The organism is Shinella yambaruensis (genome assembly GCF_022899355.1).
Lineage (GTDB): Bacteria > Pseudomonadota > Alphaproteobacteria > Rhizobiales > Rhizobiaceae > Shinella > Shinella yambaruensis.
The window spans coordinates 1-113,129 of the sequence record NZ_JALJCK010000013.1; the positions used below are offsets into that span (position 1 = coordinate 1).

Sequence of the window (113,129 nt, forward strand, 5' to 3'; positions counted from 1 at the left end):
CGCCGCCTCACCCCCGAAAATTGCAAGGCGCTGCTGTTCGACGACGTGCTCTGGGTCAAGCGCGCCCGGCAGGAGCATGACGTCTTCGTCGATGCCCTTCGCGAGCGCGGCGTCGCCGTTCACCTCTTCGGCGAGTTGCTGGCCGAGACCCTGGCCCTGCCGGAGGGGCGCGACTGGCTGCTCGACCGGCGCGTCGACGCCTCGATCGTCGGCTACGACATGGTGGGCGAGTTGCGCGGCTGGCTGGACGAGATGCCGGCCGAACAACTTGCATCGCTGCTGGTGGGCGGCATCGCCCGCGCGGAGCTGCCCTTCCGGCCGGCCGGGCTGACGGGCAGGACGCTGCTGCCGCAGGATTTCGTGCTGCCGCCGCTGCCGAACCAGCTCTTCACGCGCGACAGTTCCTGCTGGATCTATCGCGCGGTCTCCGTCAACGCCATGTACTGGGCCGCGCGCAAGCCGGAGGCGGCGAATGTGGAGGCGGTCTACCGGTTCCATCCGCGCTTTCGCGATGCGGACCTGCCCTTCGTCTCGCCGGACAATCCCGGTCCCGGCGTGAGTCTGGAGGGCGGCGACGTCATGCCGGTCGGCGGCGGCGTCGTGCTGGTCGGCATGGGCGAGCGCACCACGCCGCAGGCGGTCGGCGGCTTGGCACGCAGCCTGTTTGCGGCCGGCGAGGCGACCCGTGTCGTTGCCGCCCTGATGCCGCGCGACCGCTCCTTCATGCATCTCGATACCGTCTTCACCTTCTGCGACCGGGACTTGGCGACCATGTATCCGCCGGTGGTCGAGCGGCTGCGCACCTTCTCGCTGCGACCGGGGGAGGGCGAGGCCGCCGTCGATGTGGTCGAGGAGCAAAGACCCTTCGTGGAGGTGGTGAAGGAGGCGATGGGGCTGAAGTCCCTGCGCATCGTCTCCACCGGCGGCGACGCCTACGAGTCCGAGCGCGAGCAGTGGGACGACGGCAACAATGTCGTGGCCGTCGAGCCGGGCGTGGTCATCGGCTACGACCGCAATGTCTACACCAACACGCTGCTGCGCCGGTCCGGGATAGAGGTCATCACCGTGGAGGGCGCCGAGCTCAGCCGCGGCCGCGGCGGGGGCCACTGCATGACCTGCCCCATCGCGCGCGATCCGATCTGACAGAGGAGAAACCGACATGCCCGTCAATCTGCATGGCCGCAACGTGCTGACGCTGGACGATTTTTCCGGCGCGGAGATCCGCTACCTGCTGCGTCTCGCCGCCGAGCTCAAGGCGGCGAAGCAGGCCGGCACGGAGGTGCCGCGCCTTGCCCGCAAGAACATCGCCTTGATCTTCGAAAAGGATTCCACCCGCACCCGCTCCGGCTTCGAGGTCGCGGCCTACGATCAGGGCGCCCATGTCACCTATATCGGTCCGTCCGGCAGCCATATCGGCCACAAGGAGACGATGAAGGACACGGCGCGCGTGCTCGGGCGCATGTACGACGCCATCGAGTTCAGGGGCTTCAGCCAGCATCAGGCGGATGTGCTGGCCGCCTATGCCGGCGTGCCGGTCTATAACGGACTGACCGACGAGGCGCATCCGACCCAGGTTCTCGCCGACTTCATGACGATGCGCGAGTTCACCCACAAGCACCTGTCGGACACGACGCTCGTCTTCGTCGGCGAGGGGCGGGACAATGTGGCGACGTCGCTCGCGATCGGCGCGGCGAAGGTCGGCATGGACATGCGCCTCGCCTCGCCCCGTTCGCTCTGGCCGGATGATGCGTTCTGCGATCGCGTCCGGTCCATGGCGGAGGCGAACGGCGGCAGCTTCCGGCTGGATGAGGACGTGAATGCCGCCGTGCTCGGGGCCGATTTCGTCTATACCGACGTCTGGCTTTCCATGGGCGAGAACGAGAACGCCTGGCGGGAAAGGATAGAGCTCCTGACGCCCTATCGCGTGACCCGCGCGCTTATGGCCGCGACGAGAAGGCCGCATACCAAGTTCATGCATTGCCTGCCGGCCTTCCACAATGCGGAGACGGAGGTCGGGCAGGACATCGCCCGAAGCTACGGCATCGATTGCATGGAGGTCACCGACGAGGTCTTCGAATCCGCCGCGTCGATCGTGTTCGACCAGGCGGAGAACCGCATGCACACGATCAAGGCGATCCTCGTCGCCACCATCGGGGCCTGACATGAGGATCGTCGTCGCCCTCGGCGGCAATGCCCTCTTGAAGCGGGGCGAGCCGATGACGGCCGAGAACCAGCGTGCCAATATCCGGCGGGCGGCGGCCGTGCTGGCCGACCTTGTCGCCGCCGGCCATTCACTGGTGATCACCCACGGCAACGGGCCGCAGGTGGGCCTGCTCGCCCTCCAGGCGGCCGCTTCGCCCGGCCCGCCGTTCCCCCTCGACGTGCTCGATGCCGAAACCGCCGGCATGATCGGCTACGTCCTCCAGCAGGAGCTCGGCAATGCCGTGAAGGACAGGCTGTTCGCCGCGCTCCTGACCCAGGTGAAGGTCGATCCGAACGATCCCGCCTTCGCAACGCCCACCAAGCCCATCGGCCCCGTCTATGACGAGGCGACGGCCCGCCGGCTGGCGGCGGAGCGTGGTTGGCAGGTCGCGCCCGACAACGACAAATGGCGCCGTGTCGTCGCCTCGCCGAAACCCGTGGCGATCCTGGAGGCGGAGGTGCTCGGCTTCCTCGTCGAACGCGGCGTCATCGTCATCTGCGCGGGCGGCGGCGGCATCCCCGTCGTGGAACGGGAGGATGGCAGCCTCATCGGCATCGAGGCCGTCATCGACAAGGACTTCGCCTCCTCGCTCCTGGCGCGGCAGCTCGCTGCGGATTTCCTCCTGATGCTGACCGACGTCGATGCGGTCTATGTCGACTGGGGCCGGCCTTCGGCCCGCCCGCTCGGATTCGTGATGGCCTGCGACCTCGCGCCGGGCGACTTCCCGGCCGGCTCCATGCGGCCGAAGGTCGAGGCGGGGATCGAATTCGCCCGTGCTGCCGGCAAGCCGGCGGCGATCGGATGGCTCGAAGATGCCGTGGAGATCGTCGCGGGACTGCGTGGAACGTGGATAGAGCCGGTCGACCCTTAAGAAGCCGGGCGCGGCCTGCGCTTGATCCGCGTCAAGGTGGTGTTTTGCGGGTGCACTATCCTTTGCCCGGCAAGGCAAACAGGACGGAGGAACAGTCCGATGAGCTACAAGTCCATTCTCGTGAATCTGGATGCCGACAGATCGAACGTTGCGGTCGTGAAGGCGGCGAGTGCGCTGGCGCAGCGCTGGAACGCCAGACTGATCGGATTTTGCGCGGCCGACGCCTATCTGCCGGTCACCGGGCCGGAAGGCGCGACGCTCGCCGGGGAGGTCTGGCAGCAGATGCGCGATGACGACGAGCGCCGGTTCAAGGACCGGCGCAAGGAATTCGAGGCCCTGGTCGCCGGCGCCGCCGAGACCGAATGGCGCGATGCCATGGAAAGACCGACCTATGCCCTCGTCCAGGCATCGAGGGCGGCCGATCTCGTCGTCATGCAGGCTGCCGACGGCGCCGCGACGCGGGATACGGCGCGCCGGTCCGATCCGGGAAGCGCTGTCCTCCAGACGGGCCGCCCCCTGCTGATCGTCGGGACGGGTACGGAACACAGGATCGGCAGGAAGATCGTGGTCGCCTGGAAAGACACGAAGGAAGCGCGGCGGGCGGTCTTTGATGCCATACCGCTGCTCCAGGCGGCCGATGATGTCATCGTGGTCACGGTGGCATCCACCATCGACCAGTGGGCGCGCGCGAGCATTGCCGACATTACCGCCTTTCTCGCCCGCCATGGCGTGGCCGCGCGCAATGAAACGGTGGAGAGCTACCGCGAAAGCGACAGCCTGATCGCGCTGGTCGACCGCTACGATGCCGATCTCGTCGTTTCGGGGGCCTTCGGGCACAGCCGGCTCAGGGAGTGGGCCTTCGGCGGCATGACCCGCTCGCTGCTCGACGAAACCCGGCTCAACCGTTTCATGTCGAGCTGACGGGGTTCACGTGCCGGCGAGGCGATGGTGGGACGATTGTAAACGGATTGAAGGAGTGGCGGGATGATGATGGCAGGCGGTCGCCTCGGCTTGGGATTGGTCCTGCTGGCGGTGCTTGCCGCCGGCGGGGTCTATGCTTGGCGGCAGGCCGGAAACGGAGCCCTGCCGGAAGGGCTTGCAAGCGGGAACGGGCGCATCGAGGCGGTCGATATCGACGTTTCGGCGAAATCGCCGGGGCGCATCAGCGAGATCCTCGTCGACGAGGGCGATTTCGTGAAGGCGGGCGATATCCTTGCCCGCGTGGATACGGCCGAACTCCAGGCCCGCCGCCGGCAGGCCAAGGCGCAGTCGCAGCGGGCCGCCATCGGCGTGGACACCGCACGGACGCTGATCGTCCAGCGGGAGGCAGAAAGGACGGCGGCGCAGGCCGTCGTCACCCAGCGCGAGGCCGAGCACGATGTCGCCGTGCGCACGCTGGCGCGCTCCGAACAGCTCGCCGCCAGCAACACGATCTCCCAGCAGATCCTCGACAACGGCCGGGCCGCCGAGCGCAGCGCCGCCGCCGCCGTCGCGGCCGCCGGCGCGCAGCTTGCGGCGAGCGAGGCGGCGATCAACGCGGCGCGGGCGCTGGTCGTGGACGCCGAGGCGGCGGTCGCCGCCGCGCATGCCGCGATCGAGGCGATCGACACGGAGATCAACGACGGCACATTGCGCGCGCCCCGCGACGGGCGCGTCCAGTACCGCGTGGCCCAGCCGGGGGAAGTGCTCGGCAGCGGCGGCAGGGTGCTCAACCTCGTCGATCTCGGCGACGTCTACATGACGTTCTTCCTGCCGACGAGCGAGGCTGGCCGCGTGGCGATCGGCACCGAGGTCCGGCTCGTCCTCGACGCCGCGCCGCAATATGTCATTCCCGCGAAGGCGACATTCGTTTCGGACGTGGCGCAGTTCACGCCGAAGACGGTCGAGACCGAGGAGGAGCGCCAGAAGCTGATGTTCCGCATCAAGGCGCGGATCGCGCCGGAGCTGCTGCAGAAATACATCCAGCAGGTGAAGACCGGACTTCCGGGCGTCGCCTATATCCGCATCGATCCGAAAGCCGAATGGCCGGCTTTCCTGCAAGGAAACCTGCTGCAATGACCTCGGGCACGCCGGTGAAGCGCCGGGTGGTCCGGCTGGAGGAGGTCGGCCTTTCCTACGGCGGGACGCGCGCGCTCGACGCCGTGAGCCTGGACATGCCGGCCGGCTGCATGGTGGGCCTGATCGGCCCCGACGGCGTCGGCAAGTCCAGCCTGCTCTCGCTGATCGCGGGGGCGAGGACGATCCAGCAGGGCCGCGTCGAGGTGCTCGGCGGCGACATGGCGCGGTCCGCCCACCGGCGCGGCGTGTGTTCGCGCATCGCCTACATGCCCCAGGGTCTCGGGCGAAACCTCTACCCGACCCTCTCCGTGGTCGAGAACATCGATTTCTTCGGCCGGCTCTTCGGCCATGGCGGGCAGGAGCGGGAGCGCCGCATCGCTGAGCTGCTCGACGGCACCGGGCTTGCGCCCTTCGCCGACCGGCCCGTGGCCAAGCTTTCGGGCGGCATGAAGCAGAAGCTCGGCCTGTGCTGCGCCCTGATCCACGATCCGGACCTCCTGATCCTCGACGAGCCGACCACCGGGATCGATCCGCTGTCGCGCCGCCAGTTCTGGCGGTTGATCGAGCGCATCCGCAGCGGCCGGGACGGCATGAGCGTGATCGTCGCCACCGCCTATATGGAGGAGGCGGCGCGTTTCGACTGGCTGGTGGCGATGGACGAGGGGAAGGTCCTCGCCTCGGGCACGCCGGCCGATTTTCTTCGCCGCACGGATACCGCCGACCTCGACGCCGCCTTCATCGCCCTGCTGCCCGCTGGAAAGCGCGACGGCCACCGCGCCGTCGTCATGCCGCCGCGCCCGGCCGATGCGGCCGGCGAGACGGCGATCGAGGCCGACCATCTGAGCAAGCGCTTCGGTGATTTCACGGCCGTCGACGATGTGAGCTTCCGCATCGCGCGCGGCGAGATCTTCGGCTTCCTCGGCTCGAACGGCTGCGGCAAGACGACCACGATGAAGATGCTGACCGGCCTTCTGGCGGCAAGCGGCGGGCAGGCGCGGCTGTTCGGCCGGCAGATCGACCCGCGCGACCTGACGGTCCGGCGGCGTGTCGGCTATATGTCGCAGGGTTTTTCCCTCTATTCGGAACTCACGGTCCGCCAGAATCTGGAGCTGCACGCGCGCCTGTTCGGCATGCCGTCTTCGGATATCGCGGTGCGGGTCGGGGAGGCGGCGGGGCGATTCCAGCTTGCCGATCACATGGAGACACTGCCCGGCGCCCTGCCGCTTGGCATCCGCCAGCGGCTGTCGCTGGCGGTCGCGACCATCCACAAGCCCGATATCCTCATCCTCGACGAGCCGACGTCCGGCGTCGATCCCGTCGCGCGCGACGCCTTCTGGCGTATCCTCGCCGATCTGTCGCGGCGCGAGGGCGTGACGATCTTCGTGTCGACCCATTTCATGAACGAGGCCGAGCGCTGCGACCGCATCGCGCTGATGCATGCCGGCAAGGTCCTCGTCAGCGACACGCCCGCGGCCATAAAGGCCGCCCGCGACGCCGAAACGCTGGATGCCGCGTTCGTCGGCTATCTGGAGGAGGCGGCAACGGCGCAGGAAACGCCCGCCGCCGCCATGGAGCCGGCCGGCCACACGACACATCCGCGGCCGCAATCGAGGTTTTTCGCGCCTCGCCGCCTGTTCGCCTATACGCGGCGGGAAACGCTCGAACTGCTGCGCGACCCGATCCGCGCGGCGCTTGCGACCATCGGCAGCCTGATCCTGATGCTCGTCATCGGCTACGGCATCAACATGGATGTCGACAATCTTTCCTTCGCCGTGCTCGACCATGACGATACCGCCATCAGCCGGGACTATGTGCTCCAGCTTTCCGGCTCGCGCTTCTTCACCGAAAAGCCGCTGCTTGCCGGGTATCCGGAGATGGACCGGCGTATGGAAAGCGGCGAACTCAGCCTCGCGCTGGAAATCCCGCCGGGCTTCGGGCGCGACGTGGCGCGGGGCCGGACCGTCGCCATCGGCGCCTGGATCGACGGCGCGATGCCCACGCGGGCGGAGACCGTCCGCGGCTATATCGAAGGCATGCACATGACCTGGCTCGCGCAGAGGGCGCGCGAGGTCTATGGCAAGGCCGCGGCCTCCGGCGATTTCAAGCTGGAGGTGCGCTACCGCTACAATCCGGATGTGCGCAGCCTCGACGCCATCGTGCCGGCCGTCATCCCCATGCTGCTGTTGATGATCCCGTCCATGCTGGCGGTCCTGAGCGTCGTGCGCGAGAAGGAACTGGGATCGATCGTCAATTTCTACGTCACGCCGGTCACGCGGCTGGAATTCCTGATCGGCAAGCAGATCCCCTATGTGCTCGTGGCGATGATGAATTTCCTCCTGCTGACAGCCTTCGCCATCTACGTTTTCGACGTGCCCTTTACCGGCAGTTTCGTCACGTTCGTGGCGGCCGCCTTGCTCTACGTCGTTGTGGCGACCGCCATGGGACTGGTCCTCTCCACCTTCCTGAACAGCCAGATCGCGGCGATCTTCGCGACCGCGCTCGTCACCATGCTGCCGGCCTCGCAATATTCGGGCCTCATCGATCCGGTGACGTCGCTTCAGGGGTTCGGCGCCTTCATCGGCCGGATCTACCCGACGACCCACTTCATCACCATCGCGCGCGGCACCTTCTCCAAAGCGCTCGGTTTTGCCGACCTCGCCGGCGCCTTCGTGCCGCTGCTCGTCGCGGTTCCGGTCCTGATCGGCCTCGGCGCGGTCTTTCTCAGAAAGCAGGCGCGGTGATGCGGGCGGCGAATATCTTTCATCTCGGGGTGAAGGAACTGCGGGGCCTTGCGCGCGACCCCGTGCTTCTCATCCTGATCGTCCATGCTTTCACGCTCGCGATCTACACCGCCTCCGAGGCGATGCCGGAAACGCTCAACCGCGCGCCGATCGCGATCGTGGACGAAGACCGGTCGGCCGTCTCGGTGCGCATCGCCAGCGCCTTCTATCCGCCCTATTTCGTCCCGCCGCGGCTCATCTCGCATCACGAGATGGACAGCCGCATGGATGCCGGTCTCGACACTTTCGCGCTCGATATCCCGCCTGGCTTCCAGCGCGACCTGATCGCCGGCCGCACGCCGACACTCCAGCTGAACATAGACGCGACGCGCATGTCGCAGGCCTTCGTCGGCGGAGGATATGTCCAGTCGATCCTGTCGGGCGAGATCGGTGAATTCCTCGCCGGGCACCGGCCGGATACTACGCCGCCCGTCGCCCTCGACCTGCGCGCCCGTTTCAACCCGGAGCTCGACAAGGGATGGTTCGGCGCGATCAGCGACGTCATCACCTCGATCACCATGCTGTCGATCGTGCTGACCGGCGCGGCGCTCATCCGCGAGCGCGAGCACGGCACCATCGAGCACCTGCTCGTGATGCCGGTGAGCGCCTTCGAGATCATGCTGGCAAAGATCTGGTCGATGGGCCTTATCGTGCTGGCGGCGTCCGCCCTCTGCCTCGTCTTCGTCGTGGAGGGGCTGCTGGCGGTGCCGCTTCATGGCTCGCTGGGCCTGTTCCTCGCCGGCGCCGCGCTCGACATCTTCGCCATGACCTGCCTCGGCATCTTCCTTGCCACCGTGGCCGGCTCGATGCCGCAGTTCGGGCTACTCCTCATGATGGTGCTGATGCCGCTGCAACTGTTGTCGGGTGGGGTCACGCCGCGCGAAAGCATGCCGGAGATCATCCAGATCATCATGCTCGCGGCGCCCAACACGCATTTCGTGATGCTGGCGCAGGCCGTCCTGTTCCGTGGCGCGGGGCTCGATGTCGTCTGGCCGCAACTGGCAGCCATGTTCCTCATCGGTGCAGCGCTTTTTGCGTTCTCGCTTCGCCGGTTCCGGCACTTCCTGATATGATGTTAAGTAAGAAGGTCCTGATCGCCGATGCGCATCGGCCCGATTGGCGTCTGGTCGCCACCGGCCATCTGCAACCCGCAGCCGCCAGAATGCCGCGGCTAGAGAGCCGCCCGAAGCGTCAGCCCGGGCGGCCGCTGCATTCAGGCACTCATGCGCGGCGGGGTGGATGGCCCGGACCGCTGCCAGACCGGCGGCATGGCCTGGACAGGCAAGCCCGCTTCAAGGCAGGCCGCAACGAAGGCTTCCCGCGCAACGGCGACCGGCACCTGGCGAAGGAGTGCGGCGCGGCACTTCTCGCAGGCGCGCTTGTAGCGCTGGCCATGGCGAAGCGGCCATTCGTTTTCCAGAAAGTCGAGAGTGTCGTTGACGCTGTCGAAGGTACGGCCAAGCCCGTTGGACAGGTGCACATGCAGGGGCGTCGAGAAGAATACGTCAGCCAGCATCGAATTCCTCCTTTCAATTGGACATCTGGCCTGTTCGATATGGGCAATGCTTTCGCGACTTCAAGAACCCTCGGAGCGGTCGATTGCGAGGTTTTTCGCGCGGAGGATGAGCACGCTGCCGCGGAGGCCAAGCGGCGTTCCAAACGCGCTATCCCGCATTCGGGGTGAGCAGCAGCACAGGCTCGACGTTCAGCGCTTCTGCAATCCGCTCGACCACGGCGAGCGTCGGGTTCTTCTGGCCACGCTCGATGCCGCCCATGTAGGAGTAGGCAAGACCGACCTCGATTGCCAGAGACTCCAAAGTCATGCCGCGTTCCAGACGGACCTTTCGAACGTTCTCCCCTAAAATCTGTGCCATACGCATGGGCCGCATAGCGATGAGTAAACCTTCAGCTTTACCAGTCATTATAGTGACTGATAGGCTGGGGATTTCAGGGTTAGGCTTAGCCGTTCGTATACCCATGGCAGATGCCGTGATGCCCGAGCAGCGGGCGTAGCGCCTGAACGGACATCTGCGGCGAATGGTTCCTGTCCGGCGCCCAAGGCGGGCGGCGGCTGGGCAGGCTGAAGGGGAGGTTGATATTGCGAGTTGGTTCTGCCGGTGCGTCCGGCTCATTGCCCAACTTGGCACGGCAGTCATTCCGGTCCTTGCCGACCTTGATCCTCGCCCTGAGCGCGGCCCTTCTTCTCTCCTACGAGCTCTGGCGCAGCTATGCCGCGGCCCGCGAGGACGCTGAACGCAACGTCTCGAACCTCATCCACGTCATGTCCGAGCAGGTCGCCCGCACGATCCAGTCCGTCGACGTCAACCTGCAGGACATTGCCGGCGAACTCGCGGCCGCTCCGGCCATGCCCGACAACGATCCCGCCTTCCGCGCCCGCCTGCACAAGAGACTGGCGTCGATGCCGTTCGTGCGCGCGCTCTTCGTTATCGACCGCGGCGGCTACATTTCCCATGACACCGATTTCCCGAGCACGCCCAGGGTCAGCCTGGCCGACCGGGACTATTTCAGGATCCACCAGAACGATCCTTCCGTTGGAATGCATATCGGCCGGCCGCTGAAGAGCCGTTCGCGCGGCGTCTGGTTCATCAGCCTGAGCCGGGGGATCGAGACGGCGGACGGCAGCTTTGGCGGCATCGTCGTCGCGGCGGTGGAGCCGCTCTATTTCCAGAGCTTCTACCAGCAGCTCTGGGTGGGCGGCGGAACGGTCTCGCTGTTTCTTTCCCCGGGGACCCTGCTTGCCCGCTCGCCGGCCAGGGACGAGCTGATCGGCACGTCCTTTGCAGGTGTCGAGCCCTTCCGCAGCCTGCTCGCCATGCGCACTTCCGGCGTCGACTGGCGCAAGAGCCCCATCGACGGGGTGATGCGCATCGCCGGCTATCAACGGCTGGACATCGTGCCGGTGATCGTGGTGGTCACGCTCAGCGAGGCCGATGTCATGCGGTCGTGGCGTTCCCATGCGACGGTTCTTCTGGTCGGCGCGGCCATTCTGTTCACCCTGCTCGCCGGCCTCGAATGGCTGTCGCGCCGCAGCCGGCGGCGCGAGGAGGCGGCGCGGCAGCGGCTTGAGACGACCCAGCGGCTGGAGGCCATCGGCCGCTTTGCCGGCAGCATCGCGCACGATTGCGGAAACCTGATGCGGATCATCCGCTCGGCGACCGTCGTCCTGCGCCCCCTGGTCAGGGACCGGCAGGAGGCGGAAAAGCTGCTCGACGAAGTCGACACCTCGCTCGACGCCGGGCGGGCCTTGGTCAACCGGCTGCTCGCCTATGCGCGCAACACCGAAATCCGTCTCGAAGCCGCCGATCCGGGCGAGCTTGTCCGGGAAATCCTGCCGATAGCGCGGCAGGCGGCAGGGCCGGGCATCACGGTCGCCACCCCCTCGGCGGGCGAAGCTGCGGCCTGCCGCATCGACAGGGCACAGTTCCAGGCGGCGATCGTCAACCTGGTGCTGAACGCCCGCGACGCGATGCCCGCGGGCGGGACGATCACGATCGATGTCCGTCCGGTGGAGGATATGGACCTGTCGGGCGCCATGAGCTGGGTGGATGTCAGCGTCACGGACGACGGGATCGGCATGAGCGAGGCGGTCCGGCGCCAGGCATTCGATCCGTTCTTCACGATGAAGGGGACGGGGGAGGGGCATGGCATGGGGTTGAGCCAGACGCAGGAATTCGTCCGGCAATGCGGCGGGCGCGCCGATATCTTCAGCCAGCCGGGCGAGGGCACGACCATCCGGCTTCGCCTGCCGCAGGATCGGGGCGGTGAAGAGGAGATGAACGGGGCGGAGAAGGTGGAAGCCGATGTCTGAGGGCGTGAAGGCGGATGAAGCACTGGACGTGCTGGTTGCGGATGACCACCCTCTCATCCGTGCGGGTATCCGGGCGTTGCTGTCCGCCCGTCCGCACTGGCGCGTCTGCGCGGAGGCCGAGACGGGCGAGGCCGCGCTCCGGCTCGCGCGCGAACTGCGGCCTCATCTCGCAGTGCTCGATTATTCCCTGCCCGGGATCACCGGACTGGAGGTGACGCGCCAGCTCTGCAGAGAGATGCCGGGGATCGGCGTGCTGGTCTACACCATGCATGCCGACGAGCGGATGCTTCCGGCTCTGCTCGAGGCGGGGGCGCGGGGTTATGTGCTGAAGACGGAGGACGACGCCGCCTTGCTCGCCGCGATGGATGCCGTGGCGGCGGGCGATATCCACATCTCGCCGGAGGCGGCGAACCGGAAGACCATGCAGGGCGCCGCCTCCGTGCTGACGCCGCGGGAAATCGAGGTTGTCCGCCTGGTGGCGTTCGGCGAGACGAACAAGAGCATTGCCGCGCAGTTGAATGTCAGCGTGAAGACCGTCGATACGCACCGGACGGCGGCGATGCGCAAGCTCGGCCTCCATACGGCCGTTGACGTGACGCTCTTCGCGATCCGCAACAAGATCATAGAGCCATAGTTTCCTCACGAACCGGCGATTTCCTTGACGCTTGTCAGGTGGTGGACGGGAAATGCCGGCCGCCTCGGGTGTATACCCGATAGTGCCCGCTCCTGCCGGATGCTACGGCGGGCGTTTCGCGGTTGCGATATGGCGGGAATATCCCGGGGCAAGCAGGCCTCTTTGCCGATCACGCCGCCTAAACGGACCTGAGCATGCAGCAGAAACAACCGAGCTTCGTTTCTTCCCGCCACTATATGGATGTCGCGGAGCGCTTCCTGGACGTCGGCTTCTGGAACGCCGACATGACGACGGGGGAGGTGCGCGGAACGGACGGATTCTACCGGATCCTGGGGTTGCCGCGAGACGAGGCGTTCAGCCTCCATCGCTGGGTCAGCCTGCTCCACCCCGACGATCGCGAGGATTTCCGCTCCCTGTACGCCGTCGTCACCATGGGCGTCTCGGTTTCCCGGGAGGTGCGGCTGGTCGACGGGGATCGCCCGCCGCGGCGCATTCGCATCGCCGTGGAAGAGCCGACGACGATGAACCGCATCGTCGGCCTGGTGCAGGATGCCGCCGCGGAGCGGGAGGCGAAGGCCGCCCTCTATCGCGAGCGCGCGCGGCTCAACGCCTTCATCGAAATGGTCGGCGGGGCTTTCTGGGCCCGCGACCTGAACGGCGTGGTGGGGGACCTGCGCGGCTGGGACAGCATGACCGGCCAGCCTCCGGTGCAGTGCGGCAAGGAAGGCTGGCTGGAGGCGATCCATCCCGACGACCGCGAGCGGATCGAGGAGACAAGGGAAGCCTGCGAGCGCGACGGCCTTCCGCGCGACATATCCTATCGGCTGCTCTATGCCGATGGCCAATACCGGGAGGTGCTGGCGCGCACGACGCCCGTGCGCCAGGAAAACGGCACGCCGATGGAGTGGATCGGCCTCATCGAGGAAACATGGCGGCGCGATACGGTGGGGTCGCAGAACGACCCGACGCTTCGTCCGCAACAATTGCGTGCCGCGCGCGTGATGCTCGGCTGGTCCGCCGAGACACTCGCCCAGGAGGCAGGTGTCTCCATCGCAACGATCAGGCGATATGAGACCACCGGCGAGCACATGAAGGACGCGACGGTCTCCGCCATCGTCGCCGCGCTGGCGCGGCATGGCCTCGTGCTGACCTCCTCTTCCACGGAAATGGGCCTCAGGCTCCGGCATTCGCACATGCCCGACTGAACGGAGGTCGACGCGTGGAATTATACAATCTTATTCAATTGTTGCGGGCAGAATTCAGCTTTTGAGTAGAATAAGCGCAGTTTTCATGGACAGGGCGAGTGAAAGGGGCCGGTCTCGTTTCATGGTTGTCAAGGGAGCCTTGCTACTTTAGGGCATCCGAATAGATGCGATCGTATCGGTCCGACATGAAGACGGATTCGGGGCTTAGACATCATCATCGAGAAAGCCGCCGAGGTGCCCCATGCAGTCGAGTCCTTCTTCCACTCCAGCCGCGTCTGAAGCTCCGTCCGTCATCACGGGCGACGAGGAGGCCGAGCGCATCCGGCGTCTTGTTGCCCGCATGACCGAGGCGAAGAGGATGCTCGACGGCCTTCTCGCCAATCTGGCGCTGGTCGAGATGTCCATGACGGACTCCACGCCGGACGGCCCGGCCCACTGAGCCCGTCCGCACGTTCGTGGACCTGAGGCGCCGGGCAGTTCCCGCCGCGCTTCAGCTATTCAACCATTCGAATGGATCGCAGTGCCGGCAGGTCGACAAGACGTTTGCGTGGGGCGATCTGCTGCGAAATTTTCAACCAGACCCGCTGCCGAGGAGGAACCATGACAGCCTTTTCTTTCGGCCTTGCATCGGATGCAAGCGCCATTCTTGCCGCAATGCACAAATCCCAAGCCATCATCGAGTTCGATTTGACGGGTAAAATACTGACCGCGAACGAGAACTTCTGCCGCGCGCTTGGATATGCGCTGCCGGAGATCATCGGACAGCACCATCGCCTTTTCGTCGATCCGGCGGAGGCCGCCTCCGAGGAATATCGCGCCTTCTGGGCCAAGCTGGCGCGCGGTGAATTCGATCAGCGTCAATACAAGCGCATCGGCAAGGGCGGCAAGGAGATCTGGATCGAGGCGTCGTACAATCCGGTGTTCCGCCGCGGCAGGCCCTTCAAGGTCGTGAAGTTCGCGACCGATATCACCGCGCAGAAGCTGAAGGGCGCCGAGGATGCCGGCAAGCTGGAAGCCCTGTCGCGCGCGCAGGCCGTCATCGAGTTCACGCCGGCCGGCGACATCCTCGCCGCCAACCAGAATTTCCTCGCCACGCTCGGTTACCAGTTGTCCGAGATCGAGGGCCGGCATCACTCGATGTTCTGCGACCCGACCTATTGCCAGAGCCCGCAATACCGCCAGTTCTGGGACCGGCTGAGGGCCGGCGAGTTCGTGGCGGAGGAATTCATGCGCATCGGCAAGGGCGGCCGGCGCATCTATATCCAGGCCTCCTACAATCCGATCTTCGACATGAACGGCAAGGTCTTCAAGGTGGTCAAGTTCGCCACCGACGTAACCGGCCGTGTCGAGAACGTCGAGACACTGGCCGGTGCGCTGACGCGGCTCGCGCAGGGCGACCTGACGCTGCACCTCGCCAACCCTTTCATCCCGAGCCTCGAACAGTTGCGCACCGACTTCAACGGCGCGTCCGAGCGGCTGCGCGCGGCCATGAGCGCGGTCGGCGAGAACGCGCAGGCGATCGCCGCCGGCTCGGGCCAGATCCGCTCTGCCGCCGACGACCTGTCGAGGCGCACCGAACAGCAGGCCGCCTCGGTGGAGGAAACGGCGGCGGCGCTCGAAGAGATCACGACCACGGTCGCCGATTCCAGCCGCCGCGCCGACGAAGCCGGGAAGCTCGTCGCAAGCACCCGCGAGAATGCGGAGAAGTCCGGCGAGGTGGTGCGCAAGGCGATCACGGCCATGGGGCAGATCGAAAGCTCCTCGCGGGAGATCTCCAACATTATCGGCGTGATCGACGACATCGCCTTCCAGACCAACCTCCTGGCGCTCAATGCCGGGGTCGAGGCGGCGCGCGCCGGCGAAGCCGGCAAGGGGTTCGCGGTCGTGGCGCAGGAGGTGCGCGAGCTGGCGCAGCGTTCCGCCAATGCCGCCAAGGAGATCAAGGCGCTCATCAACACGTCCGGCGAGCAGGTGAAGAACGGTGTGTCGCTGGTCGGCCAGACCGGCGAGGCACTGGAGCAGATCGTCCGGCAGGTGCAGGCCATCAACACCAATGTCGCGGCCATCGTCGAGGCGGCGAAGGAGCAGGCGACCGGCCTCGGCGAGATCAACCAGGCCGTCAACACGCTGGACCAGGGCACGCAGCAGAACGCGGCCATGGTCGAGGAATCGACGGCCGCCAGCCACAGTCTCGCCCGGGAGGCCGAAGCCCTCTTCAACCTCCTGGGCCAGTTCCGCGTCGGTGACGATAGCGGCAGAAGCCGGTCGATGGACCTGCACGACCAGCGCCCGGCGTCGTTCCAGCCGCGCAGGCTGGCCGGATAAGACAGGCGCATCCGGAAGGCGCGCCCTGCAGGCGGCGGCGCCCTTCCGGACGACTTGTCCTTCCTCTGTCCGACATGTTGTCCGCCCGTGCCAGGGGAATTCTAGTCATCTCTTTGAAAGAATAAAGTTTTTCAGTTGGTATGCTCTTTGCTTCATCCCTGTCGCCAGCGAGAAACAAGGTGGAAGGGGAAGCCAATATGTACAACGAGGGTCTCTTGATTGCACGCCTGTTCCTGGGCGTACCGTTCATCGTGTGGGGAATATTGAAGCTGCGTGGCGGCGAAGCCAAGTTGGTGCCGGGCCTTCAGGCCTTGGGACTGCCCGATGCCGTGTTCTTCGCCTACCTTATCGGATTCTGCGAGCTTGTCGGCGGGATCGCGATCGTCCTCGGCTATCCGGCGCGTACCGCAGGCATCCTGCTCGGCCTCTGGTGCCTGGTTACGGGCTATGATGCCCATAGGGGCAACATGACCGAACTTCTGAAGAACGTGACCATGGCAGGCGGCTTCTTCGCTCTGGCCACCGTCGGGGCCGGCTCGCTCTCCCTGTTCGGCGGCGCTCCCGGCGGCCTGTTCGCATATCTTCCCTAGGGTGGCGTGCGGCCGGCATCCGACGCGGCCGCGACACTATCGTTGAAGGACGGCAATCAGCCGGCGTGGTCAATAGACGTCGCGCAGGTATCGTTTTTCCCGCTTGAGCCCTGCGACATAGTCGGCCGCTTTATCCGCCGTCAGGCCGCCATGGGTGGCGATGATCTCGACAAGCGCCTTGTCGACATCGTGCGCCATGCGGCTGGCGTCGCCGCAGACATAGAAGGCGGCGCCTTCCTCCAGCCAGGCGAAAAGCGCCTTGCCGTTTTCACGCATGCGGGTCTGCACGTAGATTTTCTCCTTCTGGTCGCGGGAGAAGGCAAGGTCGAGCCGGGTCAGGAGCCCGTCGCGGCTCATCTCCGACAACTCGTCCTCGTAGATGAAGTCGCTTTCGCGGTGCTGGTCGCCAAAGAACAGCCAGTTTCGGCCCCTGGCACCCCGGGCACGGCGTTCCTGGAGGAAGGCGCGGAAGGGGGCGATGCCGGTGCCGGGCCCGACCATGATGACGGGCGCGTCATTGTCGGCGGGCAGGCGGAAGGACTTGTTCTGCGAGACGAAAATCCCCGCATGCGCGCCCTCCGCCACCCGGTCGGCAAGGAAGGTCGAGCAGACGCCGCCGCGGTCGCGGCCATCCGCGTGATAGCGCACGCTGGCAATGGTGAGGTGCACGCCGCCGGCGGCCGCATGCGGGCTGGAGGAGATGGAATAGGCGCGGTGCTGGAGCGGTTTCAGCAGGGCGAGAAGGTCCGCAGCCGAAAAGGCCGATGGCGGCGCGAGGGCGAGGAGGTCGCAGATATCCTTGCCCCAGAGGAAGGCATCCAGCGCCTCCTTGTCGCCGTTGCGCAGTACATGGGTCAGCTCCTCGTTGCCGGCGCGGCGCTCCACCTCGGCGATCAGGTCGCGCGAAGGCGTGGAAATCTCGAATTTCCCGGTCAGCGCGGTTTCAAGGCTTGTCTCGCCGGCTGGCGCATGCGGATCGGCCCCGAGGCGCGAGAGGAGCAGCGAAACGAGGGCGGGATCGTTGACGGGCATGACGCCGAGCGCGTCGCCGGCCTCGTATTCCAGCCCGCTGTCGCCGAGGTCGAATTCATAGTGGCGGATTTCCTTGGCCGATGCGCTGCCGGAAAGGCGGCGGTTGACGGCGAGGCGGGACGGATAGGGGTTCTTGCGGCCCCAGCCCGCCGTCTTCGGCACGGCGACGGCAAGTGTCCCGCCGGAAACCGGGACGCCGCCGGCGTTTTCCGCGGCGAGCGGCAGGGCCTGCCCGACCCATGCCGCAGCCGGATCCTCATAGTCGATGTCGCAGTCGCGCCGGGCGAGGATGCGGGTCGCGCCGAGCTGTTCGAGGCGCATGTCGATGAGCTTTCCGGCCTGGCAGAAGCCGTCATAGCCGGTGTCGCCCAATGCCAGCACGCCGAAGCGCAGGCTCTCCAGCCGCGGCGCGGTGGACGCGGATATCGCCTCCCAGAAGAGCTGCGCGTTGTCGGGCATCTCGCCTTCGCCATAGGTGGAGGTGATGACGATCAGCCGCTCCATGGCGGCGAGTTGCTCCATGGTGATATCGTCGAGGCCGGCGACCTCGGGGGAAAGACCGAGCGCGCGGGCGTTCGCCGCCGCGTCCATCGCTACCCGTTCGGCGTTGCCCGTCTGGGTGCCGTAGAGGATGTGGAGGCTGGCGGCTTTTACAGGCGCAGCGGCGGCGGCAGTGACAGGCGTTTCGATGGCAAGGCGGGAATGGAGACCGGCGAGGAAACCGGAGAGCCAGGCCCGCTGGTCGGCGTTGAAGGGCGCGTCTTCGGGGATGTAGGGGATCTTCATCGTCTCTGTCTCACTGTCTCGCGGGCGCGAAGCCGGAAATCGCCTGGCGCGCGAACAGCTCCTCGAAGCTGGGGATGCGGCCGATGCGCTCGATGTTGCGGGCGGACTGGTGGAGGATCCAGCCATAGGTACCGGGGCTGTCGATGGCGCGCGTGTTGCGGCCCTTCAGCGCCTGGCGGTAGTCGTCGAGGCGTTTTGCGGCGACCATCACTGCCAAGGCTTCGTCGTCATAATCCGCGATGGCGTCGCGCGCGTAGCGGGCGAGCTTTTGCATCAGGGAGAAATCCTCCGTCAGCAAGAGGTTGCGCACGGCCTTCTCCACGGCGGGATCGGACGGGCCGCGCGCGCCCGGCACGCGGGCAAGGGCAATCGACTGCGCCATGCTGAGCACCGTGTAGTTGTTGAGAAGCGCGAACATGCCCTCCGTATCGGTCTCGCCATAGCCCGGCACGGCGCCATTGAGGATCGCCCTGCGGTCGCGATAGGCGAGCTTGAACTTGCGCACCTGATGGGCGGCGAGCGCCGTGGAGAGTTCCTCGACGAGGTCCTTGCGGCTCTTCGCCTTCAGGATGGCGTCGCTGTCCTGGTAGAGCAGCAAGGCGCGCGGCAGGCCGTAGACGAAATTGTGCTTCTCGCTCTCCCAGTTTTCGAGGAGCCAGCGCGCCTTGCGGGAGCCCGTTGCCGCCAGATGCCATTCCAGCAGCAGGCGCACGGTGTCCGCATGCACGGCCGCCATCGGTTCCGTCTCGTCGCCGATCGAGCCGAGCAGGATGGAATCGTGGCTCATCTTCTTCGGCAGGTCGCCATAGGGGTCGTACTGGTAGACGAAGCCGCCGCTCATGCCGTTGCCGAAACCCTTGCCGAAGGTGCCAAGGTTGAGCACCGCGCCGTTCGTCATGTATTCGCAGCAGAAATCGCCGACGCCTTCGACCACCGCCGTTGCGCCGGAATTGCGCACGGCGAAGCGGTCGCCGGCCTGGCCCTCGACGAAGAGCCGCCCGCCCGTCGCGCCGAACAGCGCGAAGTTGCCGACCAGTACGTTGCCGCCCGCCTCGTCCGAGCCGCCGCCCGGCGAGCGCACGGCGATGACGCCGCCGTTGGCGCTCTTGCCGACGCCGTCGTTGCAGGTGCCGGTATGGGTCAGCGCCATGCCGTCGTTGCAGAAGGCGCCGAAGGACTGGCCGGCCGAACCCGAGGTGGCGATGCGCACGCTGCCGGCATCGAGGAAGCGGCGGCCCCGGTCGTCCTGGCGGACGGCGGGAAGGTGCCGCGCCTGTTCTCCGGTCAGTTCGTGGTTGAGCAGGCGTTCGATGTCGATGGCGAGCTGGCCGCCGACCGTCTTGTTGCAATTGTTGAGATGGCGGTTGCCGCCAAGCTCCACGTCGGCGCGCCGGCCGTCGACGAGGGCGGAGCGCACCAGTTCGATGAAGCTGTCGTCGACGGCGAAATCCTTCTCCATGTAGACGGGATCGGCGATCTTCACCTCCTCGACGACGGCGAGCATGGCGCGCAGGTCAAGCTGCCCGACGCTTGCGGGGTGGTCGAGGAGATGAAGGAGATCGCTGCGGCCGCGCGCCTCGCGCAGCGACGACAGGCCGAGCGCGGCGAGGATTTCCCGCGTCTCGTGCGCGATGTTGAGGAGATATTGCGCCAGCGCCCGCGGATCGCCGTCGAAGACCTCCGGATTGGTGGTGAGGCCGGCGGGGCACTTGATGTTGCAGTTCTTCGCCATCACGCATTTCAGCATCATCAGCGCGGTGGTGCCGAACTCGAAGCTGTCGCCGCCGAGCAGCGCCGACTTGACGACGTCGCTCGCCGTCTGGTGCGCGCCGGAGCAGCGCAGCAGCACCTTCTGGCGCAGGCCGTTGGCGCAAAGCGCCTGATGCACCTCGGCGATGCCGATCTCCGCGGCGCGGCCGGTATATTTGAGGCTGGTGACGGCGGCGGCCCCCGTGCCGCCGGTATTGCCGGCGACATTGATGACGTCCGCGCCCGCCTTGGCGACGCCGACGGCGATGGTACCGATGCCCTCGGAGGAGACGAGCTTGACGATGACGCGCACCCTCGCGGCCTTGCAGTCGTGGATGAGCTGGGCGAGGTCCTCGATCGAATAGGTGTCGTGGTGCGGCGGCGGGGAGACAAGCTCGACGCCGGGCGTGCCGCCGCGGGCCGCGGCGATCTCCACCGTCACCTTCTGGGCGGGCAGCTGGCCGCCTTCGCCGGGCTTGGCGCCCTGGCCGATCTTGATCTCCAGCTCCTCCAGCATGGGATCGGCGAGATAGCCGGCCCAGATGCCGAAGCGACCGGAGGCGAACTGCTTGATGCGCGAGGCGCGGATGGTGCCGTAGCGGGAAATGTGCTCGCCGCCCTCGCCGGAATTCGACATGCCGCCGACCATGTTGGTGCCGTGCGCGACAGCCTCGTGGGCGTTCGCCACCAGCGCGCCGTGGCTCATCGCGCCGGAGGCAAGCAGCGGGGTGATCTCGCTCGCCGGCTGTACGCTTTCGAGCGGGATGCTGTCCGGTGCGGTGCGGATGAGCGCGAGATAGTCCAGCGCCTCGCCGGCCGCCTGCACCATCAGCGCGCCGCCCTCCAGCCAGTGCCCGAGGATATCGCCGCTGAAACGCATGACCAGCGACTGGCCGAGCGCTGCCAGCCGCGCCAGTTCGCCGCCGGTGAGGGTGAGGCGGAACGTATCGCCGGCAAGGGTTTCACAGGCAAGGCCGCGCACCAGGAAACTGTTGTTGCCCTTGCGCGAGAAGCGGCCCATCTCCTTGCGGAAATCCTCCGCCGACGAGAGGTAGGTGACGTCAGCCGGCAGCGCGAGCACGTCACGCAGGGCAGCGGGGCGACGGGCGCGCTCCTCGGTCATCTGGCGGATGAAGGTGCGGTAGCCGGGGGTGATGGCGAAGCGGTCTATCGCTTCCGACGTCAGCTTTTCGTAGCCGTTGTTGCGGTAGGCCGCGTCATCGAGGCCGAAGGCGTCGTCCAGCCGGTTGAGCGTCAGGAGGCGCAGGAACGGGTCGTCTTCCTCCGGCCGGCTTTCGAAGCCGATCTTCTCCTCCGTCATGTCGACGAAGCCGCGCACGGCCGCGGTGCCGAAGGAGTGGCCCGCGCCCTCCGCGCGCTCCTTGAAGAGGCCGAGCAGGGGAATGTCGTCCTCGCGCGTCACCGTCAAGGCCTTCGCGTGCCAGTCGGCGACGGCGGCGGCGATCACCTTGAAGTTCACGCCGCCGACGGGCGTCTTCACATTGGGGAAGTAGCGCTTCAGCACGCGGTCGCCGGTGTCGAGGAAGTTCGGCTCGAAGAACTCGCCGCCGATATAGCTTTCGGCGGTGCAGAGGCCGACCTTGCCCATGGTCTTCATCAGCGCCTTTTCCGCCGCCTTGGCGAAGCGCTTGAAGGCCTTGTCGGCCTCGCCCCCGAACTTCTCCTCGGCGCGGAACTGCACGCCGAGCGGATAGACCGCCGACGCGCCGAAGCCGAGCACGGCGGCGACATGGTGCGAGGAGGCGATCTGCCCGCTTTCGACGACAAGCGACAGCCGGAGGCGCAGGCCTTCCTCGATGAGCTTCTGGTTGACGGCGGATACGACGAGGATCATCGGCAGGGCGGCGCGGGCGCGCGCGACATGCCGGTCGGTGACGACAGCGATGCCGCCCTCTTCCCGGGCGAAGGCCGCGATAGCCTCGCACAGGTCATCGATCGCCTTTTCCAGCGCTGCTTCATTGGCGTCGGCATCCTCGAGATCAGGCCTATAGAGCATCTCGAAGCGCTTGACCGGCGTTTCCGCCTGCTCGCGGATGCGCAGCATGTCGAGATGCGTCAGGATCGGGGAGGGCACGACGATCTGGCGCGCGGCCTTCGCGCCGATGTTCGGCTTGGCCCCGAGCGCCACGCGCAGCGTCATGCCGTCCGCCTCGCGGATCGAATCGAGCGGCGGGTTCGTCACCTGCGCGAAGCGCTGCGAGAAGTATTTGGCGACACCGCCTTCCTGGTCGGAGAGCGCGTTGATGGCATTGCCGTAACCCATGGCGGAAATCTTCTCCGCACCGGTCTGCAGCATAGGGTCCATCAGGAACTTGAAGCTCTCCTGGTTGAAGGAATAGGCGACGTACCGCTGATGACGCTCGAGGTCGCCGTTGTAGCGAAGCGGCGAACCCTGGGCCTCGGCGGGGATTTCCGGCAGTTCGGCGAGCGTCACGCGCGCCTCGCGCAGGAGCGCGCGATAGGGGCGACGGGCGGCCAGCATCTCCAGCGCCTCGTTCGTGCCGAAGGCGCGCTTTTGCACATGGTCGTAGCAAAGCATGCCGCCGGCCTCGATGCGGCCGCGGCGCAGCACGCTTTCCGGCGGGAAGGCGATCTGGCCGGCCTCCGACATGACGCAGAGATAGTCGGCGGTCTCGACGGTGCGCAGCGGGCGCAGCCCCAGCCGGTCGAGCCGTGCGCCGATAATGTCTCCGTCGCCGAAGATGAGGGCGGCAGGCCCGTCGTTCTTCTCCTCGTAGAGCGAGAAATATTCAAGCATCGCCACGATGTCGGGCGACAGCGTGTCGTCGTTCTCCCAGGCCGGCGGCATCATCGAGACGACGGCGGTAACGAGATCGAGACCGTCCTCCAACACACGCGCCTGCAAGGTCTGGTCGAACCGGCAGCTGTCCGACTGGCCCTTCGGGCGGATGATCGAGGCGTTCCTGGCGAGCGCGATCGCGGCCTCCGAAAGGCGGTTCTTGCGGTCGGTGTTGAGTTCGCCGTTATGCGCCATCAGCCGGAAGGGCTGGGCCATGGAGGGATGCGGGTCGGTGTTGGTCGAGAACCGCGTGTGGAAATACATGGTGTTGACCGTGTGGTCGGGGTCCACGAGATCGCGGAAATAGGGCATCACCTCGTTGGAGTTCAGCCGGCCCTTCAGCACCTGCGTGCGCGCGCTCAGCGAGAGCGGATAGAGGCCGGCGAGCTGCGGCTCGGTATAGGCGCGCGCCTCGATCGCCAGCAGCGCCCTGTGGATGCGGACATCGAATTCCGCCTGGCTCGCCTTTTCGTCATGGCATCCGAAGACCCATTGGCGGATCGGCTGCTGGTGGCGGATCGCCGCCGGGCGGACGGCGCTTTCGTCGACCGGCACGTCGCGGGTCAGCAAGACGGGGAACCCCTGCGCGCAGAAGGCATCCTCGATGATACGTTCACCCTCCAGCCGGAAGACGGGGTCGTTCGGCAGGAAGAAGTTGCCGACGCCGAAGCGCCGCGGCTGAAGGTCGTCCCGCCCCGTCAGCTTGCGGAAGAAGCCGAGGGAGATATCGACGGAAACACCGGCGCCGTCGCCGACGCCTTCGGCCGACATGCCGCCGCGATGCGGCACGGCGCAAAGCGCCTCGTGGCCCTTCTTCAGGACGTCATGCGTCTGTTTGCCGTCTTTTCGCGTGATGAAACCAACGCCGCAACTGCTCTTCTCTTGCGAGGGATCGTAAAGGCCGAAGGTTTCTTCGCGCGGGTCCAACGTGCATCCTCCTGTCATGATGTGTCAGTGATGCTGACCTATATTAACAGGAGTGCTTGAGTCAAGTTTTTGTTCGAAAAATTCGCGATCGGATAGATTGGCGAAATTTTCTGAGCTTTGATGCGCTTGTGGATATGGAAAGGATCGTTCGCCCATTGATGCTTTTTCCGACCTGAGGGGCGCAGAAGGGCAAAACGCATGTGCGCGAGGAAGACGGGGCCTGCCAGTTATACTCCAGCCTCGCCGTGACGTTTCGGCTTCGCCGTGGAAGCAACCTTCCCAGAATGAGCCCGGAATAAACGAATAGCGCGCCCGCCTCGGACGTCGGTTTCCGGTATGGGGTCGCAGAGCGTGGATCCCACCTTTTGCGATCCGCTACTGGAAAGATAAAGATCATGCAAAGCGTTTTCCTCGCGGCCACCTTGTCCCTGTGCACGTCCTTTCTCGATGCGCCTCCGGGACTCTACGGTTATCTCGAGGCCTGCGGCACAATCGTCATTCCGGCGCAATCCGACTTTGCTACTCGCCTTGATGACGGAAAGGCGCGGGCTGGCCTTGACTGCGCCCGCCCGTCGGCTGATGCCGCGGGTGAGCGCAGCGGGCATACATGCAAGCGCCGGATCGATGCCCACTTCGACACGGCGGAGCTGCGGCTGGCCGACAGGGAAAAGGATGTAACCATGGGATTTTGGGACCGGATCAGGCAGCTTGCAGGCGCCGGCATCGGCGTATCGCCTGCTGCCGCACAGGACAAGGCGGCGACCGCGGCAGAGGAGGGCGGCGAGGCGGCGGATGCTGCCTTCGAGCAGTCCTGGCAGAAGCGGGATGCCTTCTGGGCGGGCGTCGGCAGCGTCGAGAAGGATGTGCTCGGCCATCTGATCAGCCCCGGCCTGATGGGCGATCCGCAATGGCCGACGACCCGCCAGGCCTACAAGGTCGTCCGGCGGGCACATTCCATCGTCATCGCGACGGACGGCCTTTCCGATCCGTTCGAAGATGGCCGTAAGGGCAATGGCTTCGGCATGGAGCTTTTCGTCGAGACGGCGGACATCCTGCCGGCCCATGCAGGCCGGCCCGGGGATATTTCAAGGCTTTCCGAAAGCTGGGCCTTCGAGCTCGTCAGCCATGTCGCCGGCACGGTGGCAGGGGTCGGCGGCATCTCCGCCCAGCTCGACCAGTATGGCGTCCTGTCCATGGAGCTCCCCGGCGTCAGCCAATCGCACGCGATCGGAAAGCAGGTACCGGCGCGCTATGTGACGGCCGATGACAGTCTCGGCGTCCTGATCGGGATGCCGGTCGAGGGGTTTTCCGCGGCCGTGGAGGGCATGCCGCTTTCCCCGGTGCGCGTGGTGCCGGTGACAATCATCACGGCGGCGGAACTCGAAGCCTTGCGGACGGGCGGTGCCGACGCGCGCCGGGCGTTGGCGGAAGAACTGGCCAGGCAGGGCCGCCATCACCGATCCTCGCTGCGCTGAGGCCCCGGCACAGACCGGGTGAAAGCCGTGTCGGTTTACCGCGCAGGCCTCGGCAGGCGCACCTGCGTCAGCGACTTGACCCGGCCGGGCCGGAGCCCCTTCAGCTGCGTCAGCAGATCCTTGGCGGCGGCGTTGCCATAGGCGCGGCGGCTGATGCCGAAGAGCATGACGCCGGGTTTGCCGCCGGCATCGCTGTAGCGGGCATAGCGGTAGGCGTTCCATTCGACGATGTACTGCCCGTCGGTGTCCTTGCTGCTGACGATGAAGTCGAGCAGCGCCTCGCCGGCCGCCTCGTTCTGGATGACGTCCATGTTGACGAGCGGGTCCGTCGCCCTGCGCTGGTTCAGCATCGTCACCTGGGCGCGCACGGCATCCATGACGGTGATGCCGCTTGTGACGGTTTCGACCAGGATCATCTGGTCGTATCGCTCGGCGCGCTGTCCGTCCGGAAGATATTCCTGCTTGATGTAGGTTGCGGAGGGCTGCGCGCTCCAGGCGAGCTTGTAGGCGTCGCCTTCGAAATCGATCGGGCCCGGTATGCCGAGCACATCGGTGGCCTGGGCAAGGGCGGATGTCGCCGTGAGCACGAGCGCGAGGAGCGCGGTGCCGAGATGGCGGGCGGGGCGGCTGATCGAACGGGTGGTTGCCATGATCTGTCTCCTTCCGTCAAAAGCGCAAGGCCGCCGGGTTCAACCGGCGGCCTCGTTTTCTTCAGGCGTTCAATCGGCGTCGCCGGTTCTTGCCTTGGTGCCTTCGGCGGGCACCCTTGCCGCCGCGTTGCCGACCGAGGCGGCGAGCAGGGCCTGCGTCGGGTCCGCACCCTTGAAGCCCGCCTGCGCGAGGATCTCGTCGAGGATGGGCTTCTGGGCGGTGAAGCTGAGAAGCTGGCTGCTGAGGTCGCCGACGGCATGTCCCGCGCCATCGCCGCCATTGCTGCCGTTGCCCGCCAGCGCACCGGCGAGGCCGCCGGCGCTGAAGATGCGGATGTCGGAGATTTTCTCGATCGGCTTCATGGCCTGTTCCAGCGCCTGCGGGATGATGGCGACGCGGGCGCGGGCGAGCTCGAACTCGATGATGCTGGCCGAAAGCGCGTTGCGGGCTTCGTTGAGCGCGCGTTCGGCCTGGGCTTCGGCCTGGCCGAGCTCGATGACACCCGTCGCCTTGATCTTGGCGGCTTCCGCATCGGCCTGGGCCTGGATCTTCGTCGCGGCGGCGAGGTTTTCCGCCGCCTGGCGCTCGGCCTCGGCCTTGACGGTGATGGCGGTCGCCTCCTGTTCGGCGGCCTTGCGCGCATCGAGCACCGCGATGCGCTTGGCGCGCTCGGCGATCTCGACCTCCCGGGCCGTCGCCACCTGTTCCTCGGCGGTGATGGCGGCGGCCTTCGCCTCGTCGGCCTTGGCGCGGGCGGCCTGTTCCTGCTCGCTCTTCTCGGCGACCGCGATGGCGGCGTCGATGCGGGCCGTCTCCGTCACGCGGCGGGCTTCCGCCTCGCGCTCGGCGATGCCGCGCTCGGCATCGATGCGGGCGGTCTCGCGGGCCTGGCGCGCCTGGGAGTCGCGTTCGGCAATGCCCTTTTCGGTGTCGAGCCGGGCGGTTTCCTCGCTGAGGCGGGCAAGCTGCTCGGCCTTGGCCGCTTCCGCGCGCGTCTCGGCGGTCTTGTTGGCGATGTCGCGTTCCTGCGTCAGCTCGGCGTCGCGCTGCTCGCGCTCGATGGTGAGGCGGCGCAGCGTGGCTTCCCGGTCCTTGGTGGCGATCTCCACCTCGTTGTCGCGGACGATCTGGTTGCGCTCGCGCTTGCGCTCCTCGGTGATCTTGGTGAGTGCGGTCAGGCCCTCGGCGTCGAAGCTGTTGTTCGGGTTGAAATGCTTGATATCCGTCTGGTCGAGGCGGGTCAGCGACACCGATTCCAGTTCGAGGCCGTTCGATTGCAGGTCGTGCGCAACGGCGGCCTGCACGGATTTGACGAATTCGGCGCGCTGCTCCTGCAGGTCGCGCAGCGACATGGTGGCGGCGACCGAACGCAGGCCGTCGACGAACTTCGCCTCGACGAGCGTCTTCAGCGCATCGGCGTCGTTCGTGCGGTCGCCGAGCGTCTGGGCGGCGAGGGCGATGTTCTCCGAATCCGGCTTCACGCGGACGTAGAACTCCGCGGTGATGTCGGCGCGCATGCGGTCCTTGGTGATCAGCGATTCGTTTTCGGCGCGCTTGACCTCGAGCCGCAGCGTGCTGAGCGACACCCAGGAATAGGAGTGGAAGATCGGCAGGATGACCGATCCGCCGTCGAGCACGACCTTCTTGCCGCCGAGGCCGGTGCGCACATAGGCCTTGTCGCGCGTGGCGCGGGTGTAGAGCGAGGTCATGATGATGCCGATGACGACGATAGCCGTCACGATGACCCCGGCGATGATTCCTACCGAAAGGAAGTCCATGATCGTTTACCCTCCGTTGTTGGGATAGTGGCCGTCTTCGAGCACCGCCGGGGCGGGAATGGCCTGGAAGAGGCCGTCCTTGCCGTCGACGATGAGCACGGACGCGCCCGTCTCGATCACATGCCCCGGCACGGCCCGGGCACGCAGCGTGTGGATGTTGTCGTAGCGGTCCTTGATCCGCACCGTGCCGGGATGGCCCTGGTCGAGCGGCCCGAGCGTCACCGTCCCGACGAGACCGATGAAATCGGCCTGTTCCTGCACGCTGGTCTCGTCGCGCGGGATGATCCGCGCCAGACCGCGGGACGACCAGCGGGTGACGGGGATGGCGACGGCGAGCGCGCCGGTGACGGCGGCATAGAGCGGCAGCGGATCGCGGAACTGCGAGATGACCGCCTGCAGGGCAAAGCCGGTCGCCGAGAAGGCGGAAAGCAGGATGACGGCGAGAACGAGGATCGGCACGCCGCCGGCATTGAGCCAGGACATCCACCCGCCGAGAAGGCCCGATTCCGCGTCACCCGGCCCGTTGAAGTCGAGGCCGTCGTCGATCAGCCCGGAGGCGGAGGCGCCGAGCAGCACCGAGACCAGTTCGACGATGCCGAGGCCCGCCACCGTCAGGAGCGCGATCCAGAAGGGAGCGGTGCCCGGGTGGACGATGGAATCCATCAGCGCTCACCGTGCTTGAAGGCGGCAAGGCGCGCCTCGATCGCCTTCTGGCGCTGCAGGCGCCCCAGTTCCTCGACCTCCGCCGTGCCATCCATGGCCGGCTTGGAAGGCACGCCGGTAACGCGCTCGACGGCTTCGAGCGCATCGGCAAGGCGCCGGTCGTTGCGCTGGGAGGGGGTGGCGGCCGGCGGGGCGGCGCGCTCGGCGCGCCGTGCATCCTCCAGCCGCTTCATCGCGTCGGCACGGGCCGAGGCGATGCTGCGCAGCGTCGCTTCGGCATCGGCGATCTCGCCGGCATTCTCCAGGATGGCCTTGGACAGCGCGTCGCGCTGGGCTTCGAGGTCGATCTGGACGCCGGTGGCGGCGCGGGCGAGGTCTTCGCGGCCGCTTTCCAGCCCGACCTTGATCTTCTCGTCGAGGTCGCGGATCTCCGCGTCGAGGTCGTCGGCCTTGGCCTTCAGCCGGTGGCCGGCGGCCATGGCGACGCCGAGCGCCGCGCGGGCTTCCTCGGCGATCGCGCCGATCTCGCGGACGGCCTGCTGCGCCACGGCGACCGGGTTCGACGCCTCGGCGGCATCGACCGCAGTGTTGACGACGCCGGCGATGACGCGCCCGAGACGGGCGAGGATACCTTCGTTGGACATGGAAGCCTCCTTCTTCGAATGGATGCCGGCCTGGATGCCGGCATAGAGACAGATGGACGACCCGGCAAAGACGAGCCGCGCTTCGGCAAAATCCGCCCAGCCCTCGCGATAGCCGCTCGCCGCGTAAGGCAGCACGATGCGGCCGCCGAGCGTCGCGATGCTCACGCTGTCCGGGCCCTTGACGGCGAAGAGCTTGGAATCGAGCGGAATGTCCGCGACGATTTCCCCCGGCTTGCGGCGGCCGTGGTCGCGCAGTGCGAGCGTGACGAGGCGGGCGGGAAGACCCGTCGCCGCGCGGATTTCTTCATAGGCCGCCTGATGCAGCGCCACGACATTGGCGCCCTTGGTCCGGTCCAGGATCGCCATGGCCTGCTGATAGGCCTCCAGCGTCTCGGTCAGCGCCTTGCGCATGTCCGGGGTGGGCTGAAGGACGAGCCTGAGGCTGGATGTGAACTTCGTTACCATGGTTAAATATATAAAGCACTTCATTAGTGCTTTCAAGGCCGAATTTGCAGCGACTGCCTATTCAACGGATGAGGCCGGCAGACTCTTCGGTTGGCCGACTGTCGTTTTCGCGAAACGCCTGTTGCGCACGAAAGGCGCGGTGCCATCTTGCGCGGCCACCGGCCGCCTGCGAGGCTCGTCCGGTCCTGCAATTGTCGGGGAGCGAGGGGATGGGCCGTTTCGTCGATATCGCTGTCTTTCGCGCGCATCGCTTCAGCCTGGGGCGGGACGCGGAAACGGGTGCCCTTTACCTTTCAACGCCCGTCAGCGGCTTCAACCGCGCCGCGGAATACGAGGCCTATTTCCGCATTAGCGCCGAAGCGTTCGAGCAGTTTCGCGCCGACCCCGATGCGGCCGAGGCGTTCCTGGAGGCCTGCCGGAACCATGAGCATGAAGACCGGCGGCTGGCCTGACCGGCCGGCAGGGTCGTCAAAAGCGAAGACCGGCATGCGTTTCGGCCTTGAATTTGAAATAAGCCGGTTATGTTGATCGTCTTATCTGGGTTGCGCCCGTGACCGGTCAGGCCGTTCGATATCGTCAAGAAGTGTCTTCATGCAGATTTTCCCCCGTTCCTTCCGCATTGGTCTCTCCCTCGTCCTCCTCGTCTTCCTCGCCGCGCCCGCATTCGCGCAAGCTCCGACGCAGGCGGCCATCGCGCGCTCCGACCTCATCGCGGCGGAGATGAAGGCGCTTGCCGAAGGCGGCGACCTGGAAGGCGCACGCCGCAAGGCGGAGGCGGCGAGCGCCCGGTTCAAGGCGGAGGGAGAGGCCTGGCTTGCGGCAAGCTATGCGGTCTCGGCTGTCGACTATGCGATGCGCATGGGCGATGCGGCGCGTGTCGATGCCGATTACTATCCGCGCATGGGGGAACTGCTCGCAACGCTCGAGCGGGTCGAGGAGACCCGGGCCAATCTCCTGCTCGAACTCCTGATGGACGCGAAGGGCCGGCTCGGCGACAAGGACCGGCAGGATGCGCTGGCGGAGCTTTATGAGGAGCGGATTCGCAAGGCCCACGGCAAGGACAGCGCCGAGGACATCGACGCCCGGGTGCGCACCGCCTACAGCCTGCTGGAGAGCCAGCGCCTGGAGGACGGCCGCAGGCGGCTGCGCGCTGCGCTGGCCGCCTCGGCGAAGACGGAGCTGCATGCCGTGACGCTGCGGCACTATACGCAGGCGGTGCGCAGCTTCCAGGCGAGCGGCCTCAATGACGACGCGGCGGCGCTCTTGCGGGAAGCGGAGCAGACGCCCGCCGTCCGCGCCGAGGTGAAGGAGCTTGCCGACTTCTACCTCGCCTATGCGGAGTTCCGCAGCGCGGTGCCCGACAGCCAGCAGCATTTCGTGCCGCTCTATTCGATGGCGACCAATCTCTATGCCCGCTTCTACGGCCATGAGTCTCCGGAACTGATCCATGCAACCGACAAGCTGGCGAGCGCGCTGTCGGATGTCGGGCAATATGGCACGGCGATCGACCTCGAACGGCGCAATTACGAGATCGCGCAGAAATCGCTCGGCGACGACGACACCGTCACCTGGCGCATCGCCAACAACCTAGCCGACATGCTGCGCGGCATGGGCTCGCCCTCGCGGGCGCTGGAATATGACCTGAAGGTGCTGGAGAACCGTACCCGTCACTATGGCCGGAACCATTTCAACACGCTGGTGAGCGCCAACAACACCGCGCAGAACTATCTCGATCTCGGCAACTATGCCGAGGCACGCCGCTATTTCGCGCTGTGCCTGGAAATATCCCGGGCACTCGGCGATCCCGTGACGATTGCCGGCATGGAGGCCTGGCTCGCCTATACCGACCTGCTCTCGGGCGCCCGGCCGATGGATGCGGCGGCGGCCCGGCGCGTCGAGGCGCTCGTCACCGATTCCAACTATCCGGCGATCCTCAGCATGAAGGCGGCCTATCTGCTGGCGGATCATTTCGCCAGGGCGGGCAATGCGGAACGGCAGATCAAGCATCTGCAGCAGGCCTACAGCATCGCCGCGGGCGAGATGAGCACCGGTCATCCGCTCGCCTTTGCCGGGCGCATCGCCATTGCCAATGCGAAGGCCGCGACGGATGCGGCCACGGCCGCCGGGGAATTCGCTGGCATCGACCAGGACATGCTGCGCTGGGTGCATCTGCAGGTCTCGGTGGCCGGCGGGCGGGAGGTCGGCGAGGCGGTGCGCGCCATGGCCGACGGCATGCTCTACGACTACGCGCGCTTTGCCGAACGGCACCCGTCCGCCGTGCCGGCCTTTGCGGATGCCGCCCGGCGCTGGCCCTCGCTTGCCACCGCCGATGCGGACAACGCGCTGAAACTTGCCCGTTTGATCGATCGCTCGGATAGCGAGACCGCCCGCCTGCTCGACCGCATCACACGCCTGTCGCGCATCGCCCGCGAGATCTTCGCCGCCGATGTCGAGCAGGATCTCGCCTATGCCTATCTTTCCGACACCAAGGCGCTGGAGCAGCAGCTGCACGAGCGTATCGTCGCGCGCTATCGGTTGGATCGCGAGACGATCCTGGACCAGCCGTTGCCGACCCCGGGGGACCTCCTGGCCGCGGACCAGGCGCTCGTCCAGTATTTCACGACCCGCAAATGGCGGGTGGACCGAGAGAGCGCCGATCCGGTCGCGGATGCGCGGCTCTACGCCATCGTCTGGCGCAAGGGCGCGGCGCCGGTCCTGCGGGCGCTCGGCGATCCGCGCAGGCTGCTGGTGGGTGGCGATGACATGGTGGCGGCGCTCCAGACGCGTGACCGCAGTGCTGACGAGGGCAGGGGGTTGCTGGTCCAGGCGAGCAAGCGCGCCTTCGCGCGGCTGCATGACGCGCTGATTACGCCGATCGATGCCGACATCGCCGGCGCCAGGACCGTCTTCATCGTGCCGGACGGGCAATTGTTCGCCTTGCCCTTCTCCCTTCTCGAGGACCGGGCCGGCACGCTGCTCGAAGAGCGTTTCACGCTCAGGCTCCTGACCGAGCCGGAAGCGCTCTACCGGGCCGTAGAGGATCGTGCGCTGCCGTCCGAGGGCCGGATCGTGCTGGCGGGCGGCATCGACTATGCGAAGGGCGAGGAGGCGGGCGCCATGCCGTTGCCGGGAACGCTGCGCGAGGTAGAGGCGATCGGCAAGATCCTGTCCGGTCCGGGCCTGAAGATCGAGACCCTTTCCGGTGAGGCCGTCGGCGAGTCGGCGCTGCGCGAGCGCATGGCGGGGGCAACAGTCGCCCATCTGGCGACGCACGGCGCCTATGGCAGCGCGAAGAACGGCGGGGCCCGCAATGTCGATACGCTGTGGCAGAGCGAGGTCATCCTCGCCCGGTCGGGCGATACGCGCGCCATGCGCCGCGACGAGAAGGACGGGCGGCTCTACGCCTTCGAGCTGATGGGCTGGGATCTTTCCGGTCTCGACCTGCTGGTGCTGTCGGCCTGCGAAACCGGCCGCGGCGACGAGGCCTTCGTCGGGGGACTGCGCGGCCTGCCGACCGCGGCGAACCTTGCCGGCGCCAGGCGCTCCCTCCTGACGCTCTGGCCCGTCGCCGACGACGGCACCGCCGATTTCATGGTGCGCTTCTACGAGCACCTGAAGGACGGGCAGGCCTATGCCGAAGCGCTGCGCAGCACCCGTCGCGACGCCATCGAAGGCCGCATCCCCACGGCCCGGGATCCGCTTGTCTGGGCCGCCTTCGTGCTGTTCGAAAACTGATGGCGGTGGATGCCGCTTGGTCTATCTGGCCCCCCGAGCCCGGCAGTCATGTCTCCTTGCGGACAAAGCTGGCATTGCCGAGGCCGGTGCCGATCGTCACGGCGGCCCACCGCTTCACATCCGCCATGCGCGGCACCTCCGACAGGCCCTGCACCACCGCGTCGTTGTGCATGATGACGAAGGTCGGCTGATCGGCGATCTCGGGGATAGCCTTGCGCAGGGCTTCGGGAAGATTGAAGTGCGTGCTTTCCCAGTTGCCGCCCGGCAGGTTCTGTCCGCCCCGCGCGATCGATCCGTCGGCAGCGATGACGCCTGGGCAGCCGATGCCGATGACGGGCGCCAGCGCGAGCTTGGCCTTCTTCGCCTTGGCGATGAGCGTTTCGATCATGCGCACGAGATATTCGATGGTCGCGGTGCGGCGGGGCTCGTCGTCGGCATGGCGCCATAGCTCCGATTTCCACACCCTGGCCTTGGAAAAATCCGGCTTGTCGTCGAGGTTGAGCTTGATGACGCCCGCGCGGATGTTGGTGCCGCCGATATCGACGGCGAGGATCGCGTCATGGCCCTTCAGCATCCAGGAGGGAATGAGGTGCACGGCGCCGAGCAGCCCGGCCTCGTCCGGATGATGGGCGATCGGTACGATCTCCACCTTCAGGCCCTCGGCCTTGAGCCGGATCTGGGCGCGGGCGATCGCCATGAGGCCCGCCTGGCTGTCCTTGAAGCCGCCGCCGACCACGATCCGTTCCGTGCCCTTCCAGGTTTCCTCCTTGAGATAGCGGGCAAGAATGTCCGTGAAATCCGCTGCGAAGTCGTCGACCGCCGCGCGCACCAGGGATGCGGCCTCCGTCTCCTGTTCCTTGAGCAGCGCATCGACCTCCTTCTTGGAGAGCCCGTCCGTCGGCACGTCGCCGAGAGGATCCGGTCCACCCGCGCGAACCCGTTTCCGCCACGCCTCGATGGCATCGCGGAAGGCGGATTTGTTGGCCTTGTCGCCAATGAAACCCTCCTTGTCGCGCAATTCGAGATTGTAGCTGGTCACCTCGACGGCCGGCAGATCATCGGCCCCGTGGGTGACGGGGGCGTTGTTCTCTTCCGTTCGCTGCACCTTCTTCTGCTGCTTGCCCATGTCGTCTCCTCTGCCCGATGCGAGGACACAATGCGCCGGAGAAAAACTTGTTCCTGGCGAGACTTCGCCGTCAGCCCTTGCCGCCCGGCCGGAGCGAACTACTTGCTTGCCGATGAACAAACAGGACAAATTGCGGCCGTCGGACGCCGCAACCCGCCATCTCGTCCGTCGACTTGTCGACGAACCGGAGCGCTGGGCGCTCTTCCTCGACATCGACGGAACGTTGCTCGACCTTGCGGCGACGCCGGATGCCATCCAGGTCCCCCTTTCGCTTCCGGCGAGCCTCGATGCGGTTTCCGCCCGCCTTGGCGGCGCGCTGGCGCTGGTCACCGGGCGCAGCCTTCCCTTCGCAGACGGGTTGTTCGCGCCTTTCCGCTTTCCCATCGCCGGCCTGCACGGCGCGGAATTCAGGGGGACGGACGGAGCAACCTCGGTTGTCTCGGTGACGCCCGCCTTCGCCGCGCTGAAGCAGCGCCTTGCCGAGCGGACGGCCTGGATGGAGGGCGTGCTGATCGAGGACAAGGGTGCCGCCGTCGCAGCCCATTACCGGCTGGCGCCCGCCTATGACACGGCGCTCGAGAAGATCATGCGGGACTTTGCCGAGGAGGCAGGCCCCGCCTGGGTGCTGCAGCCCGGCAAGATGGTCTTCGAAATCCGCCCCGCGCGCGCCGACAAGGGAGAGGCTGTCGCCACCTATCTGGAGCAGCCCGCCTTTGCGGGGCGCCTGCCGATCGCGATCGGCGACGACCTGACGGATGAGACCATGTTCGCGCTGGCCAATGCTCGTGGCGGCCAGTCGATCCGCGTCGGTTCGCTCGCCACGGCCACCTGTGCCCTCGCCAAGGCGTCGTCACCGTCGGCCATCCGCTCGGCGCTGGCCACGATCGCCGCTGCGGGCGACCGGAAGGCGACGGCGGCGTCCTGAGCGGGATGCTTCAGGCCGTCCCCGTCGCGGCTGGGATAGGCTCATCCGCCCTGTCGGTCAGGCGGCGGCCGCCTGCTGGTCCTTGAGGAAGGCCGAGACGCGCTTCAACCCTTCCTCCAGCACGGTGCCGTTGTTGGTGAAGCCGATCCGCACATAACCTTCCATGTCCATGGCGCTGCCGGGCGTCAGCATCACGCCGGTGCGCGCCAGCAGGTCTTCGCAGAACGCCACGGAGGACATCGGCAGATGGTATTTCAAGAGGGCGGTTGTGCCGGATTTCGGCTTGATCCAGGAGATCAGCGGCTCGCCGTCGACCCAGGCCGAAAGCGTGGCAAGGTTGGTGCGGGTGATGGCGCGGCTGCGGGCGAGAATCTTGTCGCGGTTCTCCAGCGCGATGGCGGCGAAGTGGTCGTCCAGCATGCCGACGCTGATCGTGTTGTAGTCGCGATGGATCGAGACCGCGTGCAGCAGCTCGACCGGGCCGGCGATCCAGCCGAGGCGCAGGCCGGCGAGCGCGAAGGTTTTCGACATGCTGGCGGTGCTGATGCCCTTCTCGTAGAGGTCGGCGATCGAGGCGGTCATGCCGTCGCCCTCCTGGTCCGTGCCGCGATAGACCTCGTCGCAGAGGATCCAGGCGCCGGCGCCGCGGGCGATCTCGACGATCTTCTCCAGATAGGCGCGGTCCATCAGCGCGCCGGTCGGGTTGTTGGGGTTGTTGATGGCGATGAGCTTCGTGCCCGCTGTCGCCAACCGCCTCAGCTCTTCCAGGTCGGGCAGGAAGCCGGTCGCTTCCGTCAGCCGGAGGATCTGCACGTCGGCGCCGATGCTTTCGGGGATGGAATAGTGCTGCTGGTAGGTCGGCAGCACCGAGATGACGCGGTCGCCCGGCTCGACGAGCGTGCCGTGCACTAGCGCGTTCGCGCCGATCGCGCCATGCGTGATGACGACGTTTTCCATCGCCTGCTTCTCGTAGAGGCCGGCGACCAGCTTTCGCAGGCGCTCGCTGCCTTCGATCGCGCCATAGGTCAGCTTCATCGGCAGAAGCTCGGAGAGGATCGTGTCGGTCTTGCCCGCCATCTCCAGGAGTTCGGCGACGGTGAGGGATTCGACGCAGGTCTCGGCGATGTTCAGCTCGCAGTTGTTCTCGTAGCGGTTCATCCAGATTTCAACGCCGAAATCGCGAATTTTCATGGGCAACTCCTTTGATGTCCCGGCCGGGAACGCGCGGTGGAAATCTGTCGAATGATGAAGGCTGCTATGCTGCAAGGAGTTTATGCGCAGTATACTGCACAGTCAAGGGTGCGGTACTGCTGGGTACCCGCCGGCAATGTTTCGTGCTGCGGTGCATCGACGGCGACACGGATATCCTCGCCATCACCGTCGCGTCACGCTCTTCGATGAGACTTGGCGGCGGCGGGCAGGCGCGTCCGGATTTAATCGTTCATCAGCCGCAGGGCATCGGGAAGGCCCGGCATGGCGGTGCCTGCACCCTTGCGCGTGACGGTGACGGCGCCGAAGGCATTGGCAAGCCGGCAGCAGTCGTGGCCGCCGATGCCCGTCAGGCGGCCATGGATGTGGCCGGCGGCGAAGGCGTCGCCCGCGCCGGTCGTGTCCACCACGGCGGCGGGGAACCAAGGGGCGCTTTCGGCGCCCCCGCGCTGGCAGAGCCTCGATACCGCACCGTCCCCCTTGAGCGCGATGCGTCGCACGCCACCCGCCAGCAGCGCGGCGAGCATCGGCTCAAGGTCGCTCCCCTGCGGCCGATGCAGGAGGCGGGGAAGGTCGGCGCCGTCGAGCAGGATCGTGTCCAGCTTCGGCAGAAGGTTCAGCACCGTGCCGGCGATCGTCGAGGCGATGCCGCCGGGCACGTCGAGGCTGACGGGGATGTCCCGCGTCGCCGCGATGTCGATGGCGCGGCGTGCCGCCTGCGATTGCGGGGCCCGCAGCAGCGCGTAGCCGGAGAGATGGAACAGCGCGGCGCCCTCGAACGCCGCCTCCGCCACGCCGTTAGGCGCCAGCTGCGCATTGGCGCCGCGATAGGCGAACATGGTGCGCTCGCCGCCGGGGCTTACCGTCACCACGTTGATCTGCGTCGGCTCCGCCGGGTCCTCGCCGATCCAGCGGGTGGTGACGCCGGCCCCGGCAAGGTCCGAAAGCGCCTGCCGGCCCCAGGCATCCGCGCCGATGCGGCCGATCAGGCGCGCCTCGTGGCCGGAGCGGGCAAGGGCGATGGCTGTGTTGGTCGCCGAGCCGCCGAGGGCCACCGTCTGGCGCGTGGCGATGCCTTCCCCGCCCTCCGGCGGGTAGAAGGGAATATCGAGCACGAGGTCGATATTGATATCGCCGAGCAGGACGACCGTGGCCATCGGACCGGCCTCACAGATCGATGTGCATCTGCTCGATGGCCTGGTCCACGTCGGCGATGATGTCGTCGATATGCTCGATGCCGACCGAGAAGCGCACCAGGCCGTCGACCACGCCCATCGCCTCGCGCTCCTGGCTCGGAATGTCGAGGAAGGCCATGGTGGCGGGAACCTGCGTGGTGGTGCGAAGGCCGCCGAGGCTGGCGGCAAAGGAGCACAGCTTCAGCCGCTTGAGCAGGCGCGCGCCGGAGGCTTCGTCGGCGACCTGGAAGGAGAGCATCGCCCCGCCGCCCTGCAATTGCTCGCTCGCCGAAGCATAGTTCGGGTGCGAGGGCAGGCCGGGGTAGAAGACGCGCTTGACGCGCGGATGGGCTTCGAGGTGCTTTGCCAAAGCCAGCGCATTGGCGCACTGCTTTTCAAGGCGCAGCGAAAGCGTCTGTGCGCCGCGCAGCAGGAGCCAGGCATTGAAGGGCGAGAGCGGCGCGCCGAGCTTGTTCAGCGTGTTCCAGCGCACGTCCTCCAGCCAGTCGGCCGGCAGAATGTCGGATTTCAGCGTGATGACGCCGCCGACCGCATCGTTGTGGCCGCCGATGAATTTCGTGGCGCTTTCGACGACGACGTCGACGCCGAATTCATGCGGGCGGCAGACGGCGGGAGAGGCGAAGGTGTTGTCGCAGATGACGACGATGCCGCGGGCGTGCGCGATCTCGACCAGTTCCTTGAGCGGCGGCACCTTCATCGTCGGGTTGGCGATGGCCTCGACATACAAGACCTTGGTCTCGTCGGTGAAGGCGTTCTCGACGGCGCGCACGTCGGTGCAGTCGACGAGGCTGACCTTCAGGCCGAAATCCTGGGCGCGGTGGTCGAAGAATTCATGCGTCGAGGAATAGGTGGTGAGGTCGGCGACGATATGGTCGCCCGCCTTCATGATGCCGAAGAGCGCGTGCGAGATGGCCGCCATGCCGGAGGCGGTGGCAAGGCAGGCGGTGCCGCCGGTCAGTTGCGCGATATGTTCTTCCAGCTTGTATTCGGTCGGGTTGCCGCAGCGCGAGTATATGTTCACTTCCTTGCGGGCGCCTGCCACGATCTGGTCGTAGATGTCGCCGGCATACTGGAAGTTCGCCGACATGTAGATCGGATAGCTGATCGACTGGGAATGTTCCTCCGGCTCGTAGAAGACGGCGCGGCTGGCGAACTGGTAGTCCTTGGCAGACATGGTTTTACTCCTGGAAAATCATTCCTTCACGGCCCCGCCGATGAGGGCGGCCGTGATCTGGCGTTCGAAATAGATGAAGAGGATGAGCGGGGCGATGGCGGCGATGAGGATGGCCGCCAGCATCACCGGATAGTTGGTGATGTGCTCGCCGACGAAATCGGTGAGGCCGACGGGCAGGGTTTTCCGCGCCGGGTTGTTGATGAAGACGACCGGGAAGAGGAAGTCGTTCCACACCCAGATCATGTTGACGATGGCGACGGTGAACATGGCCGGCCTTGCAATGGGCAGGGCGACCTTGCGGAAGATCTGCCATTCGGAGGCGCCGTCGACGCGGCCGGCGTCGAAAAGCTCGCGCGGCAACGTGTTGAAGAAGGCCTGCATGATGAAGATCGACACCGGCACGTTGAAGGCGGCCGTCGGCAGGATGACGCCGAGATGGGTATCGAGCAGGCCCGCGCCGCGCAGCATGACGACGAGCGGCACCAGCGCCACATAGGCGGGGATCGCCATGGCGGCGGTGAGGGAGAGTTCGACCGCCGGCATCCAGCGCGGGCGGTAGATGGCGAGCGCGTAGCCGGCGAGCGTCGACACGAGCACGGTGATCAGCGTCGCGCCGGCCATGACGATCAGCGAATTGACCGCATAGCCGCCGAGCGCCCCGCCGCTCCAGGCGCCGATATAGGCGTCGAAATTGAGGCTCGTCGGGAAGGACCAGACGGAGCGCATGAATTCCCTGTTGGTCTTGAAGGTGCTGTAGATCATCCAGACGAAGGGGAAGATCACCATCAGCACATGCAGGGTGAGGAAGGCCAGCACGATGCTGTTCGTGCGGTTCCAGCGGTGGACGACGGTCGGCGTCATGCGTCCCCCTTGCGCTTCATGTAGCGGAAGACGATCCAGGCGGCGAGCGCCGTCAGCACCATCTGCGCGAAGCCGATGGTCGCCGCATAGCCCATCTCGAAGCTGCCGAAGCCCATCTTGTAGAGATAGGTGGAGACCACCTCGCTGGCATGGTTCGGCCCGCCATTGGTGAGCACGAAGACCAGCGAGAAGGTTTTCAGCGAGCCGATGATGGCGAGCAGCGAATTGGCGCGCACGGCGTCCCAGACCATGGGGACGGTGATCGAGACGAATTTGCGCCCATGGCCCGCGCCGTCGATCTCGGCCGCCTCGTAGACGCTTTCCGGCACGGAACGCACGGCGGCGGTGAAGAGCAGCACGTAGAGGCCGAGGTAGGTAAAGCTCATCACCACGACGACGGCAAGGAAGGCAGTGTCGGATTCGCCGAGCCAGCCGCGCTTCAGGCTGTCCAGTCCGACGGCTTTCAGGGCGGCGTTCACCAGCCCGAAATAGGGATTGTACATGAAGCGCCAGAGCAGGCCGATGCAAATCTCGCTGACCATGACGGGCACGAGATAGAAGAACAGGAAGATGCGGCTGAAGGCCGGCACGATGCGCACCAGGCAGTAGGCGATGACCAGCGCCAGGAAGACCTGGAAGACGATGGCCGAGAGCGCGACGAGCAGGTTGCGGCCGAGCGAGGCCCAGAAGATCGGGTCGCCTGCAAGCCGCAGCACGTTGCCCACGCCGACGAAGACCGGGGCGGACGCGCCGTCCCACTGGAACATCGACAGCCAGCCGGCATAGACGACGGGATAGGCGACGAAGGCGAAGACGAAGAGGAGGGCCGGCGCGAGGAAGATCAGCGCCGCCCGATTGTGTCTCTTCGCAAAGCCGATGTCCGCGCGCATCATCCCGCCGTTTCCTGGAGGTATTTGCCCGCCGCCGAAGAAGCGCCGGCGGGCTTCTTCCTACTTGTTGGCCTTCAGCGCATCTTCGAGGCGCTTGGCGCCATCCGCCGGCGCGACGGAGCCGTCGAGAACGCCCTGCAGGGTGGTGTAGTAGATATTGGTCGCGGCCGGCGGCATCGCGGTGTCGTAGAAGGAGTCGAGATGGCCGGCGGCGTTCATCAGCTCGTTGCTGATGCCGTAGAGCACGGGGCCGGCGGCGGCCTCGGTGGTGGCACCCTTGACGGTCACCATCGTCTTGCGCAGCTCGACATATTTGGTCATCACCTCGGGCGAGGTGAGGAACTTGAGGAGCGTCACGGCGTCGGCCTTGTTCTCCGCCTTTTCCGAGATGCCGAAGGAGGCGGCGACGCCGGCCAGAACGTCGCTCTGGTCGCCGGCCCCGCCCGAAACGCTCGGGAAGGCGAAATAGCCGAGCTCGAAACCTTCCGGCGCATCGGCCGAGGCGCCGATCTGCCAAGTGCCGTTGAGCAGCATGGCGGCCTGGCCGTTGAGGAAGAGCATGTTGGCTTCCTGGTCGCTCATGCCGTTGAAGCCGATGGGGAAATAGTCTTTCTGCGCGATCTCGGCGATGGTCTGGAAGGCCTTCTCGCCCTCTGCGCCGAGCGTCGCGCCGGCATCGCCATTGACGAAGGATGCGACGACGCCGGAGCCCTTCAGGCGCATTTCCATGTACTGGAACCAGAAGGTGGCCGGCCAGGAATCCTTGTTGCCGAGCGAGAAGGGCACGAGGCCCTCTTCCTTGGCCTTTTCGGCCAGCGCCATCAGCTCGTCATAGGTCTTCGGTACGGTCCAGCCCTTTTCGGCGAACAGCGCCTTGTCGTACCAGAAGACGACGGAGTCGACGTCGACCGGCACGGCGTAGGTCTTGCCGTCCTTCATGGTCTGGGCGATGGCGCTTTCCAGAAAGCTCTCGCGCCAGCCGTCCTTGGCGAGGTCCGCGTCGAGCGCATACATCTGGCCGCCCTTGACGAAGGCGTTCAGGAAGCCGCCCGGCAGGGTGTAGAACACGTCGGGCGGATTGCCGGAGGCCATGGCGGTGTTGAGCTTGGTCTTGTAGGCCGACTGCTCTGCGGCGACGACATCCAGCGTGATGTCCGGATGCTTCCTGGCGAATTCGTCGAGCGCGAAGGTGATGAAATCGATTTTGTCCTGCTGGCCGGCATAGGCATGCCAGAAGGAAAGCGCGCCGGCCGCGGCCGGAAATGCGGTGAGCGCAAGCGCGGCGCCGGCGATGAGAAGACGTTTCAGCTTCACGATATCCTCCCGAAACGGTTGGGCAGCGCCCTCCGCCGCCGTATGCAGTGATGCCACAACAAAAACATGCTGTCCATAGTGACACCACAACATGCCCATGCTAGCGTCCGCTTCAATCGACAGCGTCAGACCGCGAAAGAGCCGCCATGACCGTTGACCTGCGTGGTCCGTCCAATCCCGCGAGCAGCCGGCTGCGCAGCGTGCTGCCGAAACTCTCGGACTCCGAGCGCCGCGTCGCGCTCTGGGTGCTGGACAATGCCGAGGCGACCATCCGCAACTCGATGTCGGCCATCGCCCAGGCGGTGGATGTCAGCGACACGACCGTGCTGCGCATGTGTCGCACCGCCGGCTTCGAGGGTTTTACCGACCTCAAGCTGGCCTTGGCGCAGGAGCCACGCCAGAGCCAGGAAACCATCTCCAGCGAGCCGCATGCCAGCGATCTCCAGGCGGCCGGCCGGTTGTTCCGCGCCGTGGCGCAGGCGATCAGCGACACGCAAGGGGTGCTTTCCGAGGCGACCTTCGCCCGCGCGCTCGATCTCATCGCCGGGGCGCGGCATATCCTCGTCGGCGGCGTCGGCGGGTCGGGCATCGTCGCGCAGGCCTTCTACCAGCGCTGCATCCGGCTCGGTCTTCGCTGCGATGCGCCGGTGGATTCGCAGTTGCAGATCATGCATTCGGCGCTCACCGGGCCGGAAGACCTCGTCGTCGTCATCTCCTATTCCGGCATCACCAGCGACCCGGTGCTCGTGCTCCAGGAGGCGAAGTCGCGCGGGGCGAAGACGCTCTGCATCACCGGCAACAGCGCCTCGCCGCTCGCGCGTCTCGCAGATGTCGTTCTCGTCAGCGTCTCCCACGAGCAGGGCAGTGAGCCGATGGCCGCGCAGATCGCCCAGATGGCGCTGATCGACGCGCTCTATTCGGCCCTCGTCGCGCGCAATGCCGAGCGGGCCCAGCTCACCGAGGAGCGAATGGTCAACGCCATCCTTCCCAAGTCCATCTAGCATCAAGACAGGTATTGCCGTGAAGATCCAGATTTACACCATGCAGACCGTTTCCGAGGCGATCGCCGCGGCAGAAGCGGGCGTCGACTATCTCGGCCTGACGCCTGCCAATCGCGGCCTGCCGGGCGAAATCAGCTTCGCGACGGCGCGCGAGATCGCCGATGCGCTGAAGGGCAAGGCCTCGCGCGTCGCGCTGTCGGTGGAGAGCGATCTTGCTGCCATCGCCGACATGGTCGCCGCCGTCCGGCCGGACGTGCTGCATCTGTGCGGCGACATCACGCTGGTGACGCCGGATCATGTGCGCCAGCTGCGCGAAACCCTGCTGCCGCTCTATCCGGGCCTCGGCATCCTGCAGGCCATTCCGATGACCGGGCCGGAAGCGCTCGATCACGCCGCCGCCTTCGAGCCCTATTGCGACAGCTTCATCCTCGATTCCGTCGCCGCCCATATCGGCGGCATCGGCGCGGCGGGCGTCACCCATGACTGGTCGCTGAGCCGCGCGATCGTCGAGCGCAGCAGGCTGCCGGTCATCCTCGCCGGCGGGCTCGGACCGGACAATGTCGCGGCTGCCATCGCCGCGGTGAAGCCCTGGGCGGTGGATTCGCTGACCCACACCAACAAGCCGCTGCCCGAAGGCGGCTTCCGCAAGGATATCGACAGGATCAAGGCTTTCGTGACGGCCGCTAGGGCGGCCTGAGCGACGGCCCTTGACGGAAGGAGGAGGGGCGGTGCCGCTGGCGCCGCCCTTTCTTTTTCGACCAGTGCGATCCCCTTATGGCTCCATTGGAACTTCTAATTTTCCAGCGGCAGCGAAGATTTCTACCTTGAACCCCGTCAAACGGCGCGATTGGCCGCGGTCAAGGGAGTTTTTCGAATGAACATGTTTGCGCGAGGGATGCCGAACCAGCTGCTGCGGCTGCAGGAGATGCACAATGGCGAGAAGGTCCGGCCGACATTTTCGGCGGGCGAGATGGAGCGGCGGCAGAACGCCATGCGGCGCATTCTGGAGGAGCTGAAGCTCGACGCGGCGATCCTCACCTCCTACCACAACATCTGCTATTTCTCCGACTTCCTCTACTGCTCCTTCGGCCGCCGCTACGCCTTCGTCATCACGCCGGAAAAGGCGACCTCGGTTTCCGCCGGCATCGATGCGGGCCAGCCCTGGCGCCGCACCTTCGGCGACAACATCACCTATACCGACTGGCAGCGCGACAACTTCTTCCATGCCCTGCAGACCCTGCTGCCCAAGGTCTCGCGCATCGGCATCGAGTTCGACCAGGTCAATCTCGACCTGCGCCGGCTGCTGGAAGAGGCGTTCCCGCATGTCGAATTCGTCGATATCGGCGCGCCGACCATGTGGCTTCGGACGATCAAGTCGGCCGAGGAGATCACGCTCATCAAGAAAGGCGCCGCGACGGCCGATATCGGCGGGGCGGCGGTGGCAAACGCCGTTGGCGAGGGCATTCCGGAATACGAGGTGGCGCTGGCCGGCACGCAGGCCATGGTCCGCCACATCGCGAACCGCTTTCCCCATGCCGAGCTGATGGATACCTGGGTCTGGTTCCAGTCGGGCATCAACACGGACGGCGCGCACAATCCGGTGACCTCGCGCCGGGTGGAGAAGGGCGACATCCTCTCGCTCAACTGCTTCCCGATGATCTCGGGCTACTATACCGCGCTGGAGCGCACGCTTTTCCTCGACCATGCCAGCGACGAGCACCTGCGCATCTGGGAGATCAACTGCGCCGTCCATCGCCGCGGCCTCGAGCTGCTGAAGCCCGGCGCGCGCTGCGGCGACGTCGCGACGGAACTCAACGAGATCTACCGCGCGCACGGCCTGCTTGGCTATCGCTCCTTCGGCTACGGTCATTCCTTCGGCGTGCTCTCGCACTACTACGGCCGCGAGGCGGGCGTGGAGCTGCGCGAGGACATCAACACCGTGCTGCAGCCGGGCATGGTCGTGTCGATGGAGCCGATGCTGACCATCCCGGACGGCATGCCCGGCGCCGGCGGCTACCGCGAGCACGACATCCTCGTGATGACCGAGACCGGCAGCGAGAACATCACGGGCTTCCCCTTCGGTCCGGAGCATAATATCCTCCCCGCCTGACCCGTCCGCGGGCAACTTGGAACGGGCCGCCCGATCGGCCCGTTTCCTTTTGGAGCGGTGCCGATCCCGTGAGAAACATTCCGACCGATCTCCTTCGCACCTTCCTCGCGGTCATCGACCTGCGCAGCCATACGCGCGCCGCCGAGCAGCTCGGCCGCACCCAGCCGGCCATCAGCCTGCAGATGAAGAAGCTCCAGGAACTGCTCAACGTTTCCCTCTTCGCAAAGGATGCCGGCGCCCAGCCGACCGAGGCGGGCGAGCTCGTGGCAAGCTATGCGCGGCAGATGCTGACGCTCAACGACGAGATGGTGCTGCGGCTGTCGAGGCGCGACCAGCACGGCAAGATCCGCCTCGGCATTCCCAACGACTATGCCGACCATTTCCTGCCGAAGCTGATGCCGCGCCTTGCCCGCAGCGGCCATGACTTCCGCTTTGAGGTGGTGTGCGATCTCTCGCATGTCTTGCTGCAAGGCCTGCGCAACGGGCTCTATGACCTCGTCGTGGCGATGACGCCGGACGGGCCGGCGGAGGGCGCGTTCATGACCTGGAAGGAACCGCTCGCCTGGGTTGGCTATACGCCGACATCCGTCGTGACGGACGGGAACGCCAACCTGCGCATCGTCTGCTACCCGGAAGGCTGCCTTTATCGCCGTGCGATGCTGACGGCGCTGCAGCGCGACGGGCGGGGCTACGATCTCGTCTATACCAGCCCCAGCCTTGCCGGGCTGGAGGCCGCGGTCGGCTCCGGCTTCGGCAACACGGTGCTCGCCCGCCGCATCGTGCCGAACAAGCTGACGACGCTCGACGAGGCGCTCGGCCTGCCGCGCCTCGCCGATGTCGTCGTCGGCATCTATCTAAGCTCGGATCGCAAGCGCTCGCCGGTTGCCGAAAGCTTCGCGGCGCATTTCGCCGATGCGTTCCTGGCAGGCAGGCTCGCTTAGAGATAAAGGAAAGAAAATCTCGACCAATGGCGTGGCAACATGTCTTTGATGTTGAGCCACATCAATCGAGGCACACAGGTGATGGCTCCGCCAATGATAAGCTTGAGCGGTCTTTCAGCAACTGTTCATGGATCCAAGCGCTGAAAGCCCTTACCGCGGGCCTGTGTTCGGCCGCTTCCGGATAGAACAGGGCGATCAGCTTGCTGGCCTCGACCCGAAAGTCGAACAGACGCAGCAATTTGCCACTGTTTACGTCCTGCTCGACTAGAGAGCGCATCGCGATGCCGATGCCCTGGCCGCGGCTGGCGGCCTCGATCATCATATAAGCGCGTGAAAAGGAGATTGCCCGGTGCGGCGGAAAAGGCGGCAGGCCGAGTTCGGCGAACCAGTTGTCCCAGCTTGCACCGAAATCCAGCCCTTCCAGGGTCGTGTGCAGGATGGGGTAGTATCCGAGATCATCGGCCGAATTCACCGGTTGCTCGGCCCGGAGGATGGATGGTGCACAGATGGGCCAGATTTCGTCCTGCAGAAGGATTTCCTGCTGGATGCCGGGCTGTTTTTCGCGCGCGAAACTGACGGCTATGTCGACACCATTGGAGATGACGTCGTCAAGGCTGATATAGGACAGGAGTTTGATCTCGATGTTCGGATGGAGCTCTGCGAACCGGGATATCCGGGGCGCCAGCCATTTTGCGCCGAAGGATGGCAGCGAGCCGACGACGAGCTTGCCGCTGATCTCGCTGGAGCGGATGCTGTCGAGCGCGCTCTCGATGTTGAGGAGAGATTTGCGAATGGCGCTGGCGAGCAGCTCGCCTTCGCGTGACAGGACAAGCTTGCTGTGAAGCCGGTGAAACAGTTTTACGCCGATCTGCCCTTCGAGAAGGCTGATCTGCTGGCTTATGGCGCTGCGCGTCAGGAACAGCTCGTCCGCGGCTTTTGTGAAGCTGAGATGACGCGAGGCGACCTCGAAGGAACGCAGGGCGGTCAGCGAGAAGTGAGTAAGCGCCATCGTGTACCGACTGGTGTTCCCGGTGTTTCAGCCATGTCCTCGCCGGGCTCGGGAAAGCACCCGGATGCTCGTTCCAGAGAGCATGCCGTACCGGGCCTGTCAAAAAAACTTTCAACCCTGCATGGAAAAACAGGACTTTTGCCGGAAAATATTACGTTAAACCGCGTAATTGCCAGGCGGTTAAAGCCGGTGCGTTAGGCAGACTAACGCAAGACGTTAGGTCTTACCGCTTGTTGGGTGGCCATCCCGCTGCCAATCTCCCTGGCACAGAGGCTCCGTGAAGCTGTCGACGAACGCGGCAGGGTGGTTACAGCCTCCACGCACGAACTGTCCGAGAAGGATGCCATGTCCGGAACCGTCACCAGCAATGACACCGTGGTCTTTTTTGGCAGCCATGCCGTCGATCACTATGTCCGCTGCCAATATTGGCCGAGCGAGGGCCAGAAGATCAATGCGGTGCCGGCCGGCCGGGTTTATGGCGGCATGATCCCGAATGCGGCATCGATCTATGCAGGCTACGGCCTGCCGCCCACGCTGATGGGACCGCTTCAGGACAACGAGGATGCTGACCCCATCCTGGCCGAAATGGCGTCGAATGGCATTGACACGCGTTTGGTGCGCCGCTCGCCGCAGTTCAGCAATTCCTATGCCTACAATTTCCTGAGCGAGCGCAATGCCGGTGAAAAGACGCTGATCATCATCGATCCGGGCTACGAGTTCGCCCTGACGCCGGACGAGCACAAGGTCTTCACCGGCGCGAAATTCATCTATTCGACGATCGCCCATCTGGGCCGCATCGCTGGCATCAGGGACGTGCTTGCGCAGGCGCGCGCCAACGGTGCCAGGCTGTTCATCGACGTCGAGGCGGAATCCTTCCATTCCGCGAAGGAGGATTGGTGGGCATTCTCGGCGGCGCACTTCGTTTCCTTCAACGACGAGAGCATCGCCAAATTCCGCGATGGCACTTCTGCCGAGAAGGCAATCGGGAAACTGCTCGAAGACACAGGCGGCGAAGTCATTCTGACACGCGGCAAGGAGGGGTGCGAGGTTCACCTGCCGCATACACGGATCCGCATTGCCGGGCACGTCGTGTCGGCGGTCGATCCGCTTGGTGCCGGCGACACGTTCAATTCGACCTACCTCTATGGCCGCGCCTGCGGATGGTCCGTCGAGCGATCCGCCCATTTCGCCAATGCCGCAGCGGCGCGCTCAACCACGCTCGTCGGCCCGCGCAGCGGGCGCGCGTCCGTCCTGGACGTCGAAGAATTCATCCGAATGTCAGGGCGGACAGATGCTGCCGCTGCCGTCCTGGCGTGAACATAGGGCAAGCACAACAGGCGTTGAAAACGCGAGGGGAACCAAATGACCAGGAATTTTTTGTTGAGCAGTGCGAGTGCGGCCCTTCTGGCAGCGAGTGCCGGCGGGGCGGTCGCCGCCGAGGTCAATGTGACGTCGCTCGGTGGCGCCTATCAGCGCAGCCAGGAGCTTGGCTACGGCCAGGCCTATGAAAAGGCCGGCAACAAGATCAACTGGAACGTCTATTCCGGTGGTCTGGGCGAGGTCCGGTCGCAGGTCGAATCGGGCAATGTCATCTGGGACGTCGTGGACATGAACAATGCCGATTCCAATATCGGCTGCGCCGAGGGCATCTTCGAGAAGATCGACCTTGCGGAGGTGACCGAACCGGCCCCGGACGGCGCCGGTGTCGATGACTACCTGATCAAGCGTCCGAATGATTGCGCCATCGGCACGGTCATCTATTCGTGGACATATGCCTACAACAAGCAAGTCTTTCCCGCGGAAAAGCCGACTGTCGTCGCAGACTATTTCGACACGGCGAAGTTCCCCGGCAAGCGCGGCATCTGGAGCAGCCCGACGCAGGCCATCGAGATGGCCCTGATGGCCGACGGCGTGCCGACCAAGGACATCTACGACTACCTCGAGGAAAATGGCGAAGAGGCGGTGGATCGCGCGCTCGCCAAACTGAAGGCGTTGCACGAAGACAGGAACGGCGGACTGGTGTTCTGGAACGGGGGCGCGGAGCCGCCGGAGCTGCTGGCGAAGGGCGAGGTCGTCATGTCCACGGGCTGGAGCGGCCGCTTCTACGACGCGGTTGTCAAGGAAGGTGCGCCCATCGAACAGGTTTGGGACGGCCAGATCATGGATTTCCAGAATTTCGTCGTCCTGAAGGGCGCTCCGCACCTCGATTCGGCGAAGGACTTCCTGCGTTTCGCCACGGCCACGGACAATATCGCCGAAACGGTCCGCTACATCCCCTACGCTCCGTGGAGAAAATCGGCCGGCGACAAGATCATGGCGAACGAGCCCTGGTCTGAGGACGGCAAGACGATGGTCGGGCCGTATCTGTCCACCGCGCCCGCCAACATGACGAACTATCTCGAAATGGGTTCCGACTACTGGCAGAACCACCAGGACGAGATCAACGAACGCTGGATCGCCTGGAAGTCCGGCCTCTGATCCATCGATCCTTGAGGCCCCGGAGGTTTCCGGGGCCTGGCTGCCCGAACAACCTGGTGAACGCACGCGCATGGTCTCCACCACAAACGCCCTGACATACTTGAAAACGTCGTCCTGGCGGATGCGGCGGACATCCGTCGTCGGTTTTATGCTGATGGCACCGCTTGCCCTGCTGATCGTCCTGTTCCTGATCGTGCCGCTGGTTCGTTTCGTCGTCCTCAGCGTCGACAATCGCGAAATCGCGCAGGCGCTTTCGCAAACCGCCGCTGCGCTGGAGACATGGCAGGGCGCGGACGTTCCGGGTGACGCCGCCTTCGCCGCCTTCAACCGGGATCTGGTGCGCGAGACCGAAAAGGGCAGCATCGCCAAGCTCGGCGCGAGGCTCAATTTCTTCCAGGGCGGGATGAACAGTCTCATCCGCAAGACCATCACGCGGTCTTCCGATCTGGAGCCGACCCGTACGGCATTCGAGGCGGTGGACAAGCGCTGGGGTGACCTGAAGACCTGGCGCGCGATCAAGCTGGCCACCAATCCAGCCATCCCCGAATACTATTTCAACGCACTCGATCTGAGGACCGCCGATCCGACGGCCATGGTCTCGGTCGAGGTCAAGCCGGAGGCGCAGCGGGTCTATATGCGCCTGTGGTTGCGCACGATCCTTGTCGCGCTTCTCGTCGTCTTCGTTTGTACGGCCATAGGCTATCCCATCGCCTACTATCTCTCCAATGCGCGGGGCCTTGCTTTCGCCGTCGCCATGGGCATGGTCCTGCTGCCCTTCTGGACGCCGCTTCTGGCAAGGATCGCGAGCTGGGTGATCCTTCTGGAGAACGGCGGCGTCATCAACAGCGTTCTCGTGGCGCTTGGCCTGGTGGATGATGCGAACCGCCCGCAGATTCTGCACAATCTGTTCGCAACCGTCGTGGTGATGTCCTACGTCCTCCTGCCCTATGCGGTTCTGCCCACATATGCCGTCATGAAACGCGTACAGCCGTCGCTGTTCAAGGCCGCCCTGACGCTCGGTGCCACGCCCTTGCGCGCCTTCCTGACCGTCTACCTGCCGCAGACGCTGCCGGGTGTTCTGGCGGGCGGCATCCTGATCTTCGTGCTGTCCTTCGGTTTCTATCTGACGCCTGAACTCGTGGGCGGCCCGAGCGGCAGCCTGATCGGCAATCTCATCGCCTACAATTTCTCCAAGTCCCTCAACTGGGGGCTGGCGGGAGCCCTGGCGACGATGTTGCTGCTGGTCATCGCCGCGGCCGCGCTGGTGCTGCGCGCGGTTTCGCCACAACCTGAGCAGGAAAGCTGACCGGAGCGGATGCAACAATGAAGCTTGCTATCAGAATATGGGTCCTGCTCGGTCTGGTCTTCCTGGCTTTGCCGCTCTTCGTGATCATTCCGCTATCCTTTACCGCGGGCCAGTATCTCTTCTACACGCCGGAGATGCTTGCGCTGGATCCCAACGCCTATTCGACGCGCTGGTATGCGGCGGTCCTGGGTGACCGGGAATGGATGCTCGCGCTGAAGAACAGCGTGTTCATCGGACTTTCGGCCGCGGCGTTGTCGACGGTGCTCGGCACGCTGGCTGCGCTGGGTCTTTCGCGCAGCGGGACGCCGCTCAAGAGTTTCTGGGCGGCACTCATCCTGTTGCCGCAGATCGTGCCGATCGTGATCATTGCCGGCGGACTCTATTCCGCCTTCTCCGATCTCAAGCTGATCGGCACCTACACGGCCGTCATCATTGCCCATACGGTGCTGGCGGCACCGGTCGCCGTGATCACGATACGGGCGAGCCTCCAGCGCTTCGACTGGCGCCTTGTCTCCGCGTCCGCGACGCTGGGTGCCGGTCCGTTCTACACATTCTGGAACGTCACGCTGCCCCTCATCCGGCCCGCCATTCTCGCCGGTGCGATCTTCGCCTTTGCAACCTCGCTCGATGAGGTCGTGGTGATCCAGTTTATCGGCGGCTACGACCAGAAAACGATCCCGCGTGAGATGCTCATCGGGCTTCGCGAGCATCTCAGCCCCGCCATTCTGGCAGTCGCGACGATGCTGGTCGGCTTTGCCGTCCTCATTCTGATCCTGGGTGAATTTCTGCGCCGCCGCGCCGAGAGCTACGCCCGGAAATCAACCTGACCAACAATGATGGCCGGATGGCCATCCCAAGCGGAAAGACAGGACAACATGCGGCATGGCGCACTTTTGAACGGCCCCCTCACGGCCCTGATCGGTGATCTCGGGCATTCGGACAAGATCATGATCGTCGATGCCGGCTGGCCTATCCCGAAGGACCTGCGCTACGACATCTGCCTCACCCACGGCATTCCGCGCCTGACCGATGTCTTTTCGGTGATCGCCGAAGAACTTTCTATCGAGACGGTGATCATCGATTCCGAAATGCAGAACCATGGCCCGGAGGTCTATGGCGAAGTCTGTCGCATCATTGCGGGTGCTGCCGCTGCATCGGGCGAGACGATCAAGGTCGAGAACGAGCCGCACGTCACCTTCAAGGAGCACGCAAAGTCGGTGAAAGGCATCATCCGGACCGGTGAATGCATCCCCTATTGCAACCTGGTGATCGTCGCCGGCCTGGCCTTCACGCCAGCGCGTCGCCGGAGCCCGCTTTGATGAGCATCCTGCGCGAGATCGAGGCGGAGGCGCTCAGGCCGGAAACGGTCGCCGAATTCGGCAGGGCGCTTGTGTTTGAAGGTCGTCCGGCCAGCAGTGCCGGCGAATGGTGGCGATGCTGGGAGGGATGCGCCGGGCTGAGCGAAGGCAGGCAGTGGGTCGGCTTCGTCCGGGTGGACGGCGAAAGCCCGGAGATCCGCGAGATGGAGCGCGAGCCGGGAACGGAGATCGTCATTCCGGTCGAGGGCGAACTCGTCCAAGTCGTGTCGAACGGCACGCGCGACCCTTCGGGTGTTGAAAGGCCCGATGCGCGCGGGGCACGGGCCTTCGTCCTGAAGCCGGGAACGGCTCTGGTGATGGCGCCGGGTGTCTGGCATGCGGCCGCGTTCGGGTTGCGCGGGCCTGCCTCCTATTTCTATGTCGCCGAGCGGCGCAAGGCCGAGGACAGCGAGGACAGGGGTGGCTGGGTCGAATTCGCCGACCGGTTCAGGCTCGTGTGCCCCTGCCGGCCAACCACGAGGGGAGAGTTTGATGGCCGGTAACGTTGTGACCCGCTACGAGAATGTCGTTAAGAGCTATGGTGCACTGACCGTGGTGAAGGGCCTCAACCTGGAGGTCCGGCGCGGCGAATTCCTCTCGCTGCTTGGCCCGTCCGGTTCGGGCAAGACGACCACGCTGATGATGCTGGCCGGTCTCGAAACACCGACCAGCGGCCGCATCCTCCTTGACGGCGTTTCCATCGAGGGCATACCGCCGCATCGGCGCAATATCGGCGTGGTGTTCCAGAACTACGCCCTGTTTCCGCATATGACGGTCGCCGAAAATCTCGCCTATCCGTTGAAGGCAAGGCGCATGGCCAGGCCGGAAATCGGTAGTCGCGTCCAGCGGGCGCTCGAAATAGTCAAGCTCGAAAGTCTCGCCGAGCGCCGCCCGGCCCAGCTTTCGGGCGGTCAACAACAGCGGGTGGCGCTGGCACGCGCGCTGGTGTTCGAGCCGAGCGTCGTGCTGCTCGACGAGCCGTTGGGCGCGCTCGACCGGCAGCTGCGCGAGACCATGCAGCTGGAACTCAAGCAACTGCACAGCGAAACGTCGGTCACGATGATCTACGTCACGCACGATCAGGGGGAGGCGATGACGATGTCCGACCGGGTCGCGGTCTTCCATGACGGCAACCTGCTTCAATGCGCACCGCCGAAACAGCTCTACGACGAGCCGGAAAGCGCCTTCGTCGCGGAATTCGTCGGGGAGAACAACCGGCTGTCCGGGACCCTCGTGTCGCGGGACGGAGAGCAGGGCTCGATCAAGACGGATGCGGGCATGATGGTTGCGTCAAGACTGAGCAGCAAGGTCCGGATCGGCGATCAGGTCCTTCTCTATGTTCGCCCGGAACGCGCCTCAATCGGCGTGGCGGCGGGCACGTGCGAAAACCGCTTCGAGGCGCGTGTCGTGGACACGATCTTCCAGGGCGATCACACGCGGCTGCGGCTCGATTTCCCTGCGTCTTCCCATTTCACGGTGAAGCAAAACTTTTTCGCTGACACCGGGCCGCCGGCCGTGGGCGACCGCGTCCGGCTCGGCTGGTCGGCGCAGGCGCTGCAGGTCGTTCAAGCCTAGCCAGCCAAGCAACATCGCGATCGATGCAGCCAGTCGCCGGACGTGCCCGGCGGTGCCGGTATCGCTCGTCAAGAAAACCATCGCCAGGAACGGATTCAATATGCACAGGCAAGATTTCCATAAGCTGTTCAAGTCGCCCGGGCCGGTCGTCCTGCCGGTCATCCATGTCCTGGATGCCGAACAGACGGTTCGCAATCTGCGCGTCGCCATGCAGGCGGGCGCGCCGGGCGTCCTCCTGATCAACCACGACATCGCCGTCGAGGCGTTCCTGCCGATCATTCGCAGCGCCCGCGCCACGTTCCCTTCGGCCTGGATCGGCGTGAATTTTCTGGCGGTGACGGGAAAGGCAGCGTTTCCGATCCTCGGAGACCTGCAGCGTGACGGTGTCGCGGTCGATGCCTATTGGGCGGATGATGCCTGCTTGAACGAGATGGGGCCGGCGGACATCCAGCCGGATGCAGCCGAGATCCGGAAGGCCCGCGACGCATCAGGGTGGGACGGCCTCTATATGGGGGGCACCTGCTTCAAGAAACAGCGGGAGGTCGCACCCGAGCACTACGAGGTTTCCGCGCGCATCGCGGTGTCCTGGATGGATGTGGTGACGACGTCCGGCATCGCGACGGGCCATGCCCCCGAGCTCGACAAGATCGAAACCTTCAGGCGTGGGGTCGGCGATGCGGCATTGGCCCTTGCCTCGGGGATCACGCCGGAAAACGCACCTGCGTTTGCGCCGCTGGTCGATTGTTTCATCGTCGGCACCGGCATCAGCTACGAGGGCGATTTCCACAACCTGGATCCGGCAAGGCTCGCGCGCCTTCTGGCCTATACGCGGCGTCAGGGCGAGGTCCCGTCGTCTGCCTCATGATGCGCCTGAGATCTTTTCGCGGGCGGGGCGTTCTCCGGTGCGGCGCTTCGTGTCCCCCATCGGAGGTCGAGTACGAATGGGGCGTCGGCTTCGAGCAGGAAAGGCTGCATGCCTCCAGAAGCAGCTTGCCCGCCGGTTCTTTGCTGGACAACCTGATGACGCTCGACGACTCGCTCGGCTCGATGATGCATTCGCGGCCAAGTTGCCGCAGGCCTGATCAGGCCCGCTTCACGCGGCGGATGAGGTTCAGCAGCACGAAGAGCGCGATGGAGACGGTGGTCAGCAGACTGGCCGCCGCCATGATCGTCGGGTTGATCTGGTCGCGGATGCCCGAGAACATCTGCACCGGCAGGGTGCGCTGGTCGGCGCCTGTGAGGAACAGGGCGACGATCACCTCGTCGAAGGACACCGCGAAGGCGAGCAGTGCACCCGAGACGATGCCGGGCAGGATGAGCGGCAGCGTGACGGCGAAGAACACGCTGACCGGCCCGGCCCCGAGGCTCGCGCCCGCCCGGCTGAGATTGCTGTCATAGGTCGACAGCGCCGAGAGCACGGTGACGACCACGAAGGGGATGGCGAGGGCCGCATGGGCCAGAACGAGGCCGGTGCGCGTGTTGGTCAGTCCCAGCGAACCGAAGAACATGTAGGCCCCGACGGCGACGATGACCACCGGCATGATCATCGGCGAGATCATCAGCGCCATCACGGCTTTGCGGGCGGGAAAGCCGGGGCGGCTGATGCCGAGGGCGGCGAGCGTGCCGAGAAAGGTCGCAATCAGGGTGCTGGCGGCGGCAGCGACGAGGCTGTTGACGAGGCTGTGCATCCAGCGCGCGTTCTGGAAGAAGTCCGCATACCAGCGCCACGAATATTCCCGGATCGGGAAGGTGAAGAACGGATCCTTCGAGACCGAGAGCGGGAAGACGACGAAGAGCGGCCCGATCAGGAAGGCGAGCACGGCAAAGGCGAAGAGGACGACGGCGAGGCGGCAGAGCCGTTCGCTGCGGGTCGCGTAAGCGGGAAGCCACATGGTTCTATCCGAGCTTTATGCGCTCCGCGCCGACGAGGCGCAGGAACAGGAGGTAGATGGAGAGCGTCATGACGAGAAGCAGGCCGGCCAGCGCCGCCGCCATGCCCCAGTTCAGGTCGCGGTTGATATAGGTGGCGATGAAGTTCGACAGCATCTGGTCGCGCGGGCCGCCAACCAGCGCGGGCGTGATGTAGTAGCCGAGCGAAAGAATGAAGGTCATCAGGCAGCCGGCGGTGACGCCGGGAAGCGTCTGCGGCGCATAGACCCGCCAGAAGGCGAAGAAGGGCGGGGCGCCGAGCGAACGCGCCGCCCGCATCTGCCCCTCGGGAATCGACTTCATGACGCTGAAGATCGGCAGGATGGTGAAGGGAAGCTGGATATGGGTCATCGCCGTCACCGTGCCGAAGCGCGTCAGCATCAGCTGCAGCTTCTCCGTGGTGAGGCCGAGCGCCAGGAGCACCTGGTTGATGACGCCGTCCGTCTGCAGAAGCACGACCCAGGCGGTGGTGCGCACCAGAAGCGAGGTCCAGAGCGGCAGCAGCACCATCAGCAGCATGAAGCCGGCAATGCGCGCGGGCGCCAGCGAAATGACATAGGCCGTCGGGAAGCCGAGGAGGAGCGTCGCCCCGGTCACGAGGCCGGCGATCCAGAGGGTGCGCCCGAGGATGCCGAGAAAGACGGCCTGGTCTTCTGCCACGCGGGTGATGGCGCCGGACGCATCCTGCTGCAGGTCGACCGCCGTCAGCAGGTAGTAGGGCGTCACGGGCGCGGCATTGCGCTTGATGATCGCCCAGAGGTCCGGGCTTGCCCAGACAGGATCGAGCGCGGCGAATTGCGGGGCGAGGGCGCCGTCCTTGAAATTACCGAGATGGCGCACGACGGACATGATGCGGCTGCGCATGCCGGCGCTCTCGTAGTTCAATCGCTTGCCGAGCGCGGCGGCGGTGTTGTCTTCCTTCGCACGGGTGAGATCGGCAAGCAGCGCCGCGAAGGCTGCCTCGCCCGGTGCGGCCGGCCCGTCCCCGTCCCAGCCGGCAAGGGCCGCGGCGGTCTGCGGCAGGGTATCGCGCACCTCCGGGTTCCGCACGGCCGTCGTGAGGAAGAGCCCGATCGGCGCGGCGAAGGTGACGATGAGGAAGAGGAGCGCCGGCAGCGCCAGCGCCAGCGCGCCGAGCCGGCCCGGCCGCTCGGCCCGCCGGAGCGCGGCGCGCAGGTTCGGGGCGGAGGCGGAAGAGGTGAGGGAAAGGGTCTGCGTCATGGTCACCTCGCCAGCAATCTGCAATCGGCGGCGGAAAACGCCATGCCGACATCGCGTCCCGGCAAGACCGCAGCCCCTTCGGCGGCCGGCAGGCTGGCAACGAGGCGTTCGGTGCCGAAGGCTTCGAGGGTGAGGCGCACCCGATCGCCGAGGAAGGTCTTGTCGAGCACCCGGGCCTTTATGCGGTTTTCCGCGCTTCCCGCGTCGTCGAGACCGAGCCGTTCGGGGCGCAGCGAGACGGTGAGGTCGCTTCGCGCGGGGTGCGCCGGCCCGCTCGCCGCAAGGCGCGTTCCATCCTTCATCCGCACGAACGCCAGGCCGTTCTCGCTGCCGAGGAATTCGCACGGGAGCGTGTTGTTGTCGCCGATGAAGCCGGCGACGAAGCGGTTCTCCGGCCGGTCGTAGAGCGTCACCGGATCGGAAAGCTGCTGGATGCGGCCGTCGTTGAAGACGGCGATCCGGTCGGACATGGTCAGCGCCTCCGACTGGTCGTGCGTCACATAGACCATGGTGATGCCGAGCTGCTGCTGGATCCTGCGGATCTCGATCTGCATGTGCTCGCGCAACTGCTTGTCGAGCGCCCCGAGCGGTTCGTCCATCAGGATGAGCTTCGGCTTGAACACCATGGCGCGGGCGAGCGCCACGCGCTGCTGCTGCCCGCCGGAAAGCTGCGCCGGACGGCGTTCGCCAAGCCCGTCGAGCCTGACCATGGCGAGCGCCTCTGCAACCCGCCTTGCCGCCTCCGCGCCGCGGATGCCGCGGTAGCGCAGCGGAAAGCCGACATTGTCGGCCACCGTCATATGCGGGAAGAGCGCATAGTTCTGGAAGACGAAGCCGATGTCCCGCCGCTCCGGCGGCAGGCGTTCCACCGCCTGTCCTTCCAGCAGGATGCGCCCGTTCGTCGGCTGCTCGAAGCCGCCGAGCATCATCAGCGTCGTCGTTTTGCCCGAGCCGGACGGGCCGAGCATGGTGAGGAACTCGCCGCGCCGCACGGCAAGGTTCAGGTCCTCCACCACGAGCGTGCGCCCGTCATAGGTCTTCTGCACCCGCTCGAAGACGACCATCGGACTGGCGGCAGGGGTTGGCGACGGCTCGTCGCCGAGCCGCCTCCTTTCCAGCGTCATCGTGTTCATCCGCCCGCCCCTCAGTTGGAAAGCCAGGTGGTGAAGCGCTTGCGGATCTCGTCGCCGTGGTCTGCCCAGAAGGCGTTGTCGAGCGTGAGCGAAGTCGTCAGGTTGGCCGGGCTCGTCGGCAGGTTCCTGGCGTCTTCCGGTGCCACCTCGGCGGCCGCCGTCGAGCGCACGGGGCCGTAGGGGATATATTTCGCGATGCCGGCCAGCACCTTCGGCTCGACGGCGAAGCGGATGAAGGCGAGCGAGCCCTCGACGTCCTTCGCGCCCTTGGGAATGACCCAGTAATTGGAATCGAGGATCTGGTTGTCCCAGACGATGCCGAAATTGCGGCCTTCCTTGTTGGCGTTGAAGATGCGGCCGTTCCAGGCCGTCGTCATCGTCACCTCGCCGGAGGCGAGCAATTGCGGAGCCTGCGCGCCCGCCTCCCACCAGACGATCTGGTCCTTGATCGTGTCGAGCTTGGCGAAGGCGCGGTCGAGGCCATCGGGCGTCGCGAGCGTCGCATAGACGTCCTGCGACGGCACGCCGTCGGCCAGGAGCGCGAATTCGAGGTTGGTCGCCGGGTTCTTCCACAGGCCCCGCTTGCCGGGGAAGGTGGCGAGGTCGAAGAGGTCGGCAAGCTTCGTCGGGGCCTTTTCGAGCTTGTCCTCGTCATAGGAGAGCACCGTCGCATAGACGATCGTGCCGACGCCGCAATCCGAGGTCGTGCCGGCGAGCCATTCGGATTTCGGTCCGATCTTCTCCCAGTCGATCGTTTCGAAAATGCCTTCGTCGCAGCCCTGCAGCAGGGTCGGCGCGTCGACATCGACCACGTCGATCGTCGTGTTGCCGCTGTCGATCATCGCCTTGATCTTGGCGATCTCGCCGCCGTATTCCTGCTCGGACACGGCCCGGCCGGTTTCCTCGGCATAGGCGCTGAAGACGGCCTTGCGCTGGGCGTCCTGATAGGCGCCGCCGAAGCTCATGACGGAAAGCGGATCGGCGGCGTTCGCCGCACCGAGGAGCAAGCAGGAGGCGAGCGTCGTCGCTGCCAGAAACATGGGTTTTCTGAACATGGAAATTCCTCTCTGGAGACAGATTCAAATGCCCGTCGCGCCGCCCGTCTTGATCGCGGGCTGTGAGGAAAGCCTATGTTGCGCCATGCTGCGGCGCAAATAAGTAGGTATGATGGAGACATGAGCACCGCTTATCGGCACGCGGCGGACAAAAAAACGCCCCGTGAAAACGGGGCGTTGCGTCTTGCTTCGCGAAAGGCCGGTCAGGCTGCTTCGCGGTTCTCGATATCGGTCGGGACCGTGGAGATCGTCTTCAGGATCTGCGAAGCGATCTGGTAGGGGTCGCCCTGGGAGTTCGGGCGGCGGTCTTCGAGGTAGCCGCGATAGCCGTTGTTGACGAAGGAGTGTGGCACGCGGATCGAGGCGCCGCGGTCTGCCACGCCGTAGCTGAACTGGTGGATCGAGGCCGTTTCATGCTTGCCGGTCAGGCGCATGTGGTTGTCCGGGCCGTAGACGGCGATGTGGTCGGCGCGGGCCTCGGCGAAAGCACCCATGAGGGCTTCGAAATAGTCCCTGCCGCCGACTTCGCGCATGTAGGCGGTCGAGAAGTTGGCGTGCATGCCCGAGCCGTTCCAGTCGGTGTCGCCGAGCGGCTTGCAGTGGTATTCGACGTCGATGCCGTACTTTTCGGTCAGGCGCTGCAGCAGGTAGCGGGCAAGCCAGATCTCGTCGGCGGCCTTGCGCGAGCCCTTGCCGAAGACCTGGAATTCCCACTGGCCCTTGGCGACCTCGGCATTGATGCCTTCATGGTTGATGCCGGCGGCGAGGCAGATCTCGAGATGTTCCTCGACGATCTTGCGGGCGACGGCGCCGACATTGCTGTAGCCGACGCCGCAGTAGTACGGGCCCTGCGGAGCCGGGAAGCCGGCGTCCGGGAAGCCGAGCGGCCGGCCGTTCTGGTAGAAGAAGTATTCCTGTTCGAAGCCGAACCAGGCGCTTTCGTCATCGAGGATTGAAGCGCGGGTGTTGGACGGATGCGGCGTCTTGGCGTCCGGCATCATGACTTCGCAGAGGACGAGCACGCCGTTCTTGCGCTCGGGATCGGGATAGCTGGCGACCGGCTTCAGCACGCAGTCCGAGCTCGAGCCTTCGGCCTGCAACGTCGAGGAGCCGTCAAAACCCCAGAGCGGAAGCTGTTCCAGCGTCGGGAAAGCGTCGAATTCCTTGATGAGGGTCTTGCCGCGCAGGTTCGGGGTGGGCTTGTACCCGTCGAGCCAGATGTATTCGAGCTTGTACTTTGTCATTTCGTTCTCTCACTGACGCTGGTTTTGCAAGACCGCCGGACGCTTGAGGCAGCCGACAGCCGGATAGCGAATGAAAAGCATCAAACGTGCCAGATCGAAGCGGGCGCCGATATTCGCGAGAAATTCATCCGTCGGGCCTGCGGCTGCCTTCGGGCAAGGCGGCGATACCGCTGAAAGAAGGGGCGGATTGCACAAAAGATAGGCGGCGCACGGCAGGCTTTGAGGCATCGCTCATTTTCGAGGCCGGGAGCGTTGCATCGGTTGATGCGCGGCATGGACCGCCTCGCCGGTGCGGATCGGTGTGTTGCGCAGAAATTCGACCGGCCGGCCGGCTCTGTTCGCGGAAATGACAGGCCCGGACTCTCCGTGGCGGCTGCTTGGTGCCGGGCAGGCAGGAATGGCCAGCCAGGCGGAAAAAATTCCCCGATGCCGGGGATGGGCGCGAACAATAACTCCGCGCACAGGGGTTTGTGGCAATCTATTGCCTATAAAATCTATGGATTATATCTTTTAATGATCCCGTTGACTTGCCAGGAGGATATCATGCCCAAGACCGAATCCAATCCCATCACGCTTGGAACCCGCGCTCCGGACTTCGTTCTGCCCGATGCGAACGGTGCCGAGTTCAGTCTCAAGGACTTCGCGGACAGCCCGGCCTTGCTGGTCGCCTTCATCTCCAACCGCTGCCCCTTCGTGGTGCTGATCCGCGAGGCGCTGGCGAAGTTCGCCCGCGACCATGCCGGGCAGGGACTTGCCGTCGTCGCGATCAACAGCAACGACGCGGAGGCGCATCCGGAAGAAACGCTCGAACGGCTCGGCATCGAGGCGAAGACCTACGGCTACGATTTCCCCTATCTGAAGGACGAAACGCAGGCGGTGGCCAAGGCCTATGGCGCGGCCTGCACGCCGGACTTCTTCCTCTACGACGGCGAGCGCCGGCTCGCCTATCACGGCCAGTTCGACGATGCCCGCCCGGGCAACGGCAAGGATGTGACCGGCGCGGATCTGCGGGCGGCCGTGGAGGCCGTGCTGAAGGGCGGCCCCGCTCAGGCGACCCAGGTTCCCTCCATCGGCTGCAACATCAAGTGGACCGCTGGCAACGAGCCCTCCTGGTTCTCCACCGCCGCCTGAACCGATACCCGCATCCCTCGCACGAAACCGGAGCATCATGGCATCGCGTCGCAAGGAACAGTCCCCCGAAGAGGGGCGCCTCATCGAAACGGACGTGCTTGTCGTCGGTGGCGGTCCCGCCGCCGGCTGGGCGGCGCTGTCGGCCGCCGAGGCCGGCGCCCGCGTCGTCCTGGCCGACAAGGGCTATCATGGCACGAGCGGCGCCACGGCGCCGTCGAACACGGGAACCTGGTGCGTGCCGCCGGGCGAGGGGCGGGCGGCTTCCGTCGAGCAGCGTTTCAAGCGCACGGCCGGCCTTGCCGACCGTCGCTGGATGCTGCGCGCCGCCGACCAGGCCTATGAGAACCTCCAGAAGCTGGTGGAATGGGGCTATCCCTTCCCGAGCGAGGAGGACGGCAGCCTCTATATCGCCAATCTGCGCGGGCCGGACTACATGCGCTTCCTGCGCCAGCGCGTGCAGAAGGCCGGTGTCACGATCCTCGATCATCACCCGATCCTCGAACTGCTCGGCGACGACAATCACGTCGCTGGCGCCGCGGGGCTTGCGCGCCGCAACGGGGCGAGCTTCCAGGTCCTGGCGGGGGCCGTGGTTCTGGCCACGGGCGGCTGCGCCTTTTTCGAGCGCATCCTCGGCGGCACGGGGCTGACGGGCGACGGCTACCTCTTCGCCGCGGAGGCCGGTGCATCGTTGTCCGGCATGGAGTTCACCGGCAAATATACGCTCGCTCCGCATGGCTCGTCGCTGAACAAGGGCCTGCCGTTCCGCTGGGCCACCTTCTACGGCGCGAACGGCGAGGTGCTGCGCAACGCCCGCGGCGAGCCGGTGACGAACGGCATCGGCGGCGGCGAGCGGCAGGTGGCGGAAGCGCTGCTGGCCGGCCCGGTCCATGCCCGGCTCGACCTTGCCGAGCCCGCCATGCAGGACTGGCTGCGGCGCGGCCAGCCCAACTGCTTCCAGCCCTATGAGCGCATGGGCATCAATCCTTTCACGGACCTCTTCCGTGTCGATCTCAAATACGAGGGCACGGTGCGCGGCACCGGCGGCATCCGCATCGTCTCCTCCGATTGCGGCACCGGCATTGCCGGCCTTTATGCCGCCGGTGACGCGGCGAGCCGCGAGAACGTGACGGGCGGCATTTCCGGCGGCGGTGCGATCAACGCCTCCTGGGCGATCGCCAGCGGCTGGTGGGCCGGCCACGGCGCGGCCCGGCACGCCCACCGCCGGCAGGGGCGCGATGGAAGTCGCCTGCGCCCGCTCGGCACGACGGCTCTTCGCGGCGGCACGGCCGGGCCTGCTGTCGACCTTGCCGCGGCCGCCCGCACGGTGCACGACGAGATCGCCCCGCTCGACAAGAGTTATTGGCGCACGTCTGCAACGCTTGAAGCGAGTGAGAGGACGCTGGAGGACATCTGGTCCCGGCTGAACCGGGCGCCGCCGGCGACGGGCATCGAACGCCTGCAGGCCCGCGAGGTCGCCGCCGTCACCGCCAGCGCCCGCTGGACGGTCGCCGCAGCGACATTGCGCACCGAGAGCCGCGGCGTGCACCGCCGGCGCGATTTTCCGGGAGAGAGCGAGGTGCAGGCGAGCCGCATCATCGTTTCCGGCCTCGACCGGGTGACGGCGGTGCGGGAGACCCTTGCCCTTGAAACGGCGCAGGAGGGCTGAACGATGATCGAAGTCGTTTCGGCCGACCGCTGCATCCGCTGCGACATCTGCGAGCGCATCTGTCCGGCCTTCGTCTTCGACCGGGACGAGACGGGGCTTCCCGTCATCGCCCGGCAGGATGACTGCCAGACCTGCTTCCTCTGCGAAATCTATTGCCCGACCGATGCCCTTTATGTCGCCGAGCAGGCGGATGGCCCGACAGGCATCACAGAGCCCGACGTCCTCGAGCGCGATCTCTTCGGCGCCTATGCCCGTGCGCTGGGCTGGAATCGCGGGCGCGCCGGGGGAACACGAAATGACCCGACCCGCCACATCCGCGTGGCGCAGGTCTGAAAAGGAGATACCCATGGAACGCATCGCCGTCAGCGCCGTGCGCAAATCGTTCAACCTGAAGCCCGGCCAGACCGTGACCGTCGACGGCGTCACGTCCAGCCGCATCGCGGTGCTGGACGGCGTCGACCTCACCATCGACAGCGGCGAGTTCATCACGCTGGTCGGCCCGTCGGGCAGCGGCAAGTCGGTGCTGCTCGACGTGATCGCCGGGCTGACCGAGGCGACCTCGGGTGTCGCCCGCATCGATGGCGTCGAAGTCACCAAGCCCCACGCCCGCACGGCCTATGTCTTCCAGCAATATGCGCTCTTTCCCTGGCGCACGGCGCTGCAGAATGTCGAATACGCACTGGAAGTGCGGGGCGTTCCCGCAGCCGAGCGGCGCGAGCGGGCGAAGGATTTCCTGCATCTCTTCGGCCTCAAGGGCTTCGAGGACCGTTTCCCCTCGCAGCTTTCCGGCGGCATGCAGCAGCGCGTGGCGATCGCCCGGGCGCTTTCCACCGATCCGCAGGTCCTCCTGATGGACGAGCCCTTCGCCGCGCTCGACGCGCAGACCCGCGACATCCTGCAAAGCGAGCTCCTGCGCATCTGGGAACAGATCAAGACGACGGTGGTCTTCGTCACCCATTCGATTGACGAGGCGATCTATCTCGCCGACCGCGTCGTGGTGATGACCGCCCGGCCGGCGAGCGTGAAGGAGATCGTCACGATCGACCTGCCGCGTCCGCGCGATCTCGATATCCGCAACAGCGAGGCCTTCAATGCCTATCGCGGCCGCGTCTGGGAAAGCCTGCGCGACGAAGTCGGCAAGGCCCAGCGCGACTGGACCCTTGCTTCCACCTACGCCAATTGAGGGAGGATCCGATGAGCCTCATCGTCGACCGCAACCTGCCGCTCCGCAACACCTTTTCATTGCGCCGCAAGCGCACCCCTTCCAAGGCGCCGAGCGCTTTCAGCGAGACCGTCTCCACCATCACGCTCGGCCTGCCGGCGCTCGTCGCCTTCGCGCTGCTCTGGGAGATCGCGCCGCGCGCCGGCTGGATCAACGCGCTGTTCTTCCCGCCGCTGAGCCAGGTGCTCGCGGTGCTCTGGGAGATGATCGTCTCCGGCCAGCTTGCCGACCATATCGGCATCAGCCTGCAGCGTGCCGCGATCGGCTTCCTGCTCGCCGTCGTCACCGCCGTGCCGCTCGGCTTCCTGATGGGCCGCTATTCGCTGTTCGAGAAGGCCTCCGACTTCCTCGTCCAGACGCTGCGCAACACCTCGCAATTCGCGCTGCTGCCGGTCTTCATCCTCGTTCTCGGCATCGGCGAGGCCTCCAAGATCGCCATCACCTTCTATGCCGCGGTGTTCTTCCTGCTGATCAACACGATCGTCGGGGTGAAGTCCGTCGATCCGCTGCTCGTCAAGGCGGCGCGCTCCATGGGCACCTCGGACTGGGACCTCTTCAAGAAGGTGATCTTCCCGTCCGCTATTCCCTCGATCGTTGCCGGCGCCCGGCTCGGGGTGAAGACCTCGCTCTTCTCGGTGATCGCCGCCGAGATGCTCGCCGCCCAGTCCGGCATCGGCTACCTCATCCAGAATTCGTCGCTGATGCTGGAAACCGACTGCATGTATGCCGGCATCCTGACACTGACGATCATCGGCCTCCTGCTCAACTACCTGCTCGTCGCCGGCGAACGGCGCGCGACGCACTGGCGCGGCAGCGGCGAAAGCGGCCCGAACTGATCCCTCATCGCATTGCTTCCTCCATCAACGGCCTGTTCCGAAAGGACCCATCCATGACATCGTTTTCCATCCGTCCGCTGCGCCGGACGCTCCTGAAAATCGCGCTCGCGCTGTCGATCCTGCCCGTCGCGGGCCTTGCGCCGGCCTTGGCCGACGAGGCGAAGCCCGACGTCATCCGCATCGGCTCCACTGCGCCGGGCCACCTGAAGTTCATCCTCTACCGCAACAAGAAGCTGCTGGAGGACGAGTTCGCCAAGGACGGCATCAAGATCGAGCTGACCACCTTCGACGGCGGCTCGGCGGCGACCGTCGCCCTCGGCTCCGGCGCAATCGACTTCACCTATATCGGCAACAACCCGTCGCTGCGCCTTGCGGCCACCGGCGCCGATGTGAAGCTCGTCGGCCTGTCGAGCTGGAACCGTTCCAACGAGACGCAGATCGTCGTAAAGCCGGATTCGCCGATCCAGAAGATCGAGGATCTCAAGGGCAGGAAGGTCGCCTATCTCGCCGGCACGGTGCGCCACTCGACCTTCGCCAAGGCGCTGAAGACGGTGGGCCTTTCGATCAATGACGTGGAAAGCCTCAACCTCGGCATCGAGAGCTCCGGCCCGGCCCTTTCGCGCGGTGATGTCGATGCGGTGGTCGAGAGCACCGGCCCCGTGCAGAAGCTGGTCGAGGAAGGCGAGGCCCGGGTGATCTTCGATGCCGGCGTTTCCGGCAGCCCGGAATGGGCCGTACCGCATCTCCTCAGCGTCAACGGCGATTTCGCCCGCAAATATCCCGACATCGTGACGCGTCTTTTGGCCGTCGATATCGCGGCGGCGCGCTGGGCCGATGCCAACCCGGAAGAGACGATCGCGATCTTCGTCAAGGAAACCGGCAACAGCGACAATGCGGTGCGCGCGACCTATCCGGACGGCAAGTTCTTCCAAGATCCGCAGATCACCGAGGAGGCAGTGCGCGCGCTTCAGGGCGAGGAGGCCTTCATGGCCGATGCCGGGCTCCTGAAGGGCAAGGTGAACTACGACACCTGGATCGACCGCTCCTTCTACGACGCAGCCGTCAAGAAGGTGGATGCCAGCAACTGATTTTCGGGCGTTTCCGCATTCTCCCGATTGCGGAAACGTTTTATTCTTTCATCTCAGCGTCATTCCGGCGAAACCGCTTCGCGCTTTCGCCGGAATTGCTCTATAGGACGGGACGGCGGCGTTCGAACGTCGTCGCCCGTTTTGCGATTGCGATGTCCTCCATTCCCTCTCCGCCGATACCGCTTCACCGTACCCGCATCGTCCCGGCCGTCGTCGCCGTGGCCTTCTTCATGCAGATGCTCGACAGCACGATCATCGCGACGTCGCTGCCGGCGATGGCGCAGGCCTTCTCGACGGATGTCGTGGCGCTCAACATCGGCTTCACAGCCTATCTGCTCGCCATGGCCGTGTTCATACCGCCGGCCGGCTGGCTTGCCGACCGGTTCGGCGCACGCGAGGTCTTCCTGACGGCGATCGTTCTTTTCACGCTTTCCTCCGTCGCCTGCGGCTTTTCCGGCTCGCTTGCCGAGTTCACCGCGGCGCGGCTCCTCCAGGGCGCATCCGCCGCGCTGATGACGCCGGTCGGGCGCCAGCTCGTGCTGCGCGGCGCGCCGAAGGCGGAGCTGGTGCGGGCGATCGCCACCATTACCTGGCCGGCGCTGATCGCGCCGGTGGTCGGGCCGCTGATCGGCGCTTGGGTCACCACCCATGCCGGCTGGGAATGGAATTTCTTCATCAACCTGCCGCTCGGCCTGGTCGGCGTGCTGCTCGTCCTGTTCTTCGTGCCTCAGGCGCCGGCCGAAGGCGCGCGACCCTTCGACCTGAAGGGCTTCCTCTTGACGGGAAGCGCGCTCGCGCTGACGCTTGCCGGCCTGGAGCTCTCCAGCGCGCCGACGGGCGGCGCCGGCACGCTCGCCGTTCTCGCCCTCGGCCTTGCCGCCGGCTGGGTCGCCATCCGTCATCTCCGGCGCGCGCCGCATGCCCTGCTCGACATGGCCGTGCTCAACGTGCCGACCTTCGCCTTCGCGACGCTCTCGGCCGGCACCGCCGGCCGGCTTGCGGTCAATGCCACGCCCTTCCTGCTGCCGCTCCTGTTCCAGGTCGGCCTCGGCCTCGATGCCGTCGAGACCGGCTCGCTCGTGCTCGTCTATTTCCTCGGCAACCTGTTGATGAAGAGCGTGACGACGCCGGCGCTGCGCCTTTTCGGCTTCCGCACGCTGCTCGTCGTCAACGGCCTCGTCGCCGCGCTGACGATCGGCGCCTTTGCCCTTGTCGACGGCGATACGCCGCGCCTCCTGCTGTTTGCGCTGCTGATCGCCTGCGGATTGTCCCGCTCGATGCAGTTCACCGCGCTGACGACGATCGCCTTTGCCGATGTCACGCCCGCCCAGCGAAGCGCGGCGACGACGATCTCGGCCATGCTGCAGCAGCTCGCGCAGCTTCTCGGCGTCGCCGTGGCCGCCGCCGTCATCCGCCTCTCGGCCGCCCTTTTCCCCGAGGCCGCCGGCGGCAGCATGCTGACGGACATCCGTGCCGCCTTCCTGTGCATCGCCGCAATCGGCCTCGTCTCGGCCCTGCGTTTCCTCGCGCTGCCCGCCGGCGCCGGGGCGGAAGTTTCGGGACATCGCCGCCGTCCCTCTTGATTCTCTTCAAGATTGCGGTAGCCTGCGCGCGTTCGACAAGACTGCATGGGAGAGATCGGCCGTAAGGCCGGCGCCGACGGAGCAACCCCCCAGGAAACTCTCAGGCACCAGTGACCGTGCAGTTGAACGATCTGGAGAGAGGCGCTGCGGGCGCCCACCGAAGGGGAAAGCCGCTGTGGCGGGTAAACTCTCAGGTACCGTGACAGATTGGGGAAAACGCGGGCTCCGGCCCGTACCCTGATGTCATACGGAGCGAGAGACTTAATATGCCCCATATCGCCGTTATCGGCGCCGGTATCACCGGCGTCACCACTGCCTATGCCCTTCTGGAACGCGGCTTCGACGTGACCGTGCTCGAAAGCCAGCGTTACGCCGCCATGGAAACCTCCTTTGCCAATGGCGGCCAGCTTTCCGCCAGCAATGCCGAGGTCTGGAACCATTGGTCCACTCTGTTCAAGGGCGTCAAATGGATGATGCGGAACGACGCACCGCTGCTGATGAACCCGCGGCCGACCTGGCACAAATATTCCTGGCTCGCCGAGTTCGTCTCGAACATCATGCGCTATCGCGACAACACGGTGGAGACGACGCGGCTGGCGATCGCCGCCCGGCAGCATCTCTTCTCCATCGCCGAGCGCGAGAACATCGATTTCGACCATGTGCGCCGCGGCATCCTGCACATCTACTGGGACAAGGCGAGCTTCGACCATGCGGCGAAGGTCAATGCCATGCTGACCGAGGGCGGGCTCGACCGCCGCGCGGTGACGGCCGAAGAGGTCAAGTCGATCGAGCCGACGCTGCACGGGGCCTTCCACGGCGGCTTCTACACGCCCTCGGATTCGACCGGCGACATCCACAAGTTCACCTCGGGCCTTGCGAAGGCCTGCCAGCGCCGGGGCGCCCGTTTCCTCTTCGATGCCCGCGTCACGGACATCGGCAGGAACGGCGCGTTCCGCATCGGCTATGCGACGGGTGAGGGCGCGGCGCACCAGGTCGAGGCGGATGGCGTCGTCGTCTGCGCCGGCACGGCCAGCCGTCAGATCGCCGCAATGCTGGGCGACCGGGTCAACATCTATCCCGTGAAGGGGTATTCGATCACCGTGCATCTCGATGACGAGCGCAGCCAGGCGTCGGCGCCCTGGGTGAGCCTGCTCGACGACCGGGCGAAGATCGTGACCAGCCGCCTCGGCCCGGGCCGCTTCCGCGTCGCCGGCACGGCCGAATTCAACGGCATGAACCGCGACATCCGCCACGACCGCGTCAAGCCGCTCGTCGACTGGACGCGCATGCTGTTTCCCGAGGTCGACACCAATCGCGTCGTGCCCTGGGCGGGCCTGCGCCCGATGATGCCCAACATGATGCCGCGGGTCGGCAGGGGGCGCCAGCCCGGCGTGTTCTACAATACCGGGCACGGCCATCTCGGCTGGACGCTTTCGGCGGCGACCGCGCAGATGGTGACGGACACGATTGCCGGCGAGATGGCGGCAGACCGCGCCATCGCCGCCTGATAGAAGGACGCGAAGCTCTCGACAACTCGGGTCCCGGCGCCAGGTGCCGGGACCTTTCGAAAAACCGCAACCCCACGAGGACAGACATGGCCGAACTCACCCTTGCCGCCGCCAACACCATCATCGCCGCCGCCCTTGAGGCTGGTGCAAAGGCCGGCTTCAAGCCGCTCACCGTGGCAGTGCTCGATGCCGGCGGGCACCTGAAGGCCTTCCAGAAGCAGGACGGCGCCTCCATGCTGCGCTACGAGATCGCCTTCGGCAAAGCCTATGGCTCGCTCGCCGTCGGCATGGGCTCGCGCTGGCTGGACAAGAATGCGAAGGAACGCCCACATTTTATCGAGGGCCTGACCGCCGTCTCGGGCGGCAGGATCGTCGCCGTTCCCGGCGGCGTGCTGATCCGCGATGCGGCCGGAACGCTGCTCGGCGCGGTCGGCGTGACCGGGGATACCTCCGACAATGACGAGATCTGCGCGGTCGCCGGCATCGAGGCAGCGGGTCTCGTCGCCCAGGTCGATTGAGGGCTGATGCCGTCATCGGTTGCCGGGCGGATAGCGTGAGAGCGGAGGTTGGCAAAGCGGGGAAAGAATGCTGTTCTCCGCCCGCATCCGTGCTGATTTCAGGATTCTCAGAAATGACCGACCTGCTCGTGACCAATGTCCGGCCCGATGGCGGCGAGACCGCCGACATCCTGATCAAGGGCGGCAGGATCGCCGCCATCGGCGCGAACCTGCCGCGCGAAGCGGGCGTTCCCGTGCATGACGGCGGCAATGCCGTCGCCATAGCCCCCTTCGTCGAGCCGCATGTGCATCTCGACAAGATCCTCTGGGGCCTGCCGTGGCACAGCATCAACGTGCCGCCCTCGCTGCGCGCGATGATCGACAACGAGGTGGAGATCCGCAAGAACCTGCCCTGGGACACGGAGGAGCGGGCCGGCAACCTGATGCGCCAGTGCGTCGCCATGGGCTCTACCCATATCCGCAGCCATGTCGATATCTCCAGCGGCTACAGGCTCGACAACCTCCATGCGGTGCTGCGCGCCCATGAAAAGACGCGCCACGCCGTCGGCCTCGAACTCGTCGCCTTCCCGCAGCTCGGCATGATGATCGATCCCGGCACGGCGGACCTTATGGAGGCGGCGCTCGACGAGGGTGCTTCCGTCATCGGCGGCATCGACCCGACCGAGATCGATGGCGACCCCAAGGGACATCTCGACACGATCTTCGACATTGCCAGCCGCAAGGGCGCGAAGATCGACATCCACCTGCACGAGGCGGGTGAACTCGGCCTGTCCGCCTTGAAGATGATCGCCGAGCGCACCAGGGCGAACGGCATGCAGGGCCGCGTCGTCGTCAGCCATGCCTTCTGTCTCGGTGATGGGCCTGCCGATGCGGTGGACGCAATGATCGATATCCTCGCGGAAAACGGCATCGGCATCATCTCGGCGGTGCCGGGCGAGATCGATTTCCCGCCGATGTTCGAGCTGGCGCGCCGCGGCGTCAAATGCGCCGTCGCCTCGGATTCCCTGCGCGACACCTGGAACCCGCATGGCAACGGCGACATGCTGGAGCGCTGCTGGCTGCTGTCCTACCGTTCCTATTGCCGCACGGACGAGGAGCTGGTTGCCGCACTCGACATGGGCACCGGGCGGGGCGCGGACCTTCTCGCGCTCGAAGGCCACGGCCTCGATGTCGGCTGCGAGGGCAGCCTCGTGCTGATCGAGGGCGAAAACCGGGCGCAGATCCTCGTCGACCGGCCGAAGCGCAGCCTGGTGGTCAAGCGCGGCCGCATCGTCGCGCGCGACGGCACCTGGGTGGCGTGAGGCCGTGCGTCTGCACGGCCTCCTTTCGAGGCTCAGCGCGGGCTCAGTTTCCAGTAGAGCGTGAAGGCGACCGCAATCAGCATTCCCACAGCGGCGCCGACGACGCCGACGAAGGCGTGGTCGAAGGCGGACTGGGCGAGGGCGATGACCTGCTGCGCCTGGTCCGGCTTGAGGCCATCGGCAAGCACCAGCGCCTCGTCGAGGCTGTCGCGGGCCTCGTCGGCGAGCGCCATGCCCTGCGGCACGACCATCGCCTTTGAATAGAGGGCGGACATCAGGCTTCCGAGCAGCGCGATGCCGAGTGCCCCGCCCAGTTCGAACGAGACTTCCTCCACCGAGGCGGCCATGCCGGCCTGCTCTTCCGGTGCCGAGAGCATGATGACGGCCGATGCCGCGGTCATGGCGGCGCCGACGCCGAAGCCCATCGCCGCCAGCGCCGTGATCCAGTAGCCTGTCGGGCCCTGGTGGGTGGCGAGGAAGGCGGCGAGCGCAAGGCCGGACAGCAGCAGCGCGGCCCAGAGCACCCGTTCGCCGCCAAGGCGCGGCAAGGCGAGCCCGGTGAGCGGCCCGGCGAAGAAGGCGGCGGCGGGGATCGGCAGGATGATGAGGCCGGCCTCCAGCGGGGAATAGCCGAGAACGAGCTGCAGCCGCTGGCTGAAGACCAGTTCCACGCCGATAAGGGCGGCGGAGGCGACGAGCGCGGTGGCGACGCCCGCGGTGAAACGTGGATTGGCGAAGAGCGCGAAATCGATCAACGGCGCCGCGCTGCGGCGCTGGCGGCGAATGAAAACCGCCATGGCCGCAAGGCCGATGGCAAACGCGATGGCCGCGCTTTCCCAGGAGGGATCGCGCTTTCCGGCTTCCTTCACGGCATAGGTGAGGCCGACGAGGCCGAACATCACCTGCACGGAACCGAGGAGATCCCAGGGGCGGCTGCGGTCTCCCGCACGGCGGGTGAGCAGGACGGCGCTCGCCGCCAGCGCAACGAGCACGACCGGAACGTTGATCAGGAAGACGGAGCCCCACCAGAAATATTCGAGCAGCAGGCCGCCGACGACCGGGCCGAGCGCCGCCCCGCCCGAGGCGACCGCGGCCCAGATGCCGATGGCGAAGGCCCGCTCCTTCTCGTCGGTGAAGGTGAGACGGATGAGCGACAGCGTGGCAGGCATCATCATCGCCGCCCCGGCCGCCAGGGCGACGCGCGCGGCAATCAGCAAGGCGGGCGAAGGGGCGAAGGCCGCGCCGAGGGAGGCGAGGCCGAACACGAAGAGGCCGGCCATGAACATCTGCTTGTGGCCCAGCCGGTCGCCCAGCGTGCCGAGGCCCGGCAGGAGGCCGGCGACGACGAGGGGATAGGCGTTGACGATCCAGAGCTTTTCGGCCGCGGTGGCGGAAAGCGCGTGCGTCAGTTTGGGCAGGGCCGTATAGAGCACCGTCATGTCGATGACGATCAGGAAAAGGGCGCTGGAGACGACGGCGAGGACGAGCCAGCGTTTACCACGGGACATCGGTATGATCCTTGGGCATGGTGTTTAGCGGTTGCATGCGCGTGGGGCGCTATATAAATACATTCGTATTGAAATGGAAGGGGTGAGATGGCAGGGCGACCGCGCAGCATAGATCGCGACCGCGTTCTGGACGCCGCCGAGGCCATCGTGGCCGCGGACGGCGCGGCGGGCCTCACCTTCGATGCCGTTGCGCGCGCCGCCGGCATCACGAAGGGCGGCGTGCAGTATTGTTTCGGCACGAAGGAGAACCTGATCCGCTCGATGATCGAGCGCTGGGGCAGCACGTTCGAGGCGGAGGTGATGGCGCATGCGGGAAGCGATCGCTCGCCGCAATCCGTCATTCGCGGCCACCTGCTGGCGACCCGCGACAGCGACGAGGCGGAATATTCACGCTCCGCCGTGATGATGACGGCGCTCTTGCAAAGCCCCGAACAGGTGGCGGCGAGCCGCGTCTGGTACACGCATCGCCTGGCGGGGCTGGACATGGATAAGGCGGAGGACAGGCAGGCCGCGCTCGCTTTCCTCGCCGGCGAAGGTGCCTTCCTGCTGAAGGCCTTCGGCCTCATCGACATCACCGAGGCCCAGTGGACGGCCCTGTTTTCCGACATGCTCACCCTTGCGGGCGGGCGCGAGGACGAAAAAAGGGACGGGGAAAAGGGTTAGAGCAGGTCCGGCGCCAACGCGATGCCACTTCGGCCGAAAACATTCCGGATGCGAGGGAGGCGGGGCTCAGAGCCTGTATTCGCTGGCGAGCGTCACATGGTGGTGGATGCGGCCTTCGAAGAATTCGGCCAGAACCGCCTCGGTCGCGGCGCGGGCTTCGGCGCGCACCGGGCTTGCGAGCGCCTCCTCGACGGCCGCAAGGCTCGGATAGTTGATGGCGAGGATCATCGGCAGTTCCGGCGCACCCTCGTCGCGGGCCTCGGCAAACGAAACGCGCACGTCGGTGGCATGTGGAAACTGCCGCCATTTCGGCAGGATGCGCTCGATGACGGCCTTGCGGAAGGCGTCGGTCCGGCCCTCCTTCACCTTGCCCTCGAACAGCGCGTAGCGGGTGATCATTCGAAGTTCTCCTTGTTCGGGCCCCGGAAGAATTCCATCAGCGCCGCCTGGTCCTCGCCGCCGAGGCCGGCGGCCGTCAGCATGCGGTGGATCTCGGCACAGGCCGCCGTCAGCGGCATGGCGGTGTTGGTGCGGCGGGCAAGGTCCTGCGCGCCGGAAAGGTCCTTCACCATGTTGTCGATGCGGCCCGTGCGGCGGTAGTCCTTCGCCACGAAGCGCGGCATGTATTCCTGCAGGATGGCGCTGTCGGCCCGCCCGCCCTTCAGCGCCTCGGGGATCTTTGCCGCGTCGACGCCGGCATCGAGCGCCAGTTGCGTTGCCTCGGCGACGGCAAGGAAGCCGAGGCCGCACAGGACCTGGTTGATCAGCTTGGTCGTCTGGCCGGCGCCGACCGGGCCCATATGGGTGTAGTTGCTGGCGACGTGTCGCAGGACCTTATGCGCATCCGCCACGTCGTCCGCCGTTCCGCCGGCCATCAGCGTGAGCTGGCCGATCAGCGCCTTCGGCGCCCCGCCGGACAGCGGGCTGTCCACCCAGCGCAGGCCCTTTTCCGCCGCATCGGCGGCCAGCTGCTTCGTGGCGTCCGGGTCGATCGAGGACATGTCGATGATGAGCGTGCCGGCCCGCGCGCCGGCGGCGATGCCGGCCTCGCCGAAGACGGCGCGGCGCACGATGGCCGGCGAATTGAGGCTGAGGATCACATAGTCGCTGGCGGCGGCGGCCGCGGCGGCCGTGGGCGCCGCGGCCGCGCCCTTGCCGACCAGTGCGTGCACCTTTTCCGGGTTCGGATCGAAGACGGTCAGGCGGTTGCCGGTTTCGGCAAGCCGCGTGCCGATGGCGCCGCCCATGGCGCCCGCGCCGATCAGCGCGACGGTGTTCGTCATGATGGGGTCTCCTCCAGTTTCGCGGCGATACGGTCGACGACGCTTTCGAGCGTGTCGTCGATATCGACGATCATGGCATTCTCGTCTTGCGCCGGCGGTTCGAGGGCGGCGAACTGGCTGTCGATGAGGCTCGTCGGCATGAAATGGCCGGCACGGGCCGACATGCGGGCGGCGATCAGGTCCCTGCTGCCGGAAAGGTGGACGAAGGTGACGGGACCGCGCGCCTCGCGGGCGATGTGGTCGCGGTAGCGGCGCTTGAGGGCCGAGCAGCCGATGATCAGGGTGCCGCCCGGCTGCGCGAGCGTCCGGCCGACCAGGGTCAGCCAGGGCCAGCGGTCCTCGTCGGTCAGCGGTTCGCCGCGGCTCATCTTGTCGATGTTTTCCGGCGGATGCAGGTCGTCGCCATCGAGATAGTTCGCGCCGATACGGCCGGCAAGCGCCGCGCCGACGGCGGACTTGCCGCAGCCGGCAACGCCCATCAGGACGATGCGCCTGTTTTCCTCAGAGCGAGGCCGTGATGCCGCCGTCGACATAGAGCGTGTGTCCGTTCACGAAGGAGGAGGCGTTTGAAGAAAGGAAGATACAGGCGCCGACGAGCTCCTCCACCTTGCCCCAGCGGCCGGCCGGCGTGCGTTTCTCCAGCCAGGCGGAGAAGGCGGGATCGGCGACGAGCGCGGCGTTCAGTGGCGTGTCGAAATAGCCGGGCGCGATGGCGTTGCATTGCAGGCCGTATTTCGCCCAATCCGTCGCCATGCCCTTGGTGAGGTTGCCGACCGCGCCCTTGGTGGCGGTGTAGGGGGCGATGCCCGGGCGGGCGAGCGCCGTCTGGACGCTGGCGATGTTGATGATCTTGCCCGCGCCGCGGCCGATCATGTGGCGCGCGACGGCCTGGCCGACATTGAAGACGGTGGAGACGTTGGTCTTCAGGAGCCGCTCGAAGGCGTCGGCGGGAAAGTCCTCCAGTGGCGTGCGGTGCTGCATGCCGGCATTGTTGACGAGGATGTCGATGGCGCCGACCTCCGCCTCGAAACCGTCGATGGCCGCGCGCACGGCCGCGTGGTCGGTGGCGTCGAAGGCGAGCGTGTGCCTTGCCCCGAGCGCTTCCGTGGCCGCCTGCAGCTTGGCCGTGTCGCGGCCGTTGAGGACGATGTCGGCGCCGGCATCGGCAAGGCCCTTCGCCAGCGCAAGGCCGATGCCCTGCGAGGAGCCGGTGACAAGGGCGCGCTTGCCCGTGAGGTCGAAGAGTTGGGTGCTCATGGCTCTTCCTTAACTGAATGCGATCTGCGTCTTCATCGATTGCCCCTTGTCCGAGGCGATCTCGAAGGCCTTCAGGGCGTCGGCGAGCGGCAGCGTATGGGTGATCAGCGGCTTCACGTCGATCAGCCCGCCCTGCATCAGCCGGATGGCGACCGCGAATTCCTCATGGAAGCGGAAAGAGCCGCGCAGGTCCAGTTCCTTGGCCGTGATCGCCATCATCGGCAGGCTCATTTCGCCGCCGAGGCCGAGCTGCACGATGACGCCGCGCGGGCGTAGCGCCTGGATGCCCGCAACGAGCGCCGGCTGTGCGCCGGAACACTCGTAGAGCACATCGAAAGTGCCCTTGTTCTCGCTGAACGGAACAAGGCCGTCGCGGTCTTCCGACAGGTTGACCGTACGGTCCGCGCCGACCGCGCGGGCAAAGCCGAGCGCCCGTTCGGAGAGGTCGGCGGCGACGATCTCGGCCGCACCCGCCCGCCTTGCGGCGAGGATCGACAAGGTGCCGATCGGCCCGCAGCCGGTGACGAGCACGCGCTTGCCCAGCATTTCGCCGGCCCGGCGCGTGGCGTGCAGCGTGACCGAAAGCGGCTCGGCCATCGCGGCTTCACCCGCCGAAAGCCCGTCCGCCTTCACGCACTGGCTGGCCCTGGCCACCAGCCGCTCGCGGAAAGCGCCCTGGATATGCGGGAAGGGCATGGCCGAGCCATAGAAGCGCATGTTGAAGCAATGGTTCGGCAGGCCCTTCAGGCAGTAGGCGCAGGCCCCGCAGGGCCGCGAAGGCGAGACGGCGACGAGATCGCCGATGGCAAGGCCGGAAACGCCCTCGCCGAGCGCGGCGACATGGCCGGCCACTTCATGGCCGAGGATCATCGGCTCCTTCAGCCGCACCGTGCCGAAGCCGCCGTGGTTGTAGTAGTGCAGGTCCGAGCCGCAGATGCCGCCGGCGGCAAGGCGGATCTCCACCTCACCGGGGCCGGGCGCCTCAACGGCACTCTCCTCGATGCGCAGGTCCTTAGCCGCGTGGATGACGATGGCTTTCATCGCATCACCCTCACAGGACCGGCGTCGGCAGCGGGCGGCCGTCGAAATGGGCCGACAGGTTGTCGAAGACGAGCTGGCCCATCGCCTTGCGCGTCTCGACCGTGCCGGAGGCCATGTGCGGCTGGAGCAGGACGTTGTCGAGCGCAAGGAAGCGCGGGTTCAGGTTCGGCTCGCCCTCGAAGACATCGAGCGCGGCCGAACCGAGCGCCTTGCGTTCCAGCGCGTCGAGAAGGGCGTCCTCGTCGATGTTGGAGGCGCGCGAGATGTTGATCAGCATGCCCTCCGGTCCGAGCGCCTCGATCACCTTGCGGCCGACGATGTGGCGCGTCTCGGCGGAGGCGGCCAGCGTGACGAAGAGGAAGTCGGAGCGGGCGGCCAGTTCCACCGGATCGGCGACGAAGGTCCAGTCCTTGGCGAAATCCTTCGGGCCGGTATCGCTGTAGGCGATGTCCATGTCGAAACCGGCAAGGCGCTTGGCGACCTCGTAGCCGATGCGGCCGAGGCCGAGCACGCCGGCGCGCTTGCCGTGCACGCGGCGCTTCAGCGGGTAGAGGCCCTTGCTTGCCCAGTCGCCGCTCTTGACCCAGGCCTCGCCGCCGATAACGCCGCGCGCCTCGGCGAGCATCATGGCGATGCCGAGATCGGCGACGTCCTTGGTCAGTACGTCGGGCGTGTTGGTGACGCGGATGCCGCGCTCGCGGGCGGCGGCAAGGTCGACCGCATCGAAGCCGACACCGTAGACGGAGATGACCTCCAGCTTCGGCAGCGCCTCGATCATCGCCCGGTTCGCCCCAAGCTCGCCGCGCGTCGCGATCCCGCGGATGTTGGCGCCATGCGCGGCCAGGAACGCCGCCTTGTCGGCCGCCTCGAAATAGCGATGCATGATGAAGTTGGCGTTCAGGCGCTCTTCGTCCCAGGCTGGATACGGCCCAACCTGCAACAGCTCGATCTTGCTCACGGGATTCCTCCGACATATACTTTGTTATCGATAACATATCGTGCCGCAGGGAATTGTCCAGCCCCATTTCAAAAAGCTATGGGGGTGTTGAAGAGGCTTATATAGCGCCCTTGACAATGATGTTATCGATACCATACGATCATTCCATCGGCTTTGGGAGGAGCAGGTGGAAACGCAGAAACTTCTGGAATTTCGCGCCGTGTCGAAGGAGTTCGGCGGCACGAAAGCGCTGACGAACGTGTCGCTCGACCTCAGGAGCGGCGAGATCCTCGCGCTTCTCGGCGAAAACGGCGCCGGCAAGTCGACCCTCATCAAGACGCTCGCCGGCATCTACCGGCCGGACGGCGGGGACATCCTGTTTTGCGGCGAGCCCTATCACCATCGCCCGCCGCGGCCGAACGAGCGCCAATCGGTCGCCTTCATCCACCAGGACCTCGGCCTCATCGAATGGATGACGGTGGCCGAGAATGTCGGCCTGGCGCAGGGCTTTTCGCTGCGCCGCAAGCTGATCGACTGGAACGCCACGGCGCGGCGCACCGCCGAGGCGCTGAAGCTGGTCGGCTGCGATTTCGATCCCTCCACCCGCGTGCAGAGCCTGACGCGCACCGAAAAGTCGCTGGTCGCCATCGCCCGGGCGCTCGCCGTCGAGGCGGACGTGCTCGTCCTCGACGAACCGACAGCGAGCCTTCCGGCCGACGAGGTGGAGCGTCTGTTCGACGCCATCCGGCCGCTCAAGGACCGCGGCGTGGCGATGATCTACGTCTCGCACCGCCTCGACGAGATCTTCCGCATCGCCGACCGCGTCGCCGTGCTGCGCGATGGACATCTCGTCGGCGAGACGGCCGTCGCCGACACCAATCCGGACGAGCTGATCCGCATGATCGTCGGCCGCAAGGCGGACCAGCTCTTTGCCAAGGCCCATTCGACACCCGGTCCGGTGCTGGTGTCGGTTGGCGACCTTGCCTGCCGTGGTGCCGGCCCTGTCTCCTTCGAGCTCAGGCAGGGCGAGCTTCTCGGCCTTGTCGGCTTGCGCGGCGCGGGGCAGGAACTGATCGGCCGCGCCCTCTTCGGCGCCGAACCCGCGACGGGCGTGGTGACGATCCGCGGTGCGGCGCCCGATCTTTCCAGCCCGGAAACGGCGATCGCCTCCGGCATCGGGTTGATCGCCCGCGACCGGACGGAGGAATCGGTCGCCATGTCGCTCACGCTGCGGGAAAACACCTTCCTCAATCCCGGCGCGTCCGGGCGCTGGCTTGCCGCCTTCCTGTCACCGGCCCGCGAAGCCGGCATGGCCGCGGCCATCGGCGAGAAGGTGGGGCTGCGCCCCAACGACCAGGCGCTCGCCATCGAGGCGCTGTCGGGCGGCAACCAGCAGAAGGTGGTGGTCGGGCGCTGGCTTGCGACCGGCCGCAGGCTGCTGATCGCCGAGGACCCGACGGCCGGCGTCGATGTCGGCGCCAAGGCCGACATCTACCGCCTCATCGCGGCGGCGGTGGAGGAGGGGCTCGCCGTCCTCGTGATCTCCACCGACTTCGAGGAGATCGCGCATATCTGCCATCGGGCGCTCGTGTTCTCGCGCGGACGCATCGTTCGCGAACTGTCCGGCGCCGACCTCACCACCTCCGCCGTCATCGCTGCGGCCTCCGCCTCCGAGGCGGCCTGATTTCCGGGAGAAAGACGATGCAATCCATCCAGTCCAACGCGCTCGAGCCGACGCCCGCCGAACTGAAGGGGCTTTCGACCGGCGAGAAGCTGAAGCGCCTCCTGCCGGTCTATGGCCTCGTCATCCTGACGGTCCTGCTCATCCTCGTCTTCTCGGTCCTGCTGTCGGATACGTTCCCGACGCTGCTCAACCTGCGCTCGATCATCGCCAACAAGACGATCATCGCCATCCTGTCGCTGGCCGCGATGATCCCCATGGCGTGCGGGCGCATCGACCTGACCATCGGCTACGGCATCGTGCTCTGGCATATCCTGGCGATCAGCCTGCAGACCATGCTGGGCCTGCCCTGGCCGTTGGCGGTCGCCGTCGTTCTGGTGCTCGGCGCGTTGACCGGCCTCCTGAACGGCCTGCTGGTCGAGGTGGCCAAGATCGACAGCTTCATCGCGACCCTCGGCACCGGCACGGTCATCTATGCCATCGCGCTCTGGCACACAGGTGGCCGGCAGGTGGTCGGCGTGTTGCCGGACGGGTTTCTCGCGCTGAACGGCACCATGCTCTTCGGCCTGCCGATTACCGGCTTCTACGTGCTGGCGCTGGCGATCGTGCTCTGGATCGTGCTCGAATACCTGCCGATCGGCCGCTATGTCTATGCCATCGGCGCCAATCCGAAGGCGGCCGCGCTGAACGGCATTCCGGTCCGCCGTTTCGTCATCGGCGCCTTCATCGCCTCGGGCGTCCTCTCGGCCGTCGCCGGCGTGCTGCTTGCCTCGCGGCTGCGCATCGGCCAGGCGAGCGTCGGCCTCGAATATCTGCTGCCGGCCCTCGTCGGCGCTTTCCTCGGCTCCACCACCATCAAGCCGGGCCGCGTCAATGTCTGGGGCACGATGATCGGCGTCATCATCCTTGCCGTCGGCATTGCCGGCATCCAGCAGTTCGGCGGCTCCTTCTTCGTCGAGCCGCTGTTCAACGGCGTCACGTTGCTCGTCGCCATCGGTATTGCCGGTTACGCCCAGCGCCGCCGTGGCGCTGCGGGCGCCATCAAGCCGAAGGGCGCGCCGGGGGAAGCGGCCGGCAAGCCATCCTGAACCTTCGTTCCATCGTCGCATGTCTCACGTCCAAAGGGAGGACACTATCGTGAAACGCAGAGATTTCCTGGCCACCACGGCCGCCGCCGCCTTCGGCCTGATGCTCGCAAGCCCGGCCTTCGCGGATGCCATGGCGGATGCGAAGGCCGTCGTCGAGAAATATGCCAGCAAGGTCGAGAAATGGGACGGCCCGACGAGCGGCCCGAAGGCGGCGGACGGCAAGACCGTCGTCGTGGTCGCCGCCGACATGAAGAACGGCGGCATCCTCGGTGTCGTCAACGGCATCGAGGAGGCGGCCGCCGCCATCGGCTGGAAGGTGACGGTGCTCGACAGCGCGGGCTCGATCGAGGGCCGTACCGCCTCCTTCGGCCAGGCGCTGACGCTGAAGCCGGGCGGCATCATCATCACCGGTTTCGATGCCGTCGAGCAGAAGCCGGCGATGGAGGAGGCCAAGAAAGCCGGCATTCCGATGGTCGCCTGGCATGCGGCGCCTGCCGTCGGTCCGGTCGAGGAGGGCGGCGTCTTCGCCAACGTGACGACGGACGCCATGGAAGTCTCCAAGGCGGCGGCCGACTATGCCTTCGTCGATGCCGGCGGCAAGCCGGGCGTGATCATCTTCACCGATTCCACCTACGCCATCGCCATCGCCAAGGCCGACAAGATGAAGGCGGAGATCGAGGCGCTCGGCGGCACGGTGCTCGAATATGTCGACACGCCGATCGCCGAGACCTCGCAGCGCATGCCGCAGCTCACGACGACGCTCCTGCAGAAATACGGCGAGCAATGGACCCATTCGCTGGCGATCAACGACATCTATTTCGACTTCATGGGCCCGTCGCTCGCCGCGGCCGGCATTGCGGGCGATGGCGCGCCGAAGAGCGTTGCGGCCGGCGACGGCTCGGAAAGCGCCTACCAGCGCATCCGCGCCAGGCAGTACCAGTCCGTCACCGTGGCCGAGCCGCTCAACCTGCAGGGCTGGCAGCTCGTCGACGAGCTGAACCGCGCCTTCGCGGGCGAGCAGTGGTCGGGCTACGTCTCGCCGCTCCATGTCGTGACGGTGGACAATGTCGAGTTCGATGGCGGGCCGAAGAACAGCTTCGACCCCGACAACGGCTATCGCGACGAATACAAGAAGATCTGGGGCAAATAAGCCTCCTTCCGGCGTCCGGGGGCGGGAGGACCGTCCCCGGGCGCGATCAAAGCCCGGTCTCCATTGCCCTTGCCCGGGACGGCATGATCGGTATCTTGCGCGGGCGTTGGATTGCGAGGGAGGAGTGCCATGTCGTTTTTCGAGGCCGAGGACGCGGTGTTCTCAACCTTCGTGCTGGGAAATGCGCCGCTGAAGAAGCTGGCCGACGGGTTCGACTGGGTCGAGGGACCGGTCTGGTTCGGCGATCACGATTGCCTGCTGTTCTCCGACATTCCCAACAACCGCATCCTGCGCTGGAGCCCGGCGCTCGGTATAAGCACGTTCCGCGAGCCCGCCAATTTCTCCAATGGCAACACGCGCGACCGGGAAGGCCGGCTCGTTACCTGCGAGCACGGCACGCGCCGCGTCACCCGCACCGAGCATGACGGCTCGATCACCGTCATCGCAGACCGCTACGAGGGAAAGCGGCTGAACTCGCCGAATGATGTCGTCGTTGCCTCGGACGGTGCCGTGTGGTTCACCGATCCGCATTACGGCATCGCCTCCGACTACGAGGGCACGCGCGCCGAACAGGAGCTGCCCTGCAATGTCTACCGGGTCGACCCGCTTTCGGGGAAGATCCGGGCGGTGCTCACCGATTTCCAATGCCCGAACGGCCTTGCCTTCAGCCCGGACGAGACGCGGCTCTATGTTGCCGATACGGGCCGCATCTTCTCCGACGATCCGCGCCACATCCGCGTCTTCGATGTCGGCGAAGGCTGGTCGCTTGCCGGAGGCGACGTCTTCCACGTCGTCAGTCCCGGCTGCGCGGACGGCATGCGCGTCGATGCGGCCGGCAATCTCTGGACCTCGGCCGGCGACGGGGTGCACTGCATCGCGCCGGACGGCCGCCGGCTCGGAAAAATCCTCGTGCCGGAGACGGTGTCGAACATCTGCTTCGGCGGCCGGCATGGTCACCGGCTCTTCATCACCGCCACCACGTCCCTTTATGCCGTTTCGCTCGCCATCCGCGGTGCGGTCCGGACCACGCGATAGGAACGCCGGACATGCCATTCACCGAAACGACCGCGAAGCTGACGGACGAGGGCGTGCTTGCCATGCTGCAAGGCGCCATCGATGCCGCGAAGGCCTCGGGCCAGCCGCAATGCATCGTCATCGTCGACCAGAGCGGCGTGGTGCTTAGCGCCTTCCGCATGAACGGCTCGCGTTATCTCTCGCTGAAGAGCGCCACGGCCAAGGCCCGCACCGCCGCCTCTATCGGCGCCCCGAGCCACAGCCTGCCCGACCATGCGAAGCTGCCGCTTGCGGCGGCCACCCGGGGCGAGGTGACGGGCCTTCGCGGCGGCTTGCCGATCCGCTCGGCCGGCGTGCTCCTCGGCGGCATCGGCGTCGGCTCGGGCTCGGGGGAGCAGGACGAGGAGGTCGCCCGCGCGGCGCTGGCGGCCATCGGCGCGGACGCGGCGTGACCGGCCTTTGTGCGCGTGGGGATAACGGAACGCTCCGGCGTCGCCCGGCTTGCGGCATGGAAGGCCGGCGCGCTACGGTCTGGTAACGATAACGGAGCACGGGGAATGCGCAACGACAAGGCGCCGACCATGGCGGACATCGCCCGCAAGACGGGTGTTTCCCCGATGACGGTATCGCGCGCGTTCAAGTCCGGCAGCCTGATCAACAAGGACACGCGCGACGCGATCCTGAAGGCGGCGGAAGAGCTCGGCTATGTCTTCGATTCCACCGCCTCGAACCTGCGCTCGCAGAAGACGGATTTCATCGCCGTCACCATCCCGTCGATCAACAATGCGAACTTCGCCGATACGGTCGGCGGTCTTTCCGAAACGCTGAGCGCCCGCGGCTTCCAGATCCTGCTCGGCTATACGAACTACGATGTCGAGGAAGAGGAGCGGCTGATCGAGCAGCTCTTGCGCCGCAAGCCGCAGGCCATTGTCGTGACCGGCGGAAAACACACGCCGCGGGCGCGGAGGCTGCTGGAGAACGCCAGCGTGCCCGTCATCGAGACCTGGGACGTGCCGGCCGAGCCGATCGGCCATTTCGTCGGCTTTTCCAATGCCGACGCCGTGCGCAGCATGGTCGATCATTTCGTGGCGGCCGGCTATCGCCGCATCGCCTTCATCGGCGGTGATGCGAGCCGCGACACCCGCGGCAGCGACCGCCGCCTCGGCTTCATCGCCGCGCTCGACAGCCACGGCCTCGACGCCTCCCGCCTCATTGATGCCGGCGTGCCGCCGATCTCGATGCGGGAAGGCGCCAATGCCATGGCGCGGCTGCTGGCGGAATTCCCCGATACGGAAGCGGTGATCTGCGTGTCCGACCTTTCGGCCTTCGGGGCGTTGACGGAGTGCCAGCGCCGCGGCGTGCCCGTGCCCGGGCGCATCGCCATCGGCGGTTTCGGCAACTACGAGATCGGCGGCATCTGCGTGCCGGCGCTGACGACCGTCGACGCCCAGGCGCGGCAGATCGGCGAGCGCACCGGCCGCCTCATCCTCGATCTCCTCGACGACCGGCCGGACGTGCCGCATGTCACGATCGAACCGCGGCTGATCGTGCGCGACAGCAGCCGCTAGGCCTTCAATTGCGCCCGCAGCCTGCCGGCGGCGAGGTCCATGAAGGCCTGGATGCGCGGCGTGCGGCGCAGGTCCGGATGGATGAGGAGCCAGACTTCCGATTCCAGCGCGCCGATGAAATCGCCCTGCCGGTCGAGATCGAACGACCGGTGGAGATAATCCGGCAGAAGCGCTCTTCCGAGGCCCGCTGCGGCGGCCTGGGCGGCGGCCCACATGCTGTTCACCCGCAGCACGATCTCCTCCTCCGCAACATGGGCGGCCAGCCAGCGGGCGGCGGGAATGGCCGAAAGGCTGTCGTCGAGCGCGATCCACGGCAGGTCTTCCCTGGTTCCGCTTTTCACGTAGATCGCATAGCGGAAAGCGCCCGCCCGCTGGCCGACCAGCGTTTCCGGCGGGGCGCGGGTGGGGCGGATGGCCACTTCGGCCTCATAGCGCGCCATGTCGGCAAAGGTGTTGGAGACCACGAGATCGAAGCAGATGCCGGCATGTTTCCGGCGTACCGGCGGGAGCAGCGTGGAAACCAGCGGGACCAGGGAATCGGGCGTCGTCAGGGTGATGCGGCCCGCAAGCCGCTGTTCGCCGCCCGCCAGTTGCCGCCGCGCCTCGGCAAGGTTTGCCTCTACGCCCATCGCGGCACGGACAAGCTCGCTGCCGAGCGGGGTCGGGACATATTGCCCGCCGAGCCGCTGGAACAGCGGCGCCCCGGCCTCCTGCTCCAGTTCCTTCAGCCGGCGGTAGACGGTGGCGAGGTGTACATTGAGGCCGGCGGCCGCGGGGGCAGGCTTCCCGCTGCGCGCCAGCGCCGCGATGAGGAGGAGGTCGTCGGTCGATAGCATTTTCGCACCATTGCGAACTGGTTTCGCAATTCATGCAGAAGAATTCGCGCTGTTGCAAATTTATATGTCGATCAAAGGAGATCGACATGACCGAACTGTTGCACATCAAGGCTTCGCCCCGTGCGGACCTCTCCCATTCCGGCAAGGCGGCGGCAGGGTTCATCGCCGCGCTTGAAAAACACCATCCCGCGCTTCAGGTCCGCGAGATCGATGTCTGGAAGGCGGACCTGCCGGCTTTCGACGGCCTTCTGCTCGCGGCGAAATATGCGCGCCTCGCCGGCCGTCCTTTCACGCCGCAAGAGGCCGAAAGCTGGGCGGCGATCGAGGACATGGTGCACAGGCTCGATGCGGCAAAGATCGTGCTTCTCTCCACGCCGATGTGGAACCTCTCCATTCCCTATCGGCTGAAGCATTATATCGACCTCGTCACCCAGCCGGGCCTCAGCTTCCGCTTCGATCCGCAAACCGGCTACACGCCGCTTCTGCGGCCGCGCCCCGTCGTCGCGATCCTCGCAAGCTCCGGCGATTTTTCCGAGGGGCCGTCCTGGGGCCGGCCCGATCTTGCCACGCCGTATCTGCGGCAGGCCCTGAAGTTCATCGGCCTTCGCGATGTGGACATCGTCCCCGTCGGCCCCACCGTCAGCAAGCCGGGCGACGTGCTGGCGGCGGCGGAAAAGGCGCAGGCGCATCTGGCTGCCCTTGCGGCGCGGCTTGCGAGGGTGGACGCATGAGCGCGGCGACGGGCTGGACGCTCCTGGTTCTGTCCGGCGTGCTGGATGTCTTCTGGGCGCTGGCGACCAAGAAATCGAACGGCATGACGCATTGGGGTTGGGGCCTTCTCTCCATCCTCCTGCTGGCGGCCTTCGTGTTCTCGCTCGCCAGGGCCTTGTCCGTCCTGCCGCTCGGAATGGCCTACGCGGTCTGGACAGGCATCGGCGCGGTCGGCTCCGTTGCCGTCGGCACCATCGTGTTCGGCGAGCCGCTGGGCGCCCAGCGCATCGCTTATGTGGCGATCATCGTGATCGCGATCGTCGGCCTGCATCTCGGCACGGGGCAGGAGACCGCCGGCTGAGCGGCGTCAGGCCGGGCCGCGTTCGAGTTCGGCGACGAGGCGCGCCAGCATCGCGTCGCACCGGTCGAGCTGCTCGATGCTGACGAATTCGTCGGCCTTGTGGCCCTGTTCCATGAAGCCGGGGCCGCAGACCGCGGTGGAAAGGCCGAGGTCCTGATGGAAGAGACCGCCTTCCGTGCCGAAGGCCACCTTCATGGTCGGCCCATCCGTCGCGAGGATCCGGCGCAGCAGCCGTATCGCGGGCGCGTCGGAGGGCGTGTCGAGGCCGGGATAGCCGGAAACCGGCTCGATCTCGATGCAGGCCATCGGAAACCGGCCGCGATGCGGCGCGACGATGGCCTCGGCATCGCCGCGGATATCGGCGAGGATGCGCCCCGGATCGTCGCCGGCAATGTTGCGGATCTCGAAGTCGATCTCGCACAGGCTGGGCACCACGTTGAGCGCGGTGCCGCCGTGCATCAGGCCGGCATGGATGGTGGAATAGGGGATGTCGTAGTCCGGGTCGCGCGCGCCCCGCGCAGCCAGCATGTCCTGCCGCGCCTGGAGGGTGGTGATGAAGGCCGCGCCGAGATGCAGCGCATTCAGCGCCTTGGGTGCAAGTGCCGAATGGCCGGCCTCGCCGCGGCAGCAGGCCTTGAGTGCCAGCTTGCCCTTGTGGCCGCTGGCGATGCGCAGGCCCGTCGGCTCGCCGACGATGCAGAGCGCCGGCCCTGCCGGCCGCTTCACCAGCGCCTCGATCATGCCGCGCACGCCGAGACAGCCGATCTCCTCGTCGTAGGAGAGGGCCAGGTGCAGCGGCGCTTTCAGGGGGCGGGTCGCGGCGAAAAGCGCGGCGTGAAGCGCTGCGGCCACGAAACCCTTCATGTCCGCCGTGCCGCGGCCGTAGAGCCGCCCGTCCCGCTCGGCCAGCCGGAAGGGATCGGTGCTCCAGTCCTGTCCTTCGGCCGGCACGACGTCGGTATGGCCCGACAGCACCACGCCGCCAGGCCCCTCGGGACCGATGGTCGCCCAGAGATTGGCCCGGCTGCCATCCGGATGCGAAAAGCGCTCGATCCGCGCGCCGGCCGGGCGCAGCAGGCCTTCGACATAATCGAGCAGCGCCAGGTTGGATGTCCGCGACACCGTCGGTTCGGCAACGAGGCGGGCGAGGATATCCGGGGTCGCGGGGATCATGCGCCTGCCGCCGTCACAGGTCGCCCGGCACGCCGTAGCTCGGCGCCTGGGTGGGATCCAGCGCGCGCGTGACATAGGCGTCCATTTCCGTGCGCCAGCGTTGCCACAGCGCGGCGCATTCCTCGATCGGGTCGCCCTCGGTCCAGTCGACGCGGAGATCCGCGACGTTCCAGGAGACCTTGTCGACCATCACCAGGCCCATCGAATGGACCGGCCCTTCCTCGCCGCCGGCGGCGACCGCCGCCCGCATGGCGGCAATCATCCGGTCGCCGAGGTGCCGGCCCTCCGCGGCCTCGAAGGCCTCGACCATCGCCTGCGGAATGGCCGTCGTTGTCAGCATGTTGCCGGCGGCAACGACGCCGTTGCCCCGGGCGAAGGCATGGGTGCCGAGCGTCTTGGCGCCGGAAAAGGCGGCCGTACGCCCCTCGGCGTCGACGAGCGCCAGCTGGCGGTATTCGACATGAGGGGCCTCCGCCACCAGCCGCGCAAGCGCGGCTTCCGCCGAAAGGCCGCCCGCCATCAGGTCGAGCCCTTTCGGGCCGAGGCGCGGGTCGGTGACGTTCTGCGTCGAGACCGCGCCGATGCCCGCGCGCACATGGGCGCAGCGCGCCGCGACGCTCGGCGAGGAGGAGGAGACGGCAATGCCGAACATGCCGGTATCGGCGCAGCGGCCGGAAACGGAAAAGGTCATGCCGCCCTCCCGTCAGGCCTGGTCGGGAATGACGGCGGTGGCCTCGATCTCGACCAGCCATTCGGGCCGGGCGAGCGCCGTGACGACGAGGCCCGTCGAGACGGGGAAGACGCCTTTCAGATATTTGCCCATCTCCCGATAGACGGCCTCGCGGTAGCGGATGTCGATGAGATAGACGACGACGCGGCAGACATGGCTGAGGTCGGAGCCCGCCTCTTCCAGCAGCATCTTGATGTTTTCCATCGCCTTGCGGGCCTGCGCGGCGGCATCGCCGATGTGCAGGCTTTCGCGCGTGTCTAGGTCCTGCGCGATCTGTCCGCGCACGAAGACCGTGGTGCCGCGCGCCACAACCGCCTGGCAGAGGTCGTTGTCCAGCTTCTGCTCGGGATAGGTGTCCTTGGTGTTGAAGGGGCGGATGCGGGTGTGCACGGGCATGCTTGTCTCCTTGATGGCCGAGCCCTGAACGTATCGGCGCGCCGCGGGCGGGGTAAGTCGTTTTTGCCGATCCCCCGCTTCGGAAAAAGCTATGCCGGAACCGGCCTGCCGCCCGCGGTGCGTATGCGGGATTATTGCAGCAGCTGGGTCCAGACGCGCGTCACCAGGTCCTGCGCGGCTGCCGAGCAGGTGCGCGAGAAGGTGATCGGCACGTCCGGATAGAGTTCCGGCGCCTTGTCCTTGGTGTAGACGACCTTCTCCTGCATGACCTTCATCGGCGAGGAATGGGCGTAGAAGTTCATCTGCTCGGTGGCGTTCTCCACCGTCGAGATGAACTCGATGAACTTGACCGCATTGTCCCGGTTCGGCGCGCCCTTCGGGATTGCCAGGCTGTCCATCCAGCCGACAAGGCCTTCCTTGGTCATGGCGAGGCTGACCGGCGAGCCGGCGACGCGGGCCTTGAGGGAATCGCCGTCCCACCAGAAATGGGCGGAGACCTCGCCCGAGGCGAGCCGGCTTGCGATATTGTCGGAGGAATAGACCGCGACGGAGGGCTTTTGCGCCATCAGGAGATCCAGCACCTTCTTCATCTCCGCCTGGTCCTCCGAGCAGAAGGGCACGCCGAGATAGAGCTGGGCGGCGCCGATCACCTCGTCGGGATAGGAGAGCATGGCGATCTTGCCCTTGAGCTCGCCTTCCGGCTCGAAGAAATACTTGAAGCTATCGGTCGGGCCCTTGTACTCGGCGGTGTTCACGACGAAGCCGGCGGTGCCATAGGCGAGCGGGATGGAGAAGTCCTGCGTCTCGTCCCACCACTGATTGCGCCAGCGCTCCTCGATGTTCTGGTAGGCCTGCAGCTTGCTGGCCCCGAAATTCTCGATCAGCCCCTCGTCGATCATCACGCGCAGGAAGTGCTGGGAGGGCGTGGCGATGTCGTAGCCGGAGGAGCCGGCCTGCAGCTTGGTCAGGAGGTCCTCGTTGGAGGTGAAGCTGTCGACATTGACCTTGACGTCGTTCTCCTTGGAGAATTTTTCGATGAGGGCGGGGGATATCGACTCGGCCCAGGCGTAGATGTTCAGCTCGCCCTCTGCCCGCGCGGCGGTGGCAAGGCATAGGGCAAGGGCGGTCGCTGCGAGGTATCGTTTCATTGTCTGTTCCTCTCTTCGTTATGGTTCGGCATTTTCACGGGTGCCGCGCGCCGCAACGAGAAGCGCGACGGTGGCAAGGATGAGCGAGGCCAGGATCAGCAGCGTCGCTATGGCGTTCAGTTCCGGCGAGGTGCCGGCGCGGATCAGCGAGAAGATGTAGACGGGCAGGGTCGTCGAGCCGCCCGTCGACAGCATGTTGGAGGTGATGAAGTCGTCCATCGAGATCAGGAAGGCGAGCATCGCGCCGGAGAAGACGCCCGGGAAGATCAGCGGCAGCGTCACCCGGCGGAAGGTCGTCCAGCGGTCGGCATAGAGGTCGGCGCTCGCCTCCTCCAGGTCGAGCGACATGCCCTGCAGGCGGGCGCGGATCGGCAGGAAGGCGAAGGGCGTGCAGAAGGCGGAATGGGCGATGACCAGCCGCAGCATGCCGTTCTGTACGTTGACGAGCGAGAAAAGGATCAGCGTCGCGACGGCCAGCACGATCTCCGGCAGCAGCAGCGGCAGGTTGACGATCGTTTCGCAGAGCTTGCGGTAGCGCACGTTCTTGCCGCGGATGATGGCGAGCGCGGCGGAAAGCGCGATGAGTGTGGAGACGACCGTCGCGACAGCCGCCACGGTCAGCGAGGTTTCGAGCGCGTTCATCAGCGCCCTGTTGTTGAGTGCGGAGGCGTACCAGTGCGTCGAAAACCCCGTCCAGACGCCGGCAACCCGGTTGGCGTTGAACGAATAGGCGATGATCACCGCCAGCGGCGCATAGAGATAGATGAAGAAGAAGACGGCGAGGGGGCCGAGGCCGGGATAGTGCTTGACGTCGTGGCCCTTCATCATCGGACATCCTCCCGGCGGGCGGCGCGCAGCGCCATGACGAGGAGGAAGACGAGGACGAGCGCCATCAGCGTCATGGCGATCGCCGCGCCGAAGGGCCAGTTGCGCCCGCCGCCGAACTGCAACTGGATCAGCGTGCCCATCATCATCTGCTTGCCGCCGCCCATCAGCGAGGGTTCCAGCACCGCGCCGAGCGCGGGCACGAAGACGAGGATGGCGCCGGCCACGAGGCCGGGGGCCGTCAGCGGCAGGATCACCCGGCGCAGCGTCACCCAGCGGTTGCCGTAGAGATCGTGCGAGGCCTCGATCAGCGTCCCGTCCAGCTTCTCGATCGAGGCGAAGACCGGCAGGACCATCAGCGGCATGGCGGTATAGACCATGGCCGTCAGCGTCGCGCCGTCGTTGAACATGAAGCTCATGCCGGCGGGCAGGCCCAAAGTCTCGAGGAAGCGCGGCAGCGTGCCGTCCTTGCCGAGGATAATCATCCAGGCATAGACGCGCAGGATCATCGAGACCCAGAAGGGCAGCGTCACGAGATAGACGAGCGCCGCCTTGCGGCCCGGCGGCTGGCGGGAGATGAAATAGGCGACCGGAACGGCGAAGACGAGGCAGATCAGCGTCGTCGCGCCGGCGAGCGCGAAGGTGCGGGCGACGATCAGGAGATATTGCGGGGTGAATTCCAGCTCCCCCGTCCAGCCTTCGTTGAAGAGGATCTGGCGGTAGCCCGCAAGGTTGAAATCCCAGGTGAAGCCGCCATGCGCGCCGCGCGTGGCGAGCGAGACGGCGGCGATGATGGCGATCGGCAGGATCAGCGCCAGGCCCATCAGCAGCCAGGACGGCAGGAGGCCCCAGAAGGAGAGGTCGCGCCAGAAACGGACGCGGGGCGAGCGGTCCGTTCCGCCGGCGGCGGCGTGGAGGGCGCTCTCCGTCATGCGGCCAGCACCCGCGCCGAACCCGCGACGAAGCCTACCGGGACCGTCGCCCCGAGCGGGATCGCGTCGCCCTCGCGCGAGGCGTTGCGGCGCGAGGCGCGCAGCTCCGTTCCCGCGACATCGAGCGTGTAATGCGTGTAGCCGCCCATGTAGTTCTTGTTGATGATGCGCCCCTCGAAGACGGTGCCCTGGGCCTGGTCGCCGAGATTGATCTTTTCCGGACGAACCGAAAGGGTCGCACGCCCGCGGCTGGCAGTGCCGGTCGCCGGCACGGTGAGGGCGACGCCGAACGGCGTGCGCACGGTCGCCTGTCCGGGTGCGGTTTCCACGACCTCCACATCCAGGAAGTTCGTCTCGCCGACGAAATCTGCGACGAAGCGGTTGACCGGCTCCTCGTAGATTTCCGTCGGCGTGCCGATCTGTTGCACCTCGCCGCCGCCCAGCACGGCGATGCGGTCGGACATGTCGAGCGCCTCCTCCTGGTCGTGCGTGACGAAGACGAAGGTGATGCCGGTATCGCGCTGCAGGGTGCGCAGCTCGTCCCGCATCGCCTGGCGCAATTTCAGGTCGAGGGCGGAGAGCGGTTCGTCGAGCAGCAGCACTTCCGGTTCGGGGGCGAGCGCCCGGGCGAGCGCGACGCGCTGGCGCTGGCCGCCCGAAAGCTGGGCGGGCCTGCGCTTCGCCATCGGCGCCATGTGCACGCGTTCCAGCATCTCGCCGACGCGGGTCCTGATGCGTCCCTTCTCCCAGCCGAGGTTCTCCAGGCCGTAGGCGACATTCTGCTCCAGCGTCATATGCGGGAAGAGCGCGTAGCTCTGGAACACCGTGTTGACGCGGCGCCGGTGCGGCGGGATCGCGACGACCTCCTGGCCGGTGAGGAGAATCGAGCCGGTGTCCGGGCTTTCGAAACCGGCGAGCATGCGCAGGAGCGTGGTCTTGCCGCAGCCGGACGGGCCGAGCATCGTGAAGAACTCGTTGCTGCCGATGTCGAAGCTGACGGACTTCAACGCCTGATAGGTCCCGAAGCTCTTGGAGACCGATTTCACTTCGATGGCCTTTTGGGCTCCAGTGGAATGGGGCTGGATCATGCCGTGTTCCTCAAGCCGGTTCGAGCTGGGTGACTTCGCGGCGGAAGGGCAGGGCGTCGCCGATATCGGGCGTGTCCAGTTCTCGCGCATAGCGGTGGCCGGCATAGGTCGCCCAGGCGATCGGCGCGGGGGCGCTCGCATCGCCGATGATCTTGACCGTCCTGATGCCGGCATCGGCCCAATCCGCCTGCCGGGCAAGGAGATCGTTGTAGAGCGCGTCTTCGGAAAGGCGCGAGGCGACCATGACGACGGCGTCGCAGCCGATGGTTTTGCGGCGGCCGGTATAGGTGCAGTTGGTCTCGACCTCGCCGGCGCGGATGGCGGTGACGCCGCGGTTGAGGCGGATATCGACGCCGAGATCGTCGAGCCGCACGTGAATCGCGCCCTGTTCCAGCGTGTTGCGCGTCCAGTCGGAGACATAGGCCGAGGGCGTCACGAGGATGACTGCCGCACCCGCCTTCGCCATCACCTCGGCCATCACGCCGCCCATATAGTAGTGGTCGTCGTCATAGACGACGACCGTCTTGCCGGCGAGGCTTTCGGGATGCGCCTTCGCCATGATGTCGTCGGGCGTCCAGAGGGGCATTGCCGGATCGATCGGCATGGGCACGACATGCTGTCTGGCAACGCCGTCGCGGCGCCAGTGCGAACCGGTGGCGATGGCGACATGCTCGAAGCCGAAGCCGAGCACGTCCTCGGCGGTCAGGCGGCTGTCGAAATAGGTCTCGACATTGGTGCGCTGGGAAATCTGGTATTGGCGGTAATCGACGACGCGACCCCAGGCGGAAAGGCCGGGCAGCAGCCGTTCGCGGGCGACACGGCCGCCGAGCGTGGTGGTGGCTTCGGCGAGCGTCACGTCGTAGCCGCGCAGCGCGAGCGCCCGGGTGGCTTCGAGGCCGGCGGGGCCTGCGCCGACGACGAGCACGGTCTGGCTCTCGCCCTTCTCGTTCATGCGTTCGGGGTGCCAGCCCTTGCGCCATTCCTCCATGAAGGTCGGGTTCTGGGTGCAGCGGCTGATCGACATGGTCATGTCGCCGGTGATGCACATGTTGCAGCCGATGCATTCGCGGATATCCTCGATGCGGCCTTCCTCGATCTTTTTCGGCAGGAAGGGATCGGCGATGGAGGGGCGGGCGCAGCCGATGAAATCCAGCACGCCCTGGCGGATCATGCGCGCCATCACATCCGGCGAGGTGAAGCGGCCGACGCCGACGACGGGTTTCGACGAAAGTTCCCGGATGCCCTTCACCAGGATCTCCTGCGCTCCCTCCTCCTTGAAGCGGGAGGGGCCGGAACAGTCTTCCCAGGCGCCGTGCGCCAGGTCCCAGAGGTCCGGCAGGTCGGCGTTCATCTCGACGAATTCGCGCACCTCCGCATTGGAGAAGCCGAGCTCGCCGATGGTCTCGTCCAGGCTGACGCGCATGGTGATCGCCGTGGTGTCGCCGACGGCGTCACGGATGTCGGCCACCACCTCGCGGGCGAAGCGCGAGCGGTTTTCCAGGCTCCCGCCATAGTCGTCGGTGCGCTGGTTGGTGGCGCGCGACAGGAAGTGCTGGAAGATGCCGAAGCCGTGCGCGCCGTAAAGACAGATCAGGTCGAAGCCGGCGACCTTCGAGCGTTTCGCGGCGTTGACGAACCAGCGGCGCAGATTCGTTATGTCGGTGCGGTCGAGCGCGCGGGCCTGCACCGGATCGTTGGTGAAGGTGCGGATCGGCAGGGCGGAGGGGGCGAGCGGCACTTCCTTGGTGTAGAAATTCGGGCCGTTGATGCCGGAATAGGCGAGCTGGATGCCGGCGAGCGCGCCATGCACCTTCATCGCGTCGGACATGCGGCGAAGGCCGGGAATGTCCTTGTCCTCCCACAGGCGCAGCTCGATGAAGGGCGTGATCTCCGAGGTGTGGTGCATCTCGGTCTGCTCGGTGAAGATGACGCCCCAGCCGCCCTCCGACTTGATGCCGCGCATGGCCGCGGCCGCCGATGGGTCGCGATAGCCGCCGCCATTGCAATGCGGCACCTGGTAGAACCGGTTCTTGGCGACATGCGGGCCGATCGCCAGCGGTTCGAACAGGATATCGTATTTGGCATCGCGCATGGCAGTCCCCGGGGTTTCCGCGGCTATTGGATGGGGCGAAGGGTTTTTGGTAAATGACGCGTTCCGGAAACGGGGATTAGGCTCAGGCTAATCACGAGCGCGCGTGTTCTTTCGCCATGTTCTCAATTTTTGCGCGAAAGCGCCGCCGCGCCAAGGCGGATGAAAAATCTTCTTTTGTTTTCAATTGCTTGTGTGAAGCCGATCACTGGCTCCCGATCGCGTATCGGGACGCTTTCGGGAGCCGGTGCCGCTCGTGCTCAAGGCTTGGGCGTGCCCGCGCCGCTGGCGCGGGCAGATGCCTAGTATTTCACCCACACGGTTTTGAGCGCGCAGTACTTGTCGAAGCTGTGAATGGAGAGGTCGCGGCCGAAACCGGACTGCTTCATGCCGCCGAAGGGCGTCATGGCCGAGAGCGCGTCGACGGTGTTGACCGAGACCGTCCCGGCTTGCAGCCTGTCGGAAACCGAGAGCGCGCGGGAAAGGTCGCGCGTCCAGACGGAGGCGGCAAGGCCGTATTCGCTGTCATTGGCGATGCGCAGGGCCTCCTCGTCGCCGTCGAAGGGCGTGATGGCGAGCACGGGACCGAAAATCTCCTCCCGCGCGATGCGGGCATCCGGCGGCACCTCGTTGAAGATGGTCGGCTGGACGTAGCAGTCCGAGCCGTCGCGCGTCTCGCGTTCGCCGCCATGGGCAAGGCGGCCTTCCTTGCGGCCGATGTCGATATAGCCTGCCACGCGGTCGGCATGGCTCTTCTCGACCAGCGGTCCCATGCGGGTGGCGGGATCCAGTGGGTCGCCGAGCGGCCAGGCGGCGGTGGCGGCGATCAGTTTCTGCGTGAACTCTTCCTGCACGGAGCGGTGCACCAGCAGGCGGGAATTGGCGGAGCAGACCTCGCCGGAATTGAACAGGATGCCGAAGGCCGCCATCTTGGCCGCCTTGTCGAGATCGGCATCGGCGAAGACGAGGTTCGGCGACTTGCCGCCGGTCTCCGGCCAGACCTGCTTCATGTTGCTTTCCCCGGCATAGGTCATGAAGAGCTTGCCGACCTTGGTCGAGCCGGTGAAGACCAGCGCGTCGACATCCGCATGCAGGCCGAGAGCGCGGCCGGCATCCTCGCCGAGGCCGGGCACGACGTTGAGCACGCCGTCCGGCAGGCCGGCCTCGGAGGCAAGCTCGGCCAGCATCAGGGCGGAGAGCGGCGATTGTTCGGCCGGCTTCAGTACGACGGAGTTTCCGGTGGCGAGCGCCGGGGCGAGCTTCCAGGTCGCCATGTCCAGCGGGAAGTTCCACGGCACGACCGCACCGATGACGCCGAGCGGCACGCGGCGGATCAGCGCGAGATCGCCCTGGCCGGTGGGCGCGATCTCGTCATAGAGCTTGTCGATCGCCTCGGCGTGCCACTGGAAGAAATGCGCCGCGCCGGGCGCGTCGATGGTGGAGCTGTCGCTGATCGGCTTGCCCATGTCGAGCGTGTCGAGCAGAGCGAGTTCCGGCACGTTCTGTCGGATGAGCGCGGCGAGGCGCAGCAGCACCTCCTTGCGTTCGGCCGGCGATTTGCCGGACCAGCGGCCATCGTTGAAGGCACGGCGGGCGGCGGCGACGGCGGCATCGATATCCTCGGCCGTGCCGCGGGCGACGGCGGTGAGGACCTGCCCGTTGGCGGGGTTCACGGTTTCGAACCGCCCGCCCTTGGCCGCCTCGCGAAAGCCGCCGTCGATATAGAGGCGGTTTCGCAATGTGAGGCTAGCGGCGCGCGTGCGCCAGTCGGAAGTCGTGGTGGTCATGAAGTGCCTTTCTCCTCCTGGGTATCGTCGGCGCAAACCGGCAGGTCCATGCCCATGCCGCGGATCCTCTCGCTGCAGAAATCGATGAAACGCCGGACGGTGAGCGCCGGGCTTGCGCCGCGCATGGCGATGATGCCCATGCGCATGGGGCGCAGGTTGCCGGCAAGCGAGACGAAATTCAACCTGCCGCCATCCAGCGCATAGGTGGAGACCGGCCGGATGTTGGCGATCGAATAGCCGAAGCGGTTGGCGACCATCGCCCGCATGACGGACATGTCGCGGGTGCGCTCGACGATATGCGGCGCAAGGCCGGCCTCGCGGAAGAGCGAGAGGAAATAGGCCGATGAGTAGGGCAGGTCGAGCAGGATCATCGGGTGGGCGGCAAGCTCCTCCACCGTCACCTCGGGGCGCCCGGCCAGCGGATGGTCCTCGTGGAGCACCGCATAGGGCGGCAGCACGGCGAGCTCGTGGAACTCCATGTCGGCCGGGATGTCGAGATCGTAGCTGAGCGCGATGTCGAAGCGCGCCATGCGCAGGCCTTCCAGGATGCGGGCATGGTCGCGCTCGTACTGGAAGAAATCGACATCGGGATAGGCATCGGAAAAGGCGCGGCGCAGCGCTGGAATGACGGCCTGCGCGAAGGTGACGAGACAGGCGACATGCAGCGGTCCGCGCACCTGTCCGGTCAGTTCGTTGGACAGCGCGTTGAACTTGGCGGCCTCGCCGAGGACATGCCGGGCCTGCTCGACGAAGCTCCGGCCGGCCTGCGTCAGCGACAGCCCGTGCGCATGGCGGCGCACGAAGAGCGTGATGCCGAATTCCCGCTCGAGCTGCGATATCGCTGCGGAAACCGAGGGCGCGGAGACGTTCACCCGTTCCGCGGCTTCGGTGACGGAGCCGTACTCGCCGACGGCGACGAGATATTCCAGCTGGCGGAGGGTGAAGCGCAAGACCATGTCCGGTGTCCTTGTTGTCTGTCAATTAAGGAGCAGATCGGCGCGCAGGGAAAGGGTTGTTTCGGTGCGAGGCTGGGGATAGGCCGGGGCGGAGCGGCTAAATCGCGGCCCGCCCCGGTCAGGATTCTCGCCAGGTGAGAAGCCACTGATTGAACCCGGCCGCAAGGCCGGTCGGCGTGGATCCGGCCATCTCGTAGGCTCCGACGATCGGGTTGATGTTCGGGCACAGCAGGATGAGCTGGCCCTCGCGCAGCTCCCGCTCGATCAGCGAGGGGCTTGCCTGGCCGATGCCGAGGCCGGTCATGCAGGCGTCGATCGACGCTTCGTCGGTGTCGAAGGTGATGCTGCCGCCACGCGGCTGGAACGCGATATCCGCCGCCGCGCACCAGCGCCGCCATGACCACGCATCCGCCGTGTCGAGCAGGATCGGCAGATCGAGCAAGGCGCCCGGCGTCATCGTCTTCGCCGTGCCGCCGATCAGGAGCGGCGAGCAGACGGCGACCGTCCGGTCGAGCAGGAAGGCGGAGGCGAAGCGGGCTTCGTCCGCCCCGCGCCTGTAGGTCACCGTGACATCGGGAACGTCGCTGGCGCCGAGCGCGAGCGACTGGATGTTGAGGTCGACATTGGGATTTTCCTGCAGGTAGGCCCCAAGCCGCGGGATCAGCCAGCGCCGCGCCAGCGTGATGGGCGCCTGGATCACCAGGCGCACGCGATCCGGCAGCAGGGCGCGCGTGCCGTTGTCGATCGTGGCGAGGGCGGCATTCACATGGGTCAGGTACTGCCGGCCCGCATCGGTCAGCGAGATCGTGTTGTGCCCGCGATGGAAGAGCTGGACGCCCAGCGCCTCCTCCAGCGACTTGATCTGCCGGCTGATCGCGCCCGGCGTCAGGTGCAGTTCGCGCGCCGCCAGCGTGAGGCTGCCCGTGCGCGCCGCGATGGAAAAGGCGGGGAGCGTTGCCAGCGGTGGCAGTTTGGCGCGCGTGGATTGAGGATTTCTCATGCCGGCGTGAGAATCTTTCGCTTGCAAATAAGTTGACCGTATCTATCCACATTGTATCGACGCGACAAGAATTATCCGGGAAGCCCGACGTGAAGACCGACAGGCGAAATCGGTGCGACCTGAGCACGCCGGGCTTCATGCCGCGCCGCGGCGTGCATTCCGCGCAACGGCAAGCCCCGCCTGCAGCGCGCCACTGTCATCGCTGACCACATCTCAGGGAGAGAACCATGTTGTCCAGTTTTGCCTTGCCGCGCAGCCGTGCCGTGCTGTTTGTCGCCTGCCTCGTCGCGCTCTCGGGTCCCGGTCTTGCCCAGGATGCCACGCAGAAGGTGACCGATGATCGCGGTGTCGAAGTCGAGGTTCCCGCCCATCCGAAACGCATCGCGTCGATCTCTTTCTTCGCCGACGACGTGGCGCTCGCGCTCGGCGTCAAGCCGGTGGCCAGCACCTACATGGTGGCCGGCCGCCCGCCGGAATTCCTGCTCGGCCTCACCGGCGACATGACGCAGATCGGCCAGCGCGCCAAGCCGAACCTCGAGCTTCTCTCGGAAGCGAAGCCGGACCTCATCGTCGCGATCCGCCGCTACACCGTCGGCAACGCACCGCAGCTCGAGAAGATCGCGCCCTATGTCGCCTGGAACATGGAGCTGCTCGACGGCAGCGACAAGGAAATCGAGGCGCTGGCCAAGATCCTCGGCAAGCCCGAGCGCGGCGTCGAGCTGAACAGGGATTTTCGCGCGCATCTTGCCGAGGTCGCGGCCAAGGCGCCGAAGGACACGCATCCCCGTTACGCCATCATGTGGGGCGGCGAGGTGCCGTTCGCCTTCCATGACGAGAACACCTCCGCCTCGATCGTGAACGCCATCGGCGGCGAGAACATCGCCGGCGCCATGACGCCGGGCGGCGAGTTCGGCATCGATCTCAGCCTCGAAACGATGCTCGAGAAGGATCCGGAAGTGCTCTTCATCTATGACTACGGTCCGGATCGCCCGCACGAGAGCAACCCGATCTGGAAGGAACTGACGGCGGTCAAGAACAACCGGGTCTTCTATGTCGGCGACCAATGGGTGGAGACCAACGGCCCGATCGCCCGCGAGATCGTGCTGCGCGAGGCAGCCCACTACCTCTATCCCGATATCTTTCCCAAGGTCGACGTGAAGGCGGAAGCGGCCAAGATCATCCCGGCGGAACTCCAGAAGTAAGCGGTTGGCCGCGACGACGATGGACGCACGGAAATCCTCGATAGCCATCGGCCTCATCGTCGTCGCGACCCTGCTCGTCATCGCGGCCGGGCTGATGCCCGGCGCAAGAACGCTCTCCTTCGACGCCGTCCTGCGGGCGCTCTTCAGTCCGGATGGCAAGATCGAATCGATCCTCGTCTGGACCCTCCGGCTGCCGCGCAGCCTTGCCGCCGCGACGGCGGGGGCGGGGCTTGCCGTGTCCGGCTATCTCCTCCAGTCGCTCACCCGCAACCCGCTTGCCGATCCCGGCATCACCGGCGTCACCGCCGGGGCGATCGCGCCGATCGTCACCTGCTTCGTCTTCCTGCCCTCTGTTTCCGGGCTCTACTATCCGTTCGTCGGCCTCGCCGGCGGTCTTGCGGCGGCGTCGGTGACGTTCTGGGTGGCGCGTGGCGGCAAAGGCCATCCGCTTCATCTCGCGCTCGGCGGCGTCAGCGTCTCGCTCTTTCTCGGCGCGATCACGATCTACGTGCTGCTTTTCGCCGGTCCGCAGTCGACCGCGCTGTTGTTCTGGCTGGCGGGGGGCTTTGCGGGCCGGACCTGGGTGAACCTCATCCAGATGCTTCCATGGGTGCTGGTCGGGGTGTCGGGCGCCTTGATCCTCCATCGGGTACTCGCCATGTTCTGCCTCGACGATCATTCCGCCGCGGCGATGGGGGTGCAGCTCACTCTATGGAAACCGGTCCTGCTCCTGCTCGGCATATGCCCCGTGGCGGGCGTTGCGCCCGTCGCCGGGCCTGTCGCCTTCGTCGGCCTGGCCGCGCCGCATATCGCCCGTTTGTTGAAACCGTGCGGCACTGTCTGGGAGATCGGCCTTACCGCCGCGCTCGGCGCTCTGATCGTGACGTCGGCGGACCTCGTCGCGCGAACCATCGCCATTCCCAAGGAACTGCCGGTCGGCATCGTCACCGCGCTCATCGGCGGGCCGCTCTTCGTCTATCTCATCCAGCGGGGCCGGCTCGATTTCAAGGGGGAGGGCGCATGAGCGCGAACGCCCCGGCCATCGGCCAGCCGAGCCGCTGGATCCTGCCCGCCGCCCTGGCGCTCGTCCTCATCTCCTTCGTGGCGGCCGTTTTTCTCGGCATCGTCGATATCCCCGCCCGGGACGTCCTGTCGGCGCTGACCGGGACCGGGTCGACGGAAGCCCGGTCGATCATCCTCGATATCCGGCTGCCGCGGATCGTGACGGGCATTCTCGCCGGGATGCAGTTCGCCCTGGCGGGTCTCCTGCTCCAGACGATCACGCGCAACCCGCTCGCCGATCCCTCGCTGATGGGCGTCTCGCAGGGCGCAACCCTGACGGTGACGCTGTTCCTCCTGTTCACGGTCTATCTTGCCAATCCGGATTCCTATTCTGTGAACGAACTGCCGATCGCCTGGCTCCCGCCCGCCGGCATGATCGGCGGCATGGCCGCGGGCGGCATCATCTACCTGCTCGCCTTCCGCCTCGACCTCAGCCCGCTGCGGATCACGCTCTGCGGCATCGCCATCGGCGCGGTGCTGCACGCCATCGCCATCGGGCTCATCGCGGGGTGGGGCTCGGCGCGCATCGAGATCATTCTCGAATGGCTCTCCGGCAGCCTCTATGCACGCACCTGGGATCATGCGCTCTTCCTGCTGCCGTTCACGGTCGCGGGGCTTGGCATGCTTCCGCTGATCTATCGGCCGCTCAACCTGCTCCGGTTCGATGCGGCCGTCGCCCGTTCCTTCGGGCTTTCCTATAGACGGCAGTTCTCGCTCGTCCTGCTCGTCTCCTGCGCGCTCGCGGCCAGCGCCGTGGGTGCCGTCGGGCCGATCGTCTTCGTCGGCCTGATCGTCCCGCATCTGGCGCGGTTCCTCGCGGGGCGGCATTTCCCGTTGGTCCTTCCGCTCACCATCGTCCTCGGCGCCGTCATCGTCACGCTGGGCGATCTGGTCGGCAGGCTGGCCGGCGGACCGGAGGAGGTCCCGATCGGCGTCGTCACTGCCCTCATGGGCGTTCCCGTCATGCTCGCGCTTCTGCGCAGGGTTCCGTGAGATCGCTAATGCCGCTCACCTGTTCGCACCTGTCGGTTTCCTATGGTCGCCGAAGGGCATTGTCCGGCTTTTCCCTTTCCATGGAAAAGGGGGAAATCCGCGCCCTCATCGGCCCGAACGGGTCGGGCAAGAGCACTGCGCTGCAGGCCCTGGCCGGCCTGATCGCCTCGTCGGAAGGTCGAGCCGAGATCGAGGGCGTATCGGTCGCCTCGATGTCGCGGCGCGCGATTGCGAAGAAACTCGCCTTCCTGCCGCAGCAGCCCGTCGCCCCGGACGAGATGACGGTGGCCCAGCTCGTGCGCCAGGGCCGCTTTCCCCATGTCGGCCTGTTCCGGTCCTATGGCCGGAAGGACGAGGAGGCGATCGCATGGGCGCTCGAAAGCACGGGTCTGACGGGCCTTGCCGGCCGAACGCTCCAGGAGCTCTCCGGCGGCGAACGCCAGCGCGCCTGGATCTCGGCGGCCCTGGCGCAGGAGGCCGCGATCCTGCTCCTGGACGAACCGACATCCTTCCTCGATATCGGCTACCAGGTGGAGGTGCTGGACCTCGTCCACCGCCTGAGCCGCGAGCGCGGCGTGACGATCGTCATGGCGATCCACGACATCAACCAGGCGATCGCCGTCAGCGACCGCATCTCGCTTCTGGAGAAGGGCGAGCTGCGGTTCGACGGCGCGCCGAAAGCGCTCTCCGAAAGCGGCCTCGTCGAAAAGACCTTCCGGGTGAAGGGCACGTTCGTCGAGGTCGCCCCCGGCAAGCCGCCCCATTTCGACGTCGAGCTTACGAAGCTGAACCGCTCAGGCCCTTGACGAGGCGGAAGACGATCTTCGTTTGCGTGTAGTAGTCGAGGGCGTCGGCGAAGTCGGGCGTCCAGCCGTCGGCGATGAAGGGGATGAAGCCGTCAAACTCCAGCTTGCGGCCGGAAACCTCGAAGCCGGCGCGGGTAAAGGCCCTGGCATAGTCGGTGATCGACCGATCCTGGACGACCGTGTTCGTGCGCTTGGCCACCAGATCGCGCCACTTCGGCCAGAGCGGGTTGTCGGTGTGGCAGCCCGTGACGGCGTAGTAGACGCCGCCCGGCTTCAGCGCCTTGAAGATATCGGCGGCATGGGCATCGATGTCCTCGATGAGATAGATCACCTCGTGGCTGATCGCGAGATCGAATTCCTCGACCCAGTCCTCGAGCGTTCCGCCCACGGCATGCTGGACGGGAATGTTGCCCTTGAAGGCCTCGGCCTTGGCGATCGACTGTTCGGCGATATCGATGCCGAGGGCCTTGCGGAAGGGACGGATCGCATAGAGGTGCCGCAGCAGGCCCCCCTGGTTGCAGCCGAAATCGAGCACGCTTTTCGCGCTGAGGTCCCGTTCGACGATCAGGTCGATGAGGTGCCGCCAGATCGGCGCATGGCCATCCGACATCCGGTCTTCCGCATCCGGGTCGACATACCAGGTGGTGATGGTCTTGCTGTCCTGGCTCATGGCCGCCTCCGATGCGATTCTGTTTTGACCAGTTTCTTACGGGACGCGGCCGTGCACAAACGCGTGAGGCGCGTTTTGCGACATGGCTGGTGGATAACCGGCTTTTTCGTCGGTCATCGTATGGATCTAGTCAGGATCGTCGAACACGGCGTTCAGCACGGCCACGGTGCCCGCGATCGCGATGCCCGGCCAGATCATCAGCGCGGGATGGTCGAAGATGAAGACGCGGTACTCAAAGAGCATGGAGCCCCAGTCGGGCTTGGACGGATCGGCACCGAGGCCGATGAAGGCGAGCGAGGCATAGGCGACGACGGCAAGGCCCGCCTGATTGCCGACATGGGAGAACATCAGCGGCAGGGTGTTGGGCAGGAGGTGCCGGGCGATCATGCGTCCCGGCGGCACGCCGAGCGCCCTTGCCGCCAGAATGAACGGCTGGCTGATCACCCGCCGGCTCAGCGCGTGGGCGAACAGGGCGTGGGGACCGATGCCGGCGAGGCCGAGCGCCAGCCCGGCGCTCAAGGGCGTGAGGCCGAAGATCGCTGCGGCGGTGAGCGCGATGATCAGGGTCGGCACGGTGATGAAGAATTCGCAGCAGCGCAGCAGCACGCTTTCCCGCCAGCCGCCGAGCACGGCGGCGGCCGTACCGAGCAGCGTGCCCGCAGTAAAGCCGATGAAGCCGACCGAAAGCAGGACGCAGGCCGTGCGCCAGCCGCCCGCCAGAATGCGGGAGAGGAGGTCGCGGCCGAGATGGTCGGTGCCCAGCGGATGGCTGGCGGTCATGCCGGAATGGCGCGCCAGGATGTCCACCGCGTCCGGATCGTGCGGCTGCCAGAGACCGCCGAGGAGGAGAAAGACGGCCAATGCCGTAAGCGCGAACGTGCGGACCATCAGGCGAGCCGGGGATCGAGAAGGCGGAGGGCGAGGTGGACGAGCGCGTTCATGACCAGCAACCAGAGCGCTATGACCATGACATAGGCTTGCAGCACCATCTGGTCGCGCACGGCGATGCTCTGCACCAGAAACTGGCTGAGGCCGGGCAGGTTGAAGAGGATTTCCATCGTCGCGGTGGAGCCGATCACCCAGCCGGCCTCCGAACGCACCGCGGATAGAAGAGCGTAGAAGGCGCTGCGATGGGCATGGCGCCAGAGCGCCTGGCGGTGTGACAGGCCCTTGGCAAGCGCCGTGCGGAAATAGGGCCGCCGCGCCGTTTCAGCCATGTCGCGCCGGTAGACCCGGCAGAAGACCGCGACCGAATGCAGCGCGATCAGCAGGATCGGCAGCACGAAGGCGGCGGCGTCATTGGCGAAGGGGCGGATCCAGCGAAATTGCACGCCGATCACCCAGAGCAGGATGAGCCCGAGCCAGAAGCCGGGAACCGCCTGGACGAAGACCGACAGCGCCCGGCTGCCGCGGTCGGCAAAACCGCCCGGCCGTGCGGCGGCGAGGAAACCGAGGGGAACCGCAAGGGCGATGGCGAGAAGAAGGCCGGAAAGGCCGAGCACAAGCGAGACGGGCAGCCGCGCGCGGAACTCGGCGAACACGGGCTCGCCGGTGCGGAAGGAGCGGCCCCAGTCGCCCGTCACGAAATCCGCAAGCCAATGCAGGTAACGCTGGACCAGGGGCCGGTCGAGGCCCCAATCCGCCCGAAGCGCGGCGACGGTCTCCTCCGTCGCCGGCAGGTTCCAGGCCCGGATGGCGATCTCGACCGGATCGGCCGGCATCAGCGCGATGAGGGTGAAGGAGGCGAAGGAAAGCGCCACCAACCCCACCATCGAGAAGACGCCGGCCCGGACGAAGCCCATCCTGGCGCCTTATCTCGCCTCGCCGATATCGGCGCGCAGGACGTAGTAGTCCGAGCCCCACGGCTCGTAGTTCTGCAGCCGCTTCGACAGGCCGACATACCAGACCGGCGAGACGAGGAACGAGGCCGGGGCGTCGACGAAGAGCTTCGCCTGGGCGTCGAGCGCGATCGCCGCCCGCCGGTCGGCGTCGCCCTCGGAGGCGAAGCGGTCGAGGATCGCGTCGAATTCGGGGGAGGCGTATTTTGCGTAGTTCAGCGCGGCGCCCGTGCGCAGCATGGAATTGAGGAAGAAGGCGGGATCGCCGTTCGGCGCCGTGTGCTGCGCCCAGAGCGCGATGTCGAAATTGCCGGTGGATGCCGCTTCCTGGATGTTCTCGATCACCTGCGTGTCGAGCGCGATGCCGATCTTGGCGAACTGCGACTTGACCACGGGCAGCATGGTCACGAGATCGGGGCGTTGCGGATAGGTGATGGCGAGCAGGCGCAGCGGCGCTCCGTCCTTCCGGCGGATGCCGGCGGCATCCTTCGTCCAGCCCGCCTCGTCGAGAAGCGCTTCGGCCTTGGCGATATCGGTCGGCCGCGGCTCCTTGCCGGCGAAGGGGAAGTAGGCGGCGTAGGCGCCGGTCGCGGGTTCCCCGCCGTTGATCGCGGCGGCCAGCTCCCTGCGGTCGAAGGCAAGGTCGAGCGCCTGGCGCACCTTCACGTCGGCCAGGGCCGGCCGCGTGGTGTTGAGGAAGGCGAGATACTGGTAGCCGACCGGGAAGGATTTGATCGTCAGGTCCGGATTGGCCTTCAGGCGGCCCACCACCTCGGACGGCAGGCCGAAGGCGAGGTCGAGCTCGCCCGATTCCAGCGCCAGCGTCATGCTCTGGGCATCGCCGAACCGGCGGAATTCCACCGGGGAACGCGTTTGCGCGCCGGCGAAATGCGCGTTCGGCTCCAGCGCCAGCGCCGTATCGGCCTTGAAGTCGGCGATCCGGTAAGGGCCGGTGAAGACGGCGCTGCCGTCGTCGGCGAGCGTGTAGGCGATCAGCGGCCATTCGGCGAAGAGCGCCTGGAGGAAGGCGACCGGCTTCTCCGTGGTGATCTTCAACGTCAGGTCGTCGGCGGCCTCGAAGGTCAGCCTGCCGCCTGTCGCGAGCGCGGCCTTGTTGGTGGCGAAGGTGTGGTCGAAGCCGGCGGCGAGCGCGGCAGCCGTCACCGGCGAGCCATCGGAAAACGACCGGTCCGGCTTCAGCGTGACGGTCCAGGTGAGGTCGCCCGTGCGCTCGGCCTTTTCGGCGAGCGCCGGCACCAGCCGTCCGTCCTTGTCGACGGTGAAGAGGTTTTCGCCGACGCCGTGGCTGACCAGCGCCCAACCGTTCGACCCCTTGGCCGGGTCCAGCCCGCTCGTGATGTAGGTGGCGCCGACATGCAGCGGCTCGGCGGCGGATGCCGGGCCTGTGCCGCCTATGGCGATCGCGGCGAGCCAGGCCGCAGCAAGGCGCGAAAGGATTTTGGAAGACATGGTCTCTCCTTCAGGTCTGTTCGGGAAGATGGCGCAGCCGCTGCTTGCGGCCGGTCGGGTGATAGGCGTAGGCCTCGACGATCCGGCCGCCGACGAGGTGTTCGGCAATGATCCGGTCGACGGCCTCTTCCGTGACGCCGCCGTAATAGGTCCCCTCCGGGAAGACCTGCAGGACGGGCGAGAGGTTGCAGGGGCCGAGGCAGGTGGACTTGGCGGTCATGACGCCATCGCCGGTCACGCGCAGCTTCTGCCGCTCCTGCTGGTTGCGCAGGTGTCCCCAGATGGCGTCCGCGCCGGCCGAGTTGCAGGGACCGCCCTGGCAGACGAGCACGCGGCGCTTCTGCGCCGGCACGAGCGAGCCCTCGGCAGCCAGCCGGGCAGGGGCGGACAGATCCAGGTCCTGCGACGTCGCGGCAAGGTCTTCGATGAGGCGCGCCATGACGGCGCTGGAGGCAGGGCTTGCGGCAATCGACAGCGACGGCCAGGGACGCGGATCGGCCGCCCGCCAGCGCTTCAGCGTTTTCGTCAGCCAGTTGTGGAAGCTCGGTTCCATCGGCAGCATCAGCGGGACGAGAAGGATCCTGCCGGCATTTTCTTCGACGAGATCGAGCAGCGCCTCGCGCAGCGAGGGCGTGCCCTGTTCGGTGAAGGCGAAGCGTACGATCCGGGCGCCGGCGAGGCCCTCGGCGAGCGTGGCGAGGCGCCGCATGTCCTGGTGCGGTGCGGCGGCGAAGGCGGACTTGGCAAGGAGCAGCACGGCGTCCGGCGCCGGGGGGCTTGAAGAAGGACTGGTGCTCTTGGTCGTCAACGCTGCCTCATTTGCGAGGCGGCATCGAAATGACGGGTTTCTCTCACAGCGCCTGCGGTGACAGCCGTCATTCCTGCGGCACACCCGACCACGGAATCACACGATGTCAGGCAGGTCTCCTGGCTTGCGGGTCGAGGCCTTCGGCCCGTCTTCCCGGCATTTCTGCCAGTGACATCGTGGGCGAAAGGCTCACCGCTTACAGTTGCGGGACAGCTCCGGTCTTCCACCGGATTCCCTCTTAGCTCCTGCCGACGGCAGGAGAACCATGACGCGGTGAACCTACAGCCTCGGTGGATGCTGTCAACCGGCCTGCCGGCCTCGGCCCGATTCCCGAAAGGCGCCGATGATCTTCGAGCACGCCTCGGCCATGGCGGATCGCGGATGCCGGTCACCCACCCGCCACGATGGCGCATTCAGGAAGCCCGGCCCGGCTCCGTCGGCCCGTCTGCCAGCCCGGAACGGGCGGATCCATCCTTCGGCCGATCTATCGCATCCCGATGATCCGATTGCCGGATTTGGCATTTCCGCCGGAGGATGCGCGAGGGAGGTGCACCGTGTGCGGCAAGATCGCGGAATCTCCAATCGCGACATGAAACCGTCTCCGGCGCCTGACGTCGTGATCGATTTTCTCGATTAATAGAGGCAAGCCGTTGATCTTGTTTTAGTTCTCACATCCCTGAATACTGATTAAAAGCCGGTATTTATGGGAAACGAGCATGGTAACGACCGCGGAAGCCTTAATCGACAAAACTGCTGATTTCATCGACCGGCTTGTTGCCGGGCACCGGCCGGGCCATGGCCTCGCCCGCCCATTCTACCATGATCCGGAAATCTACCGGCGCGACATGGAGCGCATCTTCCGGCGCCACTGGCACTGCATCGCCCACGAGAGCGTCGTCCCCGACGTGAACGACTTCGAGGTCTTCCGCATCGATACCGAGCAGGTCATCGTCACCCGCGCGCCGGATGGCTCGATCCATGCCATGCTCAATGTCTGCCGCCATCGCGGCGCGGAGGTCTGCACGAAGCCGAAGGGCAATGCGCGGGTCTTCGTCTGTCCCTATCACGCCTGGACCTATGGCAATGATGGCAGCCTGCGCGCCGCGCGCCTGATGCCGAAGGATTTCAGGCGGGAGGACCATGGGCTGAAGACGCTGCATGTCCGCGTCGTGGAAGGCCTGATCTTCATCTCCTTCGCCGAGGTGCCGCTGGCGTTTTCCGAGGTCGAGCACCTCCTGCATGCGACCTGTGGCCAGTATGGCTGGGGAAGCGCCAAGGTTGCCCACCGCGAAAGCTACCCGGTTGCCGCCAACTGGAAGCTCGCCGTCGAAAACTATGTCGAATGCTATCATTGCGGTCCCGCGCATCCCGAATATTCGCAGACCCATGCGCTGGAGCAGCCGCTGCACATGATCGAGGCGATGAATGCCGCGATGGAACAGCGCACCTGCGCTCTCGGCATCGAGGTCGGCTCGGGCAATCACTGGCAGACCTCGCGCGAAGGCCGCGAGGCGATCCACGCCTTCCGCTACGCGCTCTATGAGGGTGTGGAGAGCGGCAGCGAGGACGGCAGGGCGGTCGCGCCGCTGATGGGGCGCTTCACCGGTTTCGACGGCGGCGTCACCTCCATCCATCTCGGCGGCACGACCTTCCTCGTCTGCTATCCGGACCATGGCATGATCTACCGCTTCATTCCGAAGACGGCGGAAAGCTGCGAGATGGAACTGATCTGGCTCGTCGACGGCAAGGCGGAGGAAGGCAGGGACTACGACCTCGCGAAGCTGACTTGGCTCTGGAAGGTCACGACGGCGGAGGACAAGGCGATCATCGAGCATACGGCGCGCGGGGTGCAATCGCACTATTTCGTGCCCGGCCCCATCGCGCCGATGGAACATAACGAGCTGCGCTACATCGACTGGTATCTCGACGAGATCGGCCGCCCCTGAAAATTTCGGCGCAACCAGATAAATAAAGACATAAAGATTTCTTTATGTCTATTGACAATCCGCCCGTGATGGCGTGAAGTCGTCGCGTCGTGGTTCCCTGGGGCGGTGTGTCCGCTTCAGGGCTAAGAGGGAATCCGGTGCGCCGATCGTTCGGCAATGCCGGGGCTGCCCCCGCAACTGTGAGCGGCGAGCCGCTGTCCAGCAATGTCACTGAGGCGAGAGCCTTGGGAAGACGGACAGCGGCGATGACCCGTGAGCCAGGAGACCTGCCAAGACGAAATAACGTCCACGGGCGGGGTGTCCCGGTGGTTGCTGCACCTGCCCGTCAAGACGGCGGGCCTGCACGCGTCCGCTTTACCCATGCCCCCAGAAACCAATGGGGTATGACAATGTCACATCAATCTCTTGCGACCGCTTCTCTCGGCTTTCCGCGCATCGGCCGCCACCGCGAGCTGAAGTTTGCGCTCGAAGCCTTCTGGTCCGGCAGGATCCCGGACGCCGAACTTATCGAAACGGCGAAGACGCTGCGTGCCGAACACTGGAAGCTTCAGCAGGAACAGGGGATCACGCGGATCCCCTCCAACGATTTCTCCTTCTACGATCACGTTCTGGACACGGCCGTCATGGTCGGCGCCATTCCGCATGTTTATGGGTGGGATGGCGGGGAGGTGCCACTGTCCCTCTATTTCGCCATGGCGCGCGGCAGTCAGGGCGACGGCCATGCGGATTGCGGCCACGCCCGTCACGGCCAAGGCGTTCCGGCGCTCGAAATGACGAAGTGGTTCGACACCAACTACCACTACATGGTTCCGGAAGTCGCGGAAGACCAGGTCTTCAGGCTGACCACGCAGAAGCCCGTCGCTCACTTCCTGGAAGCCAAGGCCCTCGGCATCCACACGCGCCCGGTGGTGCTCGGCCCGGTCACGTTCCTCAAGCTCGCCAAGGCGCGGCCCTCGACCTTCAAACCGCTCGACCTCCTGACGCGGCTGCTCCCGGTCTACGAAGAGCTCTTCCGCCGCCTGGACGCTGCGGGCGCCGACTGGGTGCAGGTTGACGAGCCGATCCTGGCGCTCGATCTGACGGAGGGCGAGCGCCATGCCTTCAAGCTGGCCTATGAGGCGCTGGCCAAGGCCGCGCCCGGCCTGAAGGTCATGCTGACGACCTATTTCGGCGCGCTTGCGGACAATCTCGATGCCGCGGTCGCGCTGCCGGTGGCCGGCCTGCACATCGATCTTGCCCGCGCGCCCGAACAGCTCGACGCGGTCGCAAGCGCCGTTCGCCCCGGGCAGGTCCTGTCGCTCGGCGTCGTTGACGGGCGCAACATCTGGCGGGTGGACCTCGCCGCCATTCTCGATCGGCTGGCCCCGCTCGTGGAAGGGCGCGGTGGTGAACTGGTGGAGGTCGCGGCCTCGTGCTCGCTCCTCCATATCCCGATCGACCTTGAACTGGAAACGGCACTCGATCCTGATCTGAAGTCCTGGCTGTCCTTCGCCACGCAGAAGCTCGGCGAGCTCTCGACGCTCGGCAAGGGGCTTGTGCAGGGCAGGGATGCCGTCCGGCACGCCATCGACAGTGCCTCGCAGGCTGTCGCCGCCCGTGCATCCTCGCTGAAAGTGACCGACCCGCTCGTGCAGGGGCGCATTGCCGGCATCGACGCCGGCATGAAGGCCCGCAAGCACGCTTTTGAGGCGCGCCGGCAGGTCCAGGCGGAAACGATCAAGCTGCCGCTCTTCCCGACCACGACGATCGGCTCGTTCCCGCAGACCGGCGACGTCCGCAAGGCCCGTTCCGCCCATGCCAGGGGCACGCTCAGCTACAAGGACTACGAAGCCTTCCTTCAGCAGGAAACGGCGGCGGCCATTCGCTGGCAGGAGGAGATCGGGCTCGACGTGCTTGTTCACGGCGAGTTCGAGCGCAACGACATGGTGCAGTATTTCGGCGAGCAGCTTTCGGGCTTCGCCTTCACGCAGCACGCCTGGGTGCAGAGCTACGGTTCGCGTTACGTGCGCCCACCGATCATCTTCGGCGACGTCTCGCGGCCGAACCCGATGACCGTGCGCTGGTGGCAATATTCCCAGTCGCTCACCGGCAAGCCGGTGAAGGGCATGCTGACCGGACCGGTGACCATCCTCAACTGGTCGTTCGTGCGGGATGATATCCCCCGGAGCGCGACGTGCCGCCAGATCGCGCTCGCCATCCGCGATGAGGTCGTGGATTTGGAGAAGGCTGGTGCGAAGATGATCCAGATCGACGAGGCGGCTCTCCGGGAAGGCCTGCCGCTTCGCCACAAGGACTGGCAGCACTATCTGGATTGGGCGGTCGAATCCTTCCGCCTTTGCTCCTCCGGGGTCTCCGACGAAACCCAGATCCACACCCACATGTGCTATTCGGAGTTCAACGACATCATCGCGGCGATCGCCGCCATGGATGCCGACGTCATCTCCATCGAGACCTCGCGTTCGAAGATGGAGCTGCTCGATGCCTTCAGGGACTTCCAGTATCCGAACGAAATCGGCCCGGGCGTCTACGACATCCACTCGCCGCGCGTGCCCGACGTGGAGGAGATGACCGATCTCCTGTCGCTCGCCCGGCGGCGTCTCGAGGATCGCCAGCTCTGGATCAATCCCGACTGCGGGCTCAAGACGCGCAAGTGGGAGGAGGTCAGGCCGGCGCTCGTCAACATGGTGGAGGCCGCGCGCCGCCTGCGGGGCGAAGACGGCTCGGCGGTGGCAGCGCAATGAAGCGTGCGCTTGAAGACACTGCGATGCCGGGAGCAATCCCGGCATCGTCCAGCCGTCTCCTCGATCTTGTCTTCCCGGGGGATACCAACCATCACGGCACGCTGTTCGGCGGCGCCGGGCTGGCGCTGATGGACCGCATCGCCTTCATCGCCGCGACCCGCCACGGGCGCGTGCCCTTCGTGACGGCATCCGTCGATCGCGTCGATTTCCAGGCCCCCGCACGCGTCGGTGAGCTGGTCGAGCTTGTGGCCCGCGTCTCGCGTGTCGGCCGAACATCGATGACGGTGGAGGTGGAGATGGTCGCTGAAGGCCTCGTCAGCGGCGAACGGCGGCTGTGCACGCGCGGCAGCTTCAGCATGGTGGCCGTTCCGGAAGGCAAGACGCCGGGCTGGTGCCTTCCGCCGCTGGCGGACATGCGGGAGCCGCCCGGCCACGGGACATGCACGAGCGATATCGTTTTCGCCGACCAGGCGAACAGTTCCGGCCGCATGTTCGGCGGCGAGGCACTCGCCGCCATGACCAAGGCCGCCTTCGTCGCCGCCACGCGCCACGGCCGGTGCATCACGGTGCTTGCCGCCTCCGAACGGGTCGATTTCCGTGCGCCGGTCGCCGTGGGGTCGATCGTGGATACGGTGGCCACCGTGGCCCGCGTCGGGCGTTCGTCGATGACCGTCGCGGTCGAGCTCTGGTCGGAAGACCTGACGAGCGGAACCCGCACATGCACCGCGAACGGCCGTTTCGTCATGGTCGCGGTCGATCGGCAGGACCGTCCCGTTCCCGTCGGCGGTCACGAAACCGTTGATAAGCTATCATAGCCGTTGACGCATTTTTTACCTCGTCTACTATATCTTGTGTTCGAGGTTCCTTCGATTCGAAAGGATCGAAGGCTAAGACGGGAATCCGGGGCGGCATGATGCCGCGTCAATCCGGAGCTGCCCCCGCAACTGTAAGCGGTGAGCATTCGTTCGACAAAGCCACTGGGATGTATGTCCTGGGAAGGCGAACGGATGCCGCGACCCGCAAGCCAGGAGACCTGCCTCGCGCATGAACGTCCACGGGCGGGGTGTCCGGTCGGCGAGCGTTGGGGCGCGAGTGATGCCGCCCCGCCGTCTCCCCTGATGCCCCGCAGAAATGTCTCGGGGTGAAGCCATGTCGATTTTGTTTCCAGTTCCTCCGCGCGAGTAAGCGTCGCCCCGCGTCCGGCCGTTCGCGGGCGGCCGCCCCTGTCATCTCCAGCCTGAA

At 66.2% G+C, this 113,129-nt stretch carries 101 protein-coding genes and 4 riboswitches; of the genes, 55 read left to right on the forward strand and 46 right to left on the reverse strand.

Annotated features, from left to right (window positions below; genetic code table 11):
- The 7 genes from MUU56_RS25600 to MUU56_RS25630 all read left to right on the forward strand — a co-directional run.
- The coding region (locus MUU56_RS25600; RefSeq protein ID WP_244770106.1) for an arginine deiminase at positions 1-1,143 on the forward strand (1,143 nt) is incomplete at its 5' end.
- Positions 1,144-1,159: 16 nt separating this feature from the next.
- Positions 1,160-2,161: an ornithine carbamoyltransferase gene (gene argF / locus MUU56_RS25605; RefSeq protein ID WP_244770107.1), complete on the forward strand. Its 1,002-nt coding sequence runs from the start codon at positions 1,160-1,162 to the stop codon at positions 2,159-2,161.
- A gap of 1 nt (position 2,162) precedes the next feature.
- Positions 2,163-3,074, forward strand: coding sequence for a carbamate kinase (gene arcC / locus MUU56_RS25610; protein ID WP_244770108.1), 912 nt, complete (start codon positions 2,163-2,165; stop codon positions 3,072-3,074).
- A gap of 99 nt (positions 3,075-3,173) precedes the next feature.
- The gene (locus MUU56_RS25615; RefSeq protein ID WP_244770109.1) at positions 3,174-3,995 is read left to right on the forward strand and encodes a universal stress protein; all 822 of its coding nucleotides are present in this window, start codon (positions 3,174-3,176) and stop codon (positions 3,993-3,995) included.
- Positions 3,996-4,064: 69 nt separating this feature from the next.
- Positions 4,065-5,132 carry an HlyD family secretion protein gene (locus MUU56_RS25620; RefSeq protein WP_398432217.1) on the forward strand — a complete coding sequence of 356 codons (1,068 nt, stop codon included), beginning with the start codon at positions 4,065-4,067 and terminating at the stop codon, positions 5,130-5,132.
- Positions 5,129-7,873, forward strand: coding sequence for a ribosome-associated ATPase/putative transporter RbbA (gene rbbA, locus MUU56_RS25625; RefSeq protein WP_244770110.1), 2,745 nt, complete (start codon positions 5,129-5,131; stop codon positions 7,871-7,873). The genes MUU56_RS25620 and rbbA overlap by 4 nt, the downstream gene beginning before the upstream one ends.
- Positions 7,873-8,985, forward strand: coding sequence for an ABC transporter permease (locus MUU56_RS25630; protein WP_244770111.1), 1,113 nt, complete (start codon positions 7,873-7,875; stop codon positions 8,983-8,985). Before rbbA ends, MUU56_RS25630 begins: the two co-directional genes overlap by 1 nt.
- Before the next feature lie 140 nt (positions 8,986-9,125).
- Here MUU56_RS25630 and MUU56_RS25635 read toward each other — a convergent pair whose 3' ends face one another.
- On the reverse strand, positions 9,126-9,428 hold the full coding sequence (locus tag MUU56_RS25635; protein WP_244770112.1) for a DUF982 domain-containing protein: 303 nt from the start codon (positions 9,426-9,428) through the stop codon (positions 9,126-9,128).
- A 148-nt stretch (positions 9,429-9,576) separates the two neighbouring features.
- Positions 9,577-10,068, reverse strand: a complete 492-nt coding sequence (locus tag MUU56_RS32865; RefSeq protein ID WP_317633316.1) for a helix-turn-helix domain-containing protein — start codon at positions 10,066-10,068, stop codon at positions 9,577-9,579.
- A gap of 8 nt (positions 10,069-10,076) precedes the next feature.
- Between MUU56_RS32865 and MUU56_RS25645 the strand changes: the two genes are divergently transcribed.
- The 6 genes from MUU56_RS25645 to MUU56_RS25670 all read left to right on the forward strand — a co-directional run bounded on the left by MUU56_RS25645 (position 10,077) and on the right by MUU56_RS25670 (position 16,495).
- A complete protein-coding gene (locus MUU56_RS25645) occupies positions 10,077-11,741 on the forward strand; it encodes a hybrid sensor histidine kinase/response regulator (protein WP_244770114.1) in 1,665 nt (554 codons plus the stop codon).
- Entirely contained in the window at positions 11,734-12,375 is a 642-nt protein-coding gene (locus tag MUU56_RS25650) for a response regulator (protein ID WP_244770115.1), read from the forward strand. The genes MUU56_RS25645 and MUU56_RS25650 overlap by 8 nt, the downstream gene beginning before the upstream one ends.
- A 194-nt stretch (positions 12,376-12,569) precedes the next feature.
- Complete coding sequence (locus tag MUU56_RS25655) at positions 12,570-13,580, forward strand: PAS domain-containing protein (protein ID WP_244770116.1); 1,011 nt, start codon at positions 12,570-12,572, stop codon at positions 13,578-13,580.
- 241 nt (positions 13,581-13,821) lie between these two features.
- Complete coding sequence (locus MUU56_RS25660) at positions 13,822-14,019, forward strand: hypothetical protein (RefSeq protein ID WP_244770117.1); 198 nt, start codon at positions 13,822-13,824, stop codon at positions 14,017-14,019.
- Between the two features lie 161 nt (positions 14,020-14,180).
- The gene (locus MUU56_RS25665; protein ID WP_244770118.1) at positions 14,181-15,905 is read left to right on the forward strand and encodes a methyl-accepting chemotaxis protein; all 1,725 of its coding nucleotides are present in this window, start codon (positions 14,181-14,183) and stop codon (positions 15,903-15,905) included.
- Between the two features lie 197 nt (positions 15,906-16,102).
- Positions 16,103-16,495 (forward strand): DoxX family protein, encoded by a 393-nt coding sequence (locus MUU56_RS25670; RefSeq protein ID WP_244770119.1) that lies wholly within the window; start codon positions 16,103-16,105, stop codon positions 16,493-16,495.
- 69 nt (positions 16,496-16,564) lie between these two features.
- Here MUU56_RS25670 and MUU56_RS25675 read toward each other — a convergent pair whose 3' ends face one another.
- Positions 16,565-18,313 (reverse strand): sulfite reductase subunit alpha, encoded by a 1,749-nt coding sequence (locus MUU56_RS25675; protein WP_244770120.1) that lies wholly within the window; start codon positions 18,311-18,313, stop codon positions 16,565-16,567.
- A gap of 10 nt (positions 18,314-18,323) precedes the next feature.
- Complete coding sequence (locus MUU56_RS25680) at positions 18,324-23,810, reverse strand: glutamate synthase-related protein (RefSeq protein WP_244770121.1); 5,487 nt, start codon at positions 23,808-23,810, stop codon at positions 18,324-18,326.
- A gap of 680 nt (positions 23,811-24,490) precedes the next feature.
- On the opposite strand from MUU56_RS25680, the gene MUU56_RS25685 reads away from it, so the two are divergent.
- On the forward strand, positions 24,491-25,285 hold the full coding sequence (locus MUU56_RS25685) for a suppressor of fused domain protein (RefSeq protein ID WP_244770122.1): 795 nt from the start codon (positions 24,491-24,493) through the stop codon (positions 25,283-25,285).
- Positions 25,286-25,320: 35 nt separating this feature from the next.
- On the opposite strand, the gene MUU56_RS25690 is transcribed toward MUU56_RS25685, so the two are convergent.
- The 4 genes from MUU56_RS25690 to MUU56_RS25705 all read right to left on the reverse strand — a co-directional run bounded on the left by MUU56_RS25690 (position 25,321) and on the right by MUU56_RS25705 (position 29,486).
- Complete coding sequence (locus tag MUU56_RS25690; protein WP_244770123.1) at positions 25,321-25,935, reverse strand: hypothetical protein; 615 nt, start codon at positions 25,933-25,935, stop codon at positions 25,321-25,323.
- 69 nt (positions 25,936-26,004) lie between these two features.
- Complete coding sequence (locus MUU56_RS25695; RefSeq protein ID WP_244770124.1) at positions 26,005-27,714, reverse strand: flotillin family protein; 1,710 nt, start codon at positions 27,712-27,714, stop codon at positions 26,005-26,007.
- Positions 27,715-27,720: 6 nt separating this feature from the next.
- Entirely contained in the window at positions 27,721-28,377 is a 657-nt protein-coding gene (locus MUU56_RS25700; RefSeq protein WP_244770125.1) for an OB-fold-containig protein, read from the reverse strand.
- Entirely contained in the window at positions 28,377-29,486 is a 1,110-nt protein-coding gene (locus tag MUU56_RS25705) for a PspA/IM30 family protein (RefSeq protein ID WP_244770126.1), read from the reverse strand. The genes MUU56_RS25700 and MUU56_RS25705 overlap by 1 nt, the downstream gene beginning before the upstream one ends.
- 209 nt (positions 29,487-29,695) lie before the next feature.
- Here MUU56_RS25705 and MUU56_RS25710 point away from each other — a divergent pair, with 209 nt between their 5' ends.
- Together MUU56_RS25710 and MUU56_RS25715 are read left to right on the forward strand one after the other, a co-directional pair.
- Positions 29,696-29,938, forward strand: a complete 243-nt coding sequence (locus MUU56_RS25710) for a hypothetical protein (RefSeq protein WP_244770127.1) — start codon at positions 29,696-29,698, stop codon at positions 29,936-29,938.
- Between the two features lie 139 nt (positions 29,939-30,077).
- Positions 30,078-33,221: a CHAT domain-containing tetratricopeptide repeat protein gene (locus MUU56_RS25715; protein WP_244770128.1), complete on the forward strand. Its 3,144-nt coding sequence runs from the start codon at positions 30,078-30,080 to the stop codon at positions 33,219-33,221.
- Positions 33,222-33,267: 46 nt separating this feature from the next.
- On the opposite strand, the gene MUU56_RS25720 is transcribed toward MUU56_RS25715, so the two are convergent.
- Positions 33,268-34,347, reverse strand: a complete 1,080-nt coding sequence (locus MUU56_RS25720; RefSeq protein WP_244770129.1) for an ROK family protein — start codon at positions 34,345-34,347, stop codon at positions 33,268-33,270.
- Between the two features lie 112 nt (positions 34,348-34,459).
- On the opposite strand from MUU56_RS25720, the gene otsB reads away from it, so the two are divergent.
- Positions 34,460-35,272: a trehalose-phosphatase gene (gene otsB / locus MUU56_RS25725; protein WP_244770130.1), complete on the forward strand. Its 813-nt coding sequence runs from the start codon at positions 34,460-34,462 to the stop codon at positions 35,270-35,272.
- A gap of 57 nt (positions 35,273-35,329) precedes the next feature.
- Here the strand turns inward: otsB and MUU56_RS25730 are convergent, their stop codons facing one another.
- The 6 genes from MUU56_RS25730 to MUU56_RS25755 all read right to left on the reverse strand — a co-directional run bounded on the left by MUU56_RS25730 (position 35,330) and on the right by MUU56_RS25755 (position 41,916).
- Positions 35,330-36,463 (reverse strand): aminotransferase, encoded by a 1,134-nt coding sequence (locus tag MUU56_RS25730; RefSeq protein ID WP_244770131.1) that lies wholly within the window; start codon positions 36,461-36,463, stop codon positions 35,330-35,332.
- 242 nt (positions 36,464-36,705) lie between these two features.
- Positions 36,706-37,638 carry a carbohydrate kinase family protein gene (locus MUU56_RS25735; protein ID WP_244770132.1) on the reverse strand — a complete coding sequence of 311 codons (933 nt, stop codon included), beginning with the start codon at positions 37,636-37,638 and terminating at the stop codon, positions 36,706-36,708.
- Positions 37,639-37,648: 10 nt separating this feature from the next.
- Positions 37,649-38,851, reverse strand: coding sequence for a trans-sulfuration enzyme family protein (locus MUU56_RS25740; RefSeq protein ID WP_244770133.1), 1,203 nt, complete (start codon positions 38,849-38,851; stop codon positions 37,649-37,651).
- Positions 38,852-38,869: 18 nt separating this feature from the next.
- Positions 38,870-39,712 carry a carbohydrate ABC transporter permease gene (locus MUU56_RS25745; RefSeq protein WP_244770134.1) on the reverse strand — a complete coding sequence of 281 codons (843 nt, stop codon included), beginning with the start codon at positions 39,710-39,712 and terminating at the stop codon, positions 38,870-38,872.
- Positions 39,709-40,605, reverse strand: coding sequence for a carbohydrate ABC transporter permease (locus MUU56_RS25750; protein ID WP_244770135.1), 897 nt, complete (start codon positions 40,603-40,605; stop codon positions 39,709-39,711). Before MUU56_RS25750 ends, MUU56_RS25745 begins: the two co-directional genes overlap by 4 nt.
- A 57-nt stretch (positions 40,606-40,662) precedes the next feature.
- Entirely contained in the window at positions 40,663-41,916 is a 1,254-nt protein-coding gene (locus MUU56_RS25755) for an ABC transporter substrate-binding protein (RefSeq protein WP_244770136.1), read from the reverse strand.
- 146 nt (positions 41,917-42,062) lie between these two features.
- Here MUU56_RS25755 and MUU56_RS25760 point away from each other — a divergent pair, with 146 nt between their 5' ends.
- The 4 genes from MUU56_RS25760 (at position 42,063) to MUU56_RS25775 (ending at position 45,968) form a co-directional block, all read left to right on the forward strand.
- Entirely contained in the window at positions 42,063-42,917 is an 855-nt protein-coding gene (locus MUU56_RS25760; protein WP_244770137.1) for a MurR/RpiR family transcriptional regulator, read from the forward strand.
- Positions 42,918-42,936: 19 nt separating this feature from the next.
- The gene (locus MUU56_RS25765; protein ID WP_244770138.1) at positions 42,937-43,614 is read left to right on the forward strand and encodes a phosphoribosylanthranilate isomerase; all 678 of its coding nucleotides are present in this window, start codon (positions 42,937-42,939) and stop codon (positions 43,612-43,614) included.
- A gap of 198 nt (positions 43,615-43,812) precedes the next feature.
- A complete protein-coding gene (locus MUU56_RS25770; protein WP_244770281.1) occupies positions 43,813-45,027 on the forward strand; it encodes a M24 family metallopeptidase in 1,215 nt (404 codons plus the stop codon).
- A 68-nt stretch (positions 45,028-45,095) separates the two neighbouring features.
- Positions 45,096-45,968, forward strand: a complete 873-nt coding sequence (locus tag MUU56_RS25775) for a LysR family transcriptional regulator (protein WP_244770139.1) — start codon at positions 45,096-45,098, stop codon at positions 45,966-45,968.
- Between the two features lie 61 nt (positions 45,969-46,029).
- Here the strand turns inward: MUU56_RS25775 and MUU56_RS25780 are convergent, their stop codons facing one another.
- Entirely contained in the window at positions 46,030-46,977 is a 948-nt protein-coding gene (locus MUU56_RS25780) for a LysR substrate-binding domain-containing protein (RefSeq protein ID WP_244770140.1), read from the reverse strand.
- 345 nt (positions 46,978-47,322) lie between these two features.
- On the opposite strand from MUU56_RS25780, the gene MUU56_RS25785 reads away from it, so the two are divergent.
- From MUU56_RS25785 to MUU56_RS32870, 8 genes are all read left to right on the forward strand, one after another.
- Positions 47,323-48,294, forward strand: a complete 972-nt coding sequence (locus MUU56_RS25785; protein WP_244770141.1) for a carbohydrate kinase family protein — start codon at positions 47,323-47,325, stop codon at positions 48,292-48,294.
- Between the two features lie 63 nt (positions 48,295-48,357).
- Entirely contained in the window at positions 48,358-49,455 is a 1,098-nt protein-coding gene (locus MUU56_RS25790) for an extracellular solute-binding protein (protein WP_244770142.1), read from the forward strand.
- A gap of 154 nt (positions 49,456-49,609) precedes the next feature.
- On the forward strand, positions 49,610-50,761 hold the full coding sequence (locus MUU56_RS25795) for an ABC transporter permease (protein WP_244770143.1): 1,152 nt from the start codon (positions 49,610-49,612) through the stop codon (positions 50,759-50,761).
- A gap of 17 nt (positions 50,762-50,778) precedes the next feature.
- Positions 50,779-51,588, forward strand: coding sequence for an ABC transporter permease (locus tag MUU56_RS25800; RefSeq protein WP_244770144.1), 810 nt, complete (start codon positions 50,779-50,781; stop codon positions 51,586-51,588).
- A gap of 48 nt (positions 51,589-51,636) precedes the next feature.
- Positions 51,637-52,080 carry a D-ribose pyranase gene (rbsD, locus tag MUU56_RS25805; protein WP_244770282.1) on the forward strand — a complete coding sequence of 148 codons (444 nt, stop codon included), beginning with the start codon at positions 51,637-51,639 and terminating at the stop codon, positions 52,078-52,080.
- The gene (locus tag MUU56_RS25810; protein WP_244770145.1) at positions 52,080-52,622 is read left to right on the forward strand and encodes an ureidoglycolate lyase; all 543 of its coding nucleotides are present in this window, start codon (positions 52,080-52,082) and stop codon (positions 52,620-52,622) included. Before rbsD ends, MUU56_RS25810 begins: the two co-directional genes overlap by 1 nt.
- Positions 52,612-53,694, forward strand: coding sequence for an ABC transporter ATP-binding protein (locus MUU56_RS25815; protein WP_244770146.1), 1,083 nt, complete (start codon positions 52,612-52,614; stop codon positions 53,692-53,694). Before MUU56_RS25810 ends, MUU56_RS25815 begins: the two co-directional genes overlap by 11 nt.
- A 52-nt stretch (positions 53,695-53,746) precedes the next feature.
- Positions 53,747-54,559, forward strand: coding sequence for a BtpA/SgcQ family protein (locus MUU56_RS32870; RefSeq protein WP_244770147.1), 813 nt, complete (start codon positions 53,747-53,749; stop codon positions 54,557-54,559).
- Between the two features lie 217 nt (positions 54,560-54,776).
- On the opposite strand, the gene MUU56_RS25825 is transcribed toward MUU56_RS32870, so the two are convergent.
- From MUU56_RS25825 to MUU56_RS25850, 6 genes are all read right to left on the reverse strand, one after another.
- Entirely contained in the window at positions 54,777-55,586 is an 810-nt protein-coding gene (locus MUU56_RS25825; RefSeq protein WP_244770148.1) for an ABC transporter permease, read from the reverse strand.
- Between the two features lie 4 nt (positions 55,587-55,590).
- A complete protein-coding gene (locus MUU56_RS25830) occupies positions 55,591-56,844 on the reverse strand; it encodes an ABC transporter permease (protein WP_244770149.1) in 1,254 nt (417 codons plus the stop codon).
- 2 nt (positions 56,845-56,846) lie between these two features.
- A complete protein-coding gene (locus tag MUU56_RS25835; protein ID WP_244770150.1) occupies positions 56,847-57,977 on the reverse strand; it encodes an ABC transporter ATP-binding protein in 1,131 nt (376 codons plus the stop codon).
- Between the two features lie 11 nt (positions 57,978-57,988).
- On the reverse strand, positions 57,989-59,032 hold the full coding sequence (locus MUU56_RS25840) for an ABC transporter substrate-binding protein (protein ID WP_244770151.1): 1,044 nt from the start codon (positions 59,030-59,032) through the stop codon (positions 57,989-57,991).
- 203 nt (positions 59,033-59,235) lie between these two features.
- The gene (locus tag MUU56_RS25845; RefSeq protein ID WP_244770152.1) at positions 59,236-60,276 is read right to left on the reverse strand and encodes a glutamine synthetase beta-grasp domain-containing protein; all 1,041 of its coding nucleotides are present in this window, start codon (positions 60,274-60,276) and stop codon (positions 59,236-59,238) included.
- A 9-nt stretch (positions 60,277-60,285) separates the two neighbouring features.
- Positions 60,286-60,504, reverse strand: a complete 219-nt coding sequence (locus MUU56_RS25850) for a hypothetical protein (protein WP_244770153.1) — start codon at positions 60,502-60,504, stop codon at positions 60,286-60,288.
- Positions 60,505-60,819: 315 nt separating this feature from the next.
- On the opposite strand from MUU56_RS25850, the gene MUU56_RS25855 reads away from it, so the two are divergent.
- The 10 genes from MUU56_RS25855 (at position 60,820) to MUU56_RS25900 (ending at position 71,129) form a co-directional block, all read left to right on the forward strand.
- Entirely contained in the window at positions 60,820-61,407 is a 588-nt protein-coding gene (locus MUU56_RS25855; protein WP_244770154.1) for a thioredoxin family protein, read from the forward strand.
- A 37-nt stretch (positions 61,408-61,444) separates the two neighbouring features.
- Positions 61,445-63,073 carry an FAD-dependent oxidoreductase gene (locus MUU56_RS25860; protein WP_244770155.1) on the forward strand — a complete coding sequence of 543 codons (1,629 nt, stop codon included), beginning with the start codon at positions 61,445-61,447 and terminating at the stop codon, positions 63,071-63,073.
- A gap of 3 nt (positions 63,074-63,076) precedes the next feature.
- Positions 63,077-63,406 (forward strand): 4Fe-4S dicluster domain-containing protein, encoded by a 330-nt coding sequence (locus MUU56_RS25865; protein ID WP_023516983.1) that lies wholly within the window; start codon positions 63,077-63,079, stop codon positions 63,404-63,406.
- A 13-nt stretch (positions 63,407-63,419) separates the two neighbouring features.
- Positions 63,420-64,256 carry an ABC transporter ATP-binding protein gene (locus MUU56_RS25870; protein WP_244770156.1) on the forward strand — a complete coding sequence of 279 codons (837 nt, stop codon included), beginning with the start codon at positions 63,420-63,422 and terminating at the stop codon, positions 64,254-64,256.
- A gap of 11 nt (positions 64,257-64,267) precedes the next feature.
- On the forward strand, positions 64,268-65,131 hold the full coding sequence (locus tag MUU56_RS25875; RefSeq protein WP_244770157.1) for an ABC transporter permease: 864 nt from the start codon (positions 64,268-64,270) through the stop codon (positions 65,129-65,131).
- A gap of 53 nt (positions 65,132-65,184) precedes the next feature.
- Positions 65,185-66,219, forward strand: a complete 1,035-nt coding sequence (locus tag MUU56_RS25880; protein ID WP_244770158.1) for an aliphatic sulfonate ABC transporter substrate-binding protein — start codon at positions 65,185-65,187, stop codon at positions 66,217-66,219.
- A gap of 152 nt (positions 66,220-66,371) precedes the next feature.
- On the forward strand, positions 66,372-67,802 hold the full coding sequence (locus MUU56_RS25885; protein ID WP_244770159.1) for an MFS transporter: 1,431 nt from the start codon (positions 66,372-66,374) through the stop codon (positions 67,800-67,802).
- Positions 67,803-67,838: 36 nt separating this feature from the next.
- Positions 67,839-67,929, forward strand: a riboswitch (glycine riboswitch).
- Positions 67,930-68,068: 139 nt separating this feature from the next.
- Positions 68,069-69,310, forward strand: coding sequence for a D-amino acid dehydrogenase (locus MUU56_RS25890; protein ID WP_244770160.1), 1,242 nt, complete (start codon positions 68,069-68,071; stop codon positions 69,308-69,310).
- A gap of 86 nt (positions 69,311-69,396) precedes the next feature.
- Positions 69,397-69,828 (forward strand): GlcG/HbpS family heme-binding protein, encoded by a 432-nt coding sequence (locus MUU56_RS25895; RefSeq protein WP_244770161.1) that lies wholly within the window; start codon positions 69,397-69,399, stop codon positions 69,826-69,828.
- A 113-nt stretch (positions 69,829-69,941) separates the two neighbouring features.
- On the forward strand, positions 69,942-71,129 hold the full coding sequence (locus MUU56_RS25900) for an amidohydrolase family protein (RefSeq protein WP_244770162.1): 1,188 nt from the start codon (positions 69,942-69,944) through the stop codon (positions 71,127-71,129).
- Positions 71,130-71,161: 32 nt separating this feature from the next.
- Here MUU56_RS25900 and MUU56_RS25905 read toward each other — a convergent pair whose 3' ends face one another.
- Positions 71,162-72,637, reverse strand: a complete 1,476-nt coding sequence (locus tag MUU56_RS25905) for an MFS transporter (RefSeq protein ID WP_244770163.1) — start codon at positions 72,635-72,637, stop codon at positions 71,162-71,164.
- Between the two features lie 87 nt (positions 72,638-72,724).
- Here MUU56_RS25905 and MUU56_RS25910 point away from each other — a divergent pair, with 87 nt between their 5' ends.
- A complete protein-coding gene (locus tag MUU56_RS25910; RefSeq protein WP_244770164.1) occupies positions 72,725-73,300 on the forward strand; it encodes a TetR/AcrR family transcriptional regulator in 576 nt (191 codons plus the stop codon).
- Positions 73,301-73,366: 66 nt separating this feature from the next.
- Here MUU56_RS25910 and MUU56_RS25915 read toward each other — a convergent pair whose 3' ends face one another.
- The 6 genes from MUU56_RS25915 to MUU56_RS25940 are packed head-to-tail and all read right to left on the reverse strand — an operon-like array spanning position 73,367 to position 77,839.
- Complete coding sequence (locus MUU56_RS25915) at positions 73,367-73,699, reverse strand: hypothetical protein (protein ID WP_244770165.1); 333 nt, start codon at positions 73,697-73,699, stop codon at positions 73,367-73,369.
- Positions 73,696-74,583, reverse strand: a complete 888-nt coding sequence (locus tag MUU56_RS25920; protein ID WP_244770166.1) for an NAD(P)-dependent oxidoreductase — start codon at positions 74,581-74,583, stop codon at positions 73,696-73,698. The genes MUU56_RS25915 and MUU56_RS25920 overlap by 4 nt, the downstream gene beginning before the upstream one ends.
- Positions 74,580-75,062 (reverse strand): gluconokinase, encoded by a 483-nt coding sequence (locus MUU56_RS25925; protein ID WP_244770167.1) that lies wholly within the window; start codon positions 75,060-75,062, stop codon positions 74,580-74,582. Before MUU56_RS25925 ends, MUU56_RS25920 begins: the two co-directional genes overlap by 4 nt.
- Positions 75,063-75,084: 22 nt before the next feature.
- Positions 75,085-75,840 (reverse strand): SDR family oxidoreductase, encoded by a 756-nt coding sequence (locus MUU56_RS25930; RefSeq protein WP_244770168.1) that lies wholly within the window; start codon positions 75,838-75,840, stop codon positions 75,085-75,087.
- Between the two features lie 9 nt (positions 75,841-75,849).
- Positions 75,850-76,881 carry an L-idonate 5-dehydrogenase gene (locus tag MUU56_RS25935; protein ID WP_244770169.1) on the reverse strand — a complete coding sequence of 344 codons (1,032 nt, stop codon included), beginning with the start codon at positions 76,879-76,881 and terminating at the stop codon, positions 75,850-75,852.
- Positions 76,882-76,891: 10 nt separating this feature from the next.
- Positions 76,892-77,839, reverse strand: a complete 948-nt coding sequence (locus MUU56_RS25940) for a 2-hydroxyacid dehydrogenase (RefSeq protein ID WP_244770170.1) — start codon at positions 77,837-77,839, stop codon at positions 76,892-76,894.
- Between the two features lie 166 nt (positions 77,840-78,005).
- Here MUU56_RS25940 and MUU56_RS25945 point away from each other — a divergent pair, with 166 nt between their 5' ends.
- From MUU56_RS25945 to MUU56_RS25970, 6 genes are all read left to right on the forward strand, one after another.
- Positions 78,006-79,502: a sugar ABC transporter ATP-binding protein gene (locus MUU56_RS25945; protein ID WP_244770171.1), complete on the forward strand. Its 1,497-nt coding sequence runs from the start codon at positions 78,006-78,008 to the stop codon at positions 79,500-79,502.
- A 17-nt stretch (positions 79,503-79,519) separates the two neighbouring features.
- Positions 79,520-80,587 (forward strand): ABC transporter permease, encoded by a 1,068-nt coding sequence (locus MUU56_RS25950; protein ID WP_244770172.1) that lies wholly within the window; start codon positions 79,520-79,522, stop codon positions 80,585-80,587.
- Between the two features lie 49 nt (positions 80,588-80,636).
- Complete coding sequence (locus MUU56_RS25955) at positions 80,637-81,737, forward strand: ABC transporter substrate-binding protein (protein ID WP_398432172.1); 1,101 nt, start codon at positions 80,637-80,639, stop codon at positions 81,735-81,737.
- A gap of 129 nt (positions 81,738-81,866) precedes the next feature.
- On the forward strand, positions 81,867-82,772 hold the full coding sequence (locus MUU56_RS25960; protein ID WP_244770173.1) for an SMP-30/gluconolactonase/LRE family protein: 906 nt from the start codon (positions 81,867-81,869) through the stop codon (positions 82,770-82,772).
- A gap of 11 nt (positions 82,773-82,783) precedes the next feature.
- On the forward strand, positions 82,784-83,203 hold the full coding sequence (locus tag MUU56_RS25965; RefSeq protein ID WP_244770174.1) for a GlcG/HbpS family heme-binding protein: 420 nt from the start codon (positions 82,784-82,786) through the stop codon (positions 83,201-83,203).
- Positions 83,204-83,308: 105 nt separating this feature from the next.
- The gene (locus tag MUU56_RS25970) at positions 83,309-84,319 is read left to right on the forward strand and encodes a LacI family DNA-binding transcriptional regulator (RefSeq protein WP_244770175.1); all 1,011 of its coding nucleotides are present in this window, start codon (positions 83,309-83,311) and stop codon (positions 84,317-84,319) included.
- On the opposite strand, the gene MUU56_RS25975 is transcribed toward MUU56_RS25970, so the two are convergent.
- Positions 84,316-85,155, reverse strand: a complete 840-nt coding sequence (locus MUU56_RS25975) for a LysR family transcriptional regulator (RefSeq protein ID WP_244770176.1) — start codon at positions 85,153-85,155, stop codon at positions 84,316-84,318. The genes MUU56_RS25970 and MUU56_RS25975 overlap by 4 nt on opposite strands.
- An 86-nt stretch (positions 85,156-85,241) precedes the next feature.
- Here MUU56_RS25975 and MUU56_RS25980 point away from each other — a divergent pair, with 86 nt between their 5' ends.
- A complete protein-coding gene (locus tag MUU56_RS25980; RefSeq protein WP_244770177.1) occupies positions 85,242-85,886 on the forward strand; it encodes an FMN-dependent NADH-azoreductase in 645 nt (214 codons plus the stop codon).
- Positions 85,883-86,227: a DMT family transporter gene (locus MUU56_RS25985; RefSeq protein WP_244770178.1), complete on the forward strand. Its 345-nt coding sequence runs from the start codon at positions 85,883-85,885 to the stop codon at positions 86,225-86,227. Before MUU56_RS25980 ends, MUU56_RS25985 begins: the two co-directional genes overlap by 4 nt.
- Positions 86,228-86,233: 6 nt before the next feature.
- Here MUU56_RS25985 and argE read toward each other — a convergent pair whose 3' ends face one another.
- From argE to MUU56_RS26040, 11 genes are all read right to left on the reverse strand, one after another.
- A complete protein-coding gene (gene argE, locus MUU56_RS25990; RefSeq protein WP_244770179.1) occupies positions 86,234-87,400 on the reverse strand; it encodes an acetylornithine deacetylase in 1,167 nt (388 codons plus the stop codon).
- A 13-nt stretch (positions 87,401-87,413) separates the two neighbouring features.
- Complete coding sequence (locus MUU56_RS25995) at positions 87,414-88,091, reverse strand: DUF1028 domain-containing protein (protein WP_244770180.1); 678 nt, start codon at positions 88,089-88,091, stop codon at positions 87,414-87,416.
- A gap of 12 nt (positions 88,092-88,103) precedes the next feature.
- Positions 88,104-88,526 (reverse strand): RidA family protein, encoded by a 423-nt coding sequence (locus tag MUU56_RS26000; RefSeq protein WP_244770181.1) that lies wholly within the window; start codon positions 88,524-88,526, stop codon positions 88,104-88,106.
- A gap of 131 nt (positions 88,527-88,657) precedes the next feature.
- Positions 88,658-89,674 carry an extracellular solute-binding protein gene (locus MUU56_RS26005; protein ID WP_244770182.1) on the reverse strand — a complete coding sequence of 339 codons (1,017 nt, stop codon included), beginning with the start codon at positions 89,672-89,674 and terminating at the stop codon, positions 88,658-88,660.
- Between the two features lie 18 nt (positions 89,675-89,692).
- Complete coding sequence (locus MUU56_RS26010) at positions 89,693-90,502, reverse strand: ABC transporter permease (RefSeq protein ID WP_244770183.1); 810 nt, start codon at positions 90,500-90,502, stop codon at positions 89,693-89,695.
- The gene (locus MUU56_RS26015) at positions 90,499-91,431 is read right to left on the reverse strand and encodes an ABC transporter permease (RefSeq protein ID WP_244770184.1); all 933 of its coding nucleotides are present in this window, start codon (positions 91,429-91,431) and stop codon (positions 90,499-90,501) included. Before MUU56_RS26015 ends, MUU56_RS26010 begins: the two co-directional genes overlap by 4 nt.
- Entirely contained in the window at positions 91,428-92,519 is a 1,092-nt protein-coding gene (locus MUU56_RS26020; RefSeq protein WP_263194315.1) for an ABC transporter ATP-binding protein, read from the reverse strand. Before MUU56_RS26020 ends, MUU56_RS26015 begins: the two co-directional genes overlap by 4 nt.
- A gap of 10 nt (positions 92,520-92,529) precedes the next feature.
- Entirely contained in the window at positions 92,530-94,611 is a 2,082-nt protein-coding gene (locus tag MUU56_RS26025) for an oxidoreductase (RefSeq protein ID WP_244770185.1), read from the reverse strand.
- A 299-nt stretch (positions 94,612-94,910) separates the two neighbouring features.
- Positions 94,911-96,395, reverse strand: a complete 1,485-nt coding sequence (locus tag MUU56_RS26030; RefSeq protein ID WP_244770186.1) for an aldehyde dehydrogenase — start codon at positions 96,393-96,395, stop codon at positions 94,911-94,913.
- Entirely contained in the window at positions 96,392-97,351 is a 960-nt protein-coding gene (locus MUU56_RS26035; RefSeq protein WP_244770187.1) for a LysR family transcriptional regulator, read from the reverse strand. The genes MUU56_RS26030 and MUU56_RS26035 overlap by 4 nt, the downstream gene beginning before the upstream one ends.
- Positions 97,352-97,469: 118 nt before the next feature.
- Complete coding sequence (locus MUU56_RS26040; protein ID WP_244770188.1) at positions 97,470-98,351, reverse strand: LysR family transcriptional regulator; 882 nt, start codon at positions 98,349-98,351, stop codon at positions 97,470-97,472.
- Positions 98,352-98,578: 227 nt separating this feature from the next.
- Here MUU56_RS26040 and MUU56_RS26045 point away from each other — a divergent pair, with 227 nt between their 5' ends.
- From MUU56_RS26045 to MUU56_RS26060, 4 genes are read left to right on the forward strand one after another with little or no spacing between them, the layout of a single operon-like run.
- A complete protein-coding gene (locus tag MUU56_RS26045; protein ID WP_244770189.1) occupies positions 98,579-99,553 on the forward strand; it encodes an ABC transporter substrate-binding protein in 975 nt (324 codons plus the stop codon).
- A gap of 19 nt (positions 99,554-99,572) precedes the next feature.
- Positions 99,573-100,577 carry a FecCD family ABC transporter permease gene (locus MUU56_RS26050; protein WP_244770285.1) on the forward strand — a complete coding sequence of 335 codons (1,005 nt, stop codon included), beginning with the start codon at positions 99,573-99,575 and terminating at the stop codon, positions 100,575-100,577.
- The gene (locus MUU56_RS26055) at positions 100,574-101,608 is read left to right on the forward strand and encodes a FecCD family ABC transporter permease (protein WP_244770190.1); all 1,035 of its coding nucleotides are present in this window, start codon (positions 100,574-100,576) and stop codon (positions 101,606-101,608) included. Before MUU56_RS26050 ends, MUU56_RS26055 begins: the two co-directional genes overlap by 4 nt.
- Positions 101,609-101,616: 8 nt before the next feature.
- The gene (locus MUU56_RS26060) at positions 101,617-102,414 is read left to right on the forward strand and encodes an ABC transporter ATP-binding protein (RefSeq protein ID WP_244770191.1); all 798 of its coding nucleotides are present in this window, start codon (positions 101,617-101,619) and stop codon (positions 102,412-102,414) included.
- Here MUU56_RS26060 and MUU56_RS26065 read toward each other — a convergent pair.
- From MUU56_RS26065 to MUU56_RS26085, 5 genes are all read right to left on the reverse strand, one after another.
- Entirely contained in the window at positions 102,386-103,084 is a 699-nt protein-coding gene (locus MUU56_RS26065; RefSeq protein ID WP_244770192.1) for a class I SAM-dependent methyltransferase, read from the reverse strand. The two genes, MUU56_RS26060 and MUU56_RS26065, sit on opposite strands and share 29 nt — an antisense overlap.
- A gap of 126 nt (positions 103,085-103,210) precedes the next feature.
- Positions 103,211-103,972 carry an ABC transporter permease gene (locus MUU56_RS26070; protein WP_244770193.1) on the reverse strand — a complete coding sequence of 254 codons (762 nt, stop codon included), beginning with the start codon at positions 103,970-103,972 and terminating at the stop codon, positions 103,211-103,213.
- Positions 103,972-104,886: an ABC transporter permease gene (locus tag MUU56_RS26075; RefSeq protein ID WP_244770194.1), complete on the reverse strand. Its 915-nt coding sequence runs from the start codon at positions 104,884-104,886 to the stop codon at positions 103,972-103,974. The genes MUU56_RS26070 and MUU56_RS26075 overlap by 1 nt, the downstream gene beginning before the upstream one ends.
- 9 nt (positions 104,887-104,895) lie before the next feature.
- On the reverse strand, positions 104,896-106,392 hold the full coding sequence (locus MUU56_RS26080; protein WP_244770195.1) for an ABC transporter substrate-binding protein: 1,497 nt from the start codon (positions 106,390-106,392) through the stop codon (positions 104,896-104,898).
- Positions 106,393-106,402: 10 nt separating this feature from the next.
- Positions 106,403-107,200: a (2Fe-2S) ferredoxin domain-containing protein gene (locus MUU56_RS26085; protein WP_244770196.1), complete on the reverse strand. Its 798-nt coding sequence runs from the start codon at positions 107,198-107,200 to the stop codon at positions 106,403-106,405.
- Positions 107,201-107,292: 92 nt separating this feature from the next.
- Positions 107,293-107,484: riboswitch (cobalamin riboswitch) on the reverse strand.
- Positions 107,485-107,916: 432 nt separating this feature from the next.
- Between MUU56_RS26085 and MUU56_RS26090 the strand changes: the two genes are divergently transcribed.
- The 3 genes from MUU56_RS26090 (at position 107,917) to MUU56_RS32875 (ending at position 112,702) form a co-directional block, all read left to right on the forward strand.
- Positions 107,917-109,146 (forward strand): aromatic ring-hydroxylating oxygenase subunit alpha, encoded by a 1,230-nt coding sequence (locus tag MUU56_RS26090; RefSeq protein ID WP_244770197.1) that lies wholly within the window; start codon positions 107,917-107,919, stop codon positions 109,144-109,146.
- Between the two features lie 73 nt (positions 109,147-109,219).
- A riboswitch (cobalamin riboswitch) is annotated at positions 109,220-109,434 on the forward strand.
- Between the two features lie 101 nt (positions 109,435-109,535).
- Positions 109,536-111,887, forward strand: coding sequence for a 5-methyltetrahydropteroyltriglutamate--homocysteine S-methyltransferase (gene metE / locus MUU56_RS26095; RefSeq protein WP_244770198.1), 2,352 nt, complete (start codon positions 109,536-109,538; stop codon positions 111,885-111,887).
- A gap of 23 nt (positions 111,888-111,910) precedes the next feature.
- Positions 111,911-112,702, forward strand: a complete 792-nt coding sequence (locus MUU56_RS32875; RefSeq protein WP_317633318.1) for an acyl-CoA thioesterase — start codon at positions 111,911-111,913, stop codon at positions 112,700-112,702.
- A gap of 26 nt (positions 112,703-112,728) precedes the next feature.
- Positions 112,729-112,942: riboswitch (cobalamin riboswitch) on the forward strand.
- The last annotated feature ends 187 nt before the right edge of the window (positions 112,943-113,129 follow it).

Bases quoted from the DNA above. Each gene is read 5' to 3' on its own strand.
- argF (WP_244770107.1), top strand. From the start codon at position 1,160: ATGCCCGTCAATCTGCATGGCCGCAACGTGCTGACGCTGGACGATTTT.
- arcC (WP_244770108.1), top strand. From the start codon at position 2,163: ATGAGGATCGTCGTCGCCCTCGGCGGCAATGCCCTCTTGAAGCGGGGC.
- MUU56_RS25615 (WP_244770109.1), top strand. From the start codon at position 3,174: ATGAGCTACAAGTCCATTCTCGTGAATCTGGATGCCGACAGATCGAAC.
- MUU56_RS25620 (WP_398432217.1), top strand. From the start codon at position 4,065: ATGGCAGGCGGTCGCCTCGGCTTGGGATTGGTCCTGCTGGCGGTGCTT.
- rbbA (WP_244770110.1), top strand. From the start codon at position 5,129: ATGACCTCGGGCACGCCGGTGAAGCGCCGGGTGGTCCGGCTGGAGGAG.
- MUU56_RS25630 (WP_244770111.1), top strand. From the start codon at position 7,873: ATGCGGGCGGCGAATATCTTTCATCTCGGGGTGAAGGAACTGCGGGGC.
- MUU56_RS25635 (WP_244770112.1), bottom strand. From the start codon at position 9,428: ATGCTGGCTGACGTATTCTTCTCGACGCCCCTGCATGTGCACCTGTCC.
- MUU56_RS32865 (WP_317633316.1), bottom strand. From the start codon at position 10,068: ATGACTGCCGTGCCAAGTTGGGCAATGAGCCGGACGCACCGGCAGAAC.
- MUU56_RS25650 (WP_244770115.1), top strand. From the start codon at position 11,734: ATGTCTGAGGGCGTGAAGGCGGATGAAGCACTGGACGTGCTGGTTGCG.
- MUU56_RS25655 (WP_244770116.1), top strand. From the start codon at position 12,570: ATGCAGCAGAAACAACCGAGCTTCGTTTCTTCCCGCCACTATATGGAT.
- MUU56_RS25660 (WP_244770117.1), top strand. From the start codon at position 13,822: ATGCAGTCGAGTCCTTCTTCCACTCCAGCCGCGTCTGAAGCTCCGTCC.
- MUU56_RS25665 (WP_244770118.1), top strand. From the start codon at position 14,181: ATGACAGCCTTTTCTTTCGGCCTTGCATCGGATGCAAGCGCCATTCTT.
- MUU56_RS25670 (WP_244770119.1), top strand. From the start codon at position 16,103: ATGTACAACGAGGGTCTCTTGATTGCACGCCTGTTCCTGGGCGTACCG.
- MUU56_RS25675 (WP_244770120.1), bottom strand. From the start codon at position 18,313: ATGAAGATCCCCTACATCCCCGAAGACGCGCCCTTCAACGCCGACCAG.
- MUU56_RS25685 (WP_244770122.1), top strand. From the start codon at position 24,491: ATGGGATTTTGGGACCGGATCAGGCAGCTTGCAGGCGCCGGCATCGGC.
- MUU56_RS25690 (WP_244770123.1), bottom strand. From the start codon at position 25,935: ATGGCAACCACCCGTTCGATCAGCCGCCCCGCCCGCCATCTCGGCACC.
- MUU56_RS25695 (WP_244770124.1), bottom strand. From the start codon at position 27,714: ATGGACTTCCTTTCGGTAGGAATCATCGCCGGGGTCATCGTGACGGCT.
- MUU56_RS25700 (WP_244770125.1), bottom strand. From the start codon at position 28,377: ATGGATTCCATCGTCCACCCGGGCACCGCTCCCTTCTGGATCGCGCTC.
- MUU56_RS25705 (WP_244770126.1), bottom strand. From the start codon at position 29,486: ATGGTAACGAAGTTCACATCCAGCCTCAGGCTCGTCCTTCAGCCCACC.
- MUU56_RS25710 (WP_244770127.1), top strand. From the start codon at position 29,696: ATGGGCCGTTTCGTCGATATCGCTGTCTTTCGCGCGCATCGCTTCAGC.
- MUU56_RS25715 (WP_244770128.1), top strand. From the start codon at position 30,078: ATGCAGATTTTCCCCCGTTCCTTCCGCATTGGTCTCTCCCTCGTCCTC.
- MUU56_RS25720 (WP_244770129.1), bottom strand. From the start codon at position 34,347: ATGGGCAAGCAGCAGAAGAAGGTGCAGCGAACGGAAGAGAACAACGCC.
- otsB (WP_244770130.1), top strand. From the start codon at position 34,460: ATGAACAAACAGGACAAATTGCGGCCGTCGGACGCCGCAACCCGCCAT.
- MUU56_RS25730 (WP_244770131.1), bottom strand. From the start codon at position 36,463: ATGAAAATTCGCGATTTCGGCGTTGAAATCTGGATGAACCGCTACGAG.
- MUU56_RS25735 (WP_244770132.1), bottom strand. From the start codon at position 37,638: ATGGCCACGGTCGTCCTGCTCGGCGATATCAATATCGACCTCGTGCTC.
- MUU56_RS25740 (WP_244770133.1), bottom strand. From the start codon at position 38,851: ATGTCTGCCAAGGACTACCAGTTCGCCAGCCGCGCCGTCTTCTACGAG.
- MUU56_RS25745 (WP_244770134.1), bottom strand. From the start codon at position 39,712: ATGACGCCGACCGTCGTCCACCGCTGGAACCGCACGAACAGCATCGTG.
- MUU56_RS25750 (WP_244770135.1), bottom strand. From the start codon at position 40,605: ATGATGCGCGCGGACATCGGCTTTGCGAAGAGACACAATCGGGCGGCG.
- MUU56_RS25760 (WP_244770137.1), top strand. From the start codon at position 42,063: ATGACCGTTGACCTGCGTGGTCCGTCCAATCCCGCGAGCAGCCGGCTG.
- MUU56_RS25770 (WP_244770281.1), top strand. From the start codon at position 43,813: ATGCCGAACCAGCTGCTGCGGCTGCAGGAGATGCACAATGGCGAGAAG.
- MUU56_RS25780 (WP_244770140.1), bottom strand. From the start codon at position 46,977: ATGGCGCTTACTCACTTCTCGCTGACCGCCCTGCGTTCCTTCGAGGTC.
- MUU56_RS25785 (WP_244770141.1), top strand. From the start codon at position 47,323: ATGTCCGGAACCGTCACCAGCAATGACACCGTGGTCTTTTTTGGCAGC.
- MUU56_RS25795 (WP_244770143.1), top strand. From the start codon at position 49,610: ATGGCACCGCTTGCCCTGCTGATCGTCCTGTTCCTGATCGTGCCGCTG.
- MUU56_RS25800 (WP_244770144.1), top strand. From the start codon at position 50,779: ATGAAGCTTGCTATCAGAATATGGGTCCTGCTCGGTCTGGTCTTCCTG.
- rbsD (WP_244770282.1), top strand. From the start codon at position 51,637: ATGCGGCATGGCGCACTTTTGAACGGCCCCCTCACGGCCCTGATCGGT.
- MUU56_RS25810 (WP_244770145.1), top strand. From the start codon at position 52,080: ATGAGCATCCTGCGCGAGATCGAGGCGGAGGCGCTCAGGCCGGAAACG.
- MUU56_RS25815 (WP_244770146.1), top strand. From the start codon at position 52,612: ATGGCCGGTAACGTTGTGACCCGCTACGAGAATGTCGTTAAGAGCTAT.
- MUU56_RS25825 (WP_244770148.1), bottom strand. From the start codon at position 55,586: ATGTGGCTTCCCGCTTACGCGACCCGCAGCGAACGGCTCTGCCGCCTC.
- MUU56_RS25830 (WP_244770149.1), bottom strand. From the start codon at position 56,844: ATGACGCAGACCCTTTCCCTCACCTCTTCCGCCTCCGCCCCGAACCTG.
- MUU56_RS25835 (WP_244770150.1), bottom strand. From the start codon at position 57,977: ATGAACACGATGACGCTGGAAAGGAGGCGGCTCGGCGACGAGCCGTCG.
- MUU56_RS25840 (WP_244770151.1), bottom strand. From the start codon at position 59,032: ATGTTCAGAAAACCCATGTTTCTGGCAGCGACGACGCTCGCCTCCTGC.
- MUU56_RS25845 (WP_244770152.1), bottom strand. From the start codon at position 60,276: ATGACAAAGTACAAGCTCGAATACATCTGGCTCGACGGGTACAAGCCC.
- MUU56_RS25850 (WP_244770153.1), bottom strand. From the start codon at position 60,504: ATGCCTCAAAGCCTGCCGTGCGCCGCCTATCTTTTGTGCAATCCGCCC.
- MUU56_RS25855 (WP_244770154.1), top strand. From the start codon at position 60,820: ATGCCCAAGACCGAATCCAATCCCATCACGCTTGGAACCCGCGCTCCG.
- MUU56_RS25860 (WP_244770155.1), top strand. From the start codon at position 61,445: ATGGCATCGCGTCGCAAGGAACAGTCCCCCGAAGAGGGGCGCCTCATC.
- MUU56_RS25865 (WP_023516983.1), top strand. From the start codon at position 63,077: ATGATCGAAGTCGTTTCGGCCGACCGCTGCATCCGCTGCGACATCTGC.
- MUU56_RS25870 (WP_244770156.1), top strand. From the start codon at position 63,420: ATGGAACGCATCGCCGTCAGCGCCGTGCGCAAATCGTTCAACCTGAAG.
- MUU56_RS25875 (WP_244770157.1), top strand. From the start codon at position 64,268: ATGAGCCTCATCGTCGACCGCAACCTGCCGCTCCGCAACACCTTTTCA.
- MUU56_RS25880 (WP_244770158.1), top strand. From the start codon at position 65,185: ATGACATCGTTTTCCATCCGTCCGCTGCGCCGGACGCTCCTGAAAATC.
- MUU56_RS25885 (WP_244770159.1), top strand. From the start codon at position 66,372: ATGTCCTCCATTCCCTCTCCGCCGATACCGCTTCACCGTACCCGCATC.
- MUU56_RS25890 (WP_244770160.1), top strand. From the start codon at position 68,069: ATGCCCCATATCGCCGTTATCGGCGCCGGTATCACCGGCGTCACCACT.
- MUU56_RS25895 (WP_244770161.1), top strand. From the start codon at position 69,397: ATGGCCGAACTCACCCTTGCCGCCGCCAACACCATCATCGCCGCCGCC.
- MUU56_RS25900 (WP_244770162.1), top strand. From the start codon at position 69,942: ATGACCGACCTGCTCGTGACCAATGTCCGGCCCGATGGCGGCGAGACC.
- MUU56_RS25905 (WP_244770163.1), bottom strand. From the start codon at position 72,637: ATGTCCCGTGGTAAACGCTGGCTCGTCCTCGCCGTCGTCTCCAGCGCC.
- MUU56_RS25910 (WP_244770164.1), top strand. From the start codon at position 72,725: ATGGCAGGGCGACCGCGCAGCATAGATCGCGACCGCGTTCTGGACGCC.
- MUU56_RS25915 (WP_244770165.1), bottom strand. From the start codon at position 73,699: ATGATCACCCGCTACGCGCTGTTCGAGGGCAAGGTGAAGGAGGGCCGG.
- MUU56_RS25920 (WP_244770166.1), bottom strand. From the start codon at position 74,583: ATGACGAACACCGTCGCGCTGATCGGCGCGGGCGCCATGGGCGGCGCC.
- MUU56_RS25925 (WP_244770167.1), bottom strand. From the start codon at position 75,062: ATGGGCGTTGCCGGCTGCGGCAAGTCCGCCGTCGGCGCGGCGCTTGCC.
- MUU56_RS25930 (WP_244770168.1), bottom strand. From the start codon at position 75,840: ATGAGCACCCAACTCTTCGACCTCACGGGCAAGCGCGCCCTTGTCACC.
- MUU56_RS25935 (WP_244770169.1), bottom strand. From the start codon at position 76,881: ATGAAAGCCATCGTCATCCACGCGGCTAAGGACCTGCGCATCGAGGAG.
- MUU56_RS25950 (WP_244770172.1), top strand. From the start codon at position 79,520: ATGCAATCCATCCAGTCCAACGCGCTCGAGCCGACGCCCGCCGAACTG.
- MUU56_RS25960 (WP_244770173.1), top strand. From the start codon at position 81,867: ATGTCGTTTTTCGAGGCCGAGGACGCGGTGTTCTCAACCTTCGTGCTG.
- MUU56_RS25965 (WP_244770174.1), top strand. From the start codon at position 82,784: ATGCCATTCACCGAAACGACCGCGAAGCTGACGGACGAGGGCGTGCTT.
- MUU56_RS25970 (WP_244770175.1), top strand. From the start codon at position 83,309: ATGCGCAACGACAAGGCGCCGACCATGGCGGACATCGCCCGCAAGACG.
- MUU56_RS25975 (WP_244770176.1), bottom strand. From the start codon at position 85,155: ATGCTATCGACCGACGACCTCCTCCTCATCGCGGCGCTGGCGCGCAGC.
- MUU56_RS25980 (WP_244770177.1), top strand. From the start codon at position 85,242: ATGACCGAACTGTTGCACATCAAGGCTTCGCCCCGTGCGGACCTCTCC.
- MUU56_RS25985 (WP_244770178.1), top strand. From the start codon at position 85,883: ATGAGCGCGGCGACGGGCTGGACGCTCCTGGTTCTGTCCGGCGTGCTG.
- argE (WP_244770179.1), bottom strand. From the start codon at position 87,400: ATGATCCCCGCGACCCCGGATATCCTCGCCCGCCTCGTTGCCGAACCG.
- MUU56_RS25995 (WP_244770180.1), bottom strand. From the start codon at position 88,091: ATGACCTTTTCCGTTTCCGGCCGCTGCGCCGATACCGGCATGTTCGGC.
- MUU56_RS26000 (WP_244770181.1), bottom strand. From the start codon at position 88,526: ATGCCCGTGCACACCCGCATCCGCCCCTTCAACACCAAGGACACCTAT.
- MUU56_RS26005 (WP_244770182.1), bottom strand. From the start codon at position 89,674: ATGAAACGATACCTCGCAGCGACCGCCCTTGCCCTATGCCTTGCCACC.
- MUU56_RS26010 (WP_244770183.1), bottom strand. From the start codon at position 90,502: ATGATGAAGGGCCACGACGTCAAGCACTATCCCGGCCTCGGCCCCCTC.
- MUU56_RS26015 (WP_244770184.1), bottom strand. From the start codon at position 91,431: ATGACGGAGAGCGCCCTCCACGCCGCCGCCGGCGGAACGGACCGCTCG.
- MUU56_RS26020 (WP_263194315.1), bottom strand. From the start codon at position 92,519: ATGATCCAGCCCCATTCCACTGGAGCCCAAAAGGCCATCGAAGTGAAA.
- MUU56_RS26025 (WP_244770185.1), bottom strand. From the start codon at position 94,611: ATGCGCGATGCCAAATACGATATCCTGTTCGAACCGCTGGCGATCGGC.
- MUU56_RS26030 (WP_244770186.1), bottom strand. From the start codon at position 96,395: ATGACCACCACGACTTCCGACTGGCGCACGCGCGCCGCTAGCCTCACA.
- MUU56_RS26035 (WP_244770187.1), bottom strand. From the start codon at position 97,351: ATGGTCTTGCGCTTCACCCTCCGCCAGCTGGAATATCTCGTCGCCGTC.
- MUU56_RS26040 (WP_244770188.1), bottom strand. From the start codon at position 98,351: ATGAGAAATCCTCAATCCACGCGCGCCAAACTGCCACCGCTGGCAACG.
- MUU56_RS26045 (WP_244770189.1), top strand. From the start codon at position 98,579: ATGTTGTCCAGTTTTGCCTTGCCGCGCAGCCGTGCCGTGCTGTTTGTC.
- MUU56_RS26050 (WP_244770285.1), top strand. From the start codon at position 99,573: ATGGACGCACGGAAATCCTCGATAGCCATCGGCCTCATCGTCGTCGCG.
- MUU56_RS26055 (WP_244770190.1), top strand. From the start codon at position 100,574: ATGAGCGCGAACGCCCCGGCCATCGGCCAGCCGAGCCGCTGGATCCTG.
- MUU56_RS26060 (WP_244770191.1), top strand. From the start codon at position 101,617: ATGCCGCTCACCTGTTCGCACCTGTCGGTTTCCTATGGTCGCCGAAGG.
- MUU56_RS26065 (WP_244770192.1), bottom strand. From the start codon at position 103,084: ATGAGCCAGGACAGCAAGACCATCACCACCTGGTATGTCGACCCGGAT.
- MUU56_RS26070 (WP_244770193.1), bottom strand. From the start codon at position 103,972: ATGGTCCGCACGTTCGCGCTTACGGCATTGGCCGTCTTTCTCCTCCTC.
- MUU56_RS26075 (WP_244770194.1), bottom strand. From the start codon at position 104,886: ATGGGCTTCGTCCGGGCCGGCGTCTTCTCGATGGTGGGGTTGGTGGCG.
- MUU56_RS26080 (WP_244770195.1), bottom strand. From the start codon at position 106,392: ATGTCTTCCAAAATCCTTTCGCGCCTTGCTGCGGCCTGGCTCGCCGCG.
- MUU56_RS26090 (WP_244770197.1), top strand. From the start codon at position 107,917: ATGGTAACGACCGCGGAAGCCTTAATCGACAAAACTGCTGATTTCATC.
- metE (WP_244770198.1), top strand. From the start codon at position 109,536: ATGTCACATCAATCTCTTGCGACCGCTTCTCTCGGCTTTCCGCGCATC.
- MUU56_RS32875 (WP_317633318.1), top strand. From the start codon at position 111,911: ATGCCGGGAGCAATCCCGGCATCGTCCAGCCGTCTCCTCGATCTTGTC.